This window comes from Halomonas rhizosphaerae, assembly GCF_030010555.1.
In the GTDB taxonomy this organism is placed as follows: domain Bacteria; phylum Pseudomonadota; class Gammaproteobacteria; order Pseudomonadales; family Halomonadaceae; genus Halomonas; species Halomonas rhizosphaerae.
This window is the reverse complement of sequence record NZ_JASCQP010000005.1, coordinates 1-111095: the sequence shown is the minus strand read 5'-3', so window position 1 is coordinate 111095 and position 111095 is coordinate 1. Positions and strand designations below refer to the sequence as shown.

Below are 111095 nucleotides of genomic sequence, written 5' to 3'. Positions count from 1 at the left end.
CCCAGCTTCCAGTAGTCGCTGAAATGGTAGCCACCCGGCCCCATCACCAGGGTGTTGGACTGGTGGCCGATGGGCGTGAGGAAGGCACAGGAGGCGCTGACCGCCACCACCATCAGGAAAGGGTCCGGCGAGACACCGAAGCCACTGGCGAGACTGGCCGCAATGGGCGCCATGAGCAGGGCTGCGGCGGCGTTGTTGATCACGTTGGAGAGCACCATGGAGATCACGAAGAGCGTCACCAGGGTGACCACCACCGGCCAGTCGCTGCCCAGGGCCAGCAGTCCCTCGGCGATCAGTGCCGCGCCGCCGCTGGTCTCCAGCGCCTCGCCCACCGGTATCATGGCGCCGAGCAGGACGAGAACGGGACCATCGAGGGCCTGGTAGCCGTCGCGCAGCGGCAGCACCCCCACCAGCAGCGAGACCAGGGCCGCCGTGGAGAGCGCCACCGCGGCCGGCAGCAGGTCCAGCACCATGGCCAGGATGGCCGCGGCGAAGATGGCAATGGAGACCAGCAGCATCCGAGGCTGGCCGAGGGTGAGGTTGCGGCTGGCCAGCGGCAGGCAGCCCAGGGTCGCCAGGCTCTCGGAGAGCTCACTCTCGCCACCCTGCAGCAGCAGGACATCACCGGCCCGGAAGCGGATGTCACGCAAGCGCTGCTTGAGGCGGCCACCGTCACGGGCCACCGCCACCAGGTGCAGGCCGAACTGGTTGTGCAGGCGCAATTGGGTGACGGTGCGGTTGACCATCATGGAGTCGTTGCGCACGACCACCTCGACCAGCTGCAGGCCCTCGGTATCGACCCCTTTCTTCTCCTTGTCCTGCTTCTCTTCCTCTTCTCCGCTTGCCCCATCGGCCTCCGCCAGGTCCTTCTGCGCCGTGGCCACGTCAGGCTCGCGCGCGCCCTGTGCCGCGTCGTCCTCTTCTTCGCTTTCCTCGGGTTCGGCCCCCAGGGTAAGGCCCGCCTTGTCCTCGAGCAGCTTCATCTCGTCGGGGCCGGCCTCCACCAGAAGGATGTCCCCCTCGCGCAGGCTGCCGTGAAAGGCATGACCGGCACGACGCTTCTCGTCGCGGACCACGGCCAGCACCGGGATGGTCTCTTCCAGGGCCTGCTGCAGTTCCTGGAGGGACCATCCTACTGCCTTGGCTTCCTCCCCCACCCGGACTTCGACCAGGTAGTTGGCGGTGTCGAACATCTCCTCGGTGGTGGCCTTGCCGGCACGCTTGGGGGTCAGGCGCCAGCCCAACAGCACGATGAAGGCCAGTCCCGTCACGGCGACGACGGCGCCTACGGGAAAGAAGGAGAACATGCCGAAGCTCTCCCCCGTCACCGAGCCGCGGTAGCTGGCGATGATGATATTGGGCGGGGTGCCGATCAGGGTGGTCAGCCCGCCCAGCAGTGAGCCGAAGGCCAGCGGCATCAGCAGCAGTGACGGCGAGGCGTCATGTTCGCGAGCCAGACGCATGGCCACCGGTAACAGCAGCGCCAGGGCACCCACGTTGTTCATGATGCCCGAAAGCACCACCACGGTGCCGGTCAGCACCAGCAACTGCAGGAAGAGCCGCTCGCCGGCCTTGAGCACTTGTTCGGCGATCACGTCCACCACCCCGGAGCGCTCGAAACCGCGACTGAGCACCAAGACAGCGGCCACGGTGATCACCGCCGGGTGACCGAATCCCAGAAAGGCCTCCTTACCCGGCACCAGCCCCAGCATGACCGAGCCCAGCAGCGCCGAGAGCGCCACCAGGTCGTAGCGGAAGCGCCCCCAGACGAAGGCGGCGAGGGTCACCCCGAGGACGACGAAGACCAGCGTGCTGTCGGCCATGACACCTCCGTGTGTATTCGTGGAGACTCAAGCACACCAGCCGCAGGAGAGAAAAGCCAGCCCTTTCATCGTTCCCGGAACCGAATACCCCGGCACAGGCCGGGGTATTCGGGGACTGACGGCTGGCGTCGCCTACTTCCTGGCCATCTTCTCCAGCATGGCATTGACGGCCTCGAGGTGCTCGGGCTCGTTATGGCACATGCCCTGGAAGGTCGCACAGAGGTCGAGGAAGTCGGGCAGCTCCATGCGGCTGCCCATCTTCATCAGCCGCTTGGTCAGGCGCGTCGCCTTGGGCGGCTGGGCCGCCATCTGCCCGGCCATCTCCCCGACCCGCTCGAGCAGCGTCTCGGGCTCGGTGACCTCCAGCACGATGCCATACGCCTTCGCTTCCTCGGCATCGATCACCCGGCCGGAGAGTGTCAGCTCGAAGGCACGCTGGTAGCCGATCAGGCGCTGCATGAACCAGGCGCCGCCATCCCCGGGGATGATCCCCAGATTGAGAAAGGTCTCGCCGAACTTCGCCTTGCGGGAGGCGATACGCACGTCGGCCATGTTGGCCAGGTCGAAGCCGGCCCCGATCGCCGGGCCGTTGACCGCGGCGATGATCGGCACCTCCACGCCCTGCAGGGCCAGCGGGATACGCTGGATGCCCCGGCGATAGCGGCTGGCGACCTCGGCCACGTCGCCGGCGAAGTCGCCACCGCGCTCGGCCATGTCCTTGACGTTGCCCCCCGCGGAGAAGGCCGAGCCCTCGCCGGTGATGACCAGCACGGAGACCTCGTCGCAGGCATTGACCCAGTCGGCCACGGCCACGATGTCATCCACCAGGGCGGTGCCGGTCAGGGCATTACGCACGTCATGGCGGTCTAGGGTCAGGGTGGCCACCCGGCCCTCAAGCGTCAGGCGGGCATCGGTCAGTGACGGCAGGGTCGTGCTCATGTGTGGGCTTCCTTGTCGGTTGTATCGCTGTCTCGGTCGACGATAACCCGGGCATCCACCACCGCATAGCCATCGGCGTTGACGATGACCGGGTTGAGGTCGAGTTCCTTGAGGTCCGGGTAGGCGGCGACGATGCTCGACACCTTGAGCAGCAACTCGACCAGCGCCTCCTTGTCCACGGCGGACTCACCGCGCACCCCCTCGAGGATCCGCTTCGCCTTGATCTGCTCGACCATGGAGCGGGCGTCGTGGCGCGACAGCGGGATGGCGCGGAAGGCCACATCCTCGAGGATCTCGACGAAGATGCCGCCGAGGCCGAACATCAGCACCGGACCGAAAATCGGGTCGCGGATCACCCCGACGATCACCTCCACGCCCTTCTTCGCCATGGGCGCCACCAGCACGCCCTCGATCTCGGCCTTGGCGTCGTAGGCCCTGCAGGCGTCGAGGATCGCATTGCGGGCATCATGCATGGCGGCTTCGCCCACCACGTTGAGCCTCACGCCCCCGGCGTCGGACTTGTGCAGGATGTCCTTCGAGACCACCTTCATGGCCAGCGGCGTCTCGCCGAGCGCTGCCGCTGCCGCGGCAAGCTCGGCCTCGTTCCTGACGACCCGCTCCTCCGGGACCTCGACGCCGTGGTCGCGCAGCAGCTGCTTGGCCTCGTACTCGAAGAGGTCACGCCCCTCGGCCCGGGCCTGCCGGAACATGGCGGTGAGCTCGGGACGGGCATCCACCGGCGTCTCGCGGGCGTGGGCATGGATCTGCGCCAGGTACTGGCCGCGCTCGCCCAGCGCCGCGAGCACCCGCACCGACTGCTCGATGGAGGCGTAGACCGGCAGGCCCGCCTCGTGCAGGCGACGCAGCGCCGGCGGCTTGATCGGCGTATAGAGGCTGTAGATGACCAGCGGCTTCTCGGTGGCGTTGGAGAGGTCCACCATCGCCTCGGCGCCGCGCATCTCGTCGCCCAGTAGCGACTCGGCGAAGCGGATGCTGTAGCCCCCGAACATGCCGACCAGGAAGACGCTGTCGACGTTGTCATCGTCGGCGACGATCTCCATGCAGGTGGCGAGCAGCGAGGGGTTGGCATCGGTGGAGCCGGCCACGTCGACCGGGTTCACGGTAGACGCCTGGGGGAAGAGCACCTCGCGCAGCTTCGCCCGGGTGGCCTCGGAGAGCTCGGCGAGCTCCAGGCCCGCCTCGGCCAGGCGGTCGGAGGCGATGGTGGCCTGGCCACCGCCGTCGGAGATCACCGCCACCCGCTTGCCGCGGGACTTCTGCAGCAGCCCCAGCCCCTCGGCCACCGGGAGGATCTCGTCGGAGTACTGCACCACGCTGACCCCGGACTGCCTGAGCAGGTCCACGGTCATGGCGTAGCTGCCGGCCAGGGCCCCGGTGTGGGAGCTGGCGGCCTTCTGGCCCTGCTCGGTGGACCCGGACTTGTAGACCACCACCGGCTTCATGGCGGTGACGTCACGGGCCACCTCGAGGAACTTGCGCCCGTCTCGGAAGCCCTCCACGTAGAGCGTGGCCACCCGGGTGTGCTCGTCCTCGCCCAGATAGCGCAGATAGTCGTTGAAGCCGATGTCGCTCTGGTTACCGGGGCCCACGTAGGTGGAGAAGCCCACCTGGCCGTTGTGCTGGGCCTCCAGGGCCAGCGACAGCAGCATGTTGCCGGACTGAGAGATGATGCCCACGTCGCCCGGCTTGACGTTGTCCAGCGCCAGCAGGTTGATGTGGTGGTGCAGGTTGAACACGCCCGAGGTGTTGGGGCCGATGATGCGCACCCCGTGCGCCTCGGCCTTGGCCATCATCTCGCGCTCGAGCGCAGCCCCCTCACCGCCGATCTCGGCGAAGCCGCTGGCGAGTATCACCGCCCCCTTGATGCCGCGACGGCCACACTCGGCGATCAGCCCCGGCACCGTGGCCGCCGGCGTGCAGATCAGCGCCAGCTGGGGATTGCCGGGGATCGCCGTGACCGAGGGCCAGGCCTTGACCCCGAGGATCATGTCGGCCTTGGGGTTCACGGGATAGATGTCGCCGCGATAGCCGTCCTTGATCAGGCCGACCATCGCCTTGTAGCCCCGCTTGGTGGGATCGGCGGAAGCGCCGATCACCGCGATGCCGGTCGGCGCCAGGATGTCGTGAAGCGGGCTGCGGGTTGGGAGGTGTCCTTCGATGGGATTCATGTGTTGCTGACCTTGACCACGAGGGTCGCTGAACGGTGACGACGAGCCCGGTCACTGGCCGGGCACGGGAGATCGGGATTACCTGCCCTGGAACCGGGGCGTGCGCTTCTCGGCGAAGGCGTCGACGCCCTCCTGCCAGTCCTCGGTGGTGGAGCAGGTGAAGACCGCATCGAGTTCCTGCTGCAGCTGGCTCTCCAGGTTCGTGTCGCTGCCCTGGTTGACCAGGCGCTTGAGCATGGCGATGGAGACCGGGGCCTGCTTCGCCAGCTCGCCCGCCAGGGCCCGGGCCTCGTCGAGCAGGGAATCGGCGGTCCAGCTGGAGGTCGCCAGGCCGATGCGGGCGGCTTCCTCGCCATCGATGCGCCGGCCGGTGAAGAGCAGCCGACGCGCCTGGGCCAGACCCACCAGCTCGGGCAGGAGCTTGGAGACGCCGCCGCCCACGCAGGTGCCGATGCTGGTCTCTGGGAAGCCGATCTGGGCATCCTCGGCCATCAGGATGAAGTCGCAGGAGACCGCCATCTCGGCGCCGGCCCCCAGGGCATAGCCGTTGACGGCGGCGATCACGGGCTTCCTGAGGCGCAGGATCGCCTCGCAGACGTCGTTGCCCAGCTGCAGGTACTGGCGGCGCTGGAACAGGGAACGCTTGGCACTGCCATGCTCCTTCATGTCGGCGCCGACGCAGAAGGCGCGACCCTCACCGGTGAGGATCACGGCACGGATATCGACCTCGGCGGAGGCGACGGCGAGGGCATCGAGCAGCTCGGTATACAGCGTCTCGACCACCGCATTGAGGCGATGGGGCCGGTTGAAGCGGATCTCCATCACCTGGCCGTGGCGCTGGGTGATCAGGGTCTCGTAGGCGGGATGCTTGGCGGAGTGGCTCATGTCGGGTTCGGTCGTTCCTGGTAGAGGCTGACGATGAATGAAACAAACGTATCATTCACTATACCAATGAGGCACGTCTGTTTTGCGGGCATCCTAGACGAGGGTCCCGATGGGCGTCAATACAGCTGTGCCATTATTTTTCCCATGAGATACAGTTGTGTCATTCATGACGACCCGCATGCGTTACAATGCGCTCTGCCACGATGGGCGGATGCCATCAACATGATCAGCTGAGGAGAACCGCGTGCTGGAACCGCAGACCCCGAGCCCGGATGCGCCGCCGGAGGCCCCGGCGGGACTGGATGCCGTCAACCAGCAGCTGGCCGAGGCCTATCCGGAGCTGAGCCCGCAGCTCAAGCTGGCGGCCGGCTACGTGCTGGAACACCCGGTCGAAATCGCCTTCCAGTCGATCCGCAAGTCAGCCGCCGCCGCCGAGGTCACCCCCTCGACGCTGATGCGGCTGGCCAAGCGACTCGAGTTCGAGAGCTATGAGCAGTTCCGCGAGGTGTTCCAGTCGGCGGTACAGGCCGGCCCGGTGGAGCTCTCGGGGCGGGCCAGCCAGCTGCGCAGCCTGGCCAGCCAGACCGATGACCAGGTGTTCCTGGACGTGGGAGACGCGGCCTTCGACAACATCGGTCGGCTGTTCACTGCCGACAACCAGAAGAAGGTCCGCGAGGCGGCGCGGCTGCTGCTGGGCGCCGGCAAGGTGGCGGTGGTGGGCTTTCGCGATACCTTCGCCTGCGCCTACCACTTCGCCTATGTGGGACGCATCGCCATGCCCGACATCCATCTCATCCGCGGGCAGGAGGGCGGCCTGCTCACCGAGCTGGCCCCCTTCGGCGAGGGCGACGTGGTGATCGCCTTCGGCTTCGAGCCCTACTGTGCCGAGACCATGCGAGCCCTGGAGATCACCCGTGCCAACGGCGTGAATGCCATCGTGGTCACCGACACCCTGCGCTCGCCGCTGGTCCCCGGGGCCAGCATCACCTTCCCGGTGGCCAACGCCACGCCGCACTTCTTCCCCTCGATCCTTTCGGCGATCACCCTGATCGAGGTGCTGCTGGCCGAGTGCGTGGCCTTCGGCCCCGACGACCTGGTCGACAACGTGGCACGCTTCGAGTCGCGGATGCGCGAGATGGGAGCCTATGTCGATATCGACTAGGTGCTGAGCGCTTCCCTGCGATGGCGATGGGGGCCGAAGAGACAGGCCAGCAACAGGAACCCCCCGGACAGCGTGGCGATCATGCCGGCCGCGCTCAGCGAGACCCCTAACCCCATCCAGCCCGGGCCATAGCCCGCCAGCACATAGCCCAGCACCGCCGACGCCACGGCGATCAGCTGGCTCAAGGCGACCTGGGAGGCGAGGCGGTCGGTCATCAACCGGGCCGCGGCGGCGGGACAGATGAACATGGCGATGACGATGATCGCCCCGACCGCCTCGAAGGCAGCAATGGCGGCCACGGCCACCATCACGACCAGCAGCAGGCCGACCAGGGTCGGGCGGGCACCGACGCTGGCGGCGAAGTCCGCATCGAAACTGGCCAGCACCAGGCTGCGGCGGAAGGCCACCACGAAGGCAACCACCAGGGCCCCCATCCAGGCCACCCGGGCCAGTTGCGGCGGCAGGTCGGACAGGGCCCGCGGATCCACCAGCGCGGCGAGACTCGTGCCCTCGAACCAGATCAGGCTCTCCAGATTACCGTAGAGGGCGTGCTCCACGTCCAGGTGGACCGTCCCCACCTCGTTCCACTCCAGCATCAGTACGCCGAGGGCGAACAGGCTCGTGAAGACCACGCCCATCGCCGCGCTGTTCTCCACCCGCCCCAGCCGCCGGATCAGCTCGATCATCGCCACGGTGAACAAGGCCGAGACCCCGGCGCCCAGCATCATCGCCGAGGAGGCCAGGGTCCCGGTGAGCAGGAAGCTTGCCACGATTCCCGGCAGGGCGACGTGGCTGATGGCGTCACCGATCAGGCTCTGGCGACGCAGCACCAGGAAGTTGCCCAGCAGGGCGCAGGACATGCAGATGACGATGGCGACCGTCATCGGCACCAGGCTGAACATCAGGAAATCGCTCATGGGTGCGCCCCCCGACCCATCATCAGCCGGTTCTCGAGCACCATGATGGTATCCGGCGAGAGCACCCGCTCGATCGGCAACAGACCGCGGTGATCGAGCTGTGCGGACTCCTCCGGATAGTACTGCCGGTAGAGCGCCCAGAGCCGCTCCTCGTGTTCGGCATCCCGAGCCGCGGCCCAACCGGACGGTGTCGCGACCCCATCGCGGCGAATGAAGCCCTGGCGGCGAAGCACCCTCATGGTCAGGTCGTCAAAGATCGCCTCATCACGGGCCATGGCAAGCAGCCCCTGGCGCAGATGGACCCGCCGCTTGAAGCGCTGGTGGGCCATCAGGGTGGCCAGGATGCCGCGCCGCGGCGAGAGCAGGAAGGACACCAGGAAGAGCACGAAGCAGGCCAGCACTACCAGGGGGCCGGTGGGCAGCCCCTCGCGCACGCTGGACAGGGTAACGCCGAGGTAGCCGGCCAGGGCGCCGAGCAGCGCTGCCAGCGCCACCACGCGAAGCGGCCGATCGGTCCAGAAGCGGCCGGTCACCGGCGGGATGATGGTCAGCGCGACGATCAGGATCAGGCCGGTGATCCGCAGTCCGATCACCACCACCGCGAGCAACAACAGCATCAGCAGCATATCGACTCGCTGGACCCGGACCCCGTTGGTGGAGGCGAAGACGGGATCGAAGCAGACCATCAGGAAGTCCCGTCGCATCACGAAGATGCCGGCCGCCAGCAGCAGGGAACAGAGCGCGATCAGTTGGGCCTCGGCCGCCAGCATCCCGGCGGTGGAGCCGACCAGGTAGCCGGTCAGCCCCGCCTGTCCGGACACCGCCATCGACTGGATGACGGTGAGCAATACGACGCCCAGGCCGAAGAAGGTGGAGAGCACGGCGCCTATGGCGGCATCCTCGCCCAGTCGCGTGCGGTGGCTGATGGCCTGCACCGCCCAGAGCCCGACGGCGGCGCTCAGTCCGGCACCGACCAGCAGCCCCGGCATCCAGCGCCCGTCCCCGAAAACCAGCGCCATCAGGATGAAGGCCAGGGCCAGGCCGGGAAGGGTTGCATGGCTGATCGCATCGCTGACCAGGGAGCGCTTGCGCAGCAACACGAAGCTGCCGATCATGCCGGCCCCTCCCCCGAGTAGCATCGCACCGAGGGTCACCAGGCTGGTGTTGTAGCCGGCATCGAAGATCAGGGCACGCCACCAGGCTTCCATGCTCAGCACTCCCGGGATTCCCGGGGCGCCTCGTCCAGCAGGCGCAACAACTGGACATCGCCGAGCCGTCCACCGTAGGTCTCCTGCAGGTTCTGCGCGGTGAAGGTGGTCGCCACGGGCCCGGCGGCGATGCGGCGGACATTGAGCAGCAACAGGTGATCGAAATAGTCGCGCACCGTGGCGAGATCGTGATGGACACAGAGCAGGGTCCTGCCCTGGCGACGCAGCGTCTTGAGCACCTCCACGATGGCCTTCTCGGTGGCTGCATCGACCCCGGCGAAAGGCTCGTCGAGGATGGTCAGATCCGCCTCCTGGGTCAGGGCGCGGGCCAGGAAGACGCGTTGCTGCTGGCCACCCGAGAGTTCGCCGATCTGGCGCTGGGCGAAGGCCTCCATACCGACACGGCCCAGACTCTCCATGGCCCTGTCGCGATGGTGCCGACGGATAAACTGCCACCAGTGCAGGTCACGGAAGAGCCCCATGGTCACCACGTCGATTACCGTAGCGGGAAAATCCCAGTCGACGCTGCTGCGCTGCGGGACATAGGCCACACGGCGCGAACGGCCGTCATAGGGCTCGCCGAACACCCTGATATCACCGGTCAGGCGCCGGGTGATGCCCAGAGCCGCCTTGAGCAGGGTCGACTTGCCGGCCCCGTTGGGTCCCACGATGGCGGTCATGCAGCCCGGCGGCGTGATGAAGTCCACCGAGTGAACCACCGGCCGATGGTCATAGCTGACGGTCAGGCCATGGATCGCCAGCGGGCTCGCGACCACCTCATCGGAGAGGTGCTGGGCCTCGTTCATTCACTCCCCTCCTGGCTCAGTCGACCCTGTCTGCCCCCGGCGGGGGCCTCGCCCCCCAGCGCACGGGTGATCAGGGTGACGTTGTGATCGAGCATCCCGAGCCAGGTGCCCTCGTAGGTAGCGGCCGGCCCCATGGCATCGGAGAACAGCTCACCGCCGATTTCTACCGTCCAGCCCTCGGCGGCCGCGCCCTCGACCAGTGCCTGGACATTGCGGTCCGACACCGACGATTCGATGAAGATGGCGCCGATGCGGCGGTCCACCAGCACGTCGACCAGCGACTCGATGCGCGCCAGGCCGGCCTCGCTCTCGGTGGAGAAGCCCTGGATCCCCAGGACCTCGTATTCATAGGCGTCACCGAAGTAGCCGAAGGCGTCATGTGCCGTCACCAGGACCCGCGCCGATGCGGGCACGCTGTCGAGCACCCCGTCAGCGTAGCGATCCAGCGCCTCGAGCTCGGCGAGATAGGCATCGGTACGTGCCTCGAACTCCCGAGCATGCTCGGGGGCCAGCTCGACCAGGGCATCACGGATGCCCTCCACCACCCACCGCCAGCGGCCGGGGTCCATCCAGACGTGAGGGTCTGGCTGGTCCGGATACGCCTCATCGGCGAGACGCTGCTCGGCCGGCACCGCCTCGCCCACGGCGAAGACCGGCTTGCGTGCCGCCAGCCGTGACAGGAAGTTGCGCAGCTGGGCCTCCAGGTTGAGACCGTTCCAGAACACCGCATCCGCCCGGGTCATGGCGGTAACGTCGCTGCGGGTCTGGCGATAGAGGTGCGGGTCCACCCCGGGCCCCATCAAGCCCTGCACCTCGACCCGCTCTCCGCCCACCTCTCGCAGGGCATCGGCGACCATCGCGGTCGTGGCCACCAGTTGCAGTGGCGCCTCATCCTCATCGGCCAGCACGGGGCCGGACAACACGCCGAGCAGCGTGAGCAACAAGAGTCTCAGGGGAAGCGCACCTCGGGGGGAAGCTGTCATCGGTGACCCTCGGGGAATGGATGGTGTTGTCGACCAGAATACGTGCTGGCGGTCAGTTCATGAAATGCCATGACGGTAGATGCTGACTCACCGGATGATGGCCGACTCCCCATGCCCCTGCGCGGTTTCCCGGCCGCCAGGCATGGGAGCCGTGTATCCGACTCACGGCAACAGGATGGTGGACCCGGTGGTCTTGCGCCCCTGGAGGGCCTCCTGGGCCTTGCCCGCCTCGGCCAGCGGGTAGCGCTGGGCGATGTCGACCTTCACCTTCCCGCTCTCCAGCATCTCGAAGAGTTCGCCGGCCATCCACTCCAGCCGCGCGCGGGTGTCGGCATAACCGTTGAGGCTCGGACGGGTGACGAACAGCGACCCCTTCTGGTTGAGGATGCCGATGTTGACCCCCTCCACGGCACCGGAGGCGTTGCCGAAGCTGACCATCAGCGAGCGCGGCTTCAGGCAGTCCAGCGAGGTCTCCCAGGTGTCCTTGCCCACAGAGTCGTAGACCACGTCGCACATCGCACCATTGGTCAACTCACGCACCCGCTCGACGACATCCTCCTGCGTGTAGTCGATGGTGGCCCAGGCGCCGTTGCGCTCGGCCAGCGCCGCCTTCTCGGGCGAACTGACGGTACCGATCAGCTTCACGCCCAGCGCCTTCGCCCACTGGCAGGCGATGGAGCCCACGCCGCCGGCAGCAGCGTGCCAGAGGATCGTCTCGCCGCCCTTGAGCTCGCGGGTCTGGCGCAGCAGGTACTGCACGGTCAGGCCCTTGAGCATGCTGGCGGCGGCGGTCTCGACGTCGATGGCGGCGGGCAGCGCCACCACCTTCTCCGCCGGCAGCACATGCTGCTCGGCATAGGCGCCCAGCGGGCCCTGGGCATAGGCGACCCGGTCCCCCGCCTTGAGGTGGGTGACGCCCTCGCCCACCGCATCGACCACGCCGGCCCCCTCGGTGCCCAGGCCGGAGGGCAGCGACGGGGCCGGATAGAGGCCGGTGCGAAAGTAGATGTCGATGAAGTTGAGGCCGACGGCCTGGTTCCTCACGCGGACCTCGCCGGGCGCCGGCTCGGCCGGGGTAACGTCGACGAGTTCGAGGACCTCGGGCCCGCCGGTACGAGCGAACTGGACGCGCTTGGCCATGAGAGTGCTTTCCTTGTGCTGCCTGCGGGATAGGCCCACCAGTCAAGCGCCGTGGCCCCCGCGGGTCAAGTCGGGCCGTTATCAGAGCGTGGCGGGAAAGGTTTCCAGGCCGCGGATGAAGCGCGCCTTGTAGTCATCGAACTGCTGGCGGTCGCGCTTGAAGGACTGGATCACCGCCGCCTCGTCGAAGGTCAGCGCCCTGGGCAGGTCCTCAAGGGAAGTGGCGGGATGCTTGGGGCCCAGCCCGATCCGCACCCCGGCCTTGCCGTCCAGCCAGCGCGTGATCCCTGCCTCGCGAAACCGAGCCTCCTGCTCGGCATCCCGGGCATCGACCCGAAGGGGCGCCTTGAGCGCCAGCTCGGCGACCAGGCGCTCGGCCGGCCGCGCCACGCCCGCCTGTTGCGGGTCCTGGTCAAGCTCGGCCAGCAGCATCACGGTCATGCTGCTGCCGAGTTCGTCGAGCACGAGCAGGGCCAACGCCACCGGGCGTGAATGATCATCCACCAGGGCCAGCACCCTGGCCGCCTCCTGCTTGACCAGCACCCCGAGGGTACCGGCGAAGGTCGCCAGCGGCCTGAGGCCCGCCTCCTGGCCATAGGCCTCGGCGCACAGCCGGGCCAGGCAGGCCTCGCGCTGCTGGGGATTCTTGATATGCACGACTCTCATCTCACTGTCCTCGCATCGTCGGGGTCCGGCACCATCACCAGGGTCGAAATCGCGCAGCCTACCATATCCACGCCATGGCGGATGGCGATACGCTACAGGACGCTTCCACGCCGCCAATGGACGGCGCCTCGCAGACCAGGACGACTGTTCATGCCTCACCCCGATATCCCCCTGCCCCGCCTGATTGCCCACCGCGGTCTTTCCGCCCATGCCCCGGAGAACACCCTCTCCGCCGTGCGCGCCGCCCACGCCGCGGGCTTCACCTGGGTGGAGCTGGACGTGCAGCTGCTCGGCGACGGGACACCGGTGATCTGGCACGACGCCAACATCCGGCGCTGCTCCGATGGGCGCGGCCGACTGTCCGACCTCGACCTGGCCGCGGCCCGTCGGCTCGACGCGGGCAGCTGGTTCGGCGACGCCTTCCTGGGCGAGCGCATGGCCACCCTCGGGGAGATGCTGGCCCTGCTCGACGAGTTGGAGATGGGCGTGAACCTGGAGCTCAAGGTGAATCGCGGCCGGGACCCCCGTGCCCTGGTGGAGGCCGCCCTGCCCCCGGTGAGGGAGGCGCTTCCGCCAGCGCGATGCGTGGTCTCCTCCTTCAACGACACGGCCCTGGCCCGCGCGCGCGCCCTGGCCGGGCCCGAGACGCTGGCACTGGGCGTGCTCTACGAGGCGATCGGCCGGGACTGGCGGCGGCATTGCGAGCCGGTGCAGGCCTTCAGCGTGCATGCCGACTGGAGGCGCCTCAAGCAGTCGCGCGTTCGCGAGGTCGTCGAGGCCGGCTACCGGCTGCTCTGCTACACGGCCAACGACCCCGCCGCCTTCGCCCCGCGCTGGCAATGGGGCGTCGAGGCGGTGATCAGCGACGACCCGGCGCGCTTCGTCGGCCACCTGCCCGACGCCTGACCCCTTCCCCACAACGAGGCGGGCCGCCTCGAAAGGCGGCCCGCAGCGTGGCAAGACTCGTGTGCACGATCAGCGCGTGACGGGCTCCGGCTCGAGGCCATCGTCCGTTTCCACCGCCATGTCGTCCTCCACGGCGATCGGCTCCTCGGGTTCGGCGACGCGCGCCCGGCGCGACCGGTGCTCGACCATGAAATAGAGCACCAGGCCGACACCCAGCCCCCAGGCGGCACCGTGGGTCGCCAGCACCACCCCCATGATGCCGGCCACGCCCATGGCCGTCGCATTGCGGATCTGCTCCACCGCCACGGCGATGCAGAGGTAGCCGGTGATCAGCAGGGTGATCGACAGGGCGATGGGCAGGACCGGCCGGAACAGGGTGATCAGCGGCAGCATGAACAGCGCCAGGAAGCCGACGATCCAGAACACCGAGGCACCGGAGTAGATGGTGTCCATGGCCTTGCGCCCATAGCGGTAGCGCTCGGCGATGGTCGCCATGGCACCGGTGAAGAGCGGACCGGCCAGCCCCGGGTAGGGGGCGAGGAAGGCGTGCATCAGGTTGCGCAGGCCGGTGATCAGGTGCACGCGATCAACGTTGACCTCGATCTTCTCGTCGGGCCGCAGGTGGTCGACCCGCTTGATCAGGCTCTGGCCGACGATGATGTCACCGAAGGCGATGATATAGGCGATGACCGCCGTGGGGATCGCAGCCAGCAGCAGCTCCATGCCCGGCAGCCCGACCGCGAACGGCAGGTAGCCCCAGATACCGGCGAAGTCGGGAAGGGCCATGCCCCACTCGATCTCGGGCAGCGGGTACTCGCCCACGCCCCAGCCGATGGCCATGGTCACCAGCATCCCCGGCACCATGCCGTAGGCGGCGATGTTGCGCGCCCAGCGATGCTTCTCGGCGAGGTCGCGAAACGACAGCGAGAAGAGCACGTAGAGGGTCACCAGGCCACCGATGCCCAGCGAGATCGGCGTGTTGTAGAGGCGTCCACCGGCGCTGATCTCGCCGCTGATCGCGGCGATGCCCGCCCCCAGGAGGATGCCGGCCTTGATCGAGTCGGGAATGTTGTTGACCAGCTTCGAGCCCAGCCGGGTCACCGCCATGAACAGGAAGATGGCCGTCACCATCAGCTGCAGGGCCACCATGGCGCGGATCGCCTCGGGGCCGGGCGTGAAGTCGCTCAGGAACAGCAGTACCACCGGGATCGCGGGGGTGATCCAGCCGGCGATGAAGGGCACGCCGAGCAGCGGTGGCAGGATGAAGCCGATGCCGCAGACCACCACGAAGGCCAGCGCCACCTCGTAGGGCACCCCCAGGTACTGCTCGAGCAGCGGGATCATGCCCATGGCGATGACGAACATCACCAGCGCCTGGACGGTCTCGGGAATCTCCCAGCGGAAATGGATGAACGGCAGTCGCAGCTTGAAGGGGCCGAGGGGCCAGTAGGGATGTTCTTCACCGTATTCGCGTTTGAGCAGCACGTCGGTTCCTCATCGGTTCTGGTTGGGCATGAGCGGTCCTCGTCGAGGGTTGTTGTTGTTGGCCATGGTCGTTTTACGCGGGTGCAGCAAGGGAGGACATTCGACCTTCTATCGAACGGTGGGGCAGCGGTAGCAACACGCGATGTCGACAATCATCACTTAAACCACCGCCCACCAGCCAAGATAGCGGCATGGAGCAGATCGGGTTCTCGAATGTTGTCGACACATTGCCGGGATATTCGGCGACGTTTACGTCAACGTCATCCATGGCGCAGAGCGCAGCATCCCGTGTCTGGGCGCCTGGAGAACGGACGGCCAGGATGCCATCGCGGGCGGGAGGCACGACCAAAGTGCAAGGCTCAGGGAACGGCGACGAACACCCTCGAGCCCTCCACCTCGGCACTGGCCAGGCGCTGGCCATAGAGGCGTTCGAGGGCCTCGGGCACCAGCATGCTCTCGGCCGGGCCCCAGCAGGCCTCACCATCCGGATAGAGCAGCAGCAGGTGATCGCACCAGCGAGCAGCCAGGTTGAGGTCATGCAGACACATCATCACGGCGCGGCCGCTGGCTGCCTGCTCGGCCAGCAGCCGCATCACCGCCACCTGGTGGTGCAGGTCCAGATGATTGGTGGGCTCGTCCGCGAGCCAGACACCCGGAGCCTGGGCCAGCAGGGTGGCAATCGCCAGCCGCTGGCGTTCGCCGCCCGAGAGCGTGGCCACCTGGCGTCCGCCCAGCGCGGCCAGGTCCAGTCGCGCCAGGGCACGCTGGGCCAGCGCCAGGTCCTCGGCGGTTTCCATCTGCCACGGGGAAAGCCAGGGATGGCGGCCGATCAGGGCGGTCTCCTCCACCGTGGCGGGGAAGCCGTCGTGATGCTCCTGGAAGACCAGCCCCAGGCTCTGGGCCAGTCGGCGGCGGCGCAGGCGCGTCAAGGGCACGCCATCCACCTCCACCCGGCCGAGGCGCGGCGAGCGCAGTCCGGCCAGGGTATGCAGCAGGGTGGTCTTGCCCGCGCCGTTGGGTCCCAGCACGCCCCAGACATGGCCCGGCAGCACCGCGAGGTCCAGGGGGTCCCCGCCCTTGCGGCCCGGCACATCGATGACCAGCCCACGGGTCTCCAGGCGACTCATCAGCGGCTCCGATGCAGCAGGTAGAGAAAGGTCGGCACGCCGAGCAGGGCGGTGATCACGCCCACCGGCAGCTGCTCGGGGGCGATCACCGTCCGCGCCAGGGTATCGGCCAGCACCAGCAGGGTACCGCCGGCCAGGGCACAGGCGGGAAGGATCAGCCGCTGGTCGTTGCCCAGCACCAGGCGCAGCATGTGCGGTACCACCAGGCCCACGAAGCCGACGCTCCCCGCCGTCGTCACGGCCACGGCGGTGACCAGGCTCGCCAGCAGGTAGACCAGCCACTCCAGGCGCCGGACCGCCACGCCCAGGGCCGCCGCCTGCAGCCCGCCCCGAGCCAGCACGTTGAGGCTTCGCCCGAGCGGCACCACCAGCAGACAGACCAGGCCCAGCAGGCCCAGCGCGACCCCGGGACCCCGCGCATGGGCCAGGTCGCCCATCAGCCAGTAGAGCATGCCCGGCAGCTGTCGGGACGGGCTCAGCGACAGGATCAGGGTGATCACCGCCCCCCAGCCCGACGCGACGACCACCCCGGTGAGCAGCAGCCGCGAGGGGGTCCAGCTGCCGGTCCCGTGCGCCAGGCCGAACACCAGCAGGGTCGCCGTCAGGGCGCCGGCAAAGGCCGACCCCGAGACCAGGGCGCTGCCCAGCCCCGCCAGCATCGCCAGCAGGGCACCCACCGCCGCGCCGCCGGAAAGCCCCAGCACATAGGGGTCCGCCAGCGGGTTGCGCAGCAGCACCTGCATCAGCGCACCGGCCACCGCCAGCAGGCCGCCGGTGGCGAAGCCGGCCAGGGCACGCGGCAGGCGCAGCTCCAGGATCAGGGTCCGTGACAGGGCGTCGCCACCGCCCACCAGCACGGCAAGGCTGTCCGTCAGGGAGACGTCGGCACTGCCCAGGGCAACGGCGAGCACCAGGGCGGCCAGGGAGACCGCGGCCAGCACGCCCAGGGTCAACGCCAGATGACCCGAGGTCAGGTGCCCGTGGGCCGCGGCGCGTGAGCTAGCGCCGCCCACGGGCCACCTCCAGCCTCTCGCAGAGGAGCCGGCTGCCCTCCAGCAGGCGTAGCGTGGGCCGCTGAAGCAGCGACGGAGGCACGAAGAAGAGGTTGTCGCGGGCCACCGCCGTCAGCTCGGGAAAGCGCTTCCAGGCGTCCAACCAGCTGCGGTTCTCCTCCCCCCGCCCACCGGCCAGTATCACCTCGGGGTCGGCCGCCAGCACGGCCTCCTCGTCGATGCGCGGCACCAGTCGCGACAGGCCGCCAAAGACGTTCACGCCACCGCACAGCGTGACCACCTTGCCGATCAGGTGCTCGTCGTTGACGGTCATCAGCGGCGAGTCCCACACCTGGTAGAGCACCGTCACCGGGGGCGCGTCGGCATGGCGCGCCGCCAGCTCGGCGAGCTCCTGGCGAAAGCGCTCGGCGGCCAGGCGTCCCTGTGGCTCGCTGCCGGCCAGCCGCGACAGTCGTTCGAGGGCCGAGGCGATCCCCTCGAATGTCCGTGGTTCGATCCGGAACACCGGCACCCTCAGCCCCTCGAGGCGCTCCACCTGCTCGGCGGGGTTGCCGGTGACCCAGCCGATCACCAGGTCCGGCTGCAGGGCGACCAGGCGTTCCAGGTCCAGGCGGTCATGATTGCCCACCGAGGGCAGCTTCTTGGCCTCGGGCGGGTAGTCGCTGTGATCCACCACCGCCACCAGCCGCTCCCCTGCCCCGGCCGCGAAGAGCAGCTCCGTGGCCCCGGGGGAGAGCGCGACGATCCGCTCGGCCGAGGCCGCCAGGCAGACCTCGCGGTCGGTATCGTCGATGGCGCAGACCTCATCGGCGGCGGCCGGACCGACAAGGCCGGCCAGCATCACCAGCAGGAGCCCGACGCCGGGCAGACGATGAGCCACTGGCGACTCCCTACGGGCCAAAGTGGACGCTGACAAAGGCCGCCCGGCCGGCGTTGATGTAGTCGAAGGGGATGCTCTCGAAGGTGGAAAGGTCGAGGTCAGCGCCCTGGGCGGTGGCATACTCCTTGTCCGTCAGATTCTCCACGGTGGCGCGCAGCGACCACATCGGCGCAAGTTGCCAGCCGGCCCGCAGGTTGACGATGCCATAGCCCGGCAGTCGCTGCTGGTTGTCGCCGTCGTTGTAGCGATGGTTCTGGGCGATCCAGGACGCGCCCAGCGACCACTCCCCCAGTTCGCGATCGATATCGAGGCGCAGGCTCTGGGTGGCGCGACGCGCCAGCCGGTTCCCGGTTTCGCGGTCCTCGGGGTCGGTATAGGTGAGCGCCGCTCCCAAAGTCCACTCATTCACTTCAGCGCCAGCCGACAGCTCGGCGCCGCGGATTCTGGCACTGCTAACGTTCTTTGCTCGGAAATTGTCATCAGGATCCAGCTGTATCAAGTCATCAACATTGTTCTGATAAACTACTAGGTCCCAGTACAACTCTCCGTGCTTTGCCCGGATGCCCAACTCTAGACTGTCCGATGTTTCGGCTTCTAGATCTGCATTCGGAGAAAAAGGATTATAAAGGTCATTAAAGGTAGGCGCTCTAAAAGCCGTACCGTAAATTGCTCTCAGCGTATGAGAGTCGTCTAAATCATATCCTAGGGCCAGACTGCCGGTAACCTCTTCCCCATATGCCTCATTGTCGTCATAACGCAGACTAGCCTGAACGGATACAGGGGCGAAATCCAGCAGACTCTGAGCAAATACAGCCATATTATCGCGACTACTCTCCTCAAAATCGGTGGAGCCGCTTACACGATCATCGCTGTATTCAGCTCCCGCCACCAATTGATGAGCCCCAACATCCAAGGTATTTTCCCAACGCACACTTTGCGTTTCGGTATTGAACTCATCAGTAGCGGACGTTCTTCGCTCATCCTTGGCCTCACTAAAAGTCAGACGTGAGCGAAGATCCTCGGATATTACAATTTCGCCATATACACCCGCAGCCTGCTGAAGAAAATCAGTATCAGCTGGTAAACCGAAAGAATCGAATTCGGTATTACCACGCGACCTAAGCGCTAGCAAGCCGACCTCCCCTCCACTCTCGAAGGTATGGGAAAGCCGTACCAGTCCACTCGTGTTGTCGTACCCCTTGTCATCGCCGCCACGGCGCACCGGTTGACCATCCGTATCGAAACGGCTGGCGGCGAAATGGTAGCGGGTACCGCCCTGGGCACCGGAGAGGCTGGCGCTATGACGCTGGGACTCGAAGGAGCCACCACCAATGGAGAGGCGCGGCTGGGGATCACCCTCTTCCCCTTCAGGCGTGAACAACTGGACCACGCCGCCCACCGCATCGGCGCCGTAGAGGCTGCCGCGTGGCCCGCGCACGATCTCGGCACGCTCGAACATGCGCGGATCCAGGAACTCCCAGGACGCCGCCCCCGTGGTCGCCGAGCGAAGACGGATGCCGTCGATCAGCAGCACGTTCTGGTTGCTGTTGGTCCCCCGGATGAAGACGCTACTCTGCTTGCCGAAACTACCGCTGGTGCTGACATCTACCCCCGGCTGGCCCCGCAGCACATCGGTGATGCTCTCGGGATCCTGGCGGCGCAGGGCGGCCTCGTCGATCACGGTGACGGAGGAGAGACTCTGGTCGGCGGTACGGGGCGCCAGGGCGGCGGTCACGACCATCGGATTGAGTTCGACGGTGGGGGACGCCTGATCGGCGGTGTTCGACTGTGCGTGGGCGGCCAGCGGAAGCGCGGCGAGGCCAACGGCGGCCAGGCCACGGACGGGGTGATTTATGGTTTTCATGGTGTGTCCCTTGCTCACCGTGCTCACCCGCACGGTGTGATGGCGTGTTGAGTGCCGAGGCGACAAGGGATCGAGGAAGACGGACGAACGGGAAAGCGGCGCCAGCCCTGCCTCGAGCTTGCCCACCGCAACTCGGCATGAACTCTCGGGCCGGTCTCCGGGCTGACGAGTGAGTGCCGGGCATGAAGCAGGCCCGACGTCTCGAACGACCGCCTTCCCGTGCCGCAGCACAGTGGCGTGATGGCCGTTCTTTCCTCGATCACCGTTGCGGGGGCAGCGTCGGAATGGGATCACCGACTTCCCGTTTCACTGGCAGACGCATCCACCAGCACCTAAGAGTGCGCGTAAGCTAGCAACCCCTCGATGAAGCGTCAACGCGCGCCCTGCGCTTGATTGACCTGGCGCAGCCGACCTGCCGATGGGCTGACAGGCCATCGCCGCGCCCCTATACTGTCTATCCATACAGCAACAAGGCATCCCCGATGGTCCATCAGCCGAAACGCGATGGCGTGGCGCGCAAGGGCCGCGGCGCCACCTTTGATCCCCACAACCGCTTCGCCCCGACCACCAGCGAGCCGGTCGACGACGGCTGGTGGCTGGAGGAGGCACCGGAGAGCCTGGCCACCGAGGTGCGCGAGGAACGCACGCACAGTGCGCTCTCCCGGAACAGCTCCCCCGACCTGCCCTTCGACCGCTCGATCAATCCCTATCGTGGCTGCGAGCATGGCTGCATCTACTGCTATGCGCGCCCCAGCCACGCCTACTGGGACCTCTCCCCGGGGCTCGACTTCGAGACGAAGCTGGTCGCCCGGACCGGGCTGGTGGAGCGCCTGCGGGACGAGCTGTGCCGGCCCGGCTACCAGTGCCGGCCCATCAACCTCGCCGGCAATACCGATGCCTACCAGCCCCTGGAGGCCCGTTACGCCACCACTCGCGGCATCCTGGAACTGCTGCTCGAGTGTCGCCATCCGGTGACCCTGGTGACCAAGGGCGGGCTGATCCTGCGCGACCTCGATCTGCTGCGCGCACTGGCCAGACAGCGCCTGGTGCGGGTGATGGTCAGCCTCACCAGCCTCGATGCCGCGCTGAAGCGTAGCCTGGAACCGCGGGCCGCCTCCCCGTCCGCGCGGCTGAGAGTGATCCGCACCCTGGCCGAGGCCGGCATTCCGGTGGGTACCCTGGTGGCCCCGGTGATTCCGGGGCTGACCGACCATGAGTTGGAACGACTGGTCGCGGCCGCCGCGGACGCCGGTGCCACCACCGCTGGCTGGATGCTGCTGCGCCTGCCCCGGGAAGTCGCCCCGCTGTTCGAGGCGTGGCTGGCCACCCACCACCCCGAACGGGCCGGCAAGGTGATGAGCCTCATCCGCCAGTGCCGCGGCGGCGAGGACTACGACCCGCGCTTTGGCAAGCGCATGCGGGGCGAGGGGGTCTTCGCGGAGCTGCTGGAGCAGCGCTTCCACAAGGCTTGCCGCCGCGTCGGCCTCAATGACCCGGCGTCCGTAGCGAGCCAGAGGCTGGATACCTCGGTCTTCCGGCCGCCGCGGGCCCAGAGGGATCTCTTCGAGTAGCGAAGGCGAGCTTGCAACGGGCGATTCGCTGCTATGCTGGAATATCGTAAGACATGGAATGATGGAGCACTCCCACAAGACAATCACAACACCGGCCCGGCGCGCTTGCAGGACGTCTCGCCCCACGCACGCCAGAGCCTATCAGGAGTCCAGTCATGACAAGACTACCCCCCGATGCCAAGACGCGCGGCATCCATGAGCTCTATGCCGAGGATCCCGAGGCCGCGGATCGCAAGCTCTGGGACCGAGAGGTCGACCCCGTCAGCCGCCGCGGCTTCCTGAAACGCTCCAGCCTGCTCGCCATGGCCGCCGCCGTGGGCGGCTCCATTCCCTTCGCCGACCACATGCCGGGTGGGCTCATCCCGGCGGCCCTGGCCCAGAGCGACGAGCCCTTCACTCTCGAGGGCAAGGAGGGCCTGACCGTCCTCAACGACAGGCCCATCAATGCCGAGACCCCGGCCCACCTACTGGATGACGACATCACCCCGGCGAAGCACATGTTCGTGCGCAACAACGGCATTCCCCCCGAGGTGGAGAGCATCGACGCCGATACCTGGGAACTGGAGATCGCCGGCGAATCCTGCGAGAACCCGCAGACCTTCACCATCGCCGACCTCAAGGAGAAGTTCGAGCACCACACCCTGCAGTTGCAGGTGGAATGCGGCGGCAACGGGCGAAGCGAATACGTGCCCTCGGCCAGCGGCAACCAGTGGACCACCGGCGCGGTGGCCTGCCCGACCTTCACCGGGGTACGCCTGCGCGATGTGCTCGAGGCCTGCGGGATCAAGGACGATGCCTTCTACATCGGCTATTACGGCGCCGACCGTCACGCCAGCGGCGACCCGAACAAGGAGGCCATCTCGCGCGGCGTGCCCATGGAGAAGGCGCTGGAGGACGAATCGCTGATCGCCTGGGCCATGAATGACGAGGACATCCCCTACCTCAACGGCTACCCCCTGCGCGTCGTCTGCGGCGGTTGGCCGGGGTCGGTCTCCGGCAAGTGGCTCAAGCGCATCGTCATACGCAACGAGAAGCACGACGGCGCCAAGATGGGCGCCCCCTCCTACAGCGTGCCCAAGCACCCGGTGGCTCCGGGCAGCAACGTGCCCAACGAGGACTTCGAGACCATCGAGTCGATGCCGGTGAAGTCGCTGGTCACCTTCCCGAAGTCCGGCATCGACCATGCCCTCGGTGAGGCCATGGAGGTTCGCGGCCACGCCTGGGCCGGCGACCTGGCCGTGAAGGAGGTGCACGTCTCCATCGACTTCGGCGCCACCTGGCAGAAGGCAGAGCTGAAGGCACCGCCCAACCGTCTGGCCTGGCAACGCTGGACCACCTCCGTGGAGTTCCCCGAGCCCGGCTACTACGAGGTGTGGGCCAAGGCCACCGACGAGGAAGGCCGCGCTCAACCCATGGTCGTCCCGGGCTGGAACCCCAAGGGTTACCTGAATAATGCCTGCCACCGCATTGCGGTCCAGGTGGCCTAGGAGGTAGCCATGACGCCTTTGCACACACTCGCCATGCCGACGCTTGGGGTGGCCCTGCTGTGCCTCCCGCTGGGGGCATGGGCACAGGAAACGGACCCGGACACCGGCCTGGTCCAGGCCGAAGGCTGGGAGACGGTGCGCAACAACTGCACCGCCTGCCATTCGGCCAACCTGGTGACCCAGAACAGCGGCTCCCGCAACCACTGGGAAAACCTCATCCGCTGGATGCAAGATACCCAGGGGCTCTGGGAGTTCCAGGCCGAGACCGAGGAGACCATCCTCGACTATCTCGCCGAGCACTACGGACCCAAGGAGGATACGCGACGCCCGGCGCTGCCGCGCACGCTGATGCCGGACAACCCGTACCCCACGGTTGCCGATCCCGGCTGATCTCCGACGTTGCGACCCACGACAGGCCCCTCGAGAGGGGCCTGTCCTCGTTCGGGTTCAGGGAGCGACCAAGGGCATGACTCAAGGAATCAGCACCGCGGCACCGGAGAGACGCCCCTCGCGCAGGTCGTCCAGCGCCTGGTTGGCCTCCTCCAGCGGATAGGCCCGGGTCTCGGTGCGAATCGGCACCTGGGGAGCGAGCGCCAGGAACTCCTCGCCATCGCGACGGGTGAGGTTGGCCACCGAGCTCAGGCGGCGCTCCTCCCAGAGCAGGCGGTAGGGAAAGGAGGGGATGTCGGACATGTGAATGCCCCCGGAAACCACCGCCCCGCCAGGACGCACCGCGGCCAGTGCCGTGGGGATGAGATCGCCCACCGGGGCGAAGAGCAGAGCGGCGTCCAGGCGCTCGGGCGGGGCCTCGTCGCTGCCACCGGCCCAGACGGCACCCAGGCGACGGGCGAACGCCTGGGCCTGGGTGTCCCCGGGACGGGTGAAGGCATAGACCGCCTGCCCCCGGGCGACGGCGAGCTGGGCCAGGATGTGCGCCGCGGCACCGAAGCCGTAGATGCCGAGCCGCCGGTTCGTCTCGCCACCGGCCAGCCGCCAGGTGCGATAGCCGATCAGGCCGGCACACAGCAGCGGGGCGGCGGCCTGGGCATCCTCGACATCCAGGGGAAAGCAGTAGCGAGCATCGGCCACGCAGTACTCCGCATAGCCGCCGTCGCGGGTGTAGCCGGTGAACTCGGCCCGTTCGCAGAGGTTCTCGCGACCGGCCCGGCAGGGCTCGCACTCGCCGCAGGTCCAGCCCAGCCAAGGCACGCCGACCCGCGTGCCCGGGGCCGGCCCCTGGACGCCCTCCCCCAGCGCCGCCACTTCGCCGACGATCTCGTGGCCTAGGACCAGCGGCAGACTTGGCTCGGTAAGCTCGCCATCGAGGACATGAAGGTCGGTCCGACAGACCCCGCAGGCCAGCACGCGCACCTCGACCTCCCCGGGACCGGGCGCGGGGCGGGCGACCCGCTCCAGCTCGAGTGGCCTGCCCGGGGCATGCAGGCGCATGACACGCATGGACTCGCTCATCGACGCTCCTCCTGCTGCTGTACACTTTCACTGCCCGCAGGATAGCCCAACGATCAGGCAGAGACCTTGACCTCGTACCCGGTGAACTTGCGCAGGTTGATCACGCCGCTGTCGAGGATCAGGTACTGGCCCTTGATGCCCAGCAGGGTGCCGGCCACCACGGGCTGCTTGTCCAGGTTGTGGGAGACCACCTTGGCGGGGAACTCCAGCACCGGATAGTCGAAGCTCAGCGGCGCCTCGTCGAGGAGGCGGATGGCGTCCGCCCCGAAGCGTTCGCGCAGGTTGGCCAGGCCAGCCTCCAGCCGCGCCAGCAGGCGGTCCCGCTCGGCCGCCAGGTCAAGGGCCAGGGTGTCGCCCTTGAGCATGGCGCGCCAGTTGGTGCGATCCGAGACCTCCTCCTTGAACAGCACCTCCACGAACCCCGACTGCTGGCGGGTATCCACCTCCAGGATCGGCAGGGCCTGCACGGCGCCCTGGTCGAGCCAGCGCGTCGGCATCTGGCTGGCGCGAGTGATGCCTACCTTGAGGCCGGAGGCGTTGGCCAGGTAGACCACGTGGGGCTGGAAGCAGTGGCGCTCGGCCCAGTCGGGCTCGCGGCAGGTGCCTTCGAAGAAGTGGCAGAGCTCCGGCTTCATGATGCAGGTGTCGCACTGGGCGAGGCGCTTGAAGCACGGGTAGCAGTAGCCCTGGGCGAAGCTCTTCCTGGTGGCCCTGCCGCAATGGGTGCAGGCGATGGCGCCGGTCCACTCCAGCCGCAGGGGCTTGCCGAGGCAGGCGTTGAGGTCGAGACGGGCCTCGCCGGCCCGCAGCACGTAGTGGGCCGGGGAGCCCGGCTCGACGGCCATCTTGCTCAGGCAGCCCTGCAGCGCCTTGGCGGCCTCGATCGACTCAGTCACGGCTGGCATCCCGGGCCAGGCCGGCCCGTTCGGGGGGCACGTCGGTCCCGCCGCTGGCGCTGCCGCAGGTGCGACGCTGCAGGTAGCCGACCCGCTGCTCATCGGGCACCTGGTTCTCCACCTCATAGCGCATCACCGCCTCGAGGCAGAGCTCGGTCTGCTCGGCCGTCAGCATCCGGCCATCCGGCCACTTGCGCAGTGACACGGCCCGCTTGAGGCTCTCGTAGATGGACGGGGTCATCTGCTGGATCATGCGATCGAAGGACATCTCGCTCATGACGGGTTCTCTCAGGATTGACGGCGGGCACGGCCGGAATGATACCAGCCCAGCGCCAGGCCCACGACCAGCCCGCCCAGGTGCGCCTCGTTGGCCACGTTGCCGAACCCCACCGTGGCCGCCATGTCGGTCATCGCGAAGACCAGCCAGCCGAGCATGAAGACCACCAGCATCTGGGGTACGAAGAAGCCGCTGCGCGGCGCACGCCGCGACATCAGCCAGACATAGGCCAACAGCGCGAAGTCGACGCCGGACATGCCGCCGAACAGCACGGTCCCGGTGGCGTACTGGGCGAGGTTGGCGCCGATGCCGGCAACGAGCAGCAGCGTCAGCATCCGCGTGCTGCCCTGCAGCGCCTCCACCTGGCGACCGAAGTACCAGAGCCACAGCATGTTGAAGATCAGGTGCATCCAGCCGAAGTGCAGGAAGGCCGGTGACAACAGCCGCCATACCTGGCCCGAGGCGAGCGCCTCGCCGAGGTTGCCGAAGGCCAGGCCGCCATTGGTCACGACCACCGGCACGATGGTCAGCGCCGCGACCACGCGGTCGCCGAGCCCCCCCATGGCGGCGAAGACCACCAGGCACAGCGCCAGCGCGAAGGACGTCACCGGCACCTGACGAAAGGGGCCGAGCAGCTCGCCGGGTGAACGCCTTGCGGCCGGCGTTCGCTCGGGCATCAGCGGTTCACCCTGCCGCCAGCGCTCGATCAGTCTGAGCATCGCGTCGTGCTGCTCGGGGTCGACCAGCCAAAGCACCTGCCCCTCGCTCTCCTCGGTAAATCGATGCCCGATGCGATGGGCCCAGAGGGCGCGCCGCAGCTCACGGGTGTCGACATCGTGGGGCAGCAGGATTACCCGATACATGGCCTCTCCAACGGTTGACGAGCCCGGCGTGACGGCGCGTGCAGGCCACGCAAAGAAAAAGTCCGGCGGAGGGGGCCGCCGGACAAGAGCAAGGGATCATTCAAGGGAACACCTATTCTGATGGCGTGGGTGGGCGAGAGTTCAGCCCGATGACACGACTTTCTCGTAACGAATTGTATCAATCGAAATCGATCTCCCAGGGCTGCGGCCGGACCTGCTCCTCACGAGGCACGCGGATCCATACGAAGTGGTTGGCATCGAGCGTCGGCTCACCGCTCCAGCGGTAGGCCACCAGGCGACCGAACTTGACCGCACTGTAGTCCAGGCAGGCAATGTTGGCGGCGGGCAGGGCCGGGATACCCTCGCACCAGTAGTGGCCGATGAACAGCGGTGGCTGCTCGGGCCCATAGTAGCTGAGGCGCGAGCGCTCCTCATCGGTGAGCTCGCGACGCTCCAGATCATCGGGCAGGTTGTCCGGCTGGAAGATGACGTCCCCCCAGGTCTGCGGCTGCCGGGCCCAGAAGTGGGCACGGAAGCTGCGCCGGGTGAAGCCGTCGCCCGACTGGATCTCCACGCCCTCTGGCAGGGGCACATGGATGCCCCGCGTCAGGCGGTCGAGGATACGAAACTCCAGGGTCCCGGGCACCACCGAGGCGGCCAGGAAATCCTCGTCGATGCGTCCGTCGGGATGCTCGCGGCGCAGCGCCTCTACGAGCGGCTGGTCCCAGCAGGCATGCACCACCCGCAGGCCGTCGAGCTCCAGGCACAGCGGGATGTCCAGGAACCAGGCCAGCGCCTCCTCCCACTCCTGGGGATGGTCGCGGTACTGCTGCAGGGTTTCCTGGATGATTCGATTATGGCGCGGCGTATGCTCGCGCAGCCACTCGCGCCCCAGGCTGCCGGGGGCGCGATGGCAGTAGGCCAGGGCATTATACTCGTGGTTGCCCATGACGATGTGGGCCTCGCCCTCCTCCACCATCCGTCGGGCGATGCTGACCGCCAGGCGGATGCGCGGCCCCCGGTCGATCAGATCGCCGAGGAAGATCACCTTGCGGCGCGGATGGCGATAGACGCCGCCACGCTGGTGGTAGCCGAGACGCTCGAGCAGGGAGCCCAGGGTCGCACCGCAGCCGTGGACATCACCGATCAGGTCGTAGCCTTCGAGGCCGCCTTGCATGCTCACGTCGCTCTCCTCACCTCAGTCCCCCAGGCGATTGCTCCAGCCCAGCTTGCTGCGCAGGACATCGTAGAAGTTGTGGCCCAGCGGATGCACCAGCTGCACCCGCCGCGGCTTGCGACGGATCACCAGCACATCGTCGGGCTTGGCCACCGCGCGGGTCTGGCCATCGCAGCTGATATGCGGGTAGGTCTGGTTGGTCTCGCCGATATGGATGCGGATCTCGCTGGCGGCGTCGATGACGATGGGGCGGCTCGAGAGGGTATGCGGGAACATCGGCACCAGGGTGATGACATCGAGCTTGGGGTGCATGATCGGTCCGCCGCCCGAGAGCGCATAGGCCGTGGAGCCGGTGGGCGTGGCGATGATCAGTCCGTCGCTGCGCTGGCTATAGACGAACTGGTCGTCGATGAACAGCTCGAACTCGATCATGCGCACCGCCTTGCCGGGATGCAGCACGACCTCGTTCAGGGCATCGCCGTTGCCGACCTGAATGTCGCCCCGATAGAGCTCGGCATCCAGCAGGAAGCGCTCCTCGAGCTCATAGCGGCCCTCGAGGACTTCGCCGACGCGCGCCTCGATCTCATCGGGCGAGATGTCGGTGAGAAAGCCCAGGCGACCGCGGTTGACCCCCAGCACCAGGGTGCCGCTGTGGCAGAGGGTCCGGGCGGCGCCGAGCAGGCTGCCATCGCCACCGACCACGATCACCAGGTCGCAGAGCTCGCCCAACAGGCGTCGACTGGCCTCGGGATGGCCATGATCAAGCAGGACCGTGGCGGTCCTGTCCTCGATGATGACATGGTAGCTACCGGCGTCGAGGAAGCGCATCAGTCGCTTGAGGGTGTCGACCACCTTGGCACTGCCCAGGCGGCCGATCAGGCCGATGTTCTTGAAGGTTGGCATGCACAGGCCTCTCGCTTCGCGGCCGCTCATTATGGCGACTGGCCACGAGGCGGGCAAACGCGGTCAGGCTGCCTTGAAGCTGCGGCGCCTCAGCCACCACTCGTTGAGCGCCAGCGAGCCGACGATGATGGCACCGCCCAGTCCCAGCCGCACGAGGTCGGCATCGCGGCTCCAGATCACCAGGTTGACCAGGAGGCCCGCGGGAATCAGGGCATTGTTCATGATCGCCAGGGCACCGGCATCGACCCGGGTGGCGCCCAGATTCCACAGGAAGTAGCCGAGGCCCGAGGCCACCAGTCCCAGCCACAGCAGCACGCCCCACTGGACCCCGGTGGTGGGCAGGCCGGCGGCATTGCCCAGCAGCGCGAAGGCGGGCACGGCCACCGCCAGGGCGCCGAGGTAGAACCATCCGAATACGCTGTGCCGGGGCAACGAGGCGGGCAGGCCTGCGGACAGGCGCCGATAGCCTACCTGCCCCAGGGCAAAGCAGAGGTTGGCCCCCTGGACCACCAGGAAGCCCGTCCAGAAGCCGCTGTCGAGTCCCTGGTAGCGGATCACGGCCGCGCCCAGCACGGCCAGCGACGCGGTCACCAGATAGAAGGGCGTGAAGCGCCCGAAGAGGGCATCGTCGAGCAGGGCGATATAGATCGGCGTGAAGATGGTGAACAGCAGCACCTCCGGCACCGAGAGCAGCAGGAAGGACTGGTAGAAGAAGATATACATCACACCCAGCTGCACCGCCCCCAGCCCCATCAGGGCGAACCGCTGGCGGCCGCGCAGCAGCGAGGGGCGCAGGAACGGCAGGAAGACCAGCGCCGCCAGGCCGATCCGCATCAGGACCGCGAAGTAGCTGTCCACCTGGCCGGCCAGGTAGACGCCGATCAGCGAGAACGAGAATGCCCAGAGGACGGTGACACCGACGAGAAGGCCCAAGGTCAACTCCTGCAGGAAAGTGGGTTGACGCGGATTATACCCGTCAGGCGCGCCGAGCAAAGCACAGCAGCGTGATCCGCCCCGTCAGCGCGGAGAGTGGCGCAGCCACCAGAGCGCATGCACGACGCCGGGCAGCCAACCCAGCAGGGTCAGCGCCAGGCTGGCCACGACACGCCCCCCACCCCCCCGCGAGAGACCGACCGCCAGCGGCGGCAGCAGTACCGCCAGAACATGCAGGGCAAGCCGCGGCTCGGCGGCCGGTGCCTGCCCCGCGTCACGGGCGGGCGATTCCGATGTCCGGTCGACCCTGACCCGGTCACCCGCCGCCGGGGTGAAGTGCTGAACGGCCTCGTTGGACTCGTGCTCGAGCGCCCGGCGATGGGCCTCGTGGTCGATCTTCTGGTCGAGAGCGTCGGCCCCTTCGGCCAGCGTCTCGTGGTAGCGCTCCCACTCCTCCCAGTCGAAAGGAGTCCCAGCGCGGGGACGGTGTTCCCCGGCTTCCCGGGCCCGCGACCAGGCCTTCTCTTCCAGGGTGTTGGGCCGCTCCTGGTCTCGCTCACCGTCCAGCCCCTTTCTGGCCATGTACTCCCGAGCATCCATGAGGTAACTCCCTTGATGGTGACACGCCGGCACCGCGGCCGGCCCGTGTTCCAGAGTGTGTCACATTGGAGCCGGGAACCGAGGCCGGGTTCCTGACCGCTGGCCGAAGGCCCCGGCCAGCGTGGAGAAACGTTGGCGGTGCGCGTACCGGAGAGTCCCGCGATTCGGCTATGCTGGAAACGAGACACGGCTGCGGCCCGTGCCTGGCATCGAGAACGCTGGCTGCAGCCCAGGCCATTACTGTCCGGCACAAGGAGACACGCCATGCCCAACAAGGCCCCCACCACCGTGCGCGAGATCATGTCCCGCGACTGCTACCGGGTCACCGGCAAGACCTCGGTCTCCACCCTGGCCGAAGGCCTGGCGCTGCATCGCCTGCCCGGGGTACCCGTGGTCGACGAGCGGGACCACCTGATCGGCTTCATCTCCGAGCAGGATGTGATGGGCAAGGTGCTGGAAAGCTCCTACCTCAACGATGAGCCGCCGCTGGTTCGGGAACTGATGCGCAACGAAGTGCTCTCGGTGCCGCCCAACAAGAGTATCACCGACCTGGCCCAGGAGATGCTCGGCGCCAAGCCCAAGGTCTACCCGGTGGTCGAACAGAACCGACTGGTGGGCATCGTCACCCGCCGCGACGTGCTCAGCGCACTGCTGCGCATGCGCCACGCCTGACCCTTCCTGCCCGCCTCTCGACACCCGGCCTGGCGCCGGGTGTCGTCGTGTACAGTGTCCCGACAAAGAAAAGCCGCCCCATGAGGCATGGGGCGGCAAGATCGAAAGTGCAAGCCGAGGCAACAGTGTTAGCGACTGCTATCGCGTTGCTGCCTACGCCCATTCAGACAGCGTCACGGAGAAAAGTTCGTCAGGCAGAAAAAAAATATCGCTGCCGGGACGCTCTCCGGGCGGGTGAGCGTCTAATACTTGCGGTAAGACAGAGAAAAACAGGGACTTAGCGAGAAGGGAACAAAAAAGTCCGGGGACGGCTTGCAAAGGCTAACCGATTGGTTTTACTATCGAAATCGCCTCGCGGGTGTAGCTCAATGGTAGAGCAGAAGCTTCCCAAGCTTAAGACGAGGGTTCGATTCCCTTCACCCGCTCCAGGCCCTCCCCTTCCCGTACCGACCTTATCCCCTCACCTTCGCGCATGCCTCAAAGGTGGCCATAAGTCATTGGATTTGCTGTCGTCAGCGTCACGGGGCCCCTACCGACCGGACGCCATCACGCAAGGCATGCCTGCCACCCCATCGGACATGGCGCCGAATGCCTCGAACACGAGCGTGGTAGGCTCAAGACCTGCGCCCTGATACTCGCCCGCCCCCCGCGAGCGGCGGGTGACGGTAACGGATAACGAGACCAGGCAGCAGCCTGCCGTCGGGCCATCGAGCGGCCCGCCCTCTGGTCAACGCTATTGAGGACAGATCCCATGAGCAACCCCTGCATCATCTGCGTGGCGATCACCGGCAGCCTGGCGCCTGGCTCCCCGTGGTGCGGTGCCGGCATCGGCGCTTACCAGAAGACCCTCAACGAGTGGTCGATCGCCGCCGGTGGCCATACCCGTACGGGGCTGGAAGACAACGTGCGTCTTGACAAGGACACCCTGGCCCCCTCCAATGCGGCCCTTGTCCAGCGCGTCGCCGAGATGTGCGAGCAGCACGGCCGACCTGTCGCCACCTGGCAGCAGGCCCGCCAGATCCTCGACATTCCGATGTCCTGACATCCCGCGCACCCCCGGGCCCGGCAGCGACCGGGCCCGGCCATCCGGAGTCGCGAATCATGGCCCTGTTCCTGCTGGTCCTCGTCGTCTGCCTGGTCATCTTCGGCGGCATGATTGCCCTGCTGATGCTCTCCGGCACCCCGCGCTACCGCACCGAGCCCGAGCACCTGCTGGAACTGTTCGACAAGGCACTGGAGAGTCGCGTCGGCGAGACCGAATGGAACGCCATCATCGGCTATCCGATCCGCCATGACGACTACCTGGACGGGATCCGACGCCGCGCCCAGCGCTTGATGGACGAGCACGGGCGCCATGGCCGCGTGACGCGCGGGAAGCCGCTGCTCGACGCCACCGGCCAGGAGGAGCTCGCGGCCCTGCGCGACCACCTGGCGGCGCATACCTCGCTGCAGCGCCGCCAGGACTGAGCCCAGCGTTGAAGAACCATCCGGTAGACTGTGGTGTCATGTCCCTGACATGCCCAGCCGGAGGCCGTCCATGACCAGTGCCATCCGCCAGATCCCGCTCGATACCGCGATCCATCACCATGCCCACGATTTCCACCAGATCGTGATCGGCCTGCGCGGCGAGGCGGAATTCGAGATCGAGGGGTTGGGAGGCTCCATCTCGGCCTTCTCGGGATGCATCGTGCCGGCCAACCATATGCATTACTACGCCGGGACCGGTGACAACCGCCAGCTGATCCTCGACCTGCCCAGCGATGCCTTCTCGGTCACCGGACATCACCACGAACTGGTTCGGCTATTCGATGCTCCGCGCTTCTTCGCGCTCGACACCTCGCTGCGCCACTACCTGGACTTCCTGCTCCATGAGCTGAGCCTGCTCTCTCGCCAGGCGACCATCGACCCCACCCACAACGAGCGTCTGGCCGGCACCCTGTTGGGCTCCCTGCATGCCCGCCTTGCCGCCGAGCCGCCGGCACCGGGCCGCGCACTCGACCTGGCCGCCCTCGACCGCTTCATCGACCGCCACCTGAGCAGCCGCCTGCGCGTGGCTGACCTGGCCGCCGAGGCCTGTCTGAGCGAGGCGCACTTCAGCGAACGCTTCCGTCAGCGCACGGGGCTCTCCCCCTGGCAGTACGTGATGCGCCGCCGACTGGACTGCGCCAGGCAGATGCTGCAGCAGAGCCATCTGCCGCTCTCAGAGATCGCCGCCCTGACCGGCTTCACCAGTCAGAGTGCCCTGTCGCGGGCCTGCCGCCAGGCCTTCGGTCATCCCCCCAGCCAGCTGCGCCGCGACGGGGGCCAACGGCTCGCCTCGTCCGCCCCATGCCGTTAGACCAAGGTCGAAAATTCAACCCTTCTGCGGCCAAAAACCGTGGAATCGTAAAATCGGGCCAGGAATTCGACAAGCAAGAGACCGCGTGCCGCCCTACCCTCAACGGATGCCCCGCGCCCGCCTGCGACGCATCGCCGCAGCGGCCGGGTCCTGCCCTCTGACGACGGGTTACAACCGGGGGACCTGAATGCTCAACGCCCACACCATGCTCGACGCCACCACCTGGCGACAGGAACTCGACACCCTCTTCGCGCGCATCAGTGACCACTACGTGGTCGACGAAAATGCCTTCGTCGGCGAACTGGTCAAGGTCCTCGATGCCAACAGCGAGGACTTCCGGCGCATCGCCGGCAAGACCGCCGAACTGGTGCGCGAGGTCCGCGAGATGGACACCGCCGTCGACACCATCGACGAGCTGCTTCAGCAGTACAGCCTGGACACCCACGAGGGGCTGATGCTGATGTGCCTGGCCGAGGCCATGTTGCGCATTCCCGACAAGGCCACCGCCGATGCCCTGATCGAGGACAAGCTCGGCCCGGCCGACTGGAAGGCCCACGTCGGCAAGAGCGAGTCCTGGATGGTCAACGCCTCCACCTGGGGCCTGCTGATGACGGGGCGCGTGGTGACCATGGACAAGCCCCGCGAGGGCAGGCCATCGAACTTCATCAACAAGATGGTCAACCGCATGGGCGAACCGGTGATCCGCCGCGCCATGCTCGAGGCCATGAAGATCATGGGCAAGCAGTTCGTGCTCGGCCGTGACATCGACGAGGCGCTGAAGCGGTCGAAGCCGCTGTTCGACAAGGGTTACACCTACTCCTACGACATGCTCGGCGAGGCCGCCCGCACCCGGGCCGATGCCCGGCGCTATTTCGACGACTATGCCCGCGCCATCGAGCAGGTCGGCAAGACCAGCAAGGGGCTGTCGTCGAAGACCCCTTCGCCCTCGATCTCCATCAAGCTCTCGGCCCTGCACCCGCGCTACGAGTTTGGCCGCCGCGAGCAGGTGCTGCGCGAGCTGGTCAGCAGCGTGCGCGAACTCGCCGCCCTGGCCCGCGAGCGTGACGTCGCGGTGACCATCGATGCCGAGGAGGTCGACCGCCTGGAGATCTCCCTGGAGGTGTTCCGCGCCGTCTACGAGAGCGAGACCTGCAAGGGCTGGGGCCACTTCGGCCTGGTGGTCCAGGCCTACTCCAAGCGCGCCCTGCCGGTGCTGCACTACATCAACCGCCTGGCCGAGTCCCAGGGCGACGAGATCCCGCTGCGCCTGGTCAAGGGCGCCTACTGGGACACCGAGATCAAGGAGTCCCAGCAGCTCGGCGTCGATGGCTACCCGGTCTTCACCCGCAAGGCCTCCACCGACGTCGCCTACCTGGTCTGCGCCCGCTTCCTGCTCTCCGACGCGACCCGCGGGCGCATCTTCCCGCAGTTCGCCACCCACAACGCCCATACCATCAGCACCATCCTCGAGCAGGCCAACGAGGCCACCCGGGCCTTCGAGTTCCAGCGCCTGCATGGCATGGGCGAGGCGCTCTATGATGCCGCCATCAAGCGCGCCCCCCAAGGCACCTACTGCCGCATCTATGCGCCGGTGGGGGCTCACAAGGACCTGTTGCCCTACCTGGTGCGACGCCTGCTGGAGAACGGCGCCAACTCCTCCTTCGTGCACCAGCTGGTGGATCCCAAGGTGCCGGTGGAGTCGCTCTGCGTGCACCCGGTGGACACCCTGCGCCAGTACGGCAGCTTCGCGAACCCGCAGATCCCGCTCCCGGCCGACATCTATGGCCCCGCGCGTCGCAACTCCCGTGGCTTCGACCTCAACATCCGCAGCCAGTACCAGCCGCTGATGGACGCCATGGCGAAGACCATGGACAAGACCTGGCAGGCCGGCCCCCTGCTGGCCTTCGAGGTGAAGGGCGACCCGACCAATACCCATGAGGTCACCTGCCCCTACGACCGCCGCCGCCAGGTCGGAACCGTCCAGTGGACCACCCGGGAGCAGGCCGGCAAGGCCCTCGACGCCGCCTGGTCGGCCTTCCCCCGCTGGGAGGCGACGCCGGTGGCCGAGCGCGCCGCCATCGTCCGCCGCCTCGGCGACCTGATGGAAGCGCACATGGCCGAGCTGATGACGCTCTGCTCCCGGGAGGGCGGCAAGCTGCTCACCGACGGCATCGACGAGGTGCGCGAGGCGGTGGACTTCTGCCGCTACTACGCCATGAAGGCCGAGGAACTCTTCGCCGAGCCGACGCGCCTGCCCGGGCCGACCGGCGAATCCAACGACCTGATGATGGGTGGCAAGGGGGTGTTCGCCGCCATCAGCCCCTGGAACTTCCCGGTGGCGATCTTCTGCGGCCAGCTGGTCGCCGCCGCCGTGGCCGGCAACACCGTGCTCGCCAAGCCCGCCGAGCAGACCTCGCTGATCGCCCATCGGGTGATCGAGCTGCTCTACGAGGCCGGCATGCCCCGCGACGTGGTGCAGCTGCTTCCCGGCGACGGCCCCACCGTGGGCAGCGTGCTGACCAGCGACCCGCGCATCACCGGGGTCGTGTTCACCGGTGGCACCGACACCGCCCAGATCATCAACCGCGCCCTGGCCGCGCGCGACAATGCCCCGCTGCCCACGCTGGTCGCCGAGACCGGTGGCATGAACGCCATGATCGTCGATTCCACCGCCCTGCCCGAGCAGGTGGTGGTGGACGCGGTGCGTTCGGCCTTCCAGAGTGCCGGCCAGCGCTGCTCGGCCTTGCGGGTGCTCTACCTCCAGGAGGACGTGGCCGACCGGGTCATCGAGATCCTCAAGGGCGCCATGGACGAGCTGCAGGTCGGCGATCCCCGCGATCTGGGGACCGACGTGGGCCCGGTGATCGACGAGGACGCCCGCCGGGGACTCACCGCCCATATCGACAGGCTCAAGGGCGAGGGTCGCCTGGTGGCCGAGACACGGCTCGACCCGGCACAGACCGCCGACGGCACCTTCGTCGCGCCGGTGGCCTTCGAGATCGACGGCATCGAGGCGCTGGAGCGCGAGCAGTTCGGCCCTGTACTGCACATCGTGCGCTACAAGGCCAGCGAGATCGACCGGGTGGTCGACGCCATCAACGGGCGAGGCTATGGCCTGACCTTCGGCGTGCACAGCCGCAACGAATCCTTCGCCGAGGAGATCGCCCGGAAGGTGCGTGTTGGCAATGTCTACGTCAACCGCAATATCATCGGTGCCGTGGTCGGCGTTCAGCCATTCGGCGGCCAGGGGCTCTCCGGCACCGGACCCAAGGCCGGCGGGCCGCACTACCTGCTGCGATTCGCCACCGAGAAGACAGTGACCGTGAACACCGCCGCCCTGGGTGGCAATGCGTCACTGCTTGCGCTGGGAGACGAGTGAACCTCACTCATCATCAACAAGAAACTGAAGGAACCCCCTCATGATGGAAAACAATGCCACCAATGGCCTCACGCTAGCGCCGGGCCCGGTCGTGGTGCTCGCCACCAGTGTTCTGGCCGGCATGCCTACCAACAAGATGTCGGAGCTACATCCGGCCCAATAAACGGGAGAAGTCTCTATGGCTACTGGCGTTTGGATCAGTCTCTTCGCTTACTTTGCGCTCATGATCGCCATCGGCTTTTATGCCATGCGCAAGTCCACGTCCACCTCTGAGGATTACATGCTGGGTGGCCGACAGCTCAGTCCACAAGTGGCGGCCCTGTCGGCCGGCGCTTCGGACATGAGCGGTTGGTTGCTGCTGGGCCTCCCCGGGGCGATGTTCGTATCGGGCCTGGGGTCTGCCTGGATCGGTATCGGCCTGCTCGTGGGTGCGTTCTTCAACTGGACGCTGGTCGCACCTCGCCTTCGCGAGCAGACCCTTCACTATAATGATGCGATCACCATTCCGGAATTCCTGGGAAACCGGTTCCCGACTCAGGCCATTCCGCTGAGAACGGTATCCGCTATCGTCATCGTGATCTTCTTCGCGGTCTACACGGCCTCAGGCCTGGTGGCAGGAGGCAAGCTGTTCGAAAGCGCGTTTGCCGGCGTTCTCAACATTGGTGGCATGAGCGACTACGCGTCGGGCGTCGTCATCACCCTGGGCGTGGTGCTTGTGTACACGGTGGTTGGCGGCTTCCTGGCCGTGAGCATGACGGACTTCGTGCAGGGCTGCATCATGATGCTGGCCCTGGTGATCATGCCGGCAGTGGTGCTCTTTGGCGAGGGTGGCGGCGGTTTCTCCCAGGCCTCCCAGACCCTGAATGAGGTCGATCCTACGCTTCTGTCGTGGACGGAGGGACTGACCATTGTCGGCTGGCTGTCTGCCGTGACCTGGGGGCTGGGGTACTTCGGGCAGCCGCACATCATCGTGCGCTTCATGGCCATCCGGTCTCAGAAGGATGTTCCCATTGCCCGTAACATCGGCATGAGCTGGATGTTCATCTCCCTGGTCGGCGCGATCTCTCTGGGTGTGTTCGGCCGGGCCTATGCGGTCCGCAATGGCATGGATGTCCAGGACCCGGAAACGATCTTCATCATCCTGGCGGATCTGCTGTTCCATCCGCTGATCACCGGCTTCCTCTATGCGGCACTGCTTGCTGCGATCATGAGTACCATATCCAGCCAGCTTCTGGTGTCGTCCTCCTCACTGACCGAGGACTTCTACCGCCTGTTCCTGCGCAAGGAGGCGACGGAGAAGGAGGTCGTCGCCGTTGGCCGGACCAGCGTCGTTGTGGTGGGTCTGGTTGCCGCCGTCATTGCGTCCGATCCGACCTCTCAGGTTCTGGGGCTGGTCAGTAACGCCTGGGCCGGCTTCGGTGCGGCGTTCGGCCCGCTGATCATCCTGTCGCTGATGTGGTCGCGCACCAACGGCGCTGGCGCCCTCGCGGGCATGGTGGTGGGTGCCGTCACCGTCATGCTCTGGATCTCGCTGGGCTGGAACGGCTCGTTCATGGGAGGTCCCGGCGTGTACGAGATCATTCCTGGCTTCATCGCTGCCTTCATCGCCATCCTGGTGGTGAGCAGCGTGACTGCCGACGCCGGTGAGTACCAGCAGATCAGTCGCTAACAGAGCGCGAGAACGCGTCTAACGCACTCAAGCTAAAGGGCTCCTCCGGGAGCCCTTGCTGTTATCGGGGGTGTCAGGCATCGCGGTCCGTGACTGGCTGGCGCACACGCAGGAAAGCCGCCCTCGGGCGGCTTTCCTTGTTTCCGGGTGGCACGTCTTCCCAAAAGCGGCGCACTGCCCGCTGCAGCGGATCAGGCCATGACCGCCCGCACCAGCAGCACCAGGGCGAAGGCGCCGAGCGCCACCAGGCTCCAGGGGGGCGTAGTCATCCGCCTCAGCCAGAACTGTTGCACCTCCAGCCCCATCGGTGCCATGAAGGCCGCGCCCAGCGCCCAGACCCCCAGCCCGATCAGTGGCAGGCGCAAGGCCATGGGCAGCGTGCTGATCAGGGCGGGCTGCCACAGCAGCCACAGCGCTAGCGCCGCCGCCAGCAGCATCGCCCCCAGGGTCACGCCGGGCAGGCGTCGACGTGTCTTGGTCTCCATCTCGGCTCTCCTTGTCGCCTGCCCCCAGTCAAGACGATCCACGGCTAGGATGCGAGCTCCGGCGCCAGATGGCGGTATTTTCTTGTACAGACATTACATGACGGAGACGCCCCGTCGCCCAACGGGGACAGGATAATGCCGATGATATCGGGCCTCATAGGCTATCGAGGTCATGACAATTTTTTACAAGACTTGTATAAACACCGTTTTTATAATCGGAACCTAAATAGATCATCCGGCGCTGCGCTCCTTTCGGGGCGTCAGGCACGGGACACCAGGAAAGGGAGGAATCATCCCATGCGCACGACACGACTGATCCCCGCCATCGCCATCGCCGCCGGCTGCACCTTCGCCAGCCAGGCGGCGCTGGCCTATGGCGCCGGCGACATCTTCGTCCGTGGCGGCATCGCCAAGACGGAACCCGAGGGCTCCGACAACGGCAACCTCGGCAGCAGCGAGCTGACCGTCGAGGGCGAGCGCGGCCTCACCTATGGGCTCGGCTACCTGTTCACCGACAGGCTCGGCGTCGAGCTCAACGGCAGCGAGGAGTTCGAGCATGGCCTGACCCTGGACGGCGCATCGGCAGGCAGCGTCGATCGCATGCCCGTCAACCTGATGGCCAACTACTATCCGCTGGGCGGCCTCGACTCCCCCGTCCAGCCCTATGCCGGGGTGGGCGTCAACTACACCCGCTTCTCCGGTGAGCCCGGCGGCGTCGATGTCGAGAGCTCCTATGGCGCCGTCGGCCAGCTCGGCGTCGACCTCGCCGTGACCCGCAACCTGAGGCTCAACGGCTTCGCCAACTATGCCGACGTCAGCGCCGACATCGAGTCGGGGGGCGCACAGATCGGCGAGGCCGAGGTCGACCCGGTGACCGTCGGGGGCGGCGTGACCTACCACTTCTGAGCGAGAAAACCGCCGCCATGTGGGGAGACTCGGGGCCCATGATCCGGCGCCCTGCTGTCAGTCCCTTCATGGCAATGACAACCAACCCTTGCGCTGGATCAATAATGTCCCGGCGCGCTCGCGGTAGACTGCCCGCATGTTCCATTGCGGCAAGAGGCCGCACCCTCGTAACCAGGAGTCGACCCATGCGCAAGACCGCCCTTCCCACCCTGCTCGCCGCCGGCATCGCGTCGGCCGCCTTCATCACCAGCAGCCAGGCCTTCGCCTACGGCGCCGGCGACTTCTTCACCCGCGTGGGCGTGGCCAAGGTCAAGCCCAAGAGTGACAACGGAAGCCTGGATCTTTCCTCTGTCGGTCCTGGCCTCTCTACATACGACGTCAATGTCGAAGACGATAGCGCCTTTGCCTTTACCCTGGGCTATCGCTTTACCGACAAGCTGGGCGTCGAACTGCTGGCCGCCGAGCCCTTCGACCACGGTTTCCAGGTTGAGGGCGTGACCGGTGGGTCCACAGATCATCTGCCGCCGACCCTGACCCTGCAGTACTACCCGCTGGGCGGCACCGACGCCCGTGTTCAGCCCTATGCCGGCGTCGGCGTCAACTACACCCGCTTTTCCAACGAGGAGTTGAATATTGGGCTGCCGGTTGAGTTCGACGACTCCTGGGGCGCGGCCGGCCAGCTGGGCGTCGACCTGCTGATCGACGACAACTGGGCGCTCAACGCCGCCGCTTGGTACTTGGATATCGACACGGATGTGACGGTGGCTGGTCAGGAAGTAGGCAAGGTCGAGATCGATCCGGTGGTGGTGATGGCGGGCCTCAGCTTCCGCTTCTGATCGCCGCCCGACACGACGAGGCCCGCCATTCGGCGGGCCTCGTTGCGTTCGGCGCCGACAATCGGCTAGCGGGACGAGTGGCGCGAGAGCCCCAGCTCCGCCAGGGTCGTTTCGTCGAGCCCGGCGACCGCCTCCACCGCCGAGAGGCGCGCATGGTAGGCGGCACTGAGGAAGGGCTCTCCGGCCAGCAGGTGCTCGAGATACTCCCGCGCCGGGCGCAGCGCCTCGGCGGTGGTGCCCGGCGCGGCGATATAGACCCAGGCGTCGATGGCCCCGTCGCGAGTCACGACCGGCAAGCGGTGACGGTCGTACTCCCGGGGATAGCCCTCGAAGGGGTCCATGCACCGGATCTGCCCGGCGTGTTCGAGCTCGAACAGCGCCCCCTCCACGCGCTCGCCCGGCCGGGGCACCACGTTGGCGTGGGCGATGCCCGCCACCCGGGACGCCTTGTCGAAGCGCAACGCATGGTCCTGCAGCACGCCGGCCAGCACCCGGCGGGTAGGGCCGATGCGGGCCGCGACCCGGGCGGGGTTCATGTTGCTGCCATAGGCAAAGTAGTAGGGCATATCAGGCTTCCGGCGGAATCAGTTCTCGGTGACCAGGCGGTCGATCTCCTCGACCACCTTGCACATCAGCAGCCGGTCGCTGGCCCGCGCGCCCTCCTGCTGCAGCCAGGCGTCCACCGCGGGGGCGACGTCGCAGGTCGCCGGCATCGGCGAGCGCGACTCGACCAGGGCTTCCAGGCGCACGATGAACACGAAGCGCAGCCACTGGGGCAGCGTCATGGTGTCGATACAGAACGGCTGGACGCTGCGGAAGGCGTCCGGCTCGGGTCGCTCCATGCGCCACAGGCTGGCGGCCTTCATGGTGGCCTCGAGCTCGCGCAGGGCGGTGCCGAGTTCGTCGTGAACGGTCATGGGCAGTCTCGTCGGTGCATGTGGGGCCATTATCCCCGTTCGGCCCCGCCGCTGGCCACCCCGCGAGGCCTCCACTGCCCGGCCAGCCATCTTGTGCACAGTGCACAGATATCCTGAACGGGCCTGTGGATAAACACTGGAAAGATCTCGCCTGGCCGCTTCCCATGGGCCATGGCGCAGACTGGTCAACAACTGACCAACGGCGGATCGCGACGAGCCCCCCCACGGGCGGCTGACAGCACCCCGACACCGCGGTAGAGTGCACGGTTCCTGACCCGGAGAGAGCATGCAACCGATCCACAGCCTTCACGACTTCTTCCTGCGCAGCGGTGCCGAGGTGAGGCTCTACCACCTGGGCCGCCGGGTCGAGCCCTGCTCGCTCGACACCCTGGCCGCCTTCGAGGCCGGCGACCTGGCCTGGCCGGCTCCCTGGCAGGGCACGGCACGCCTGGCCATGGTCTTTCGCCTGGGCGACCTGGAGGACCCGCTGATCTGGTTCCTGGCCCTGCCGCTGGACGAGCAGGGCCATCTCGACCCGGCCCCGCGGGATGCCTTCGTGCAGCGCCTGCTGGAGACCCTCGGCCACAGCGTGCAGGGCCTGGGGCGCACGGAGAGTGCCGGGATCGACAACCTGATGAAGGACAACCCCCTGGCTTTCAGCCCCGCGCTGCCCTTCCAGGCCGTGCTGCATGCGCGTGCCAGCCTGGACGCGGGCCTCCCCGCCAGCCAGCACTTCGAGCCGGTCGAGGCCTACCTGACCGGGCAGCAGGCGATCGACTGGCGAGCCCTGGGCCTGCAGGGCCTGGCTGATTTCGCGGTACGCCTGGATGCGGCCTCGAGCCGGACGCTGGCGGCTCGCCTCGACACCCTGCCCGGCGAGGTGCTGACCTCGCTGTGCTACTGTCTGGAGCATGTGGCGATTGCCGACGACCTGGCCCTCGCCCTGCGCCGTCGCGGCGAGGCGGCGGGCCGCGACGGGGACATCGAGGCCTTCTGCGCCTGCGTGCGCGCCATGGGCGGCGCCTCGCGCGAGCTGGCCGGCGCCTGGTTCGACGTGCTGCTTGATGATCCCGACGCCTGCGGCCCCGACCTGCTGGCGGCGATCGCCGGGCGCGGCTGGCACCACCTGGAGGATGCCGAGCGCCTGCCCCGCTTCCTCGCCCGCCTGGCCGAGACCTCCGGGGCCGACTTCATGGCGGTGGCCCGTGACCTGGCGCTGATCCCGCGACTGCGCCTGCCGCTGCTGATGACGCTGCGCGAGGCCGGGCCGGACTCCGCCATCGGCCGCCGCCTGGCCGGCCTGTCACGCTGAGTGCAGAGACCTGGGAGCGAGATGATGAAAGAACTGCCCTACACGCCCAAGGCGGTGATCGGCCGCCGCGAGATGGTCACCCTGCCGGAATTGCACCTGACGCTCTGCGCCAAGGCCGATACCGGCGCCAGGACCTCGGCGCTGCATGCCGAGGACATCGAGTCCTACGAGGAGGACGGCCATCTCTGGGTCGGCTTCACGACCCGCAGCGGCGGCCCCGGCACGCCGGCCCACGTCCACCGCATGCACCTGCATGACCGCCGGCGGGTGACCAGTTCCAACGGCCAGGCCGAATGGCGCTACGTGATCCGCACGACGATGCAACTGGGCAGCCTGGCGTTCCCCGTGGAGCTGAGCCTGACCGACCGCCGCGACATGCGCCACCCCATGCTGCTGGGCCGCCGGGCCCTGCGCCGCCTGCTGGTGGCGCCCGGCGTGGCTTTCCTGCATGGCGAACCCTGACCCTTCCCGGCCATCGACCCTGGAGTCCCGAATGCATATCGCGCTGCTGTCCCGCAATCGCAACCTCTACTCCACGCGGCGCCTGATCGAGGCGGCCGAACTGCGCGGCCACACCGCACGAGTGGTCGATACCCTGCGCTGCTACATGAGCATCGCCTCGCACCACCCCTCGATCCACTACAAGGGCAAGGAGCTCGAGCCCTTCGACGCGGTGATCCCGCGCATCGGCTCCTCGATCACCTTCTACGGCTGTGCGGTACTGCGCCAGTTCGAGATGATGGGCACCTATGTGATCAACGACAACGTCTCGATCACCCGCTCCCGCGACAAGCTGCGCTCGCTGCAGTTGCTGTCGCGCAAGGGGCTCGGGCTGCCGATCACCGGCTTCGCCCACTCCCCGGACGACATTCCCGACCTGATCACCATGGTCAGGGGCGCCCCGCTGGTCATCAAGCTGCTGGAGGGCACCCAGGGCATCGGCGTGGTGCTGGCCGAGACCAACCAGGCCGCCGAGAGCGTGATCCAGGCCTTCATGGGCATGAAGGCCAACATCATGGTGCAGGAGTACATCAAGGAGGCGAAGGGCGCCGATATCCGCTGCCTGGTGATCGGCGACAAGGTCGTGGCCTCGATGAAGCGCCAGGCCGCCGAGGGCGAGTTCCGTTCCAACCTGCATCGCGGCGGCAGCGCCAGCGTGATACGCATCACCCCGGAGGAGCGCTCCACGGCGATCCGTGCCGCCAAGGCCATGGGGCTGCGGGTAGCCGGCGTCGACCTGCTGCGCTCGAACCACGGCCCGGTGATCATGGAGGTCAACTCCTCGCCAGGGTTGCAGGGTATCGAGACGGCCACCGGCAAGGACATTGCCGGGCTGATCATCGAGCACCTGGAGAAGAATGCCGCCCCGCGACACAAGGTCCCACCCCGCCCCAAGGGCTGAATTCTCAGCCCAAAGGCTAACGGGGAAGCGGCAATTTATTGATCCCCGGGGGTGGCAAATGGGAGGCGACAGCCCCACAATCTGCGTCACCGGAGGAGGTGACCGCTCATGTTTCTCGACAATCGCCAGGTGGCGATGGACAGTGCCCTCGAGGCGATGGCCGACAGCATCGACTACTTTCAGGACAATCTGGAGCGCCTGCGTCCCTCGCTGCGCGACAGCCTGAAGCCCCACTACGAGGCGCGGGCGAAGTCGATGCACGAGCTCCAGGAGCTGTCACGCAAGCATCTCAACCTGCTGCCCCGCGATGCCGATGTCGAGCGCGACGACTACATGTGGCTGTGGAGCCGGCTGAAGAGCTTCGTCGGCAATGAGAGCCAGGTGGTGATCGGCGAGTTGCTGGAACAGGAGCGGGTGCTGATGCAGGCGCTCTCGACGCTGTTCACCCACCCCCTGCCCGAGCCGATGGAGCCGGTCATCGAGGAGTGCTGGAAGGGCTGTCGGGCGCTGATCCGCGAGCTGTATCGTCTCCAGAAGCAGCGTCAGAAGCGTTGAGCACCCCCGGCGGGAGCAGCAGACGGTCACGTTCCCGGGGCATGATCTGCAAGGGTTCGAGCGGCCCCAGGAAGTGCGGTTCGCGCTCCCACAAGTAGAGATCCCCCAGGGTGGCCACTCGCGCCACCCATTCGCGAAGCTTGAGCCGCCAGAGCCCGGTCACGGCGCGTTCGGGCGCCGCGCAGCCCCTCACCTCGAGCCCCAGCGCCTCGCCGATGAACAGCGCCCGCGGCAGGTGCCATGCCTGGGTGACCAGCAGCGCCCGCTCCACGCCAAAGACATCACGCGCCCTGGCCAGGGTGTCGAAGGTGCTGAAGCCGGCATAGTCCAGGGTCATGTCCTCGTCGCGCACGTCTCGCCCCCGCAGGTCTCGCCACATGGTCACCGGCTCGTTGTAGTAGCGGGTGCTGTTGTCGCCGGAGATCAGCAGGTGGTCGACCCGCCCGAGATGGATCAGGTGGGCGGCGGCGCCCATGCGCCCCTCGAAGTGCGGATTGCGCGTCCCGCTGCGCGTCCAGTGGGAGGTCCCGAAGACGATGCCCACGGGCTCGCTGCCGCACTGCGACAACTCGTCCTCGATCTTCCCCTGGGTGCGGCCCAGCACATAGAAGTTGGCCAGCGCGAACAGCAATGTCGCCAGGAGCGCAAGCGCTCCCAGCGACATCAATACCGCCTTGAAGACCTTCCAGAATGGCCGGTGCATCGCGCTCCCCGGAGCAGGCGCTAGAACATCCCGAGTTCCAGCTTGGCCTCGTCGCTCATCATCTCACGACTCCAGGGGGGATCGAAGACGATCTCGGTATGGACCTTGCTGATCTGCGGGGCACCGAGGATCTTGTTGCGGGCATCGGCGGCGATCACGTCGCCCATGCCGCAGCCGGGCGCGGTCAGGGTCATGCGGATGGTGACGATGCGCTCGCCGGTGATCAGCCGCTCGATGCGACAGCCATAGACCAGCCCGAGGTCGACGATGTTGACCGGGATCTCGGGGTCGAAGCAGGTGCGCAGCTGGTCCCACACGAACTGCTCGATCTCCTCCTCCGAGGCATCCTCGGGCAGGGTCGGCCGAGGCAGTGCCTCGAGGCCCAGGGCATCCAGGTTGGCCCCCTCGATCAGGTAGAGACGCCCCTCGAAGCCCACGCTGACCGTGCTGCCCTTGGCCTGCATCACGTTCACGACGCTGTCCTCCGGCAGGGTCACGGTCTTGCCGAAGGGAATGGAGATCGCCTCCACGTCACGCTGCAGGGGCAGCTCCTGGCCCTTGTGGAGGGTGGCAATCTGCTCGATATCGCTCATGTCGCTCCTTGATAGGCCTCAGCGCAGCATGCCAACGACGCGCTCGAGCCCCTCGACGAAGACGTCGATCTCCTCGGGCGTGTTGTAGGCGGCGAAGGATGCTCGGCAGGTGGCGTCCAGCCCGAACTGTGCCAGCAGCGGCTGGGCGCAGTGATGGCCGGTCCGGATCGCCACGCCGAGCTGGTCGATCAGCAGCCCGATGTCCTGGGAGTGCGCCCCGTCGACCACGAACGACAATACGCCCGCCTTGTCCGGTGCAGTCCCCAGAACGCGCAGCCCCTCGATGCCCTGCACGCCCTCGGTGGCATGCTCGAGCAGCCTGGCCTCCCAGGCACCGATCAGCTCGAGGCCGATCTCCTGGACCCACTGCAGGGCACGCCCCAGAGCGATCACCTCGGCGATGGCCGGCGTACCGGCCTCGAACTTGTGGGGGATGTCGGCGAAGGTAGTGGGCGTCTCGAAGGAGACCGTGCGGATCATCTCGCCGCCCCCCTGCCAGGGCGGCATCGCCTCGAGCAGCCCGGCCTTGCCGTAGAGCACGCCCACGCCGGTCGGCCCGTAGACCTTGTGGCCGGAGAAGGCATAGAAGTCGGCATCGATGTCACGCACGTCGATGGCCTGGTGGGGGGCGGCCTGGGCGCCGTCGACGAGGATCCGGGCGCCGTGTTCGTGGGCCACCCGCGCCATCTCGCGAACCGGGTTGATGGTGCCGAAGGCATTGGAGATGTGGTTCACCGCCACCAGCCGAGTGCGCTCGGTGAAAAGGTCGCGATACGCCGCCATGTCCAGCACGCCGCGCTCGTCCACCGGGATCACCTTGATGGCGAATCCCAATTCGCCGGCCAGCAGCTGCCAGGGCACGATGTTGGAGTGGTGCTCGAGGCGGGAAATCAGCACTTCGTCACCGGGGCCGAGATTGACGCGCCCCCAGCTGTTGGCCACCAGGTTGATCGCCTCGGTGGTGCCGCGGGTGAAGACGATCTCGCGAGTCTCGCCCGCGTTCAGGAAGGCACGCACCGTCTCCCGGGTCCCCTCGAAGGCCGCCGTGGCCTCGTCGGCCAGAGTATGCAGCCCGCGATGGATATTGGCGTTGTAGCGACCATAGTAGTCGTCGAACATCGCGATCACCTGGCGCGGGGTCTGGCTGGTGGCGGCGTTGTCCAGGTAGACCAGCGGCTTGCCGTGGACTTCCCGGTCGAGGATCGGGAAGTCGCGTCGCACCTTCACCACGTCCAGCGTCAGGTCGCTGAAGTCGGCCATGGCTCACTCCTCGTTCAGGGCGGCGGCGGTTTCCACCAGGCCGGCCAGGTTGAAGCGCTCGGGCAGCTTGCCCGCCACGGCCAGTTCGACCCGCTCGGAGATGGCGTCGAGGTCGACCTGCTCCAGCACCTCGCCGGCGAACGCCAGGGTCAGCAGGCCGCGGGCCGTCTGCTCGTCGATGCCGCGGGTGCGCAGGGCGAACACCGCCTCCTCGTCGAGCTGGCCGGTAGTGGCGCCGTGGGCGCACTTGACGTCATCGGCGTAGATCTCGAGCTCGGGCTTGGTGTCGATCTCGGCGCGGTCGGAGAGCAGCAGGTTGGCATTGCTCTGCTCGGCCTCGATCTTCTGGCTGTCGCGCTTGACGATCACCTTGCCGTTGAACACGCCATGGGCGCGGTCGTCGAGGATGCCCTTGTAGTTCTCGTGGGAGAAGGTGTGGGGCGCGTTGTGGTTGACCAGGGTGTGGTTGTCCACGTGCTGGCGACCCTGGCCGTAGAAGAGGCCGTTGAAGTTGGCCTCGGCCCCCTCGCCGTTGAGCTCGGCCACCAGGTCGTTGCGCACCAGGCCGCCGCCCAGGTTCAGGTTGAACGAGGTGTAGCGGCTGTCGCGGGCTTGCTCGATGTGGATGCTGGCCACGTGCAGGTCGGAAAGCGGCGCCTCCTGCAGCTTGAAGTGGGTGAGGATCGCGCCGCGGTCGAGGATGATCTCCTCCACCAGGTTGGTGAAGTTGGCGGCCTGCTCCTCGCCCACATGGTGCTCGATGACCGTGGCCTGGCTGCGCCCGGCCATCTCGAGCAGGATGCGCGGGTGGCTCATCACCGGCGCCTCGCCCTCACGGGAGAGGAACTGCAGGATGATCGGCTTCTCCACCACGGTGCCCGGCGCCAGGCGAAGCACGGCGCCCTCTTCCATGAAGGCGGTATTGAGCGCCGCGAAAGGCGAGAACTCGACCCCGGTGAGCCGACCCAGCGGGCCGCCCACCGCCTCGTGGTTCTCCTCGAGTGCACGAGAGAGCGGCACCAGCTGCACGCCAGCGGGCAGGTCGTCGAGCCTCGACAGGGCCGGGGCGAAGACGCCATCGACGAAGGTCAGCCGGTGGGCCTCCATGGGCAGGGTCAGTCGCGCCGCCGTGGCCGGGGAGAAGTCGGCATCCGTGGCCAGGTGGAAGTCGCCGCGGGCGATGGCCCGCACGTCGGTGTACTTCCACTCCTCGATGCGCCGATGGGGAAAGCCCAGCGCCTCGAAGCGGGCGGCCCCCGCCTGGCGCCGGGCGGCAATCCAGGTCGGCTCGGCGCCGCGTGCGTTGCTGCGCTCGCTCAGCCGGTCGAGGAAGCGTTGCACATCGCTCTGCACTGCATCACTCATGCGGCGGTCTCCTCCTGCACCCAGTCATAGCCGCGACTCTCGAGCTCGCGGGCCAGGTCGGCATCGCCGCTCTTGACGATGCGGCCATCGACCAGCACGTGCACGCGATCCGGCACGATGTAGTCGAGCAGGCGCTGGTAGTGGGTCACCAGCAGGATGGCCCGGTCCTCGGCGCGCAGGGAGTTGACGCCGTCGGCGACCACCTTCATGGCGTCGATGTCCAGGCCCGAGTCGATCTCGTCGAGCATCGCGAGCCTGGGCTGCAGCACCAGCATCTGCAGGATCTCGTTGCGCTTCTTCTCGCCGCCCGAGAAGCCCTCGTTGACGGCACGCTGCAGGAAGCTGGTGTCCATCTTCATGGAAGCGACCTTCTCCTTGATCAGCTTCATGAACTCCGGTGCCGGGATCTCGCCCAGGCCCTGCGCCTCGCGCTGGGCGTTGAGCGCCGCCTTGAGCAGGTAGATGTTCTTCACCCCCGGGATCTCCACCGGGTACTGGAAGCCCAGCAGCAGGCCGGCGCGGGCCCGCTCCTCGATCTCCATCTCCAGCACGTCCTGGCCCTCGAAGGTGATCGAGCCCTTCGTCACCTCGTAGCCGTCCTTGCCGGCGATCACCGCCGAGAGGGTCGACTTGCCGGCCCCGTTGGGGCCCATGATGGCGTGGACTTCACCGGCGTTGATGGTCAGGGTGAGGCCCTTGAGGATCTCGGAACCCTCGACCGTGACGTGCAGATCCTTGACTTCGAGCATGTTGACTACCTTTTCGATTCTGGCGAGCCGCCACCGCGGCCCGAAAAAATGATGCATTCCACTGCGCCAGAGGCGCGTCATGAGCGACGGTCAATCAAGGCGGAGGCCCGACGAGTGCAGCGGAGTTGACTGTTGCTCAATGAGCATGCCGAGGAGGGCCTCCCACACCGAGTGACCGAGCGCAGTAGCGCCTTAACCCACAGCACCTTCGAGGGTAACGTTCAGCAGCGCCTCGGCCTCCACGGCGAACTCCATGGGCAGTTCCTGGAAGACGTCCTTGCAGAAGCCGTTGACGATCATGCTGACCGCGTCCTCCTCGGAGATGCCGCGGCTCTGGCAGTAGAACAGTTGGTCCTCGCCGATCTTGGAGGTAGTGGCCTCGTGTTCGACGGTGGCCGTGCTGTTGCCGATCTCCTGATAGGGAAAGGTATGGGCGCCGCACTGGTCGCCGATCAGCAGGGAGTCGCACTGGGTGAAGTTGCGCGCACCCCTGGCCCGCGGTCCCACCTTCACCAGGCCGCGATAGGACTGGTTGCTGCGGCCGGCGGAGATGCCCTTGGAGATGATGCTCGAGCGCGTGCCCTCGCCGATATGGATCATCTTGGTGCCGGTATCGGCCTGCTGGCGGCCGTTGGTCACCGCCACGGAGTAGAACTCGCCGATGCTGTCCTTGCCGCGCAGCACGCAGGAGGGGTATTTCCAGGTGATCGCCGAGCCGGTCTCCACCTGGGTCCAGCTGATGCGCGAGCGGTCGCCCCGGCAGTCGCCCCGCTTGGTGACGAAGTTGTAGATGCCGCCCTTGCCGTCCTCGTCGCCGGGGTACCAGTTCTGCACGGTGGAGTACTTGATGTAGGCATCCTCGAGCGCCACCAGCTCCACCACCGCCGCATGCAGCTGGTTCTCGTCACGCTGCGGCGCGGTGCAGCCCTCCAGGTAGGAGACCTGCGCACGGCTCTCGCAGACGATCAGGGTACGCTCGAACTGGCCGGTGTTGGCGGCGTTGATACGGAAGTAGGTGGAGAGCTCCATGGGGCAGGTCACGCCTTCCGGGACGAAGACGAAGGAGCCGTCGGTGAACACCGCCGAGTTCAGCGCCGCGAAGTAATTGTCCCCCTGGGGGACCACGCTGCCCAGGTACTGCTTGACCAGTTCCGGGTAGTCGCGGATCGCCTCGGAGATGGAGCAGAAGATCACGCCCGCCTCGTGAAGCTTCTCCTTGAAGGTGGTGGTCACCGAGACGGAGTCGAAGACGGCATCCACCGCCACGCCGGCCAGGGCCGCCCGCTCGTGCAGGGGAATGCCCAGCTTCTCGTAGGTCTCGAGCAGCTTGGGGTCCACCTCGTCGAGGCTCTGGGGACGGTCCTCGTCACGCTTGGGCGCGCTGTAGTAGGAGATCGCCTGGTAGTCGATGGGCGGATAGTCCAGGTGCGCCCAGGAGGGCGGCGTCATCTTCAGCCATTGGTGGTAGGCCTTGAGGCGCCACTCCAGCATCCACTCCGGCTCGCCCTTCTTGTTCGAGATGAAGGCAATGGTGCTCTCGTCCAGGCCGGGCGGTACCGTGTCGCTCTCGATGTCGGTCACGAAGCCTTCCTTGTACTCGCGACGGACAAGCTGTTCCATTTCCTGAGTTGCCATGATGTGTCCCCCTCCCGGGCGGTTGGGTCGGCGAGCGAGGCTCGCCTCGGGTAGTGAGTGCTCGGGGTGCGTCAGGCCTCGGCGGCCAGACTCACGCTCTGAATGGGCAGCTGCACTGGCAGCTTGATCGGGCTGGTGTCGGCCAGGTGGGCCAGGGTCACGCTGTCGAGCAGCGTACGGATGGCCAGCGAGACCCGCTGCCAGTTGTCCGCGACCCCGCAGGTGGCGGCCAGGTCGCAGTCGCCGCCGGCCTGGCTGCACTCGGTCATCGCCACCGGCCCCTCGATGGCGGAAATGATGTCGCTGGCGGTGATCCGGGACGCGGGGCGCGCCAGGGAGTATCCCCCCTGGGCGCCACGGCGCGACTCCAGCAGGCCGGCGCGCACCAGCATCTTCAGGGTCTTGCTGACCGTGGGATGGGGCAGCTGGACCGCCTCGGCAAGCTCCGCGGCGGCGTGGGGCTGTTCCGGGTGACGGGCAATCTGCGCCATCACCACGGCGGCGTAGTCGGTCAGCCGCGAAAGCTTGAGCAAGGCCTGACTCCCCGGGGATATCTCCCCCTCATGTTCGATTGAGGACCATTTTAGTCCTGTATCATTTTGATGTGAAGCCCCGCCGCCCAATCGAACGGATCGCGGCACGTTCACGGACGTTACCGACAAGAACGATAATCGATATCATTTGAAGAGGCAGGGAGAAGGGCTATCGCATGCGCTCGGCTACCCGGAAGGCATCAACACTGCCAATTCTTCTCATTGCGCATCCTCATTCACGGAAAAACAAATAGATAGGACGCTCTGCTATGCTGTGGAGCCTCGCATGGGGCAATTCGTCGCCCCTCGCCCCTGCCCGCGACATCGTCACACCCCGGCACCGCTGGGCCGTCGTCAGGCGGCTATGCTTGCCAAGGGACAGGGCTCGCAAGGAGAAACGACTTGGAACTGATTCAGTACGCACTGGACAACATCGACCTCTTGGCCACGCGCACCCTGGAGCACATCGCCCTGGTGGGGGTCGCCGTCGGCATCGCCACCCTGACCGGGGTACCGATCGGGATCGCCATCACCAAGAACGAGCGCCTGGCCCAGGCCGTGCTCTACGCCGCCTCGATCATCGTCACCATCCCCTCGATCGCGCTGTTCGGGATCATGATCCCGGTGCTCTCGCTGATCGGCCAGGGCATCGGCTACCTGCCCGCGGTGATCGCGGTGCTGCTCTACTCCCAGTTGCCGATCATCCGCAACACCTATACCGCGATCAACAACGTCGACCCGGCCCTGCGCGAGGCGGCGCGGGGAATCGGCATGAGCCCCAACCAGCGGCTGCGGATGGTGGAGATTCCCCTGGCGGTGCCGGTGATCATGGCCGGCGTGCGCACGGCCGTGGTGCTCAATATCGGCGTGATGGCGATCGCCGCCTACATCGGCGCCGGGGGCCTCGGCACCTTCATCAGCCGCGGCATCTCCCAGTCCGATCCGCGCCAGCTGATCGTCGGCGCCGTGGCGGTGAGCCTTCTGGCCATCATCGTCGACTACACCCTGCTCTACGCTCAGAAGCGCCTGACGCCCCGCGGCATGAAGCTCGACGCCTCCACCGCCTGAGGGCGAGCCCCTGACGACCGAGACGACAAGGACACCCGAATGATCCAACTCGATAACCTGACCAAGGTCTTCGACACGCCCAAGGGCGCCGTGGTCGCCGCCGACCACATCAGCATGACCGTGCCCAGCGGCGAGATCTGCATCCTGCTCGGCCCCTCGGGCTGCGGCAAGACCACCACCCTGAAGATGATCAACCGCATCGTGAAGCCGACCTCCGGCAAGGTGTTCATCAACGGGGAGGACACCACCGCCCTGGATACCCAGGACCTGCGCCGCAACATCGGCTACGTGATCCAGCAGATCGGGCTCTTCCCCAACATGACCATCGAGGAGAACATCACGGTGGTGCCCAAGCTGCTGGGCTGGGACAAGGCCCGCTACCGGGAGCGTGCCCGGGAGCTGATGGCGATGATCTCCATGGAGCCCGACGCCTTCCTCAAGCGCTTTCCCAGCGAGCTCTCCGGTGGCCAGCAGCAGCGCATCGGGGTGGCCCGGGCGCTCGCCGCCGACCCGCCAGTGATGCTGATGGACGAGCCCTTCGGCGCCATCGACCCCATCAACCGGGCGGTGATCCAGGACGAGTTCCTCAAGATGCAGCAGGAACTGAAGAAGACCATCATGTTCGTCAGCCACGACATCGACGAGGCGATCAAGATGGGCGACCGGGTGGCGATATTCCGCGAGGGCAAGCTGGTCCAGCACTCCTCGCCCGACGACCTGCTGGCCGCACCAAAGAACGCCTTCGTCGAGTCCTTCCTCGGCGAGGACCGCGCGCTCAAGCGCCTCAACCTGGTCAAGGTCGAGGAAGTCGTCTCCGACGAGATCGCCACCGTGAGTCCCGGCGACACCCTGGAGACGGCGCTGGCCCGCATCGACGACTACGGCTACCAGAACGCCATCCTGATGGTGAACGACCAGCGCCAGCCGGTGGGCCTGATCACCCGGGCCAAGGCGCGCACCACCAAGGGCTACTGTCGCGACCATTTCGAGAACGTCCCGGCCACGGTGACCCTGGAGGACGACCTGCGCAAGGTCGCCTCGCTGATGTTTTCCCAGGACGCCACCTGGCTGCCCTGCGTGGACGACGAAGGTCGCGTCTGCGGCCAGATCACCCAGCGCGCCATGACGCACCACCTGGGGTCACGCTTCCGCGCCCGCGAGGCCGCCACCCGGAACCCCGACAGCGCCGTCAAGGAGTGAGCCGATGCCGATCCAGAGCCTGAAAGGGGCCCTGCGGGCACTCCTGCTGGTGGCGATCTTCTTCGCCGGGGTATGGAGCCAGTCGAGCGGGGTCATCGACGACTTCCTGTGGTACCTGCCCGACGTGCAGTACCTGGCCATCCAGCACCTGTGGCTGACGGTGATCTCCGGCGGCCTGGCGATCCTGGTGGCCATCCCGCTGGGCATCGTGCTGTCGCGCCCGAGCATGACCCGCTGGGCGGAGTCGCTGATGCAGGTGCTCAACGTCGGCACCACCATCCCGACGCTGGCGGTGCTGGCGCTCTCCATGAGCTTCCTGGGCATCGGCACGGTGCCGGCGGTCTTCGGGCTGTTCGTCGCCACCCTGCTGCCGATCACCCGCAACACCTATGCCGGGCTCAAGGGCGTCGACCCGGCGCTGATGGAGGCCGCCGCCGGCATCGGCATGTCGTCGACCCAGCGGCTGCTGCGGGTGGAGCTGCCCAACGCCCTCTACGTGATCTTCGCGGGCATGCGCACCGCCCTGACCATCAACGTGGGCACCGTGCCGCTGGCCTTCCTGATCGGTGCCGGGGGGCTGGGCGAGCTGATCTTCACCGGCATCGACCTGTACGATCCGGTGATGATGCTGGCCGGTGCCATTCCCACCGCCCTGCTGGCGATCGTCGTCGATGCGCTGGTCGCCACCGTCGCCTTCCTGATGGTGCCGCGAGGCGTCAACCCGTCGCGGGCCTGATCGTGCGCAACGTGCTACACCATTTCAAGTCACACGAGGAGAAGCACCCATGAAACGCCTGATCACCACCCTCTCCGGCCTGGCCCTGGCCAGTGCCATGACCACCGCCGGCGCCGCCGAGATCACCGTCGGGGGGAAGAACTTCACCGAGCAGCAGATCCTCTCCAACATGACCACCCAGTACCTGGAGGGCCTCGGCTACGACGTGGAGAATCGCTCCGGCATGGGCTCCGCCGTGCTGCGCCAGGCCCAGGAGAACGGCCAGATCGACCTCTACTGGGAGTACACCGGCACCTCACTGATCAACTACAACGACGTCACGGAACGCCTCGGGCCCGAAGAGACCTATGAGCGGGTCAAGGAACTCGACGCCGAAAAGGGCCTGGTGTGGCTTGAGCCCTCCGAGGCCAACAACACCTACGCCCTGGCGATGCGCGAGGATGACGCCGAGGAGCGCGGCATCGCCTCGCTCTCCGACCTGGCCCAGGCGGTCAATGACGGCGAGGAGCTGACCTTCGCCTTGAACGCGGAGTTCTATGCCCGCGAGGACGGCTGGCGGCCGCTGCAGCAGGCCTACGACTTCCGCGTCAGCCGTGGCGACGTCAAGCGCATGGATTCCGGCCTGGTCTACCCGGCCCTGCGCGATGGCGACGTCGAGGTGGGCCTGGTCTTCGCGACCGATGGTCGGATCCCGGCCTTCGACTTCCGTGTGCTCGAGGATGACAAGGGCTACTTCCCGGCCTACGCCCTGACCCCGGTGGTACGCCAGGAGACCCTGGAGGCGAATACCGACCTCGCCGAGCAGATGAATGCGCTGTCGGCGCTGCTCGACGACGAGACCATGGCCGAGCTCAACGCCCGGGTCGACGTCGAGCGCGAGAACATCGAGGACGTGGCCCAGTCCTTCCTCGAGGAGAACGAGCTGCTGTGACGCACCCGGAGATGGCTGGCATAATGCCGGCCATTGCCTATGGCAAGGAGGGCCGCCCACGGGCGGCCTTCCCACTTTCAGGGGGATGAGATGCACTATCAGGACGGACTCCGAGTCGGCGCCGCGCAGATCAACGCCACCCTCGGCGAGGTGGATGCCAACCTGGCGCAGCATCTCGACACCATCCAGGACGCCTGCGACCGGGGCGTCGAGCTGCTTGTCTTCCCCGAACTCTCGCTGACCGGCTACGGGCTGGGCAGCCGGGTGATGCAGGTGGCGATGCCGCTCGAGGATCCACGCCTGCGCGAGCTGGCCCTGGCCTGCCGCGAGATGCAGACGGTGGTGGGCTTCGTCGAGGAAGCGAGTCCCGGCGAGTACTACAACGCGCTGGCCATCCTTCAGGATGGCGAGATCGCCGCGGTGCACCGCAAGCTGAACCTGCCCACCTACGGCGGTCTCGAGGAGGGCAAGTGGTTCACCCACGGCAGCGAGCTCACCCATACCCCGGTGCGCCCCGGCTGGTCGACCACCCAACTGATCTGCGCCGACCTGTGGAACCCGGCACTGGTCCATGCCGCGCTGCTACCCCGTCCCACGGTACTCTGCGCACCGATCAACTCGGCCTCGGGCATCGTCAGCGATGACTTCTCCAACGAGCAGAACTGGGCACTGAACGTGCGCTTCTACGCCATGACCTACGGCACGCCGGTGATCATGGCCAACCGCTTCGGTCCCGAGGGCCAGAGCCACTTCTGGGGTGGCTCGCGTATCCTCGGCCCGCGCGGCGAGCTACTCGCCGAGGCCGAGGACCGCGAGATGCTGATCACCGCCGAGCTGTCACGCACCGCCATCGCCCGGGCCCGCTTCGAGCTGCCCACCCACCGCGATGCCGACACGCCGCTGGTGCGCGAGCTGATGGCCGGCTACCGTTGAACGGCCAGGGTGGAGGGGGATGATGCGCGAGGGTCCGGTCACGGTCTTCGGCGGCACCGGCTTTCTCGGTGACGCCATCGTGCGGGAACTGGTCGAGGCCGGCCGCGGGGTGCGTATCGCCGCCCGCCATCCGGCCCTGCCCGCCTGGCTGGAAGACGGGGACCCGGTGGAGCTCGCCACCGCCGACCTGTGCGACGAGGCGAGCATCGAGGCGGCCCTCGCGGGTGCCAGCGCCGTGGTCAATGCCGTCAGCCTCTATGTCGAGACCCGCGATGTCAGCTTCGAGACCATCCATGTGACGGGCGCCGGGCGACTGGCCAGCCGGACCCGGGCGGCCGGTATCGAGCGGCTGGTGCTGGTCTCGGGCATCGGCGCCCGCCACGACTCCGCCTCGGCCTACGTGCGGGCCCGCGCCCGGGGCGAGGACGCGGTGCTGGAGGCCTTGCCCCGGGCGATCATCGTGCGGCCCAGCGTGCTGTTCGGCCCCGGGGATGCCTTTCTCACCGGACTGGAGGGCCTCACCCGACTACCGCTGATCCCGCTGTTCGGTCGCGGCACGACCCGGCTCCAGCCGGTGCATGTGGTGGATGTGGCGCGGGCCATCGCCCGGCTCACCGGCCACCCCGCCTCCGAGCGGCGCCTCTTCGAGCTCGGCGGTCCCGAGGTGTTGAGCTACCGCGAGACCCTCGAGACACTGCTCGCCCACCTGCAGCGCGAGCGGCCGCTGGTGCCACTCCCCTTTCTCGCCTGGCGGCTGATGGCGGCCCTGGCCGCCTGGCTGCCCGGCCCGCCGCTGACGCGCGACCAGGTGATCCTGATGCAGTCGGACAACGTCGCCGACGAGGATCTCGGCGGCTTCCAGGACCTGGGCATCCTGCCCCGTTCGCTGCGCGAGAGCCTGCCGAGCTGCCTGGTGCCTTCCGGCTCTTGATCCCCGATCGCCCTTGGGCTCGTCAGGCGCGGGACCCAGCGTCTATGCTGCAGGGCATGAAACTCTTCTCCCTCAATGCCAGCCGCCCCTTCGGCGAGAAGGTGGCCCAGTCGCTTGGCATCTCGCTTGCCGAACACGAGGAGCGCGACTTCGAGGACGGCGAGCACAAGGCGCGACCGCTGGAGAGCGTGCGTGGCGAGGATGTCTACGTCCTGCAGAGCCTCAATGGCGACCCGGAACAGGGGGTCAACGAACGGCTCTGCCGGCTGCTGTTCTTCCTGGGCACCGTCCGCGACGCGGGAGCCCGGCGGGTGACCGCCGTGATCCCCTACATGGCCTATGCACGCAAGGACCGGCGGACCAAGCCCCGCGACCCGCTCACGTCCCGCTATCTGGCCATGCTGCTGGAGGCCATGGGCATCGACGCCGTCATGGCGCTCGATGTGCATAATCCCGCGGCGTTCCAGAACGCCTTCCGCTGCCCCACCCATACCCTGGATACGCGTCGCCTGTTTGCCGATCACATGCAGGAGCGCTGCGGCGACGGACCGGTAGTGGTGGCCTCTCCGGACCCGGGCGGCGTGAAGCGAGCGCAGGGTTTCAGGGAAATGCTCGAGCCCATGCTGGGTCGCGAGATCGGCTCGGCTTACATGGAGAAGCGTCGCAGCGAGGGCAGGGTCAGCGGCACCCTGCTGACCGGCGAGGTCGACGGCGCCACCGTGCTGGTCGTGGATGACCTGATCAGCACGGGTGGCACCCTGCTGCGCGCCGCCCGAGCCTGCCTGGACCGGGGCGCAAAGGAGGTATATGGCCTGGCGGCACACGGCCTCTTCGTCGGCGATGCCGACCGGGTGGTCCGCGACCCGCAGCTGACGAAGCTTGTCGTTACCGACACCGTCCCGCCGACTCGCCTCGATGCCGAGGTGGCCAGCCAGCACCTGGAGGTGGTCAGCGCCGCCCCGCTCTTTGCCGAGGCGATCCGTCGCGTTCATGAGGATGGCTCGCTCACCGAACTGCTCGAGGGCCCAGCCTAACGGCAGCACGCATCCCCGCCCGAGTGGCCGGGAATCCATGGGCCCCTTGGCTAATCAAGTTCACGACAGGCCCGCTGTCCCAGCGCCAGGTACTCCCTGGCCTGCGGCTCCCACTTCTCCGGGGTGCGCGGGTCCGGCTCGAGCAGGTGGGCGAGCGACAGGCGCGCCCTGAGACAGGCACGATAGGCCGTATAGAAGGCCAGCAGCCGCTTGTCCGGCCGGTCCTGGAGCGTTCGGGCGCACTCGCCGACCAGTCGCTCGAGCATCCAGGCGGCCCCGAGTCGCTCGCACTCGAGGCCGAGGAAACACAGTTCGTCGAAGGGGTCCAACAGCCGCAGGGGACGGCTGAATTCGAGACAATCGATGACAACGGGGGGCTCGGAGAGGCAGACATGCTCGGGGCGCAGGTCACCGTGCCCCTCGATGATCCGTCCCTGGCGCGGGCGATCCCCCAGCAGGTCGGGCTCTTCCGCGAGCAGGCGGTCGAGACGGTCGAGCATGGCCGTCACCCCATCGTTGGCCAGGGAGAATCGCGAATCCGCGATGACCTCGCGGTTGCGGTCGAGTTCGCGCTGGAAGCGGTCCAGGTAGGTATCTACCGGCATCTCGACCGGCGCGAGTCCCCGGTAGAAGGCGGCGAGCCGCCGGGCGACCCGGGTGACCCCGGCTCCGGTGACGTTGCCCCGGGACAGTGCCATGTCCAGCATGAGGTGCTCCGGCAGCCGCTTCATCACGACCAGCCAGTCGACCACCGTTCCCTCACCCTCCAGCGCCAGCCTGCCCGCGGGATCGAACCGCAAGGCTGCCACCCCGAGGTAGACCTCCGGGGCCAGGCGACGGTTGAGCCGGACCTCCTCGTGACAGAGCACCTCGCGGTCGCGCAGGAAGTGACAGTCACGATGCGTGTACTCGACGGGCTTCTTGAGCTTGTAGACGCGAGCCCCCGCCAGGAAGACCCAGGCCATATGGGTCTCCCTGACATCGACCTCACCCTCGAACCCGGGGTAGGACCGGGGACTCGACAGGAACGCGACCTTGTCCCGGAGCGAGACGTCGTTTGCGGCCGCAGCAGCATTGGGGGATGAATCCTCGGCCATGGGGGTGCTCCTCCCGTCGTGGCGAGAGGGTATCACACCTTCTTGACGAACTCGGACTTGAGCTTCATGGCCCCGATGCCATCGATCTTGCAGTCGATGTCGTGGTCGCCGTCGACCAGGCGGATGTTCTTGACCTTGGTCCCGACCTTCACCACCGCCGAGGCGCCCTTGACCTTGAGGTCCTTGATCACCGTGACGGTGTCGCCGTCGGCCAGGGGGTTGCCGTTGGCATCGCGGACCACCGCCTCGTCCCCGGCCGGCTCCGCGCCGGCATCCCTCGACCACTCGTGGCCGCACTCCGGGCAGACAAGCTGGATGCCATCATCGTAGGTGAACGCGGAGCCGCACTCGGGGCAGTTGGGCAGATCGCTCATGATCGGGTCCTGTGCTGAGAACAAGGGCGGCAAGCCTACACCGACCGGCCCCGCCGCTCCAGTTCGCCCATCGCCGGGGCGCGCCCATGGCGGTATGCTCGGGAGAGCCATCACCGACAGCACGGGGAGAGAGGATGAAGGTCGCGATCATGGGCAGTGGCGGCGTGGGGGGCTACTTCGGCGCCCGCCTGGCACAGGGCGGCGAGGAGGTCACCTTCATCGCCAGGGGCGAGCACCTGGCGGCGATCCGCCAGCATGGCCTCGCGGTGTCGAGCATCGAGGGCGACGTGACCGTCGAACCGATCAGGGCCACCGACGACCCGGCTGAGGCGGGGATCGTGGATGCGGTGATCGTGGCAGTGAAGGCCTGGCAGGTCCGCGAGGCCGCCGAGGCGATCAGGCCGATGGTCGGCCCGCGGACCCTGGTGCTGCCGCTGGAGAATGGCGTCGAGGCGGCGGGCGTCCTGGCCGAGGTGCTCGGCGAGGCGCCGGTACTCGACGGCCTGTGCGGCATCCTCGCCTGGCGCGAGGGCCCGGGCCGTATCCGTCATGCGGGCGTATCGCCCTTCGTGCGCCTGGGCACCCGGCATCCCGAACAGGGAGAGTGCGCCCGGCGCCTGCGGGACGCGCTGGACCGCGCCCCGGGCGTCAGCGCCGAGATGCCCGATGACATCCAGGCCGCGGTATGGAGCAAGTTCCTGTTCATCTGCGCGATGAGCGGCATCGGGGCGATCACCCGGGCGCCCATCGGGGTGACCCGCACCCTCCCCGAAACGCGCTCGCTGACCGAGCGCCTGCTCGCCGAGATCGAGGCGGTGGCCCGGGCCCGAGGGGTGGCGCTGCCGGAGGACGCGGTGACGCGGGCCCTGAGGTTCATCGACGCGCTGCCGGCCGAGAGCACCGCCTCCATGCAGCGCGACATCATGGCGGGCCGTCCCTCCGAACTGGACGCCCAGAACGGCGCCGTGGTGCGGCTGGGTCGCGAGGCCGGCGTCCCCACCCCGATCAATGAAATGATCCATGCCGCCCTGCTGCCCCAGGAGCGGGCGGCACGCGGCGACGACGCCCCCGGGTAGGCCGGGCTCAGTCGCCCAGGGCGGAGAGCCGGTCGGCCTGGACGACCTCGATCCAGTAGCCGTCGATATCCTTGACGAAGACCACATCCTTCATCTTGCCCTGGTCCGAGCGCTTGACGAACTCGACCTCGTTGGCGTCGAACCAGGCCTCGGCCGCCTCCAGGTCCGGCACCGAGAAGCAGATGTGGCCGAAGCCCTGAGGCTCGGCATTGCCGTCGTGATAGATCCGCCCCTCCTGGCTCTCGGTCCCCCAGTTGTGAGTCAGTTCCAGCACGCCGCGCTGGCTGAAGGTCCAGACGGTACGCTCGCCGGTCTGCTCGGGAACGCGCTCGCCGGCTTCCGGCCGCGCCAGGAAGTAGAGCGAGAACTGCATCGCCTCGAAGTCGAGTCGTCGCAGCACCCGCATGCCGAACACCCGGGTATAGAAGGCCAGCGATGCCTCGGGGTCCTTGACCCTGATCATGGTGTGGTTGAGACGAAAGCCGTCGGACTCGGGGGTCGGCGCCTGGACGCCGGGATACTGCTCACCTGCGAAGCTCATGTCGCAACTCCTTGATCGATGCCATGAATGAAAGAGAGACGCGCCCGGCGCTGCCAGGCGCGTCATGGACGCGTGTCAGACCTCACCCTGCCGCATCAGCTGCCCGATGTGCTCGGACTGGCGGATGGCCAGCGACACGATGGTCAGGGTGGGATTCTCCGCCGCGGAGGTAGTGAACTGGCTGCCGTCCGAGATGAACAGGTTGGGGATCTCGTGAGCCTGGCCGTAGCCGTTGCAGACGCCGTCCTCGGGGCGCTCGCTCATCCGGCAGGTACCGAGGTTATGGGTCGAGGGGTACGGCGGCACCTCGTAGATGTCCCTGGCCCCCACCGAGCGGTAGAGCTCGGCCCCCTGACGGTAGCCGTGCTCGCGCATGGCGATGTCGTTGGGGTGGTCATCGTAGTGGACGTTGGCCACCGGCAGACCGTAGCGGTCGGTAACGTCGGGATTGAGGGTCACGCGATTGCTCTTCTGGGGCAGGTCCTCGCCCACCAACCACATGCCGGCCATGTTCTCGTACTGGTCGAGCGCGCCGGTGAAGCGCGGTCCCCAGGCACCGGGGTCGAGGAAGGCGGCCATGAAAGGCAGGCCCAGTGCCAGGGTCTCCATCTCGTAGCCGCCGACGAAGCCCCGCGTGGGGTCGTGGCCCGCCTCGTCGGAGACGATGCCGGCCATGGTGGTGCCGCGGTACATGTGCACGGGCTCGTCGAAGGTGGCGTAGACCGAGCCGGTCATGTGACGCATGTAGTTGCGTCCCACCTGGCCAGAGCCGTTGGCGAGCCCCTCCGGGAACATCGTGCTGGCCGAGTTGAGCAGCAGGCGCGGCGTCTCCAGGGAGTTGCCGGCCACCGCCACCAGCCGCGCCTGCTGGCGCTGCTCGTTGCCGTCGGCATCGAAGTAGACCACCGCCGTGACCTTGCCGTTGTCATCATGCTCGATCCGCGCCACGTGGGACTCCGGGCGCAGCTCCAGATGGCCGGTGGCAATGCCCTCGGGCAGCTCGGTGTAGAGGGTCGACCACTTGGCGCCGGTCTTGCAGCCCTGGAAGCAGAAGCCGCGCTGCTGGCAGGCGGCGCGCCCGTCGCGTGGCGCGCTGTTGATGGCCATGTGGCCGGTATTGCACGAATAGCCGAGGTTCTTGGCACCGGCGTACATCACCTTGAAGTTGTTGTTGCCGGGCAGCCCCTTGTTGTCGTTGGTGCGGGTGACACCCATGCGCCGCTCGGCGCGGTCGTAGAAGGGGGCCAGATCGTCGTAGGTGAGCGGCCAGTCGAGCAGGTTGGCACCCTCGATCTCCCCGTAATTCGTCAGCGCTGCGAACTCATGGGGCTGGATGCGCAGGCTGGCCCCCGCCCAGTGCACGGTGGTGCCGCCCACCGACTTGACGATCCAGGCCGGCAGGTTGGGAAAGTCCCTGGCCAGGCGGAAGCTGCCCGAGGTGGTGCGCGTGTCGAGCCAGGCGAGTTGGGCGAAGGAGGCCCACTCGTCGGCCAGGAAGTCGGCGGTGGTATGCAGGGCGCCGGCCTCCAGCACCACCACGTCGATGCCCTGCTGGGCCAGCTCGTTGGCCAGGGTGCCGCCCCCCGCGCCGGACCCGATTACCACGACGACGCTGCCGTCGTCGTGGGCAAAGGTCTTCTGGTTGTCGGTCATTGCCATCTTGGCGTCTCCACATGCGTTGTTGTTCTGGTCGTCGGTCGCTCGGCGGGCCCGTCAGGCCGTGGGCTCCTCGAAGGGCAGGTAGCCACCCTCGGGCTGGGGCGGGTCGGGCAGCCAGGTGAGGTCGTTGAAGCCCTTGGTCAGGTAGCCGCCGTCGCCCTCAGCGCCCTCGTAGCCGAAGTGGGCGAAGGCCAGGGGGTTGTCGTAGAGCGAGACCACGGCATCGCCACGGATGGCCTCGAAGAAGGGAGTGCCGGCCAGGGGAGCGAGGTGATCGAGCCGCGCGGCATCGTCCAGCGCCAGCCAGTCACCGCCTGCGGACTTGTCCAACTCGGCGATGCCGTCGTTGAGTGTCGTGAGGAGCGCCCCCTCGACGGCCTTGCGGTCGAGGCTCTTCACCACGTGGGCGTAGACGGCATCCTCGAGGTCAGGGTGGGGAAAGATCTGCCGGGTGACCGCAAGCAGGACCTCGCCCTGGCGGGAACCCAGGTTGTCGAGCGGCATTGCCCAGCTGCGCGAGGGCGCCAGCAGGGCGATGGGGCCACTGGCGAAGGCCAGGGTGCCGGCCAGAACGCCTCCGCTCGCCTTGAGAAAGACGCGGCGGGAAATCGTGGGTGAACTCATCGCTGACCTCTCCGGGGTGGGGGGCGCAGCACCCGGGGAAGGTGAGCCGCGCCTTGCTTCTTGTTGTCGGGGTGGACCGGCGGACCAGCCACCTCCATGGAGAGTAGGCGCAAGCACGGCTGGACGGGTAACAGCGGGTTACTACATCGACGATGGTCTAATGCTCATGGGCGGCCGCAGAAGGCAAGGTCGAACGAGCCGGGACCGCTCCGGCACCCTGTTCCCTGCGGAGTGAATGTCATGTGCCACGTCTATGCCTCCACCGATCCCCAACGCTACGAATGCACCACCCGCTCGCTTCGACTGCAGGGCAGCGTGACCAGCGTGCGGCTCGAGAACGAGTTCTGGGAGATCCTCGATCACCTGGCCCACGATCAGCAACTCTCTACCGGACAGTTCATCAGCGAACTCTACGGGGAGGTGATGGCCACCAAGGGGGCGGTGCCCAACCTCGCCTCCCTGCTGCGGGTCGCCTGCGCCGTGCATCTGCACATCCGCGCCGAACCGGCTAGCCGCAGCGCCTGACGTCGCACCGACCGCCCTCTTCTCCCGCCATGTCCTGCCGGCCGACGCGCTGTTACCCTCCCCGGGTCTGTCGCATCGCCACAGGAGGCAACCGATGACCCGGCCGCGCATTACCCTCGATGTCTTCAGCGACTACGTCTGTCCCTTCTGCTACCTGGAAGCGCCGGAACTCGACGCCCTGGCCGAGCGCTTCGGCGGGGCCGTGGCGATCCGCTGGCGAGCCTTCGAGCTGCGCCCCGAGCCCGAGCCGACACTCGACCCCGACGGCGACTACCTGCACGACGTCTGGGAACGTGCCGTCTATCCCATGGCCGCGGAGCGCGGCATGACCCTGCGCCTGCCCCGCCTGCAGCCCCGTTCGCGGCTGGCCCACGAGGCCAGTGCCTGGGCCCGGACGCAGGACGCCGTCCGGCCAGGGGCCGACAGCGCCATGCGCACGGCGCTGTTTCGCGGCTTCTTCGAGGAGAGCCTCGACCTGGCCGACCCCGAGGCACTCGTCCACGTGGCGCAGACGCTCGACCTGGACGGCCAGGCCCTGCGCGAGGCCCTGGCGCAGGGCGATTTCCGCCAGCAGGTGCGGGCCGACCAGCAGACCGCCCGGCAACTCGGTATCGGCGGCGTGCCGGGCCTTCGCTTCTCGCTGGACGGCGAGCATGCCGGCGTGCTCGAGGGCGCCCAGCCGCGCCGCCAGCTGTTCCTGGCGGTGGAGCGACTGCTCGACGCCATGCGCTGATGTGACGGGCCGTCCTCCCCCCATGATGCCAGCCCCCTGATATGCTGTAGCCAGAGGCATGATTCGTCTCGCCCATATGTTGCGCACAACATGGAGCCTTTACAGTGGCCGAACAGAATAGCGTGATCGCCTTCTATGACGAGCGGATGCTGGCCCATGAACCGGATATCGAGGTGCCCTTCCTGCCGGGGCGCATGGACAAGCGAGTCCGCTCACTGCTGTCGGGGCTGGGGGTGCCCTGGAAGTATCCCGAACACCCCGCCCGGCTCTCCGCCATCCGGCACCTGCTGGAACTCGAACCGGTCCCCGGGGTGACCTTCGAGGCCGGCAAGCCGGCAACTCGCGAGCAGCTGGGGCACGTCCATACCAACTCCTACCTGGACAGCATCTACCAGCTGCGCGGCAAGAGCGCCTGGCTGGACGTGGATACCACGGCCGTTTCCCCCGGCAGCGTCGATGCCGCCGAGGTGGCCGCCGGCACGGCGATCGCCGCCGTCGAGGCGGTGGTAGAGGGGCGGGCCGAGAGCAGCTTCGCGCTGGTAAGGCCCCCCGGTCATCATGCCGAACCGGTACGCGCCCGCGGCTTCTGCTTGTTCAACAACGTGGCCGTGGCGGCCGCCCATGCCCAGGCGGCGCTGGGCTGTCAGCGGGTGATGATCGTCGATTGGGATGCCCATCACGGCAACGGTACCCAGGACATCTTCTGGGCCGACCCGGATGTGCTGTTCTTCGATATCCACCGTGCCTCTCCCTTCTATCCCGGCACGGGGAGTCTCGAGGAGGTCGGGGTGGGCCTCGGGGAAGGCACCATCGTCAATGTCCCCCTGCCTGCCGATGCCGGCGACGCCGCCTATCTCACGGCCTTCCGCGAGATCCTGATACCGGCGGCCGAGTGGTTCCGCCCCGACCTGATCCTGGTCTCGACAGGATTCGATCCCCACAGCCATGACCTGGCGCTGAATGTCTCCTATGACGGTTTTGCCGCCATGACCGGCATCCTGCAGAACCTGGCCCGCCGGCAGTGCGGGGGAAGGCTGGTCTTCGTGCTGGAAGGCGGCTATAACCTGATATCGCTGGCGCGCGGCGTCAGGTCGGTGCTTCAGGTGCTGGCCGGCGATGAGCCACCGGAACCCGGCCTGCGCGGCCTTGCCGAAGTGGAGGCCGCGGCGGCCTTCCATCGCAGTGCCTTCGTCACCGACCCGGAAGCGTCGGGGGCGCCGCCCGACACCGCTCAGGAAGGGAAAGAGGGCACGACATGAGCTGAACGGCTCATCGCTCGCCTTGCCACTCGAGCACCAGTCGGTCATGGCCATCGTGCCGTACCCGGGTGCCGAGGCCCCGCCTCTCGCGGTTCAGCCTCCGGCACAGCCAGTCGGCCTCATCGCGAGGGGCTCGATCGAGACGGAAATGGCGGCGCCGGAGGGGGACCATGACCAGCCGTTCCAGGCGGCCGTCCGTCGGGCAGAGGGTCGGGAAGTAGAGCAGCGCCAGGTCGTCACGGAACGCCTCATGGCCGGCGATGCCCTCGTAGTCGTTGATCAGGTCGCCGCAGCCATAGAGGATCAGCCTGCCACGATACACCTCGATGCCCAACGGATGGTGAGAGGAGTGGCCCCAGACCAGGTCCACACCGGCCTCGTCGATCAGCCGGTGGGCGAACTCTCGATGCTCAGCGGGGATCGCATAGCCCCAGTTGCCGCCCCAGTGCAGCGAGACCAGGGCCAGTTCCCGGGGTTCGCGTCCCCGGGCGACGTCTGCGGCAATGGTCGACACGGTGGCGGTCGAGAGGTCGGTCAGTACATTGACCCCGGGGCGGGCGTCACCGGCCGCCCAGTCTCGCGGCACGCCGCTGCTGGGCAGCCCGAAGGCCAGCAGCCGCACCCGCCCGCCGGGGACCTCGAAGCGTGCCGGGACCCTCGCCTGATGCCGGTCCAGGCCGGCACCGGCCGTGGCGTAGCCGGCCTCCCCGAGCACCTCCAGGGTCTCGCATAGCCCGCGCCGCCCCCAGTCCAGCACATGGTTGTTGGCCAGCACACAGGCATCCACCCCCGCCGCGGCAAGTACCGGCAGGTTGGCGGGATGCATGCGGTACTGGATCCCCTTGGGCTCGGCATCGTCGCTGGTGGTGACCGACGTCTCGAGGTTGATCAGGCGCAGGTCGGGGGCCTGGCGCTCGAGCCACGCCAGGGCGTCGCCCCAGACGTAGGCGAAGTCGACAGGATGCGGAATCGGGCCGGTCACTCGCTCGGCCAGCCGGACATAGTCGATGGCCGAAGTCATGCAGGATTCGAAGATACGGGGATCACCGGGATGCGGCAGGATCTGGTCGATGCCGCGCCCGGTCATTACGTCCCCGGTCAGCCAGAGGGTCACGCCCGCCATCGCCTTCCTCCGGTCCCGGTCATCGGCTCCTTACCCTACCCCTGCGAGGAGAGGGGCGCCCGGGGCAGCCGCTCCGGCAGGTGTGCTCGGATCTCCTCGGGGCTCAGTGCCGTGAGGTCCTTGTGCAGTTCGAGCACGATGCACTTCGCGACAGCCTCGGGCAGCGTCTCGCGCAGCAGCCCCAGGAAGCGCGGCGTCGCGCTGAGGATCAGGTGCCGGAAGGCGCCGTCGTGCAGGCCGGCGGCCAGGCGCTCCCCCACCTCATGGGCGAAGCGGATCGCCTCCTGTTCCTTGGGCGAATGGTGCTTGCCCATGGCATGGCGTCCCTCGCCCATGGAGTCGAAGGCACGTCCCGGGCTGTCGGCATTCAGGTCGCGGTCATGCAGGCGACCCTCGGGATTGGCCAGGTCTTCCACCTCCTGCAGCGACCCTCTCTGGTCGGATGCCGAGAAGAGCCGTGCCCGTGCCTGGTCGGCGACTACCACCCAGGTGGTGTCCATTTTCGTTCCCTCACGCCAGGGAAGCCGGCACGCCGCGATACCCGGCATGCCGGTCATTCCGGATGGTTACTTGACCTCGACCTTGCGGCGATTGGCCTTCTTGTGCTTGGGCAGCGTCAGTTCGAGGACGCCGTTCTTGAAGCTGGCGGCCGCCTTGTCGGCATCGATCTCGCTGGGCAGGGCCACCGTCCGGGTAAAGGACCCCCGGGAGATCTCGGAGTGGAAGTATTCGCCCTCCTCCTCCTTGCTCTCCTCGCGGTGGTCGCCCTTGATGGTCACCGCGCCGTCGGTCACCGAGACGTCGAGCTCCTCGCGCTCGAAGCCCGGAACCTCGGCACGGACCACCACCTCGGCATCGCGGTCGATGACATCGACCTTCGGCATGCCCTTCTCGAAGGCGGCGAAGCGCTGCCAGAGGGGATGCTCCCAGCGCGACGGCATTCCGCCACGATCGAAGAAGGTATCGAGCAGGCGATCGAACTCCCGGAACGGGCTCATCGCCCGGGACTCTGTCTGAGGTGCAGACTTGCCGCTCGAGACGGGGACGTCCTTGGTGTCCTTGGAAGCTTTCTTGGCCATGACGATAACTCCTCGAATGCAGTTCAGGAATGGCGAGGCCCAGGGGAGCAAGAGTCATCGCGGCCCAGCCCATGCCGGCCGCAGCGACTCGTGAGGCTCGCCTCCTCATCAAGGTAGTCCAGCCCTCGCCGGCCGACTTGACCCAGATCAGCATGGTTCTCGTCATGCCTGACGCAGTGGGCGCTACTCGCCGATGTCCTCGTGCCACAGCTCGGGCGAGGCGGCAATGAAGCCCTCCATCAGCGCAAAGCACTCGGGATCCTGCAGCACCTCCACCTCGACGCCACGCTCCCTCAGCAGGGCCTCCTCGCCGAGGAAGGTACGATTCTCGCCGATCACCACCTTCGGGATGCCATAGAGCAGGATGGCACCGCTGCACATCGGACAGGGCGAGAGGGTGGTGTAGAGGACGCTTTCGCGGTAGGTCTCGGCCGGGTGGCGCCCGGCGTTCTCCAGGGCATCCATCTCGCCGTGCAGCACCGCACTGCCCAGCTGCACGCGACGATTGTGGCCGCGGCCGATGACCACCCCGCGGTGCACCAGCACCGAGCCGATGGGGATGCCGCCCTCCTCGAGACCATGGCGGGCTTCCTCGAGCGCGGCCTGCATGAAGCGGTCCATTCGCTGTCTCCCTGGCATTACGGTGCCACCCAGCCTACGCCGCCCTGGCCCGAGCATGCCAGCCACATCCCGCTTACCCCCGCGCAGCCCCCGTTTGACCCGGATGCTGGATCGTCGCCGACGCGACCCTGTCGTTAAGGCGACCTACAGGCCCACGCCGAACAGCGCCTGCGCCAGGTGACCGGTGAGGAAGGCCAGCCCGGCCGCGACCCCGCCGATCAGCAGGGTCCTCAGCCCCGCCTTCAGTACCGGCTGATGATAGACAAGGCTCTTGCCCATGCCGATCAGGAAGAACATCAATCCGGCCACCGCCAGGCTCGCCAGGAACTGCCGGGTAGTATCCAGCCCCGGTATCGCATAGGGCAGCAGCGGCATGGCGCCCACCACCAGGAAGGCGATGAAGGTGGCCAGCGCCGAGCGCCACGGGCTCAGCCCCACGGTCTGCAGGCCGTGCTCCTCAGAGACCATGGTCTCCACCCACACCTCGTGGTCACTGCAGATGGTCTCGACCACACGCTCCAGTGTCTCGCCCGTGAACCCCTTGCGCTGGAATATCTGGCGAATCTCCTCGCGCTCGCCTTCCGGTACCTCGTCGATATGGTGGTTCTCGGTGCGACGCACCCCCTCGACATGATCGCGCTGGGCCTGGATCGCCTCGTAGTTGCTGACCGCCATGCTGAAGCCGTCGGCGAGCAGGTTGGCGACCCCCAGCACCAGCGCCACCGTGGACGAGAACCCCGCGCCGAAGGCCCCGGAGACCACCGCGAAGGTGGTCACGCAGCCGTCGATGCCGCCGAGGATGGCATCGGGCATGTGCTGGAGCCGGGAGGGGGCACGCAGCCGTCGCTCGATCACCTCCGGGCGATGCTCGTGCTCCAGCGCCTCGCGCCGCCGGTCGTTCATGGGCCACCTCGATGCGTAATTCATGCTGCTTCCAGCTTGGCACAGCCGGCCCCAGAGGGGTAAGACGCGCCAGCGACGCCCCTTCCCGAAGGATGCACCATACTGACAGCGCACCACGGCACGGCGAGGCATCGGCATGACCCACGACACGCTCAACGGCCCCTTCCGCCACCGCTACCTGAGCCACGAGGCACTGACCCGCCAGCTCGAAACCTGGGCCCGGGACCACCCGCAGCTGGCCCGCCTGGAGAGTCTCGGCACCAGCCCTCAGGGACGCGACCTCTGGGTGCTGACCCTCGGCCCCGAGCCGGATCGCCGGCGTCCCGCCGTCTGGGTGGACGGCAACATGCACGGTACCGAGCTGGCCGGCTCCAGCGTCGCCCTGGCCGTGGCGGAAGCGGTCCTGGCGCTGCACCTGGCCCCCGAGCGACTTCCCGGGGAGTGGCCCGAGCACCAGTGCCGACAGCTGCGCGAGGTGCTGTTCTACATCTGCCCACGCCTCTCGCCGGACGGCGCCGAACAGGTGCTGCGCCAGGGCGGTTTCGTGCGCTCCGCCCCACGGCGCACCGCCGGCAGCCCCGAGCGGCCCCGCTGGCGCGCCGAGGACCTGGACGGTGACGGCCGCTGCCGCTTCCTGCGCTGTCTCGACGAGGCGGGCGATTTCGTCGCCTCCCCCGACCATCCGGGGCTGATGCTGCCGCGCCGCGTGGCGGACCCGCCCCCCTACTGGCGGCTCTACCCCGAGGGGATGATCGAGCACTGGGACGGCGAGACGATCCCCGAACCCGACTGGCTGGCCGACACCCCGGACTTCAACCGCAACTTCCCCTGGGGCTGGCGGCCCGAGCCGGAACAGGTCGGCGCCGGCCACTACCCCGGCGACGCCCCCGAGACCCGGGCCGTGATCGACTTCGCCCTCGCCCACCCCAACCTCTACGCCTGGCTCAACCTGCACACCTTCGGCGGCGTCTTCATCCGCCCGCTGGTCGATGCCCCGGACAGCGGCATGGCCCCGCAGGACCTCGCGCTCTATCGCCAGCTTGCCGCCTGGGCCCAGTCGCACACCGGCTACCCCACCGTGAGCAGCTACGAGGAGTTCAGCTACCAGCCCGAGACCCCGCTGCATGGCGACCTCATCGAGTTCGCCTACCACCAGCGCGGCTGCCTGGCCCAGGTCTGCGAGCTCTGGGACCTCTTCCAGCGCCTCGGTCTGCCCCGCCCCGAGCGCTTCATCGACCACTACACCGCCCTGGACCGCGAGCAGATGGAGCGGCTGGCCCAATGGGACCGGGTCAGCAATGGCCAGCGGCTGTTCGGCGACTGGCGACCGCTGACGCACCCCCAGCTGGGCGAGGTGGAGGTCGGCGGCCTGGATGCGTGCCTTGGCATCTGGAACCCGCCGCCGGAGATCCTGCCGGCGATCTGCGACGGCCTGGCGGCCTACTGGCTGCAGGTCGCCTCGATGATGCCGCGGCTGGTGATCGAGGCGGTGCACTGCACGCCGCTGGCCGAGGGCGTCCATGCGCTGGACGTGACGGTGGCCAACCACGGCTACCTGCCGAGCCATGGCGTGGAGGCCGCGCGCCAGCGCCCCTGGAACGGCGGCGTGGAGGCCGAGGCCTCCCCCCGGGGCTGCAAGCTGCTCGAACCCGACCGGGCCCGCCGGGTGCTGGGGCACCTGGACGGCTGGGGCTTCGGCCTCGGCGACGCCGCTCAGATGCCCTGGTTCCAGCGCTCCCGAGGCAACAGCCACCAGGCCCGTGTATGCTGGGTGATCCTGGGCGAAGGCGAGGTGACCGTGCGGGTCGGCAGCCCGCGGCTGGGTGAGGTGCACCGGACGATACCGATCCCCGGGGAGCCCGCTGCACCGGACCCTTGCTGAGCGGCCGCGACGCCTCACCCCATGCGGCGGGGTAATGCCCCCAACGGGAGGAGCATGCGATGGACATAGCACTGAAGGACGTCACCCGCGAGAACTTCGAGGCCGTCATTGCGCTGGAGGTCGCGGCATCACAGCGTGACTATGTCGCTGACAACCTGTACTCCATTGCCGAATCGAGCTTGCATCCGACCTATCGGCCTCGTGCCATCTATTGCGGCGGGGAAGTGGTCGGCTTTCTCATGTACGAATCCTTCGACCAGGACGACCGGTCGCCTGCCTACAACATCTTCCGGCTCATGGTCGACCGACACCATCAGGGCAGAGGCATCGGGTACCGGGCCATGCAGTGCGTGCTGGACGAGATCAGGGCACAGGGCCCCTTCGAGCGCATCGCGATCTGCTATGTATCCACCAATCAGGTCGCCCGGGACTTCTACGCCAGCCTCGGCTTCCAGGAGACGGGACTGAGCGAGGAGACCGGCGAGGTCATTGCCGAGATCCGGGGCTGACGAGGGGCGCATCCTGCTCGCCCGGAGCGGCCATGCTTGACGGACGGGTGACCGCCGGCCCCAGAATAGAACATTGTCTGCGAGGAGTGCTCCATGCCCCTGCTGAACGCCATCCTGGCCGTCGCCCTCTCCGCCGCTCCCTGGCTGCTGCTGGGGCTGGTGATGGCCGGGCTGATCAAGGCCCTGGTCTCCGAGGCCCTGCTCCAGCGCTGGGTCGGCGGCCATGGTCTGGGCAGCATTGCCCGTGCGGCCGTGATCGGTGCTCCCTTGCCGCTCTGTTCGTGCGGGGCGATTCCCACGGCGCTGGCCATGTATCGCGGCGGCGCCTCGCGCGGCCCGGCCACCGCCTTCCTGATCGGCACTCCGGGGATCGGCGTGGATTCCATGGCCATCACCTATGCCCTGCTCGGTCCCTTCATGGCCGCGGCCCGGGCGACCAGCGCCGTGCTCACCGCCATCGTTACCGGGCTGCTGGTGGGCCGTACCGCTACGGCGAGCGAGCCACCCAGCGCCGAGACCCGCACCGCGCAAGGCTGCGGGGGCGGCTGCAGCAGCGGCTGTGACGATACGCGGGAGGCCTCTGCCGAAACCGCCTCGCAGGGGCTTGCCGGTCGGCTGGCCGGCGGACTGCGCTATGCCTTCACCGACATCCTCGACGATATCAGTCTCTGGCTGCTGGTGGGCCTGCTGGTCGCCGGGGGCCTGATCGCCCTGGTACCGCCGCAGCAGCTGGCCGAACTCGGCAGCGGCCCGGGGGCCATGCTGCTCATGGCGGTGATCGGCATTCCGCTCTACATGTGCGCCACCGCCGCCACGCCCATCGCCGCCGGGCTGCTGCTGGCCGGCGTCTCGCCCGGCACCGTGCTGGTCTTCCTGATCGCCGCGCCGGTCACTAGCCTGGCCACCCTCGGGGTCTTCCGCCGCGAGATGGGCAACCGGGCCCTGGTGGCCTACCTCGCCGGCATCCTGGCAAGCGCGGTGCTGCTGGGGCTGGGCGTGGATGCGGTGGCGAGCTGGTGGCAGCTCGACATCACCCGCCAGATCGAGGCGGTGGGCGAGCTGCTGCCGGCCTGGGTCGAGTGGCTGGGACTCGTGGTGCTGACCGGCCTGGCGGTAAAGCCGCTTCGCCGGACGCTCTCCGGCCACCTGCCCCACCACGCCTGACCCAGCGACCCAGCAGGCTGTGCCAGCATCGATAGGTCACTGCCGGGAGAACGATGGACCCCGAAGGAGCCCACATGACAGATCGCCAGCCTCACCCCCGTATTCTGGTCTTTGCCGGCAGCAGCCGCGCCGGCTCGTACAACAAGGCACTGGCGCGCCTGGCCGCCGAGCGCATCGAGCATCTGGGCGGCCGGCCCACCTTCATCGACCTGCGTGACCACCCCATGCCGCTCTATGACGGCGACCTGGAGACCGAGCAGGGCCTGCCCGAGAGCGCCCGCGTGCTGCGTCGCGGCCTGGCCGACCACGAGGGCCTGCTGATCGCCTCGCCGGAGTACAATGGCTTCATCACCCCGCTGCTCAAGAACACCCTGGACTGGCTGACCCGGCCCCACGAGGGCGAGAGCGGCCTGACGCTGTTTCAGGGCAAGCTGGCGGCGGTGGTCTCCGCCTCGCCCGGCGGACTGGGCGGCATCCGCAGCCTGGGGCTGGCCCGTCAGCTGCTGGCCAACATCGGCGTGACGGTGCTGCCGGACCAGCTGGCCGTGGCGCGGGCCGCGGAGGCCTTCGACGAGGCCGGCCGGCTGCGTGACGAGACGCAGGGGGAAAAGCTGGATGCCATCTGCGGGCGACTGGTCGACAGCCTGCACCGGCTGCACGGTTGACCCCCGCCCCTTCACACCTCGGCACGCCTTCGAGGCGTCACGGAAGCCGCCCTCCGTGACGACCATCCTCGCCTGACGACTGCAAAGGGACGCCATGCCGATCGGGAGACAACGACTCTGGCGCAGCCGGGTAAAGAACAGCCTGCAGACCCTGCTGATCATGGGCGGCCTGGCCCTGGTGCTGGCCGTGCCCGGCTACCTGCTGGCCGGCGGTTTCGGGATCGTGGTGAGCCTGGGGATGGTGGTGGCCGGGGCCTTCGCCGGTAGCTGGGTGCCGGCCCGCTACATCCTCGCCGATGCCGGGGCCGGCCTGCTCGATCGCCACCAGGCACCGTCGCTCTACCGACTGCTCGATACGCTCTACAAGCGCGCCGGCCTCACCCGCCCCCCGCAGCTGTTCTACGCGCCCTCGCCCGACCTCAACGCCTTCGCCGTCGGCACCCGGCACGACGGCGGCATCGCCGTCACCGAGGGCCTGCTGCGCACCCTGACGCTGCGCGAACTGGCCGGTGTGCTGGCCCACGAGGTGAGTCACCTGCGCCATGGCGACACACGGGTGATGTCCATGGCCGCGGCCATGACCCGCCTGACCCTCTGGCTGACCACGGTGCTGCAGCTCAGCCTGCTGCTGATGGTGCCCCTGATCCTGGCCGGCGAACTCCGCCTTCCCTGGGGCCTGCTGCTGGTGGTGGCCTTCGCGCCCAGCCTGAGCACCCTGCTCCAGCTGGCCCTCTCCCGCAACCGTGAGTACACCGCCGACCTGGACGCCGTGTCCCTGACAGGCGACCCTGAGGGGCTAGCCTCGGCGCTGGCCGTGCTGGAGCGCCACCATGGTCGCTGGCTGGCCACGCTGTTCGGCCGCCATCCGCCCGCGGGGCTCGACTGGCTGCGCACCCACCCGCCGACGGAGGAGCGCATCCGCCGATTGATGACCGTCGACGAGCCGCCGCAACCGCCCCTGCATGATCACCACGAGGACCACGCCCATGCGCCACCGGTGATCCTTGAGCGCCCGGGTGCCATGGGCCGGCGCTACTGGATGCGTCGCCGACGCTGAGGCGCTCGCCCCATTCCCCACTTCATGAACGAGCGAGAAAGAACGACATGAGCGATACGCGAAAGCCCTGGAACAGCCCCATGCCCGCGCCGCAGTTCGACCTGATGCGGCGCATCCTGTCCGCACCCAGCCCGGTAGGGCTCGAGGCCGCCATGACCTACGGCGTCCTCAAGCCCCACTTCGAGAGCTTCGCTCCCGCAGGCTGGCAGCTGCGGCAGTTCATGGGACACGCGGGCGTAGTGCTGGATACCCACCCGGGCCGCGACGACCTCTTCAAGGTGATGATCATCGGCCATGCCGACAAGATACGCATGCAGGTCCGCTCCATCGGCGAGGACGGCAAGATCTGGATCAATACCGACTCCTTCCTGCCCGGCGTGCTGATCGGCCACGAGGTCACGCTGTTCAGCGAGGACCCCGAGGCGCCCGGAAGCTACCGGCGCATCGAGGGCGGCACCGTGGAGGCCCTGGGAGCCATCCACTTCTCCGACATGGCGCAGCGCTCGGGCGAGAAGGGCATCAAGAAGGAACAGATCTATCTCGACCTGCAGATCCACGGCGAGAACAAGAAGCAGCAGGTGGAAAACCTGGGCGTTCGGCCCGGAGATTCGATCATCCTCGACCGGGCTATCCGCCACGGCTTCAGCCCGGACACCTTCTATGGCGCCTACCTGGACAACGGCCTGGGCTGCTTCGTCACCGCCGAGGTGGCGAGGCTGATCGCCGAGGCAGGCGGCACCGAGCAGGTGCGCGTGCTGTTCGCCATCGCCAGCTACGAGGAGATCGGCCGTCTAGGCAGCCGGGTGCTGGCCGGTGAACTGCGGCCCGACGCCATCATCGCCGTGGATGTGAACCACGACTATACGGCCGCCCCCGGCATCGGCGACCGGCGCATGCAACCGCTGGAGATGGGCAAGGGGTTCACGCTGTCGGTGGGCGCCATCGCCAGCGAGCAGCTCAACCGGATCATCGAGACCACCGCCCGGGAACAGGGCATTCCCGTGCAGCGGGACATCGTGGGACCGGACACCGGCACCGACGGCATGGCCGGGGTGCTCGCCGCCGTGGACTGCGTGGCCACCTCCATCGGCTTCCCGATCCGCAACATGCACACCATCTCCGAGACCGGCTACACCAGGGACGTGCTGGCGGCGATCCATGCCATCACCCATACCGTGCAGGCCCTGGACGCCCTGTCGGACCCGCACCGCGAGTTCCGCGACAACCACCCGCGCCTGGACCAGGCCGGGCCGTTGGTGCACCAGGGCGCCGACAAGCCAGAACCTGCCGACACGTGACCGTACCCAGCGTGTGAGACGCATGCCGCAGGGCGGGCAGGGCCCGCCCTGCGGCTGAGGGGCAACGCTAGCCGAGGGCGGCGAGCGCCTCGGCCAGCACCGGGGCCATGGCGGTGGCATTGCTCTGATGCGCGATGCAGTCGGTACTCCAGACCTCGCCCACGCCGGCGGCCTGGATCACCGCCAGGGCATCGCCGGCGAACAGCGCATGGGTGATCGCCACGTCCACCGAGGCCGCCCCGGCATCGAGCAGCGCCTCGGCGGCACGGGCAAGGGTGTGACCGGAACTCGCCACGTCGTCCATCAGCACCACCTGGCGGCCGGCAACCTCGATGTCCGGCAGCTCGACCCGCACGTTACGGTCGCCGTTGCGGGTCTTGCGACAGGTGCCGACATCGAAGCCGGAGACCTCGGCGGCCTGCCGGACCCACTGCAGGGCCTCCTCGTCCGGGCCCAGCAGCAGGGGGTCGTGGCGCTTCTCGGCGACCAGCTCGGCCAGGCGCGGGGCGCCGGAGAGCGCGACGGCGTGCTCGAGGGGAATCGCCTGGTCGAGTCGCTCGATGCGGTGCAGGTGCGGGTCCACGGTGATCACGGCATCGAACAGCTCGGCAAGGAAGCCGCCGACGATGGTCTGGCTGACGATCTCGCCGGGGTGGAAGGCGATGTCCTGGCGCATGTAGGCGAGATAGGGCGCCACCAGCACCAGGCGGGTCACGCCGTGCTGGCGGGCGTGACGCGCCAGCAGCAGCAGTTCGACGAGCTTGTCGTTGGGCCGGTCGAGGCTGCGATAGAGCACCAGGGTCTCGGGAAAGGCGCCCGCCTCGGCGAAGGGAAGCCGCAGCTTGAGCTCCTCGTCGGGAAAGCGGTGACACTCGACGGCGTGGACGGCTAAGCCCGCCGCCTGGGCGAGCCGCCGCGCGGGGGCCATCTCGTCCTGGAAATGCAACAGTGCGCGAGTCATCGGACCTCCCTGTTCAGAACTCGACGTTGAGCCGGATGATCTCCTCGGCGCGGCCGATGGCGATGCCGGGATCCCGCTCGGTGGACTGGTGGGCGAAGCTCAGCTCGTTGCGATAGGCGGCATGGACACGATAGAGCGGTTGGCCCCGGGTCACCGGGTCGCCGATGTGCATCAGCAGGTCGACCCCGGCACCGGCCGCCTTGGGGGCACCCGCCAGACGAGCGATGCGCGCCAGCTTGAGGTTGTCGATGCCGGTGACCACCCCGTCCGCCGCGGCCAGCACCTCGAAGCTGTGGGGGGCCAGCGGGGGGGCGTCCGGGTCGAAGGGCCTGCCGCCCTGGGCCGCGATGATCGCCTGCATCTTCTCGGCTGCCCGGCCGTCGTCGAGGATGTCCCGGGCGATGCCGAAGCCGGCGCCGCCGCGCACGTCCGGGTCGAACTCCAGCATCCGCCCGGCCAGGCGCAGCGCCTTCTGCCGCAGGTCCATGGGCGCCTCGGGGTGGTTGGTGAGCACGCGCATCACGTCGCGGGCCTCCAGCACCGGACCGATGCCGCGCCCCACCGGCTGGCTGCCGTCGGTGATCACCACGTCCAGGGTCAGGCCCATGCGCCCGGCCACGAACTCGAAGAGCCGGCGCAGTTGCCGCGCTTCCGGCATGGAGCGGACCTTGGCATGGGGGCCCACGGGGATGTCGAGCAGCAGGTGGCTGGAACCGGCGGCCACCTTCTTGGAGAGGATGGAGGCGACCATCTGGCCCGGGGAGTCGATGGAGAGCGGGCGCTCTACCGAGATCAGCACGTCGTCGGCGGGCGAGAGCTCGCTGGTGCCCCCCCAAGCCAGGCAGCCGCGATGGGTGCGCACGATGTCTTCGAGCACGTCGAAGGGCAGGTCGACATTGGCCAGCACCTCCATGGTGTCGGCGGTGCCCGAGGGCGAGGTGATGGCCCGCGAGGAGGTCTTGGGGCAGAGCAGGCCGTGGGCGGCGACGATGGGTACCACCAGCATCGAGGTGCGGTTGCCCGGGATGCCGCCGATGCAGTGCTTGTCGACCACCGGATGCTCGTGCCAGTCGAGGCGGCGCCCCACCCGGCACATGGCATCGCTCAGGTAGAAGACCTCCTCGCGGTCGAGCTCGCCGCGGTCGCAGGCGACCACGAAGGCGGTCAGCTCGATCTTGGAATAGCGCAGCTCGGCGATGTCGCGGATGATGTGCCGGAAGTCGTCCCGGGAGAGCCGCTCGCCGGCGAGCTTGCGGTGCAGGGCGGGAATCGAGGCCGGGGGCTCCGCCTGGGAGACGCTCACCGGATGCCCCTCCTCCACCCCCAGGGCCTCGAAGGCGTCCTCGGAGAGCCCGAGCTGCGGGCAGTCGACGATGGCGGCATCGTCCACCACGTTGAGGCTCGCCAGGATGCGCTGGCCATTGGCGCGGACCTCCACCTTGGAGAGTGCCTGGAAACCCTCGGCGCGGTAGAGATCGCATTCACGATGCAGGTAGGCCACGTTCTCGCGGTAGGTGTCGATGCCGACCCGCTTGAGCGAGAGCGGCGAGAGGGTGTCGTCCAGGGCTTCCGCCCGAGTGGCATGCGTCGTCGTCATGACTGCCTTCCTTGCGGCGGGTGCCGGCCTGCCGGCCACGCATCACGCGAGTGACGGATGGCCCATCCTAGCAGCGCCCCGCCGGGGCGTCATTCGAGAGAGGGCCGGGCCCGTGACGCCGGCCCCGGGATCGCGCTAGGCTGGCGCCATCCCGACAACAGGAAGCCTGCCCGTGCTCGATGCTGCCCTGGATGCCGGCCACCTCTGGGCCGTGGCCATCACCCTGATCGCCGTCGTGGCCTGCATCCTGCTGCACTACGAGGTGTCGCTGAGGCTATGGCGGCGCCTGGAACAGTCACGCAGCACCCTGCGCCGACGTTTCCTCAAGCTGACCTTCGGGCTGTTCGCCGCCCACGTCACCGAGATCTGGATCTTCGCCGTAGCCATGGCCCTGCTCGGTGAGCACCCCCTGGCCGGCGGCCTGTCGGGCATCGGGGCAACGAACTTCCTCGATTACGTCTACTTCTCGGCGATCACCTACACCACCCTGGGCTATGGCGATCTCTTCCCCACCGGCCCGATCCGCTTCATGACGGGCACCGAGGCGCTGATCGGCTTCATGCTGATCACCTGGTCGGCCTCGCTCACCTTCCTCGAGATGCAGCGTCACTGGTCGGCCCGGCAGGAGCGCTGAGCCATCCCCGGCGAGAAAGATGTTACCCCGTGCGGCCAAGCGCCGGCTCAGGGCATGCGCCCCTCCCTCGCCAGGCGCTGCCTCACCCAGCGGTCATAGCACCAGCGCAGCGCCGGCTTGATCCCCGGCAGGCCGACCAGCCAGGCCAGCGGCTTGAGGCGTGGCACCCGGCGCATCAGCAGGATATAGGCGTCGATGCCTTCCTGGATGCGCCCGTCCGACTCTTCCACATGCAGCGAGAGCAGCGCCGCCTGCGGGGCGATGCCCTTCTCGCGCAGCGTCGCCTGGTGCTCGGTCACGTCGCACCACGCCACCTGACGCCCGGCCTCCCCCGCCCAGCGCTCGTACCGGGCACGATCCCGCCGGCAGCCGGGGCAGATGCCGTCGTAGTAGACCTTCAGCGGTGGCAGACTGGACATCGGACAACGCTCCTTCCTTCGTACCCTACCGAGGCAGACTCGGCTGGGCCCCAGGGGTTCACCGAACGACGGCAAGCCTCGGCATGATATGCCTTACCAATAGGCGGGATCGTCGAACGCCGTGACGCAGCCAGGGACACCGGCCAGGGCCGTTATCTCATGCCCATCCAGCGATTGGCCGAGCCAGCCTTCCGGCTGGGACAGCCGGAAGGGCGCCGGCGCCGTCTCCTCGGAGATCGGCCTGAAGCCGACACGCGAATAGAACGCCGGATCTCCGTAGGTGAAGACCCGCATCACGCCCCTCTCCTTCAGCCGGTCGAGGCCGAAGCGTATCAGGCACTGCCCGATGCCCTGGCCCTGATAATCGGGCTGCACCGCCACCGGTGACAGCAGGAAGGCCTCGACCGGGGTATCGAACCTGAGTCTCGAGAAGAAGAGGCTGCCCACGATAAGGCCCTTCTCCATGGCCACGAATCCCAGGAGATCCCGCGGGTCGGTATCGGCCATCAGTTGGCGCACCAGCCCCCCGACCAGTTCGCCTTCTGCTGGCCACTCGGAATCGGAAAAGGTTCTTACAAACAGCGCCTGGACCTCCGCCGACTGGGGCGCTTCATACCGTATCAGCTTCATTGCCCTTGTCCCTCGCCGGGTTCGCCAAGGCGGTCAGCCAAGAGGGAAATGATCGCGCTAGACTCGCGTGCCCCCTGTGCATATCTGCTTTCGCCACTGCGTTCATAGCGCAACCGCAGCACCTTGGACAAGACGGTAGAGGCCGTATGGCCAACGGAGCAGCCGGTCCGAGTCAAGGCTGTTGGCAGGAACATGCTGCTACTAGGTCGCGCCTACACCGCTCAGATGAGGAGGAACCTTTACCTCGTCGGATTCCAAATCCCACGCTTGGCCGGCGATTCTCCATTGGCCAGCATCCTTGACCAATAAGAGCATCTCCACTCCCCGGCTTACCTCAGTCTCATTTTCAACCATTTCGCAGCCAGCTAATGCAACGGCGACATTGCCGAACACGCGAACTTCCGTGCCCAGAACCGTCTCGTGAAATGAGCGAAGTTTGGTTCCTTCAAGCCCGGAAAGCCGTTCCATGAATGCATTGACGGACTGCTGCTTCACAGGTCGTTTCGCTGGATATAACGGCGCGCCAGCAAGAAAGTCAGACATGAACGCATCCCAGTCGGCCGACGCATCCGGCGTCCAGCTTAGGCTGCCAAACTGTCGCTTTATCACTGCTTCTATAGCTTGCTCATCAGGCATTTGTGTCTTTTCTTTCATGATATTGCGCCTCGGTTACGAGTGCCTTGGCGATAAGTGGATTAATGATCATCTACCGAGTTACTAACGGGCATTAGACAGCCAGCACATTGACTTCCTCGAACGCCCGGCACATTCAACCGGGCTATGCCGCGTGCCATTCGCACTTGAACGGATAGTATCCATATACAATAGGTATAAAGATATGGCTCAATCATCGTGCCGGCTAGATAGCACGGATAGACACGCTGGCTGTCTTTGTTGTCATGGGGACTTTGGTCCGTCAGGTGCCGTATAGGACATTCCAGTTTAGCCTCAAACCCGCCTATCGGCCAGAAATGGACTTTGATCACCTTCGTATATACGACAAACCGCGGAACGGGATCTCGGGGCCCGTGCAGTTAACCGCCCAAACCTCGTTACATGAAACGTATGATCTTGAGAGCAAGAATGCTCCTGGCATCGTCAAGCAGAATAGTCCCCGCAACGGCACCTATGATCAGGTCTGGTTAGTTGAAGCCAGTCTAGGCACGGAATGCGCCCGCGAGGATGCCGCCATGATTGATGACCACATCATTGGCCCCGAAAATAGGGCACTTCGTCGTCGGGGGTGGAGTTCGCCCCGGGGCTGGCGTCGCCATCGAATCCGGCAAACCTCTCGGTCGAAGTCGGCTTGAGTACAGAGTGACCCGCTTCTTCCATTTCGCGTGACCACACTCCCCGCCCGATCATCGCGCCGTCGCCAATACAGAACCGCGGCAAGGCAATGGGTCTACCACCATTACCCTACCTCCAGATAGAAAACAGGCCGCCGATCATGGATCGGCGGCCTGTAATATTACGTCATCGCGGCCCGCGCGGCGGGCCAGGAGTTACTTGGCTTTGGGAGCGGTTTCCTTGACGGCCTTGGTGGCGGTCTCGGTGGTCTCCTTGGCACTTTCCTTGGCCTGCTCGACGCTGGTCTCGGTCAGCTTCTGGCTTTCCTGAACGAATTCCTGCTGCAGGGCCATCACCTTCTCGGCATCGCCCTTCAGGCGCTCGGTCAGGTCCTGGACCACCTGCTGCTGGCCTTCCAGGTAGCTTTTCAGGCCTTCGGCGTCCTTGACCTCGGTCAGGCTGCGCAGCTGCGCCAGGTTGATGTCGGTATAGACCTTGGTGGCCTCGAGCTGGGTATTGACCAGCTTCTCGGTGAAATCGACAGAGAGGGCAGCGAAGGCGCGCGCCGGGGCGAAGAAAACGGACTCAAGCTGGGCGGTGTCAAATTGCTTGGCGTCGAATGCGAATGCGTTGGTCATGATGAGAACCTCCGGGGTTCTGAATGCTATGGAACGGGAGTTCCCGTCCTGTAACAATACACACTATAGCAGGGATTTTTGTGCAGTGCAACATTGACCGAGGACAGGACTTCGACCAGGGTCCGCCAGGCTTCCCATGCTTGACCGTCGCCCGAGGATGGCGCCCCACTCACCAGCAGCATCTCTGTCGGCCGATGGGTCTTCAGGCTAGAGGGGGAATAAAGGTTTGATCAGCCATCAACTTAGCTTTCTTGTGACGGTGCAGTGGCACACATCGCCGTCGATACTATCAATACGAACAACAACTGGCCGATCCTCAGCCGGGTCTTCGGTAAACAGGAGCCAGCTATTGGAGTCGAGCCCCCGGACATATTCCCTGCCCACCTCAGGCTCCTTCACCTGATCCGTGCCAATCTTTGTGGTCATGCCAACCTCAAGGCGTCTTATATCTTGCATGGACTTCTCCTTAGTCAGAGTCAATAGAATACCACCTGCCAAGGCTGTCTTGGCGCCTCGTCGTGCTGCTACTCAACCTTGGAACCACCGCATTGAAAGAATCCAGCAGCAAATGCCCTGTACAACACAGTGTATAGTAATCGGCTATACTTGTCCGCGAAGCCGCTTGAATACTCACCTGCTCGCTTCCCTGCAACCGCTCCAGCGGCCAATTTACCTTATTGTTGGATAGTTATTTCCCGCGTTTCATGGAGTTAGGCGTTATAGGCATGGCCGCATCTGCCTCCTGCTCCAGTGCTGCGCTGACTTCTTCATCCAACGGTCGCAGAGGATCACACGTCATGGCCAGACGGATGCCCACCTACACCCGAAGCCTTCGCCAGCTTCGCAACGCCTGGTTCATCCGGACGCCTCAATCGCCAATCCTCGCAATCACCTTGACATGTGGCAAGACCTCCAGACGAGCGACCTCGACGAAGCCTTTTACTCGCTGATCATGGTGACGTTGAATCCGGGTTCTAGGAATGCCTCGGCATCCATGGAAAGGCAGCTCAGTAATTCAATCTAATCGTCAGGTTCAGGTTTTGCCCACTGTACGAAAAGCTAGCGGCCTCGAACGAAGGCGCACTCATCGTGGCTTTTGCGCCGCTTGAAAAGCCATAACCTTCTGTAGGGACCCCTAGAAAGTTAGTGGCAAGCTTGCCGTCCACGTTTTCATCATGAATGACGGCCATCGCATAGGTTCCCGGGGGGATATCTAAAAAGTGGCAACGCGCCTCGGAATCCCGAATTTTTATCATCATTATATTGGTTGCGGAGTGAAGAAATTCCGTAGGGAAACCCGCTGGCGACTCAAAAAGCGCGCAAGCTACACTCCCGGCATTGTTACGAATGTTGGGGATTTTTACGTGAATTCCGGGGCATGATGACTGGGCAAAGACGATAGCGGGAAAATGTGCAAGCATCAGCACTGCCGACAATGCTACACACCGAACAGCCATGGGGAGTCGCGTCACCGGTTGCCGGGCAGGGGAGCCGAGCTCAGACTCCCGATCAGTTGATTCACTCCTGGATTTTTTCATAGCTTCGATCCGACTAGCCTGGTTTAACCAATCATCAGGCACCCAACAGGAGTTACACTTCGTTCTTGTATATAGTGACTTGCAATGCGTACGTACGCGCAGCAATTATAACGCACACCGCCCGTCTTTAATTTATTGAAATACTTGAAAATTAATTAAATATCTACTACCTGAACCGATTCGTGAATGCTGTATAACAGGGACGAACGTACATGTTGCATTTACCCAGGCATTCCCTCTGGGTCATAAGCTGCTTTAACCATACCATGAGGGTAGACTAACGTCCTCCATTCGGCCAAATAGTAAGTTCAGCTATACCTGATATAATGCCAGGATTCAGCGCCCCGCCTGCCCGGGTCCAGGCCATGTTCCCTCGCTTTCTGGCGATCAGTTCTACTTGCACGAGACCAGAAATGTGCCCGCGGCTAGGGGCATGAGCCAGCCTGATAGACGTGAGTGCATTCGAATTTGTGCAGCCTTCCATGGGCTGGCGTCAGGCTCGGGAAAGGCGAAGTACGCTCCCCAGAGCACGGCGGCAACGAACAAGGTAAGCGATGACTTACCCGATGTGCTCCATTTACCACTGCCCTCCGTGATTCTTGACGACAAGGACAGCAGCACATGCCTGAGTCGGGGGAGCCGCCTTGAGCGGACACGGGCATGGATGGCGGGCCACGCGAAAGAGGGCTGTGCCATGGGGTGTTTCGGCTGGCAGAAACACCATCGCCCATCCTCGGGGATGGGCGATGCGCGTGCCGGGGCTGGCGGGTCGACGTCAGCTGGAGGGAAAGTTCAGCTGGGCCTGTTCCCGTAAGTTCTGGGCGGGCCAGCGCTGGGAGACGGCCTTGCGACGGGTGTAGAAGCGCACCGCGTCGGGGCCGTAGGCGTGGAGATCCCCGAACAGCGACTCCTTCCAACCACCGAAGCTGTGGAAGGCCACCGGCACCGGCAGCGGCACGTTGATGCCCACCATGCCCACCTCGATGGCATCGCTGAAGCGCCGGGCGGCCTCGCCGTCGCGGGTGAACACGCAGGTGCCGTTGCCGTACTGGTGGGCATTGATCAGCGCGATGGCCGCCTCGAAGGTCTCGACACGCACCACGCAGAGCACCGGGCCGAAGATCTCGTCACGGTAGATGCCCATCTCCGGGGTCACCCGGTCGAACAGGGTGGCGCCCAGGAAGTAGCCCGGCGATTCCTGCACCAGCGGGTGCTGGCGACCGTCGACCACCAGTTCGGCGCCGGCTGCCTTGCCCTGCTCGATATAGCCCGCCACCTTGTCGCGGTGGGCGGCGTTGATCAGGGCGCCCATGTCGAGGCCGGTCTCGGTGCCAGGGCCGATCTTCAGGGTGCGCGCCTGCTCGCCGACCTTCGCCACCAGGGCATCGGCGGTGGCATCGCCCACGCACACCGCCACCGAGATCGCCATGCAGCGCTCGCCGGCACTGCCGAAGGCGGCGCCGATCAGGGTGCTGGCGGCGTTGTCCAGGTCGGCGTCGGGCAGCACCACGGCGTGGTTCTTGGCCCCGCCCAGCGCCTGCACGCGCTTGCCGTTGTCGGCACCGCGGCGGTAGATAGATTTCGCCACCGGGGTGGAACCGACGAAGGAGAGCGCCTTCACCTCGGGGGCGTCGATCAGCGCTTCCACGGCCTCGCGGTCGCCGTGGACCACCTGGAAGAGCCCGGCGGGTAGGCCCGCCTCCTCCAGCAGCTCGGCCATCTTGAGGGCGGCGGAGGGCACCTGCTCGGAGGGCTTGAGGATGAAGGCATTGCCGCAGGCAATGGCCATGGGATACATCCACAACGGCACCATGGCCGGGAAGTTGAACGGCGTGATGCCGGCGACGATGCCCAGCGGCTGGTGGTTGGACCAGGTGTCGATGCCCGGGCCGGCGTTGTGGGAGTACTCGCCCTTGAGCAGCTCCGGCACGCCGCAGGCGTACTCGACGTTCTCGATGCCGCGCTTGAGCTCGCCCATGGCGTCCTCGAGCACCTTGCCGTGCTCCCTGGCGACCAGGGCGCAGAGCTCGTCGGCATCGCGCTCCAGCAGCATCTTGAAGCGGAACATCACCTGGGCGCGCTTGGCCGGCGGGGTGTCGCGCCAGGCGGGCTGTGCCGCCCGGGCGGCGTCGATGGCGCGCTCCACGGTGGCGGTGTCGGCCAGGGGCACGCGGCCGATCACCTCGGCGCTGGCCGGGTTCGTCACGTCCAGGTGGCGGTCGCCGTCCAGGCGCTCGCCGCCGATCCAGTGGGTCAGGGTCTGCATGTCGCGTCCTTGTGCGTCAGACTTCACGGCCGAGCAGGGCCTCGTTGAAGGGATAGCGAGAGAGCTTCTCGACCCCGGTGTCGGTGATCAGCACCTCCTCCTCGAGCTTGACGCCGTCGGCGGCGCCCACCTCGCCGATGTAGCTCTCCACCGAGACCACCATGCCGGGCTCGAGGACGCCGTCCTTGGAGAAGCGGTCGAAGTCCATGTGGTGCGCCACCAGCGGTGTCTCGCCATGCATGCCCACCCCGTGGATGATCGAGGGGTAGCGGCGATCCAGGAAGCGCTCGGGGATCTTCCAGGCCGTTTCGGCGATCTCGCGGTAGCTCATACCGGGCTTGAGGATGCCCATGTTGTGGTGCACCTGGTCATAGGCCATGCGGTAGAGCTCGCGCTGGTAGGCGCTCGGCTTGCCCGGGCCGACGTGGAAGGTGCGCGAGAAGTCGGAGTAGTAGCCGTGGCAGCCGATGGTGTCGGTGTCCAGCGCCACCAGCTCGCCGGGGCGGATCTTGCGGTCGCTGGCCTCGTGGAACCAGGGGTTGGTGCGCGGCCCGGAGTTGAGCAGGCGGGTCTCGATGAACTCGCCGCCGCCGCGGATCACCTCGCCGTACATGATGGCGAAGAGCTCATTCTCGGTGACGCCGGGCTTGATCGCGGCCTCCACCTCGGCCACCGAGGCCTCGCTTGCCGCCATGGACTGGGCCAGGCAGGCGATCTCCTCGGGGGTCTTGATGCGCCGGCAGTGCAGGGTGTCCTGCATGCAGTCATAGACATCGAGGCCCTGGGCCTCCAGGGAGCGGGCCAGGTTGAGCGCGCAGCGGTCCAGGCCGACCTTCCTGTTGCCGCGGCCGTGTTCCTGGACCAGTTCGGCGATCTCCAGACCGAAGGGGTCCGAGGAGAGGTTGTCGCGCTGGTTCACTGCCGACCACACCACCTTGGAGGTGCGCGACTCGTCGATGGTCTCCAGCCAGGTGGAGATGTGCGCGCTGCCCGGGTACTCGAAGAGGATGATCGGGCCTTCCAGCGGCACGTAGATATAGCGCGTGGAGTTGCGCAGGAAGTAGCCGAACATGTTGCGCGAACCAGTGGCGTAGCGCTGGTTGTTCGGGTCGAACAGCACCAGGGCGGCGTAGCCCTGCTCGGCCATCATGGCGCGCAGGCGCGCCAGGCGCCCGGCGCGCAGCTGCACGGGGTCGAAGGCGGTGGGGATGCTGTCGCCGTTGGCCATCGGCGCAGACGGCACGACCGGAATCCGGTCCGGTTCGCTGTCGGTCAGTTTCTCTGACTCTACGATACTCATGGGGGTCTCTCGCTGTGTCGTCAGGGGATGGCCGCCTGCACGGGCGGCCATCGGCAAGGGAGGTAGGTGGCGTCGGGGCTCAGTCGGCCAGGCTGTCCGAGCGGTTCATGCCCTCCTCAAGGAGCCGTTCGTGGACCGGCGCCATGCGGCCGAAGATGCGCTGGGCTCGCTCGGGGCGGCCGATGAACCCGGGCTCCTTGGCGTAGGCGAAGATCACAGTGTGGCGCTCCTTGTCGCCCTCCACCGGGGTGACCCGGTGCAGCGAGTAGCGACCGAAGAAGACCTGCAGGTCGCCGGGCTGGAGGTCGAGGCTCTTGAGGCGCGTGCGGTCGCCGTCGATCACCTTTTCCACCTCCGCGAAGTTCTCGCCCTCCGGGCTGCGGATGCCCGGGGCGTACTCGAAGCGGCCGCCGCCGTGGGACTGGCGGGTCATCATGGTGACGATGAACTCGTTGGTGTCGTAGTGCCACGGATGCTGGCAGCCCTCGCGCAGCACGTTGACCACCAGGTCGGCGAGCGGGTCGGCGTACTGGTGGATCTCCTCCATGCCCACCACGGCACCGATGAAGCGCTGGAAGTCGGGATGCTCGTAGACCTGGCGGATGATGGTGTCGCCATCGATGCGATCGCCCGCCACGAAGCCGTTGGTGCGGTCGTCGAAGCGATTCACCGGATGGCTGGCCGGTTTCTCGGCATCGCCGGCGCTGTTGTAGGGATTGGTCTCGGTCTGGTTGTAGTGCGCCTCCGGCGAGAGGCGTTCGGTCTCGCGCTCGAGCCGAGCCAGGGCGTCCTCTGGGACGAAGTTCTTGAGCACCACGCAGCCGTCCTCGTCGAGCTGGCGACGGCACTGCTCGATCAGGGCGCGGCCGGCCTCGCCGTCCAGGTCATCGACGGGGTAGCGGGCCAGGTCGATCAGGCCATCGAGGGGGTTGGTCGTCTGGACGTCAGCGGTTGCCTGCATGGCTCTCCTGCTCCTGAGTATTGCGGGATGTCGCTGGACAGCATAGTGACGCCTCATTCATAATGAAAATGAATGATTGAGATACAATCAATTTCAAGAGCTCATTGATCATGGATACCGTGCTGCTTCGCACCTTCGTCACCGTGGCCGAGTGCCAGGGCTTCAGCGCCGCCGGCAAGGTGCTGCATCGCACCCAGTCGGCGGTGAGCCTGCAGATCAAGCGTCTCGAGGACCAGATGGGCCAGTCGCTGCTGGAGCGCACCAGCCGCAGCGTGTTGCTGACCGCCCCGGGGGAGCGTCTGCTGCCCTATGCCCGCCACATGCTCAAGCTCGAGGACGAGGCCCGCGAGGCCCTGGGCGAGACGCGGCGCGGCGAGCTGATCCGCTTCGCCACCTCCGAGGAGCAGGCCGCCGCCTACCTGCCCGCCCTGCTGCCCCGCTACGCCGAGCGCTTCCCCGACACGCGCCTCGAGATCCACTGCGACATGAGCGCCAGCCTGGTGAAGCGCTTCCAGGAGGGGCTGCTGGACGTGGTGCTGTCAATCCGTCATCTGCCGACCCAGTCGGGCCAGCTGCTCGGCTGGGAGCCGATGGTCTGGGTGGTGGCCGAGAGCGTCTCGCCGGCCGACTGGGCGACCCTGCCCCTGGCGCTCAACCCGGAGGGATGCATCTTCCGCGCCCATGCCCTCTCGGCCCTGGGGCGCGAGGAGCGGCGCTGGGAGGTCCACTATTCCAGCCAGTCGCCTACCGGCATCAACCTGCCGGTCCAGGCGGGCCTGGCGATGACGGTGAAGACCCCGCGCAGTGTTCCCGAAGGGTGTCGCATCGTCGGCGAGGCGGAGGGCCTGCCGCCCCTGGGGCAGGTGGAGATCGAGCTGCACCGCCGGCCGGGGCACACCAGCGAGGCCCTGGAAGCCTTCTGCGAGGAACTGGAGCACCTGGTGATCGACCACGACGACGTGGCCGCCCCGGCGCCGAGCGAGGCCGTCACCTGAGCCATGGGCAATAGACGCCGCGGGCCCGCGTCGTCCAGCGACGCGGGCCCGCCTTGCTCAGCCGGGGCGCGATCAGGCGCCGCGTCCATCAGTCGCGCTGGTAGGTACCCACCAGGCGGTTCATGCCGATCAGGTGAGGCTCCGCCTGCTTGAGCAGTTCGGGCAGCGAGAGGCCTTCCGGCAGGTCGGTGGCCTTGTCCAGCGCCAGCACCCAGAAGTAGTAGTGGTGCACCCCGTGGCCCTCCGGCGGCATGGGGCCGCCATAGCCGGTCTTGCCGAAGTCGTTGAGCCCCGGAGTCCCCTCGCCGCTGCCCTCCTTGAGCTCGCTGGTGGCGGCGGGCAGGTTGTAGAGCACCCAGTGCACGAAGCCGTAGCTGCCGTTCTGCACCAGGGGGGCATCCGGGTCATGGCAGATCACCGCGAAGCCCTTGGTGCCCTCCGGGGCGCCCTGCCAGCTGAGGGCCGGCGAGACGTCGTCCCCCTCCCCGGTATGTTTCGTCGGAATGGCACCCCCCGCCGCAAAGGCGGAGCTTTCGAGCTGCATGGTCGAGAGAGCAAAGGCCATGGTGATCAACCTCCCTGGATATCCAAGATGTCTACGTTTCGACGTGACGGTGCGAGAGCGCCGACTCAGCGTCGGAGAAAGCCCGGCGCCTGTCAACGCCACTTCTCCATGGCATGATGGTCGCAAGCCACGAGTTCAACCCGGGAGACCGCCATGCCTCGCCTGCTGATCGTCGCCCATGCCCCTTCGCCCAATACCCTCCGGCTCCGCGAGGCCGCCGAGCGCGGGGGACGTCATCCCGATATCGAGGGCGTCGAGGTCACCGTCAAGCCACCCCTGGAGGCCGGCCCCGAGGATGTGCTGGCCTGCGATGCCATCCTGCTCGGCACCACCGAGAACCTGGGCTACATGAGCGGCGCCCTTAAGGACTTCTTCGACCGCAGCTACTACCCGGTGCTGGAGGAGAAGCAGGGGCTGCCCTGCGCGCTCTATATCCGCGCCGGCCGCGACGGCACCGGCACCCGCCGGGCCGTGGAGGGGATCGTCACCGGCCTGCGCTGGAAGTGGGTGCAGGAACCGCTGACCCTGCGCGGCGAGTGGCAAGAGGACTTCGTCGACCAGGTGGAGGAACTGGGCATGGCAATGGCCGCGGGGCTGGACGCCGGCGTGCTCTAACCATATGCGATTAAATTCCGTCGATAGTCCCTTCCGATCCTTAAGCCCCTGCTATACCTCAAGGAGGCCCGTCTACTCGCAGGGATTCTCGGGCCTTGTCGAACGCCGCATCGGCTGATCGCGCGACAACAAGACAACGACAAGATCAACAGAACAACACGATACGTCGACCAGACGCGATGAGAAGTCCCTCCCTCCGGCTTCCGCCCGGCCCCCCTCTTGGACCGGGAGTGCCTCTGGCCGACTCACTGACGCGAGGTGAGTCATGAAACCAACCGCAAGGCTGCTGGGGATCGGCCTGACCAGCCTGTTCCTCTGGAACCCGCCGTCGGCGCAGGCCGACGATCCCCTGATCATCGCCACCGCCAGCCCTGCCGGGGTCTACCACGTGGTCGGCCGGGCACTGTGCCGAGTCGTCGAGACGCCCTGCCGGGCGCAGCCCGGCGACGGCTCCAGTGCCAACCTGCGCGGGCTGCGACGCGGCGATCTTCAGCTCGCCATGGCCCAGTCGGATCTGCACCAGTATGCCACCCTGGGCACCGAGGGGTTCCGGAACGACGGCCCGGACGAGGCGCTGCGCTCCATCTTCTCGCTGCACAGCGAGCCCTTCACCCTGGTGGTGCGACGCGATGCCGGGATTCGGGACTTCGAGGACCTTCAGCAGCGCTCGGTGAACATCGGCAACCCGGGCTCCGGCCAGCGCGGCACCATGCTCAGGCTGATGGATGCCCGGGGCTGGAGCCGCAGCAACTTTCGCCAGATCCACGACCTGCCGGCCGACCAGCAGTCCATGGAGCTCTGCCACGGCAACATCGATGCCATGGTCTATACCGTGGGCCATCCCAATGCCTCGGTGGCCCAGGCCATCCGGCTGTGCAATGCCGAGATCGTCGACGTGCAGGGCGAGTTCGTCGACCTGCTGGTGGACGCCTACCCCTATTTCACGCGGGCCTCGATCCCCGCCGGCCTCTACGGCCCGGACCAGCAGGCAGTGAGCACCTTCGGGGTCAAGGCCACCCTGGTCACCAAGGCGGACACCGACGCCGACCTGGTCTACCGGCTGGTCTCCAGCGTGTTCGACAACTTCGCACGCTTCAAGGCGGCCCATCCCGCCCTGGGCCAGCTGACGCCCCAGGCGATGATCCGAGAGGGGCTCAGCGCGCCCCTGCACGAAGGGGCGCTGCGCTTCTACCGAGAACAGGGATGGGTCGAGGCCGAGAGCATGATGTCCGAACGCAACGACCAACCCCGCCTGGCCGAGCACGCCGCAGCAAGGCTCGAATGAAACCCGTGCCCGCAACGCAGAACGGCACCCCGAAGGGTGCCGTTCTGCGTATCACCGCGACCGTTTTCAGGCCGGGCGGGTTACCTGAGGCGTTCGAACACCGTGGCCACGCCCTGCCCCATGCCGATGCACATGGTGGCCAGGCCCAGGGTGGTCTCACGCTCCTGCATCACGTTGAGCAGGGTGGTGCTGATGCGCGCCCCGGAGCAACCCAGCGGGTGGCCCAGGGCGATGGCGCCGCCGTGGAGGTTGACCTTGTCGTCCATGGCGTCGCGCAGGCCCAGGTCCTTGAGCACCGGCAGCGCCTGGGCGGCAAAGGCCTCGTTGAGCTCCACGGTCTGGATGTCGTCGATGGTCAGCCCCGCCGCCTTCAGCGCCTTCTTCGAGGCCGGCACCGGGCCATAGCCCATGATGGAGGCATCGCAGGCGGCCACCCCGGTGGAGAGCACCCGGGCGATGGGCTCAAGGCCCAGGGCCTGGGCGCGCTCGTAGCTCATCACCGCCATGCCGGCCGCCCCCACCGAGAGCGCCGAGGAGGTGCCGGCGGTGACGGTGCCGCCGCGGGGGTCGAAGGCCGGCTTCAGCTCGGCCATCCTCTCCAGGCTGGCGTCGCTGCGGATCACCTCGTCGCGGTCGACCCGCACCCGGAAGCCATTGGCGTCATGGCCCTCGATGCCGATGATCTCGCGGTCGAACCCGCCGTTCTCCATCGCCGCCTGGGCCCGCTGGTGCGAGCGCACGCCGAAGGCGTCCTGCTCCTGGCGGGAGATGCCGTGCATCTTGCCCAGCAACTCCGCGGTCAGCCCCATCATCATGGCCGCCTTGGCCACGTGCTTGCTGGCCGCCGGGTTGACGTCGACGCCATGGGTCATGCCCACGTGCTCCATGTGCTCCACGCCGCCGATGATGTAGAACTCGCCCATGCCGGCCCGGATGTTGGCGGCGGCGATGTGCAGCGCGCTCATCGAGGAGCCGCACAGGCGATTGACCGTCTGCGCCGGCACGGTGTGTGGGATGCCGGTGAGGATCGCCGCGTTGCGGGCGATGTTCATGCCCTGCTCCAGGGTCTGGTTGACGCAGCCCCAGATCACGTCGTCGACCTCGGCGGGGTCGAGCCCCGGGTTGCGGTCGAACAGCGCCTGCATCACCGCGGCGGAGAGGTTCTCGGCGCGCACGTGGCGGAAGGCCCCCTGCTTCGCCTTGGCCATGGCGGAACGGGCACAGTCGACCACCACCACGTCTCTCGGATTCAAGCTCATCGATAACTCCTTAAATAATGTCCGGAACGTCCTGACCGTTGCGTGGCATCTCGTGTGGACGCGTCAGCCCTGGGCCTTGCTGGCGTAGAATTTCTCGCCGGAGGCGGCCATCTGGCGCAGCTTCTCGGTGGGCGCATAGAGCGGGCCGAGATGCTCGGCCAGGCGCTCGGCCTGGGCGACGAAGGCGTCGACGCCCATGGCATCGATGTAGCGCAGCGCACCGCCGCGGAACGGCGGGAAACCGATGCCGTAGATCAGCGCCATGTCGGCCTCGGCCGGGCTGCCGACGATGTCGTCCTCCAGGCAGCGCACGGTCTCAAGGCAGAGCGGCACCATCATGCGGGCGATGATCTCCTCGTCGGAGAACTCGCGGCGCTCCCTGGCCACGCCCTTGACCAGCTCGATGGCGGCCTCGTCGGTGACCTTCCGGGGCTTGCCCTTGCGGTCCTCCTCGTAGGCGTAGAAGCCCTTGGCGTTCTTCTGGCCCAGGCGGTCGTTCTCCACCATGACCTGGATGGCGCTCTTGCCCTGGCCGTCTCCCCGCTCACCGGCCATGCCGGCCATCCGCTCCGGGAAGCCCTCGGCCATCACCTCGCCGGCGTGCACCGCGGTGTCCATGCCCACCACGTCGAGCAGGTAGGCGGGTCCCATGGGCCAGCCGAATTTCTCCATCACCTTGTCGATATGCTGGAAGTCGGCGCCCTGCTCCACCAACTGGCTGAAGCCGCCGAAGTAGGGGAAGAGCACCCGGTTGACCAGAAACCCCGGGCAGTCGTTGACCACGATGGGCGTCTTGCCCATGGCCCGGGCATAGGCCACGGTGGCCGCCACCGCGGCGTCGGAGGTCTTCTCGCCGCGGATCACCTCCACCAGCGGCATGCGGTGCACCGGGTTGAAGAAGTGCATGCCGCAGAAGTTCTCAGGCCGCTTGAGGTTCTCGGCCAGGCGGGTGATGGAGATGGTCGAGGTGTTGGAGGCCAGTATCGTCTCCTCCCCCACCTGGCCTTCCACCTCGGTGAGCACCGCGTCCTTGACCTTGGGGTTCTCGACCACCGCCTCGACCACCAGATCGACGTGGCCGAAGTCGCCGTAGGAGAGGGTCGGGCGAATGTTGCTGAGCTTCTCGGCCATCTGCCCGGTGGAGAGCTTGCCCCGCTCCACCTGCTTGGCGAACAGCTTGCGGGCTTCCTTGAGGCCAAGCTCGATGGCCTCCTCCTTGATGTCCTTCATCAGGATGGGCGTGCCCTTGGAGGCGCTCTGGTAGGCGATGCCGCCCCCCATGATGCCGGCGCCGAGCACCGCCGCCTGCTTGACGGGCCGCGCCTGCTTCTCGTACTGGCTGCCTTTCTTCTTGACCACCTGGTCGTTCATGAACAGGCCGACCAGGTTGAAGGCCACCTCGGAGAGCGCCAGCTTGGCGAAGGCCTTGGCCTCGATGGCCTGGGCACGGGCGCGCGACTCGCCGGCGCCCTTCTGGACCACCTTGATGGCCTCCACCGGCGCCGGGTAGTGCGGTCCCGCCTTGCCCTTGACGTAGCCCTTGGCGGTCTCGAAGGCCATCATCTGCTCGAGGGGGCCGAGCGTGAGCGGCGCGCTCTTCTCGGCGCGGCGGGCCTGGTAGTCGAGCTCTCCCCGGTGGGCGCGGGCCAGGATGTCCAGGGCCGCGGCCTGCAGCTGCTCGCCCGGCACCACGGCGTCCACCGCCCCCATCGTCAGGGCGGCCTCGGCGCGGTTCTCGGTGCCGCCGGCGATCCACTCGATGGCGTTGTCGGCGCCGATGAGCCGCGGCAGGCGCACGCAGCCGCCCCAGCCGGGCAGGATGCCGAGCTTGGTCTCGGGCAGGCCGATTTTCGCGGACTCGGCCATGACGCGAAAGTCGGTGGTCAGGGTGATCTCGCAGCCTCCGCCCAGGGCCAGGCCATTGATGGCGGTGACGGTGGGGAACGGCAGGTCCTCGATGGCATTGAAGATGCCGTGCACCCGCTCGAGCATGGCCTCGAGCTGCTCCGGGCCCTGCTCGAACATGCCGTGGAACTCGGTGATGTCGGCGCCGACGATGAACGCCTCCTTGGCGCTGCCGATCACCAGCCCCTCGAGGCCCTTCTCGGCACGGATGGCCGCAACGGCCTCGCCCAGTTCCGCGACCACGGCGCTGGAGAGCTTGTTGACGGACTCGCCCTTCAGGTCGAAGGTCAGGGTGGCGATGGCATCGCCTGCTTCCTCGAGACCACGCGCCACCGTGATGGCATTGCCTTGATAGATCATCCACGAACCTCCATGCAGGAATTCATACGGCCGTTTGATTTTCGACAGCTTGGTGCAGCCGAGCCCTAACGTCAAGCCCCTGCCGACAGCATGGCAGGTCCCGACGACTCACCCCAGCGGGGCGGGCGCTGTTAGACTCGACGGATGAACCGAGAACCGCCGATGGGCGCGCCCCACTCCCCTGCATCCCCTGCCGCCGGCGAACCGTCACCGCGCCTCGGCGCCTGGCAGTCCCGCCTCGAACGCCTGGTGGAGCGCGCCCGGCCCTGGAGCTGGCTGTGGCCCCCGATGGCCCTGGCCGCCGGGCTGGGGAGCTTCTTCCTGGTCGAGCGCCAGCAGTGGCTGGGCGGCATGCTGGCCCTGGGCATGCTGCTGGCCTGGGTACTGCTGCTCTCCGAGAGCCTGATCGGCCGACTGCTGGTCCGGCGTGGCTACCCGCCCCTGCCCCGGGGTGTGACCACCTTCATCGCCCAGTTGATCCACCAGGAGACCCTGTTCTTCACCCTGCCCTTCCTGCTCGCCACCACGGTATGGCACAGCGGCCAGGCGCTTTTCACCCTGCTGGTCCTGGCCATGGCGCTGCTGTCGATCCTCGACCCGCTCTACTATCGGCTGGCCGGTCGGCTGCGCTGGGTCTACTTCGCCTTCCATGCGCAGTGCGTGTTCCTGGTGGTCCTGGTCACCCTGCCCACCCTGCTCCACCTGACCACCGGCCAGAGCCTGCTGCTGGCCATCGGCGCCATGGTGCTGTTCAGCCTGCCGAGCCTGATGCACCTGCTGCGGCCCATGAGTCCCTCGCGCTGGCTGGCGATGCTGGCCCTGCTGCCGTTGCTGGCCGGCGTGGCCTGGGCGGGACGCGCCTGGGTGCCGCCGGCCAGCCTGTGGATCTCGGGCAGTGCCCTCTCGCCCGAGTTCGATACCGAGGCCAGGAGACCGGTCGGCAGCACGTCCCTGACCCCGGCGGCACTGACCAGCGAGGGGCTCTATGCCTTCACGGCGATCCATGCCCCTCGCGGCCTGCGCGAGGAGGTGGTGCATGTATGGCGACAGGACGGCGAGGAGGTCGACCGCATCCCGCTGGAGATCCAGGGGGGACGCGCGGCCGGCTACCGGGCCTGGAGCCACAAGCAGAACTTCCCCGAGGAGGCGGGCGGCAGATGGCGCATCGACGTGATGACCGACAGCGGCCAGCGGATCGGGATGCTGCGCTTCACGGTGAGTGACGACGCCGGGGCGGCGACCCTGGCCGACGGCACGATACAGCGGCCCTCGGGCATTCCCGGCCTGGATGTCCGGCGGCTCCTGCCCCGGCCCGAGTCCGTTACAGAGGCGGGACCCGAGGAGGCACCCGAGGAGGAGGTCCAGCAGGCGGCGGCGAAGGCGCCCGGCTCCCCGGGTCCCGAGGAGGCCCCGGAGGACGAGACCCGGGCGGACGAGGAAGGCGAGGAAGGCGAGGAAGGCGAGGAAGGCGAGGAAGGCGAGGAAGGCGAGGAAGGCGAGGAAGGCGAGGCAGAGGATGACGCCGGATCGGCCAAGGGTGTGCAATGATAAGCCTGCTTGCATTACACGGCGGCGGTTCGGACAATCCGCTCAGGCTCATCCCGGATGCACAGACCCATGCACCAGAACATCGGCTTCCAGCTGTCCCGCGTGCCGCGCCTGTGGCGCGCCGTCATCGACCGGCGACTGGCGCCGCTGGGCCTGACCCAGACCCGCTGGATCACCCTCTACCACCTCTGGCGGCTCGGTGACGGCCAGCCGCAGTGCGACCTGGCCCGCGCCATCGGCGTCGAGGCGCCCTCACTGGTCCGTACCCTGGACCAGCTCTCCGAGCAGGGACTGATCGAGCGGCGCGGCTGCGACCAGGACCGCCGCACCAAGCGCATCTACCTGACGCCCGAGGCCACGCCGCTGCTGGAGCAGATCGATGCGGTGGTCAGCCAGGCGCGCAGCGAGATGCTGGCCGGCCTCGACGACGCGGAGGTCGACCAGCTGGCGAGCCTGCTGTCGCGCATCGAGGAGAACGGCCTGGCGATCCAGGCCCGCGAGGATGCACAGTGACCGCGCTCAGGCGCGCGGGCCCTCCAGGGGCACCTCCTTCTCGGGATGGTCGGGACGCCCGGCCAGGGCGTCGCGCAGGGCCGTGAAGTCCTCCAGATAGCTGGAGAAGCGCTCGGTATCCTGCGACTCCCACCACCAGAGCCCGAGGGCGGCCCGGTTCGACTCCAGCACACTGGCATCCAGCGGCAGGCGCGTCAGCAGCGCCTCGAGGGGCGCCTCGGCCGCCGCCGGCAGGGGCCGCAGCGGCTCGAAGCGCCAGTACCAGCCATGCCGGAACGGCTTGAGCGCCGGCCCGGCCTTCGAATCTCGCACCAGCGTGAAGTCGGGCCCCGGCTGTTGCGGCGGATAGGGCCAGCGGTAGTGGGGCATGACGCCCCTGGCTTCATGAAAGGGTGGCTTGTCCAGCTTGACGGTGACGCCCGCCCGGCTCATGGCCGTTCGCATCCGCGCCACCCGCTTCTGGCGCGGGTTCGGCTTGAGCCAGAGTAGCGGCGAGATCACCAGCATCACCGCGACGAGAATGATCAACCATGCCATGCCGTTCTCCCTGTGAATCTTGATGCAAGTCGTTGTCTTGTCACGCGAGCCGTCCTAGAGTGGAAGCATCCCCAAACACGCTGGATGCTGTACGGAGAGTCACACCATGAGCAACGAATATCGTCATGTCCTGGTCGCCGTCGACCTGACAAAGGACTCCCACAAGGTCCTGGAGCGGGCGATGCAGATCGCCGACCGCAACCAGGCCAAGCTGTCCATCATGCATACCCTGGAGCCGCTGGGCTTCGCCTATGGCGGCGACATCCCCATGGACCTCACCAGCATCCAGGACCAGCTCGACGAGCACGCCAAGCAGCGCCTGGCCGAGATCGCCGACACCCATGTGCCCAAGGAGAACCAGCACGTGGTGGTGGGCATGCCCGATACCGAGATCCACCGCTTCGCCGAGGAGCATGACGTCGACCTGATCGTGGTCGGCTCCCACGGCCGCCATGGCTTCGCCCTGCTGCTCGGCTCCACCTCCACCGGTGTGCTGCACGGCGCCCAGTGCGACGTACTGGCCGTGCGGGTGGGGGCCAAGGGCGAGAAGAGCGAGGAGTAACCGCCCGCTTCGACCCGATAGACCGCAAGGGCGCCCCTTGGGCGCCCTTGCTGTTTCGGGCCCTACGCCGGCGACGCCTCGCCCTGTCACTCTCCTGCCGCCATCGCCTCCAGTTCCATCCAGCGCTCCATGGCCGCTTCCAGCTCGGCCTGGGTATCGTTCAGCGACTGCAGGGTCGCGGTCACGGTCTCGGCATCCTGCTGGTAGAAGGCCGGGTCGCCGACCCGTGCCTCGAAGGCGGCCACCTCGCCCTCGAGGCGCTCGATCTCGGCCGGCAGGCCGTCGAGCTCGCGCTGCAGCTTGTAGGAGAGCTTGGCCGGCCGGTTCGCCGTGGCGGACTCGGAGGCCGACCTGGCCTCTGCCGCGTTATTGCTCGCCGCCGGGGCCGCGGGTTCGGCCTGCTGGCGCGCCGCCCCCTCCCAGGGGGCCGGGGGCAGCCTGCCCCCCTGGCGTACCCAGTCGCTGTAGCCGCCCACGTACTCGCGCACCCGGCCCTGGCCCTCGAAGGCCAGCACGCTGGTCACCACGTTGTCCATGAAGGCGCGGTCGTGGGAAACCAGCAACAGGGTGCCGTCGAAGTCGAGCAGCAGTTCCTCGAGCAGCTCCAGGGTCTCGACGTCGAGGTCGTTGGTGGGCTCGTCGAGCACCAGGACATTGGCCGGCTGGGTGAACAGCTTGGCCAGCAGCAGGCGGTTGGACTCGCCGCCGGAGAGCGCCTTGACCGGTTGGCGCACCCGGTCCGGGGTGAACAGGAAGTCCTGCAGGTAGCTCATCACGTGGCGGTCGCGGCCGCCCACGGCGATGCGATCGCTGCCCTGGGCCACGTTGTCGTAGACGCTCTTCTCCGGCTCCAGCCCGGCGCGCAGCTGGTCGAAATAGGCGACCTGCAGCTTGGTCCCGAACTGCACCTTGCCCTCGGTCGGCTCGAGCTCGCCGAGCAGGATCTTGAGCAGGGTCGTCTTGCCGGCACCGTTGCGGCCGATGAAGCCGATGCGGTCGCCGCGCTGGATCTCGAGGCTGAGGTCGTCGATCACCACCTCGTCGCCGAAGCGCTGGGTGACGTGCTCGAGGCTCACTACCCGCTTGCCGCTGCGGGCGCCGCTGTCGACGGAGAGCGAGGCCTTGCCCTGGCGTTCGCGGCGTTCGCTGCGCTCCCGGCGCAGCTGCTCCAGCGCCCTCACCCGTCCCTCGTTGCGGGTGCGCCGTGCCTTGATGCCCTGGCGGATCCAGGCCTCCTCCTGGGCGAGCTTCTTGTCGAACTCGGCATGCTCCCGGGCCTCGACCTCCAGTTCGTGGGTCTTCTGCTCCTGGTAGGCGGCGTAATCCCCGGGATAGCGGCCCAGGCGCCCGCGGTCGAGCTCGAGGATCGCCGTGGCAAGCTTCGAGAGGAAGGCACGGTCGTGGGTGATGAAGAGCACGGCGCCATTGAAGTCCAGCAGCTGCTCCTCGAGCCAGGCGATGGTGTCGAGGTCGAGGTGGTTGGTGGGCTCGTCTAACATTAGCAGGTCGGGCTCGGCGACCAGCGCCCGGGCCAGCGCCACGCGGCGCCGCCAGCCACCGGAGAGCGCGGCCATCTCGGCGTCGGCAGGCAGCCCCAGTCGGGTCAGCACCACGTCGATGCGCTGGTGGAAGGACCAGCCGTCGATCGCCTCGATCCGCGTCTGCAGCTCGGCCATGCGTCGCATGTCCGGCGTCTCGTCGTGGATCAGGTGGTGATACTCGGAGAGCAGTTCACCGGCCTCGGGAAGGCCCTGGGCCACCACGTCGAAGATGGTCTGGCCGGTGGCATCCGGCAGCTCCTGGGCGAGCACCCCGATCTTCAACCCCGGCGCCCGCCAGATGTGGCCACCATCGGCCTGGATCTCGCCGGCCACCAGCTTGAGCAGGGTCGACTTGCCGGTCCCGTTGCGCCCCACCAGGGCGAGGCGCTCGCCCTTCTCCAGCACCAGGTCGGCGCCGTCGAGCAGCACTTGGGTGCCGTAGGCCAGTTGCAGCTGTTCCAGACGTAGCAGGGTCACGCGCTCACCTCTTCATTCATCGAGGGCGCTAGTGTAACGCATGGCCGGCCCGCCGTGGCGACGGGTACAATGCGCGCCTGATCCCAGAAGGAGTTCCGCCTTGGTTGCCCCGACCGCCCCCTGCGACGACGTCCTGCCCCAGGCCCTGCGCTTCACCTCGCCCGGGCCGCTGGTGGACATCGGCGCCAACCTGACCCACGCGAGTTTCGCCCGGGACCTGGCGGCGGTGCTGGCCCGCGCCCGGGCGGCGAACGTCACCACCCTGATTCTCACCGGCACCGACCGCGAGCATGCCGAACAGGCCGTGGCGCTGGCCCGTCGCCACCCGGGGCTCTTCGCCACCGCCGGGGTGCACCCCCACGATGCCAGCCACTGGGACCCGGCGCTGGAGCGGTCGATGCGCGACCTGCACCGCCAGCCCGAGGTGGTGGCGGTGGGCGAGTGCGGCCTCGACTTCAACCGCAACTTCTCTACCCCCGCCGAGCAGGAGCGCGCCTTCGAGGCCCAGCTCGGCCTGGCGGCGGAGAGCGGCAAGCCGCTGTTCCTCCATGAGCGGGACGCCGGGCGCCGCATGCGCGAGATGCTGCATGCCTGGCGAGACGATATCCCCGACGCGGTAGTGCACTGCTTCACCGCCGATCGCGAGACCCTCTACGGTTACCGGGACCTGGACCTGCACATCGGCCTGACCGGCTGGCTGTGCGACGAGCGTCGCGGCCACCACCTGCGCGAGCTGGTCGGCGAGATTCCCCTGGACCGGCTGATGGTGGAAACCGACTGCCCGTACCTGCTGCCGCGCAATTTACCTGCCAAACTCAAGGGCAGACGCCACGAACCGGCCCTGCTGCCCTGGATCGTGCGGGAAATCGCCCACTGGCGCGGCATGGACGAGGTCGCGCTGGCCCACGCCACCACCGCGACCGCGCTCGCCTTCTTCCGCCTGCCGGCAGGCGAGACGCGCCACGCCATCGAACATGAGGAGTCCTGACATGGCCGGCCCCGAGAGCAAGGAGATTCCCGGCTTCATCGCCGTCGAGACCGGCGAGGACGGCGGATTGCCGCTGGCCATCGCCTGGACACTGCCCGACGGGCGGGTCAAACACACCCTGATCCAGCCGGACGACGACTGGCTGGACAGCGAGATGGTCTCGCTGGGCGAGTACAGCCTGGAGGAGCTCAACAGCATGGGCGTGAGCCCGCTGGACGTGATCCGCGAGCTCGAGAATGACCACTTCAGCAAAACCCTCTTCACGGCAGGCGTGAGTGATGACGAGGCGGCGATCTCGCGACTCTTCGACACCTACGGCCTCGACCCCTTCGTCGAACTGGCCCCGGCAGAGAGCCTCTATGCTGAGATCGAACCCGGCGACTGGGCCCGGGCCCGGGGCGAGCTGTTCGGCGAGCTAGGCCTCGAGCCGCTGCGCCCCGAGCACGAGGTGGCGGTGATGCTCAACCTGCACCAACGCCTCGCCCCGGGCATCGCCTCTCCCGAAGTCCTGCCCTTCGATGGCCGTCTGCTGGACGGCGATGACGTTGACGACTGAGCGCGACCCTGCCACTACGCCCCCGGCCGCCCCAGCAGCTCCCTGGCCCGTTCGACGATGCCCACCACCGAGGGCAGCGTGACCGTGGCGGCCGGCCCCAGGGGGATGAAGCTGTCCTCGGCGGTCAGCCGCGCCAGGCGCTCGCCCGCCACGCCGCGCTCGACCAGGCCGGTGATCAGCTCCTCGCTCGGCGAGCCCGACCGCCGGCACTCGTCCACCACCAGGATGCCCGCACAGTCAGCCACCCGGCGATGCAGGGCATCGTGGTCGATGGCGGTCAGCCAGCGCAGGTCGATGAGGCGCAGCGCGATGCCCTCGTCCTCGAGGCGGACGGCCGCCTGCCGTGACAGGTGGATCCCGTTGCCGTAGCTGACGATGGCCAGGTCGCGCCCCTCTCCCCATTGGCCGAGCTCACCCACCGCCAGGCGGTAATCCGGCCCCGGATCGGCGCAGCAGCCGCGATCGTCCCCCTCCTCCAGCAGGTCCCGGGCGTGGTAGCGGGCGATGGGCTCGAGCACCACCACCACCCGCTGCTCCTCGTCGGCCAGGCGCACCGCCTCCTGCAGCAGCCCCACCGCCTCGGCCCCGCTGGATGGGCAGGCCACCAGCAGCCCGGGGATGTCGCGCAGCACGGCAATCGCATTGTCGTTATGGAAGTGACCGCCGAAGCCCTTCTGGTAGCCGAGCCCGGCAATACGCACCACCATCGGGTTGGTGTACTGGCCAGCGGAGAAGAAGCTCAGCGTGGCCGCCTCACCGCGCAGCTGGTCCTCGGCGTTGTGCAGGTAGGCGAGGAACTGGATCTCCAGGATCGGCACCAGGCCGCTCTGGGCCAGGCCAATCCCCAGTCCCAGGATGCTCTGCTCGTCGAGCAGCGTATCGATCACCCGGTGCGGGCCGAACTGCGCCTGCAGCCGCTGGGTGACCCCGTAGACACCGCCCTTGCGGCCGATGTCCTCGCCGGCCATCACCAGGTGCGGATAGCGGATCATCAGCCGCGCCAGCGCCTGGTTGATCAGCCTGGCCATGGGGGCCGGGGTGGGATCGACCTCCCCCTGCCAGGGTTGCTGCCGGCCGGGACGCGACGGCGGCACGATGCTCGCCATGACCTCTGCGGCGCTCTCGAGCTGCGGTCGCCGGATCACCGCCTCGGCCTCCCGGGCAACCCGCTCGCCGATCGCCCGGTAGCGCTCGGCGATCGCCTCCACGGAGAGCACGCCGTGGCGACGCAGCAGGCCGGCGCTGACCAGCAGCGGGTCGCGGGCCTCGTCGGCCTCGATGCGTGCGGCCGACAGGTAGGCCTGCTGGGCATCGGAACCGGCATGCCCGAACAGGCGCACACAGTGCATGTGGAGGAACACCGGCTGACGACGGGTGCGGGCGATGTGCGCGGCCTCACGGGCGACCCGCCAGGTGTCCAGCAGGTCGAGACCGTCGCAGGCGAGATAGTGAAAGCCGGGACGGGCGCGCATGCTGGCGGCGATCCAGCCAGGCGGCGTGGGCATGGAGATGCCGATGCCGTTGTCCTCGCAGACCATCACCAGCGGCATGGGCGCGCCCTGCCAGGCGGCCCAGCCCGCGGCATTGAGGGCGCCCTGGGCGGTGGAGTGGTTGAAGGAGGCATCGCCGAAGCTGCAGATCACCACGCTGTCCGGCGCCCACTCGCCGCCGCCACCCAGGCGCCGCCACAGGCCGAGGCTGTGGGCCGCCCCCACCGCCTTGGGCAGGTGGGAGGCGATGGTGCTGGTCTGCGGCGGGATGCTGAGCCGTCTCGAGCCCAGCACCTTGTGGCGACCACCGGAGATCGGGTCCTCCGACGAGGCCGTGACGCTCAGCAGCAGGTCGCGGATCGGCGTCTGGCCCGGCACGGCTCGGCTGCGCTGGATCAGGAAGGCGGCGTCACGGTAGTGCAGGAAGGCCGGATCGCCGGGGCGGAACGCCAGGGCGATGGCGGCGTTGCCCTCGTGGCCGGCACTGCCGATGGTGTAGAAGCCCTCGCCCCGTGCCTGGAGCCGCCGGGCCTGGAGGTCGAGGTGGCGGCTGGTCAGCTGTGAATCGAAGAGCTCGACCAGCGCCTCGGGGGACAACCCCACTTCGTCGAGCCGCCCGGCCTTCGCGGGGTCGGGCCACTCATCATCGCGCAGGGCGGCGAGGAAGCGGTGCTCCTGGGGCAGGGAGTCGGCCACGGGCGGCCTCCGATCGGCTGGACACTGACCTCAAGCCTAGTCGATCGCCGGGACGGGCTGCGACCCTGCCGACGCGAGCCGACGGCGCCCGGCCGCCACGGCCTGCTCGAGGCTGGCCCCTTCACGATAGTAGGCCGCCAGCGCCCGCCGGAAGGCCGCCGCACGGGCCGGCAGCCCTTCGCGCAGGTAGCGCTCGGCGCGCGCCTCGACCCGTGCCTGGAAGCCCTCGCGGTCGACCTCCACCTCGCCCAGGTTGTCGACGCTGACGTTGAAGGGCCGGCCGCAGGCTCGCGAGAAGAGCAGTTCCAGCGCCTGGGGCGCCACCTCCACCGCCTCGAAGTCGCGCTGCTCGCTGGCGTCCCGGCCGTCGGGCAGGTACCAGTAGCCGTAGTCCTCGAGCCGTCGCCGCCGGGCCCCGGCGATGCACCAATGGCTGACCTCGTGCAGGGCGCTGGCGTAGAAACCCCGGGCGAAGATCACCCGGTGCCAGGGAGAGGCATCGTCGGCCGGCAGGTAGAGGGGCTCGCCGCCGCCGCGCACCAGGCGGGTTTGATAACGGGGCAGGAAGAGGCCGTCGAACAGCGCAATGACATCCTCGAGTCGGTGGCTCACGCAGGCTCCTGAAAGGCGTAAAGGGCGCCATTATAGGGGCAAGGAGGCGCGGCGCGAAAATCGATGCCTCCTGATAGACTGAGCGGCCTGCCGGCGCTCGTCCCGGGCCGGACGCTGCCGACTCACTCTCGACGCATGGAGCTGCTGCCTTGGCCTCGTTCGCCTCACGCCTGCTGGCCACCAGCCGCAAGGAAACGCGCCCCCTGATGCGCCTGGCCCTGCCCATCTGCGGGGCACAGCTGGCCCAGGCCGGCATGAGCGTCGCCGACGTGATGATGACCGGGCGACTCAGCGCCACCGACCTCGCGGCCGTCTCGGTGGGCTCCAGTCTGTGGATGCCGCTGATGCTGTTCATGACCGGCACGCTCATGGGGCTGACGCCGATCGTCGCCCAGCTGCTGGGGGGCGGCCGCACGGCAGGGATCCGCCCCTGCGTCCACCAGGCACTGTGGATCGCCCTCGTCCTGGGCATGGTCGCCGCGGCGCTGCTGTGGTTCACGGTAATGCCGATCTTCCGCCTGATGGCGGTGCCCGAGGAGGTCGCCGGGCGCGCCGCCGCCTACCTGGCCGCCGTGGCCTTCGGCATGCCCGGGGTGGCCCTCTTCCAGGCGCTGCGCGCCTTCTCGGACGGCATGAACCATACCCGACCGTCGCTGTGGATCAGCCTGGTCGGCCTCGGGGTGAACATCCCCTGCAACTTCGTACTGATCTACGGCGGCGAGGGGCTGACGGGGCTGTTCGGCGACTGGCTGCCTGGCAGCGTGCAGGACTTGCCGGCCCTCGGCGCCCTGGGCTGCGGCATTGCCACGGCGCTCTCCATGTGGGTGATGGGCCTGGCGATGATCGCCTACACCCGGCGCTCTCGGGCCTATGGTGACGTCGCGCTCTGGCATTCGCCGACGTCCCCACGTTGGGCGCTGATCGGCGAGCTGCTCCACGTGGGCGTGCCCATCGGCGTAGCGATCTTCGTGGAGGTGACACTGTTCACCCTGATCGCCCTGTTCATCGCCAGTCTCGGCGAGATCACCGTGGCGGCCCACCAGGTAGCGCTCAACTACACCTCGATCCTGTTCATGCTGCCGCTCTCCCTGGGCATGGCCCTGACCGTGCGGGTCGGCAACACCCTGGGCCAGGGCCGCCCCGATGCCGCCCGACTGGTGGCCTGGCACGGCATCCTGGTGGCGCTGGCCGTGGCGGGGCTCAACAGCCTGTTGCTGTGGCTCACCGCCGAGCCGGTGATCAGGCTTTATACTCACGACAGCGAGGTGCAGCGCCTGACCCTGACGCTGGTCGGCCTGGCGATTCTTTACCAGGTATCGGACGCCCTGCAGGTCAACCTGGCCGGGGCCTTGCGGGGCTACAAGGACACCCGCATCATCATGCTGATCACCCTGCTGGCCTACTGGCTGGTGGGGCTGGGGGGAGGTCACTGGCTGGGAGAGCATGGCCTGCTCGGGTGGATCGACCCGCTGGGTGTCCACGGCTACTGGATCGGCCTGATTGGCGGCTTGACCACCGCCGCCGTGCTGCTGGGCGAGCGGCTCAGGCGCATCAGCAAGGCGAAGGCCCATGGAGAGATCGAGATTCCTGCGGAGTGACGCCGACCGTGCATCCCGCCATCGCGGGATCCAGGGGCTAGTGGCGATGCTGTTACTGCTGCTGGCCGGCTGCGGCGAGGGCGACAGCGAGGTCCTGCTCCGCGACTACCAGCAGCGCCTCGCCGAGGCCCTCTCGCTCGAGGCGCCGCCACGCTCGGTCCCGGACAATATCGCGGCCTTCCCCGCACAGGACCAGCGGCTGTTCGAGATTGTCGAGACCCGCGAGGGCATGCTCGACATCTATGCACTGCGCGAGTGTCATATCGCCAACCTCGTGGCGGGACGCAACAACCAGCTCGGCAAGGTGGCGCCCCCCAGCCAGCGCTGGCTCTACGAGCTCGAACTTTGGCGCCGGCTGAGCGGCTGCTGGAACAGCGACGCACCGGACGCCCTCTCCGATGACAGCCGTGAACGCCTGGCCCGGCTCACCGCCACCAAGACCGACCAGCTGCCACAGGTCAGCTGGAACGCCCTGTTCGCCTCCGAAGAGTGGGTAAAGAACTTCTCCCGGGCGAGCTCTCCCCTCTCCCCGGAGGCCCTCGACGAGGTCGAGCCACGCAGCGCCGCCCTGAGCTATCTGCGCGAGGCGACCCTGCACCAGTTCGACCGGACCTGGGTTCCCGAGTCGGCCACCCTTGAGGGTCACCTCAAGACCCTGCAGGAGCGCCCGCTCTCGGCCGAGCTGCTGCGCACCCTGCTGCTCGCCGAACAGCGCCTGAACGAAGCCTCGACGCTGATCGAGGACGCCCTGGAAGGCGATGGCGGGGCAGCCTGTGGCGAAGCGCCCGACCGCCTGGCCGGCTCGCCCGAGGCGACCCGACTGGCGACCTGGCTGGATGAGCTAGACCGCGCCGCCCGGCACTGGCTCGGGGCCATCGACGCCCTCCTCGAGGTACATGTGGCGCCCCCGCCGGCGGTGGCCGACTATCGGCGACGCTGGCTGTCGCTGATCGACCCCGAGGCCCCCCTGCCGGCCTTCACGGCGGCCCGCGAGCGCCACGCTGCACTGCGCAATCGGCTCGCCCATCACTGCCGATGAACCGCCGGGACTTAACCTCGGCAATCACTCTGTGCTATTGATGAGACTACAGTGACGCAGTGCGCTGCTTACCAGGCCGATGCCGTGACCACGCAGCACTTGGAGGGACATCATGGGAATCCCGCAGTCACCACGCCCCGCCCAGGTCATCGACCTCGAGGCCATGCGCCAACGTCAACTGGCCCGGCGCCGGTTGGTTCGCCTTTCCCCCGAACTGGACAATCTGGAGATGGTCTATCGGCTCGCCTCGGATGCCGACACCCTGTATGGCATGCCCTTGCTGGCCTGGGGGCTGCAGGAAGATGGTGAGGTGGTCGGCCTGGTGCCGTGGATGGAAGCCCTCACGCCCTGCCATCGCCTGGATGACGCCGAACACGGCCATTTCATCGGCTATCGCGACCCGGAGACCGAGGAGCTCTTCGAGGAGGCCCCCGAACACAAGGTGCTGGAGCTCGAGCACGCCGCCGCCTACTTCGATTACGAGGAGACCGACGAGACCACGCTGATCCAGCAGCTTCCCGAGACCCAGGGGACCCATGCCCTGTGCATGGACGAGAGCGATGCGCCCTGGCAGCTGAAGCAGGTCTTCGGCTGGCGCCTGTACAGCGACGGTACCGTGGAGGCCCTGCTCGCCGACGAGCGGCTCATCGAGACCACCCCGATCCTGCCGGGCGACCCCTGCCTCTATCCCGGCCACAGCCGCCACCGCGTGGTCTACTTCTTCCAGCGGCAGATCGCCAACCGCATCCGCCACGAGGACCCCAACACCCTCGAGGCCCTGGCGCTGATGGTCATGCCCGGCAACGACGTTGACCCCCCGACCGACTGACGGACTGGTCGCGACTCAGCCGAGACGGATAAAGTAGAGGTAGCTGCCGTCGTCTTCCTGCTGGTACAGGAGCTCATGCCCGAGGAAACTGCAGAACTTGGGGATGTCACGGGTCGTGGCCGGGTCGCTGGCGACCACCTTGAGCACCTCCCCCGCGTGCATGTCGCGCACCTTGTTGTGCATCAGCATGATCGGCTCGGGGCAGTAGAGCCCCGTGGTATCGAGTTGTGCATCACAGGCCGGCAGGGAATCCGCGGAATCAACCATCGATGACCTCGTTTCAGGACAGTTAAGTAAGGGAGTAACGGATGATCAAGATCATTATCGAACGTCGTATCATGCCCGGCCTGGAGGAGGAATACGAGGCGGCCGCCCGGGAGGCCATGCGCCATTCCCTCGGTGCGCGCGGCTTCGTCGGCGGCGAGAGCCTCGTCGAACTAGGCCACAGCGATCGACGTCTGATGATCACCAAGTGGCGCGACATGCGCGCCTGGAAGGAGTGGTACCAGAGCGAGACACGCGCCCGGGTCATGCAGAGCCTGCTGCCGCTGCTGACCGAGGAGGAACGTATCCGCATCTACGAGCCCACGACCCACTGACGGCTCGCGGATCAGGCCACGCCCAGGATCCGCACGTGCACCGTCACCTCCTCGCGATCATGGTAGAGGTGGCGACACGCCACCTCGGCCCGGACGCCGGCCTCTGCGAGCGCAGACTCAAGGCCCGAGAGGCAGCGGGAGACCTCCTCCCAGCGTCGCTTCATGGGCAACTTCAGGTTGAAGACCGCCTCCCGGCACCAGCGCCTCACCAGCCAGCGCTGGACCATCGCCATCACGCGCGACGGCTTGTCGACGATATCGCACACCAGCCAGTCGAGCCGGCCGGGCGGTTCCCAGACGAAGCCGTCCTCGCGCAGGTGTTCCACCAGCCCCGTTGCCATCAATCCCTTGTCCATGGGGCCATTGTCGATGGCATAGACATGCATGCCGCGCTGCACCAGCTGCCAGGTCCAGCCGCCGGGGGCGGCGCCCAGGTCGGCCGCCTGCATGCCCTCCTCCAGGCGCTCGCCCCATTCGTCTCGCGGAATGAACTCGTGCCAGGCTTCCTCCAGCTTGAGGGTGGAGCGGCTCGGCGCACGATGGGGAAAACGCAACCGCCGAATTCCCCCCGGGAGTTCGCTGCGATTGCCGGGAAAGCTCATACCCAGTTGCACCCGGTCTCCGTCACTCCACAGCAGGTGAAGTCGGCGCCCGCCGGCCTTGCGCCGCAGGGCGCCCCGCTTCTTGAGCAGCGACTCCAGCGGTCGTTTGAGCGCCTTGATCAAGCCGGCGAGGGCCTTGGCCTCGTTGGTGTCCGGCGTCTCCTGCCAGACCGAATCGAAGCTCCAGCCACTCGCCACGACCTGGTCGAGTATCGGGGTGAGGCGATCCTCGCGCGGAAGCAATAGCGGCGGCAGCGCGAGCAGGCTCTGGCGGGCAAACACCAGACTCGCCAGCGGCAGTGCCCGATGCAGCGCGTTGGCTGGCGCATCCCCGGCAGCAATGAAGCGGACGAAACCGGCGTCTGGCTTGATATCGGCCTCTCCCTGCCAGCCCAGCGCCATGGCCTTTTCCGTGAGCTCTGCCGCCAGGTCCGGCTCGAACCCCGGACGACAATAGAGCAGCAGCTCACCGGCCACTGTCATGGGCCGGCCTCCTCGGACACCACGGAGGAAGTGCCCTTCCTCAGGTCCTCGATATCCTTCAACTGGACATTGAGTGCATTGGTGGAAATGGTCACCTCCCAGAGCGAGTAGATCAGCGATATGGACAGGGTCACCAGGCTCACGCCGAAGAGCAGCATGCCCAGCAGTTCGAGCGACAGGAAGAGTGCGAACATCGACAGCGTACAGAGCAGGAAGCTCAGCACACCCGCCACCTGCATGCGCTTGGTCAGGGAGATGCGCCGACGCAGCAGCACGATCTGTCGGGCGGTGCCGGACTGATGATGATCGCGCTCCTCGTCTGCCAGCTTGCGGATCAGCTGGGCGAGCACCAGGAAGCGGTTGGTATAGGCCAGCAGCAGCAACGAGATGGCGGGAAAGAGCAGGGCCGGGGTGGTCAGCGTCAAAGAAGGATCTCCGGTTGTCATTCGCAACGCCATGATAACAGCTGACACTTTCACGGGCCGCACATGAAAGAACCCCGTGCTCTTTCGAACACGGGGTCTTCTCGGGATAGGTGCCTGAGGATGATTGCGCCGGGCTCCGGCGGGCGGCGCTCCGCTACGCTTCATGGGGAGGCCCCCGAAACGACGAAACCCCGACCAATGGCCGGGGTTTCTGAATAAGTGCCTGACGATGACCTACTCTCGCATGGGGAGGCCCCACACTACCATCGGCGCTGAGCGGT

At 67.4% G+C, this 111095-nt stretch carries 112 protein-coding genes, 1 tRNA gene and 1 riboswitch (1 of these 114 running past the window's edge); of the genes, 49 read left to right on the top strand and 64 right to left on the bottom strand.

The annotated features are described in order from the left end of the window. From QLQ83_RS01070 to QLQ83_RS01055, 4 genes are all read right to left on the bottom strand, one after another. Positions 1-1823: the 5' portion of an SLC13 family permease gene (locus tag QLQ83_RS01070; RefSeq protein WP_282733730.1), read on the bottom strand. It extends 67 nt beyond the left edge of the window; the window shows 1823 of its 1890 coding nt (coding positions 1-1823); the start codon lies at positions 1821-1823; the stop codon falls past the left edge of the window. 132 nt (positions 1824-1955) lie between these two features. Then, entirely contained in the window at positions 1956-2762 is an 807-nt protein-coding gene (locus QLQ83_RS01065; RefSeq protein ID WP_282733729.1) for an enoyl-CoA hydratase-related protein, read from the bottom strand. Then, positions 2759-4951: an acetate--CoA ligase family protein gene (locus tag QLQ83_RS01060; RefSeq protein ID WP_282733728.1), complete on the bottom strand. Its 2193-nt coding sequence runs from the start codon at positions 4949-4951 to the stop codon at positions 2759-2761. The genes QLQ83_RS01065 and QLQ83_RS01060 overlap by 4 nt, the downstream gene beginning before the upstream one ends. A 78-nt stretch (positions 4952-5029) precedes the next feature. After that, on the bottom strand, positions 5030-5836 hold the full coding sequence (locus tag QLQ83_RS01055) for an enoyl-CoA hydratase/isomerase family protein (protein WP_282733727.1): 807 nt from the start codon (positions 5834-5836) through the stop codon (positions 5030-5032). 244 nt (positions 5837-6080) lie between these two features. Here QLQ83_RS01055 and QLQ83_RS01050 point away from each other — a divergent pair, with 244 nt between their 5' ends. Further along, on the top strand, positions 6081-6998 hold the full coding sequence (locus tag QLQ83_RS01050) for a MurR/RpiR family transcriptional regulator (RefSeq protein WP_282733726.1): 918 nt from the start codon (positions 6081-6083) through the stop codon (positions 6996-6998). Here QLQ83_RS01050 and QLQ83_RS01045 read toward each other — a convergent pair. The 6 genes from QLQ83_RS01045 to QLQ83_RS01020 form a co-directional block, all read right to left on the bottom strand. Next, positions 6995-7915 (bottom strand): metal ABC transporter permease, encoded by a 921-nt coding sequence (locus tag QLQ83_RS01045; RefSeq protein ID WP_282733725.1) that lies wholly within the window; start codon positions 7913-7915, stop codon positions 6995-6997. The genes QLQ83_RS01050 and QLQ83_RS01045 overlap by 4 nt on opposite strands. Beyond that, the gene (locus tag QLQ83_RS01040; protein WP_282733724.1) at positions 7912-9123 is read right to left on the bottom strand and encodes a metal ABC transporter permease; all 1212 of its coding nucleotides are present in this window, start codon (positions 9121-9123) and stop codon (positions 7912-7914) included. Before QLQ83_RS01040 ends, QLQ83_RS01045 begins: the two co-directional genes overlap by 4 nt. Positions 9124-9125: 2 nt before the next feature. Continuing rightward, entirely contained in the window at positions 9126-9929 is an 804-nt protein-coding gene (locus tag QLQ83_RS01035; RefSeq protein ID WP_282733723.1) for a metal ABC transporter ATP-binding protein, read from the bottom strand. Next, positions 9926-10870 carry a metal ABC transporter solute-binding protein, Zn/Mn family gene (locus QLQ83_RS01030; RefSeq protein WP_282733722.1) on the bottom strand — a complete coding sequence of 315 codons (945 nt, stop codon included), beginning with the start codon at positions 10868-10870 and terminating at the stop codon, positions 9926-9928. Before QLQ83_RS01030 ends, QLQ83_RS01035 begins: the two co-directional genes overlap by 4 nt. 204 nt (positions 10871-11074) lie before the next feature. Next, positions 11075-12052: an NADPH:quinone reductase gene (locus QLQ83_RS01025; protein ID WP_282733721.1), complete on the bottom strand. Its 978-nt coding sequence runs from the start codon at positions 12050-12052 to the stop codon at positions 11075-11077. 81 nt (positions 12053-12133) lie between these two features. After that, positions 12134-12718: a hypothetical protein gene (locus QLQ83_RS01020; RefSeq protein ID WP_282733720.1), complete on the bottom strand. Its 585-nt coding sequence runs from the start codon at positions 12716-12718 to the stop codon at positions 12134-12136. A 150-nt stretch (positions 12719-12868) separates the two neighbouring features. Here QLQ83_RS01020 and QLQ83_RS01015 point away from each other — a divergent pair, with 150 nt between their 5' ends. Continuing rightward, on the top strand, positions 12869-13624 hold the full coding sequence (locus QLQ83_RS01015) for a glycerophosphodiester phosphodiesterase family protein (RefSeq protein WP_282733719.1): 756 nt from the start codon (positions 12869-12871) through the stop codon (positions 13622-13624). Positions 13625-13693: 69 nt separating this feature from the next. On the opposite strand, the gene QLQ83_RS01010 is transcribed toward QLQ83_RS01015, so the two are convergent. The 5 genes from QLQ83_RS01010 to QLQ83_RS00990 form a co-directional block, all read right to left on the bottom strand. Beyond that, positions 13694-15109, bottom strand: coding sequence for a xanthine/uracil/vitamin C permease (locus QLQ83_RS01010; RefSeq protein ID WP_282733718.1), 1416 nt, complete (start codon positions 15107-15109; stop codon positions 13694-13696). Between the two features lie 359 nt (positions 15110-15468). After that, positions 15469-16236, bottom strand: a complete 768-nt coding sequence (locus QLQ83_RS01005; RefSeq protein WP_282733717.1) for an ABC transporter ATP-binding protein — start codon at positions 16234-16236, stop codon at positions 15469-15471. Beyond that, a complete protein-coding gene (locus QLQ83_RS01000) occupies positions 16236-17189 on the bottom strand; it encodes a FecCD family ABC transporter permease (RefSeq protein ID WP_411971107.1) in 954 nt (317 codons plus the stop codon). The genes QLQ83_RS01005 and QLQ83_RS01000 overlap by 1 nt, the downstream gene beginning before the upstream one ends. Before the next feature lie 46 nt (positions 17190-17235). Beyond that, complete coding sequence (locus tag QLQ83_RS00995) at positions 17236-18090, bottom strand: cobalamin-binding protein (RefSeq protein WP_282733814.1); 855 nt, start codon at positions 18088-18090, stop codon at positions 17236-17238. A 49-nt stretch (positions 18091-18139) separates the two neighbouring features. Further along, positions 18140-19993: a TonB-dependent receptor domain-containing protein gene (locus QLQ83_RS00990; protein WP_282733813.1), complete on the bottom strand. Its 1854-nt coding sequence runs from the start codon at positions 19991-19993 to the stop codon at positions 18140-18142. A gap of 131 nt (positions 19994-20124) precedes the next feature. After that, positions 20125-20344: riboswitch (cobalamin riboswitch) on the bottom strand. Positions 20345-20475: 131 nt separating this feature from the next. Between QLQ83_RS00990 and QLQ83_RS00985 the strand changes: the two genes are divergently transcribed. The 3 genes from QLQ83_RS00985 to QLQ83_RS00975 all read left to right on the top strand — a co-directional run bounded on the left by QLQ83_RS00985 (position 20476) and on the right by QLQ83_RS00975 (position 23441). Further along, positions 20476-21564 (top strand): PA0069 family radical SAM protein, encoded by a 1089-nt coding sequence (locus QLQ83_RS00985; protein ID WP_282733716.1) that lies wholly within the window; start codon positions 20476-20478, stop codon positions 21562-21564. A 155-nt stretch (positions 21565-21719) separates the two neighbouring features. After that, positions 21720-23051, top strand: coding sequence for a sulfite oxidase (locus tag QLQ83_RS00980; protein ID WP_282733715.1), 1332 nt, complete (start codon positions 21720-21722; stop codon positions 23049-23051). A 9-nt stretch (positions 23052-23060) separates the two neighbouring features. After that, entirely contained in the window at positions 23061-23441 is a 381-nt protein-coding gene (locus QLQ83_RS00975) for a hypothetical protein (RefSeq protein ID WP_282733714.1), read from the top strand. Positions 23442-23522: 81 nt separating this feature from the next. Here QLQ83_RS00975 and QLQ83_RS00970 read toward each other — a convergent pair whose 3' ends face one another. The 8 genes from QLQ83_RS00970 to QLQ83_RS00935 form a co-directional block, all read right to left on the bottom strand. Further along, entirely contained in the window at positions 23523-24521 is a 999-nt protein-coding gene (locus tag QLQ83_RS00970; protein WP_282733713.1) for a zinc-dependent alcohol dehydrogenase family protein, read from the bottom strand. Between the two features lie 53 nt (positions 24522-24574). After that, a complete protein-coding gene (locus QLQ83_RS00965; protein WP_282733712.1) occupies positions 24575-25426 on the bottom strand; it encodes a DUF2797 domain-containing protein in 852 nt (283 codons plus the stop codon). After that, positions 25410-25694 (bottom strand): YeaC family protein, encoded by a 285-nt coding sequence (locus QLQ83_RS00960; protein WP_282733711.1) that lies wholly within the window; start codon positions 25692-25694, stop codon positions 25410-25412. The genes QLQ83_RS00965 and QLQ83_RS00960 overlap by 17 nt, the downstream gene beginning before the upstream one ends. A gap of 11 nt (positions 25695-25705) precedes the next feature. Then, on the bottom strand, positions 25706-26557 hold the full coding sequence (locus tag QLQ83_RS00955) for a rhomboid family intramembrane serine protease (protein WP_282733710.1): 852 nt from the start codon (positions 26555-26557) through the stop codon (positions 25706-25708). Positions 26558-26735: 178 nt separating this feature from the next. Continuing rightward, positions 26736-27734 (bottom strand): metallophosphoesterase, encoded by a 999-nt coding sequence (locus QLQ83_RS00950; protein WP_282733812.1) that lies wholly within the window; start codon positions 27732-27734, stop codon positions 26736-26738. Between the two features lie 21 nt (positions 27735-27755). Then, on the bottom strand, positions 27756-28637 hold the full coding sequence (locus QLQ83_RS00945; RefSeq protein WP_282733709.1) for an NAD(+) kinase: 882 nt from the start codon (positions 28635-28637) through the stop codon (positions 27756-27758). A gap of 63 nt (positions 28638-28700) precedes the next feature. After that, a complete protein-coding gene (locus tag QLQ83_RS00940) occupies positions 28701-29570 on the bottom strand; it encodes a DMT family transporter (protein ID WP_282733708.1) in 870 nt (289 codons plus the stop codon). An 84-nt stretch (positions 29571-29654) separates the two neighbouring features. Next, on the bottom strand, positions 29655-30170 hold the full coding sequence (locus QLQ83_RS00935; protein ID WP_282733707.1) for a YqaE/Pmp3 family membrane protein: 516 nt from the start codon (positions 30168-30170) through the stop codon (positions 29655-29657). A 264-nt stretch (positions 30171-30434) separates the two neighbouring features. Here QLQ83_RS00935 and QLQ83_RS00930 point away from each other — a divergent pair, with 264 nt between their 5' ends. The 8 genes from QLQ83_RS00930 to putP all read left to right on the top strand — a co-directional run bounded on the left by QLQ83_RS00930 (position 30435) and on the right by putP (position 38228). After that, positions 30435-30842 (top strand): CBS domain-containing protein, encoded by a 408-nt coding sequence (locus tag QLQ83_RS00930; protein ID WP_282733706.1) that lies wholly within the window; start codon positions 30435-30437, stop codon positions 30840-30842. 354 nt (positions 30843-31196) lie between these two features. Then, a tRNA-Gly gene (locus QLQ83_RS00925) sits at positions 31197-31270 on the top strand. A gap of 323 nt (positions 31271-31593) precedes the next feature. Then, complete coding sequence (locus QLQ83_RS00920) at positions 31594-31884, top strand: 3-keto-5-aminohexanoate cleavage protein (protein ID WP_282733705.1); 291 nt, start codon at positions 31594-31596, stop codon at positions 31882-31884. Between the two features lie 59 nt (positions 31885-31943). Continuing rightward, positions 31944-32309 carry a hypothetical protein gene (locus QLQ83_RS00915; RefSeq protein WP_282733704.1) on the top strand — a complete coding sequence of 122 codons (366 nt, stop codon included), beginning with the start codon at positions 31944-31946 and terminating at the stop codon, positions 32307-32309. A 70-nt stretch (positions 32310-32379) separates the two neighbouring features. Further along, entirely contained in the window at positions 32380-33180 is an 801-nt protein-coding gene (locus QLQ83_RS00910; protein ID WP_282733703.1) for an AraC family transcriptional regulator, read from the top strand. 187 nt (positions 33181-33367) lie between these two features. Then, positions 33368-36559 (top strand): bifunctional proline dehydrogenase/L-glutamate gamma-semialdehyde dehydrogenase PutA, encoded by a 3192-nt coding sequence (gene putA / locus QLQ83_RS00905; RefSeq protein WP_282733702.1) that lies wholly within the window; start codon positions 33368-33370, stop codon positions 36557-36559. 40 nt (positions 36560-36599) lie between these two features. After that, entirely contained in the window at positions 36600-36722 is a 123-nt protein-coding gene (locus QLQ83_RS00900; protein WP_282733701.1) for a hypothetical protein, read from the top strand. Positions 36723-36737: 15 nt separating this feature from the next. Further along, positions 36738-38228 (top strand): sodium/proline symporter PutP, encoded by a 1491-nt coding sequence (putP, locus tag QLQ83_RS00895; RefSeq protein WP_282733700.1) that lies wholly within the window; start codon positions 36738-36740, stop codon positions 38226-38228. A 191-nt stretch (positions 38229-38419) separates the two neighbouring features. Here putP and QLQ83_RS00890 read toward each other — a convergent pair whose 3' ends face one another. Next, entirely contained in the window at positions 38420-38713 is a 294-nt protein-coding gene (locus tag QLQ83_RS00890) for a hypothetical protein (RefSeq protein WP_282733699.1), read from the bottom strand. Positions 38714-39010: 297 nt separating this feature from the next. Here QLQ83_RS00890 and QLQ83_RS00885 point away from each other — a divergent pair, with 297 nt between their 5' ends. Continuing rightward, a complete protein-coding gene (locus tag QLQ83_RS00885; RefSeq protein WP_282733698.1) occupies positions 39011-39619 on the top strand; it encodes an OmpW/AlkL family protein in 609 nt (202 codons plus the stop codon). A 185-nt stretch (positions 39620-39804) separates the two neighbouring features. Next, the gene (locus tag QLQ83_RS00880) at positions 39805-40455 is read left to right on the top strand and encodes an OmpW/AlkL family protein (protein WP_282733697.1); all 651 of its coding nucleotides are present in this window, start codon (positions 39805-39807) and stop codon (positions 40453-40455) included. Positions 40456-40520: 65 nt separating this feature from the next. On the opposite strand, the gene QLQ83_RS00875 is transcribed toward QLQ83_RS00880, so the two are convergent. Then, on the bottom strand, positions 40521-41021 hold the full coding sequence (locus QLQ83_RS00875) for a gamma-glutamylcyclotransferase family protein (protein WP_282733696.1): 501 nt from the start codon (positions 41019-41021) through the stop codon (positions 40521-40523). Positions 41022-41039: 18 nt separating this feature from the next. After that, the gene (locus tag QLQ83_RS00870) at positions 41040-41372 is read right to left on the bottom strand and encodes a YqcC family protein (protein WP_282733695.1); all 333 of its coding nucleotides are present in this window, start codon (positions 41370-41372) and stop codon (positions 41040-41042) included. 286 nt (positions 41373-41658) lie between these two features. On the opposite strand from QLQ83_RS00870, the gene QLQ83_RS00865 reads away from it, so the two are divergent. From QLQ83_RS00865 to QLQ83_RS00850, 4 genes are all read left to right on the top strand, one after another. Beyond that, positions 41659-42684, top strand: a complete 1026-nt coding sequence (locus QLQ83_RS00865; RefSeq protein WP_282733694.1) for a DUF3549 family protein — start codon at positions 41659-41661, stop codon at positions 42682-42684. 24 nt (positions 42685-42708) lie between these two features. Further along, positions 42709-43146 carry an ATP-dependent zinc protease family protein gene (locus QLQ83_RS00860; RefSeq protein WP_282733693.1) on the top strand — a complete coding sequence of 146 codons (438 nt, stop codon included), beginning with the start codon at positions 42709-42711 and terminating at the stop codon, positions 43144-43146. A gap of 31 nt (positions 43147-43177) precedes the next feature. Further along, positions 43178-44086: a 30S ribosomal protein S6--L-glutamate ligase gene (gene rimK / locus QLQ83_RS00855; protein WP_282733692.1), complete on the top strand. Its 909-nt coding sequence runs from the start codon at positions 43178-43180 to the stop codon at positions 44084-44086. 108 nt (positions 44087-44194) lie between these two features. Then, positions 44195-44641 carry a hypothetical protein gene (locus QLQ83_RS00850; protein WP_282733691.1) on the top strand — a complete coding sequence of 149 codons (447 nt, stop codon included), beginning with the start codon at positions 44195-44197 and terminating at the stop codon, positions 44639-44641. Here QLQ83_RS00850 and QLQ83_RS00845 read toward each other — a convergent pair. From QLQ83_RS00845 to QLQ83_RS00815, 7 genes are all read right to left on the bottom strand, one after another. After that, on the bottom strand, positions 44562-45344 hold the full coding sequence (locus QLQ83_RS00845) for a SanA/YdcF family protein (RefSeq protein ID WP_282733690.1): 783 nt from the start codon (positions 45342-45344) through the stop codon (positions 44562-44564). The two genes, QLQ83_RS00850 and QLQ83_RS00845, sit on opposite strands and share 80 nt — an antisense overlap. A gap of 20 nt (positions 45345-45364) precedes the next feature. Next, positions 45365-45937, bottom strand: a complete 573-nt coding sequence (sufT, locus tag QLQ83_RS00840) for a putative Fe-S cluster assembly protein SufT (RefSeq protein WP_282733689.1) — start codon at positions 45935-45937, stop codon at positions 45365-45367. A gap of 18 nt (positions 45938-45955) precedes the next feature. Next, on the bottom strand, positions 45956-47197 hold the full coding sequence (locus QLQ83_RS00835; RefSeq protein ID WP_282733688.1) for an aminotransferase class V-fold PLP-dependent enzyme: 1242 nt from the start codon (positions 47195-47197) through the stop codon (positions 45956-45958). Positions 47198-47200: 3 nt separating this feature from the next. After that, complete coding sequence (gene sufD / locus QLQ83_RS00830; RefSeq protein ID WP_282733687.1) at positions 47201-48562, bottom strand: Fe-S cluster assembly protein SufD; 1362 nt, start codon at positions 48560-48562, stop codon at positions 47201-47203. Then, the gene (gene sufC / locus QLQ83_RS00825) at positions 48559-49311 is read right to left on the bottom strand and encodes a Fe-S cluster assembly ATPase SufC (protein ID WP_282733686.1); all 753 of its coding nucleotides are present in this window, start codon (positions 49309-49311) and stop codon (positions 48559-48561) included. The genes sufD and sufC overlap by 4 nt, the downstream gene beginning before the upstream one ends. Positions 49312-49503: 192 nt before the next feature. After that, complete coding sequence (sufB, locus tag QLQ83_RS00820; RefSeq protein ID WP_282733685.1) at positions 49504-50946, bottom strand: Fe-S cluster assembly protein SufB; 1443 nt, start codon at positions 50944-50946, stop codon at positions 49504-49506. Between the two features lie 71 nt (positions 50947-51017). Further along, complete coding sequence (locus QLQ83_RS00815) at positions 51018-51479, bottom strand: SUF system Fe-S cluster assembly regulator (RefSeq protein ID WP_152484299.1); 462 nt, start codon at positions 51477-51479, stop codon at positions 51018-51020. A 402-nt stretch (positions 51480-51881) separates the two neighbouring features. Between QLQ83_RS00815 and QLQ83_RS00810 the strand changes: the two genes are divergently transcribed. The 7 genes from QLQ83_RS00810 to QLQ83_RS00780 all read left to right on the top strand — a co-directional run bounded on the left by QLQ83_RS00810 (position 51882) and on the right by QLQ83_RS00780 (position 58312). Next, on the top strand, positions 51882-52547 hold the full coding sequence (locus QLQ83_RS00810) for an ABC transporter permease (protein ID WP_282733684.1): 666 nt from the start codon (positions 51882-51884) through the stop codon (positions 52545-52547). A 39-nt stretch (positions 52548-52586) separates the two neighbouring features. Further along, positions 52587-53747, top strand: a complete 1161-nt coding sequence (locus QLQ83_RS00805; RefSeq protein ID WP_282733683.1) for an ABC transporter ATP-binding protein — start codon at positions 52587-52589, stop codon at positions 53745-53747. Between the two features lie 4 nt (positions 53748-53751). Then, positions 53752-54483, top strand: a complete 732-nt coding sequence (locus QLQ83_RS00800) for an ABC transporter permease (RefSeq protein WP_282733682.1) — start codon at positions 53752-53754, stop codon at positions 54481-54483. A gap of 49 nt (positions 54484-54532) precedes the next feature. Further along, positions 54533-55414, top strand: coding sequence for a glycine betaine ABC transporter substrate-binding protein (locus QLQ83_RS00795; protein ID WP_282733681.1), 882 nt, complete (start codon positions 54533-54535; stop codon positions 55412-55414). Positions 55415-55504: 90 nt separating this feature from the next. Beyond that, positions 55505-56347 (top strand): nitrilase-related carbon-nitrogen hydrolase, encoded by an 843-nt coding sequence (locus QLQ83_RS00790; RefSeq protein WP_282733680.1) that lies wholly within the window; start codon positions 55505-55507, stop codon positions 56345-56347. A gap of 22 nt (positions 56348-56369) precedes the next feature. Continuing rightward, complete coding sequence (locus tag QLQ83_RS00785) at positions 56370-57278, top strand: complex I NDUFA9 subunit family protein (RefSeq protein WP_282733679.1); 909 nt, start codon at positions 56370-56372, stop codon at positions 57276-57278. A gap of 56 nt (positions 57279-57334) precedes the next feature. Next, the gene (locus QLQ83_RS00780; RefSeq protein ID WP_282733678.1) at positions 57335-58312 is read left to right on the top strand and encodes a ribose-phosphate diphosphokinase; all 978 of its coding nucleotides are present in this window, start codon (positions 57335-57337) and stop codon (positions 58310-58312) included. Positions 58313-58362: 50 nt separating this feature from the next. On the opposite strand, the gene QLQ83_RS00775 is transcribed toward QLQ83_RS00780, so the two are convergent. Continuing rightward, positions 58363-59409, bottom strand: coding sequence for a hypothetical protein (locus tag QLQ83_RS00775; protein WP_282733677.1), 1047 nt, complete (start codon positions 59407-59409; stop codon positions 58363-58365). A gap of 32 nt (positions 59410-59441) precedes the next feature. Then, the gene (locus tag QLQ83_RS00770) at positions 59442-59783 is read right to left on the bottom strand and encodes a zinc ribbon domain-containing protein YjdM (RefSeq protein ID WP_282733676.1); all 342 of its coding nucleotides are present in this window, start codon (positions 59781-59783) and stop codon (positions 59442-59444) included. Positions 59784-59917: 134 nt separating this feature from the next. Here QLQ83_RS00770 and QLQ83_RS00765 point away from each other — a divergent pair, with 134 nt between their 5' ends. Then, entirely contained in the window at positions 59918-60859 is a 942-nt protein-coding gene (locus QLQ83_RS00765; RefSeq protein ID WP_282733675.1) for a 2-dehydropantoate 2-reductase, read from the top strand. Between the two features lie 7 nt (positions 60860-60866). On the opposite strand, the gene gloA is transcribed toward QLQ83_RS00765, so the two are convergent. The 3 genes from gloA to QLQ83_RS00750 all read right to left on the bottom strand — a co-directional run bounded on the left by gloA (position 60867) and on the right by QLQ83_RS00750 (position 63683). Further along, positions 60867-61400, bottom strand: a complete 534-nt coding sequence (gene gloA / locus QLQ83_RS00760; RefSeq protein ID WP_282733674.1) for a lactoylglutathione lyase — start codon at positions 61398-61400, stop codon at positions 60867-60869. A gap of 75 nt (positions 61401-61475) precedes the next feature. Further along, a complete protein-coding gene (locus QLQ83_RS00755) occupies positions 61476-63059 on the bottom strand; it encodes a GMC family oxidoreductase (RefSeq protein WP_282733673.1) in 1584 nt (527 codons plus the stop codon). Positions 63060-63113: 54 nt separating this feature from the next. After that, positions 63114-63683, bottom strand: coding sequence for a twin-arginine translocation signal domain-containing protein (locus QLQ83_RS00750; RefSeq protein ID WP_282733672.1), 570 nt, complete (start codon positions 63681-63683; stop codon positions 63114-63116). Between the two features lie 240 nt (positions 63684-63923). Between QLQ83_RS00750 and QLQ83_RS00745 the strand changes: the two genes are divergently transcribed. The 3 genes from QLQ83_RS00745 (at position 63924) to QLQ83_RS00735 (ending at position 66200) form a co-directional block, all read left to right on the top strand. Beyond that, entirely contained in the window at positions 63924-64208 is a 285-nt protein-coding gene (locus tag QLQ83_RS00745; RefSeq protein WP_282733671.1) for a ribbon-helix-helix domain-containing protein, read from the top strand. 94 nt (positions 64209-64302) lie between these two features. Then, positions 64303-64941, top strand: coding sequence for a DsbA family oxidoreductase (locus QLQ83_RS00740; RefSeq protein WP_282733670.1), 639 nt, complete (start codon positions 64303-64305; stop codon positions 64939-64941). A gap of 104 nt (positions 64942-65045) precedes the next feature. Further along, complete coding sequence (locus QLQ83_RS00735; RefSeq protein WP_282733669.1) at positions 65046-66200, top strand: histone deacetylase family protein; 1155 nt, start codon at positions 65046-65048, stop codon at positions 66198-66200. 10 nt (positions 66201-66210) lie between these two features. Here the strand turns inward: QLQ83_RS00735 and QLQ83_RS00730 are convergent, their stop codons facing one another. The 5 genes from QLQ83_RS00730 to QLQ83_RS00710 form a co-directional block, all read right to left on the bottom strand. Beyond that, a complete protein-coding gene (locus QLQ83_RS00730) occupies positions 66211-67323 on the bottom strand; it encodes a CapA family protein (RefSeq protein ID WP_282733668.1) in 1113 nt (370 codons plus the stop codon). 35 nt (positions 67324-67358) lie between these two features. Then, on the bottom strand, positions 67359-67823 hold the full coding sequence (locus QLQ83_RS00725) for a host attachment protein (RefSeq protein WP_282733667.1): 465 nt from the start codon (positions 67821-67823) through the stop codon (positions 67359-67361). Positions 67824-67889: 66 nt separating this feature from the next. Further along, positions 67890-68402 (bottom strand): Hsp20/alpha crystallin family protein, encoded by a 513-nt coding sequence (locus tag QLQ83_RS00720; protein WP_282733666.1) that lies wholly within the window; start codon positions 68400-68402, stop codon positions 67890-67892. Positions 68403-68585: 183 nt separating this feature from the next. Then, positions 68586-69023 (bottom strand): nucleoside deaminase, encoded by a 438-nt coding sequence (locus QLQ83_RS00715; protein WP_282733665.1) that lies wholly within the window; start codon positions 69021-69023, stop codon positions 68586-68588. Between the two features lie 144 nt (positions 69024-69167). Continuing rightward, complete coding sequence (locus tag QLQ83_RS00710; protein WP_282733664.1) at positions 69168-69926, bottom strand: VIT1/CCC1 transporter family protein; 759 nt, start codon at positions 69924-69926, stop codon at positions 69168-69170. Positions 69927-70062: 136 nt separating this feature from the next. On the opposite strand from QLQ83_RS00710, the gene QLQ83_RS00705 reads away from it, so the two are divergent. The 6 genes from QLQ83_RS00705 (at position 70063) to QLQ83_RS00680 (ending at position 76501) form a co-directional block, all read left to right on the top strand. Beyond that, entirely contained in the window at positions 70063-71808 is a 1746-nt protein-coding gene (locus QLQ83_RS00705) for a M14 family metallopeptidase (protein ID WP_282733663.1), read from the top strand. Positions 71809-71867: 59 nt separating this feature from the next. Further along, positions 71868-72317, top strand: a complete 450-nt coding sequence (locus QLQ83_RS00700) for a GNAT family N-acetyltransferase (RefSeq protein ID WP_282733662.1) — start codon at positions 71868-71870, stop codon at positions 72315-72317. A 93-nt stretch (positions 72318-72410) separates the two neighbouring features. Then, entirely contained in the window at positions 72411-73481 is a 1071-nt protein-coding gene (locus QLQ83_RS00695) for an SO_0444 family Cu/Zn efflux transporter (protein ID WP_282733661.1), read from the top strand. A 74-nt stretch (positions 73482-73555) separates the two neighbouring features. Next, a complete protein-coding gene (locus tag QLQ83_RS00690; protein WP_282733660.1) occupies positions 73556-74146 on the top strand; it encodes an NADPH-dependent FMN reductase in 591 nt (196 codons plus the stop codon). 94 nt (positions 74147-74240) lie between these two features. Beyond that, positions 74241-75203 (top strand): zinc metalloprotease HtpX, encoded by a 963-nt coding sequence (locus tag QLQ83_RS00685; RefSeq protein ID WP_282733659.1) that lies wholly within the window; start codon positions 74241-74243, stop codon positions 75201-75203. Positions 75204-75250: 47 nt separating this feature from the next. Next, positions 75251-76501: a M20/M25/M40 family metallo-hydrolase gene (locus QLQ83_RS00680; protein WP_282733658.1), complete on the top strand. Its 1251-nt coding sequence runs from the start codon at positions 75251-75253 to the stop codon at positions 76499-76501. Between the two features lie 67 nt (positions 76502-76568). On the opposite strand, the gene QLQ83_RS00675 is transcribed toward QLQ83_RS00680, so the two are convergent. Together QLQ83_RS00675 and QLQ83_RS00670 are read right to left on the bottom strand one after the other, a co-directional pair. Next, positions 76569-77462 (bottom strand): ribose-phosphate diphosphokinase, encoded by an 894-nt coding sequence (locus tag QLQ83_RS00675; protein WP_282733657.1) that lies wholly within the window; start codon positions 77460-77462, stop codon positions 76569-76571. 13 nt (positions 77463-77475) lie between these two features. Then, positions 77476-79059 (bottom strand): thymidine phosphorylase family protein, encoded by a 1584-nt coding sequence (locus QLQ83_RS00670; protein WP_282733656.1) that lies wholly within the window; start codon positions 79057-79059, stop codon positions 77476-77478. Between the two features lie 172 nt (positions 79060-79231). On the opposite strand from QLQ83_RS00670, the gene QLQ83_RS00665 reads away from it, so the two are divergent. Next, entirely contained in the window at positions 79232-79693 is a 462-nt protein-coding gene (locus QLQ83_RS00665; RefSeq protein ID WP_282733655.1) for a potassium channel family protein, read from the top strand. 47 nt (positions 79694-79740) lie between these two features. On the opposite strand, the gene QLQ83_RS00660 is transcribed toward QLQ83_RS00665, so the two are convergent. The 9 genes from QLQ83_RS00660 to QLQ83_RS00620 all read right to left on the bottom strand — a co-directional run bounded on the left by QLQ83_RS00660 (position 79741) and on the right by QLQ83_RS00620 (position 88735). Continuing rightward, positions 79741-80112, bottom strand: coding sequence for a thiol-disulfide oxidoreductase DCC family protein (locus tag QLQ83_RS00660; RefSeq protein ID WP_282733654.1), 372 nt, complete (start codon positions 80110-80112; stop codon positions 79741-79743). A 93-nt stretch (positions 80113-80205) separates the two neighbouring features. Continuing rightward, positions 80206-80742, bottom strand: coding sequence for a GNAT family N-acetyltransferase (locus QLQ83_RS00655; RefSeq protein WP_282733653.1), 537 nt, complete (start codon positions 80740-80742; stop codon positions 80206-80208). A gap of 201 nt (positions 80743-80943) precedes the next feature. After that, positions 80944-81396, bottom strand: coding sequence for a hypothetical protein (locus tag QLQ83_RS00650; protein WP_282733652.1), 453 nt, complete (start codon positions 81394-81396; stop codon positions 80944-80946). Positions 81397-82247: 851 nt separating this feature from the next. Next, positions 82248-82670: a phasin family protein gene (locus tag QLQ83_RS00645; RefSeq protein WP_282733651.1), complete on the bottom strand. Its 423-nt coding sequence runs from the start codon at positions 82668-82670 to the stop codon at positions 82248-82250. 237 nt (positions 82671-82907) lie between these two features. Next, positions 82908-83126 (bottom strand): hypothetical protein, encoded by a 219-nt coding sequence (locus QLQ83_RS00640; protein ID WP_027962492.1) that lies wholly within the window; start codon positions 83124-83126, stop codon positions 82908-82910. A gap of 551 nt (positions 83127-83677) precedes the next feature. Further along, complete coding sequence (locus QLQ83_RS00635; RefSeq protein ID WP_282733650.1) at positions 83678-84208, bottom strand: DUF2141 domain-containing protein; 531 nt, start codon at positions 84206-84208, stop codon at positions 83678-83680. A 775-nt stretch (positions 84209-84983) separates the two neighbouring features. Next, a complete protein-coding gene (locus QLQ83_RS00630) occupies positions 84984-86474 on the bottom strand; it encodes a CoA-acylating methylmalonate-semialdehyde dehydrogenase (RefSeq protein WP_282733649.1) in 1491 nt (496 codons plus the stop codon). 16 nt (positions 86475-86490) lie between these two features. Then, positions 86491-87774 (bottom strand): M24 family metallopeptidase, encoded by a 1284-nt coding sequence (locus QLQ83_RS00625; protein ID WP_282733648.1) that lies wholly within the window; start codon positions 87772-87774, stop codon positions 86491-86493. Positions 87775-87853: 79 nt separating this feature from the next. Next, positions 87854-88735: a HalD/BesD family halogenase gene (locus QLQ83_RS00620; RefSeq protein ID WP_282733647.1), complete on the bottom strand. Its 882-nt coding sequence runs from the start codon at positions 88733-88735 to the stop codon at positions 87854-87856. Positions 88736-88845: 110 nt separating this feature from the next. On the opposite strand from QLQ83_RS00620, the gene QLQ83_RS00615 reads away from it, so the two are divergent. Continuing rightward, positions 88846-89730, top strand: coding sequence for a LysR family transcriptional regulator (locus QLQ83_RS00615; protein ID WP_282733646.1), 885 nt, complete (start codon positions 88846-88848; stop codon positions 89728-89730). Positions 89731-89818: 88 nt separating this feature from the next. On the opposite strand, the gene QLQ83_RS00610 is transcribed toward QLQ83_RS00615, so the two are convergent. Beyond that, complete coding sequence (locus QLQ83_RS00610; RefSeq protein ID WP_282733645.1) at positions 89819-90295, bottom strand: YbhB/YbcL family Raf kinase inhibitor-like protein; 477 nt, start codon at positions 90293-90295, stop codon at positions 89819-89821. A gap of 153 nt (positions 90296-90448) precedes the next feature. Between QLQ83_RS00610 and QLQ83_RS00605 the strand changes: the two genes are divergently transcribed. Together QLQ83_RS00605 and QLQ83_RS00600 are read left to right on the top strand one after the other, a co-directional pair. Next, a complete protein-coding gene (locus QLQ83_RS00605) occupies positions 90449-90910 on the top strand; it encodes a flavodoxin family protein (protein ID WP_282733644.1) in 462 nt (153 codons plus the stop codon). Between the two features lie 265 nt (positions 90911-91175). Then, positions 91176-92195 (top strand): TAXI family TRAP transporter solute-binding subunit, encoded by a 1020-nt coding sequence (locus QLQ83_RS00600; RefSeq protein WP_282733643.1) that lies wholly within the window; start codon positions 91176-91178, stop codon positions 92193-92195. A gap of 80 nt (positions 92196-92275) precedes the next feature. Here QLQ83_RS00600 and fadA read toward each other — a convergent pair whose 3' ends face one another. After that, entirely contained in the window at positions 92276-93454 is a 1179-nt protein-coding gene (gene fadA, locus QLQ83_RS00595; RefSeq protein ID WP_282733642.1) for an acetyl-CoA C-acyltransferase FadA, read from the bottom strand. Between the two features lie 63 nt (positions 93455-93517). Next, positions 93518-95719, bottom strand: a complete 2202-nt coding sequence (gene fadB, locus QLQ83_RS00590; RefSeq protein WP_282733641.1) for a fatty acid oxidation complex subunit alpha FadB — start codon at positions 95717-95719, stop codon at positions 93518-93520. 144 nt (positions 95720-95863) lie between these two features. Between fadB and QLQ83_RS00585 the strand changes: the two genes are divergently transcribed. Both QLQ83_RS00585 and slyA read left to right on the top strand, forming a co-directional pair. Then, positions 95864-97267, top strand: a complete 1404-nt coding sequence (locus QLQ83_RS00585) for a DUF5924 family protein (RefSeq protein WP_326521395.1) — start codon at positions 95864-95866, stop codon at positions 97265-97267. Positions 97268-97336: 69 nt separating this feature from the next. Next, the gene (gene slyA / locus QLQ83_RS00580) at positions 97337-97780 is read left to right on the top strand and encodes a transcriptional regulator SlyA (protein WP_282733640.1); all 444 of its coding nucleotides are present in this window, start codon (positions 97337-97339) and stop codon (positions 97778-97780) included. Between the two features lie 6 nt (positions 97781-97786). Here the strand turns inward: slyA and QLQ83_RS00575 are convergent, their stop codons facing one another. Next, a complete protein-coding gene (locus tag QLQ83_RS00575) occupies positions 97787-98317 on the bottom strand; it encodes a preprotein translocase subunit YajC (protein ID WP_282733639.1) in 531 nt (176 codons plus the stop codon). A gap of 106 nt (positions 98318-98423) precedes the next feature. Here QLQ83_RS00575 and QLQ83_RS00570 point away from each other — a divergent pair, with 106 nt between their 5' ends. After that, positions 98424-98879: a universal stress protein gene (locus tag QLQ83_RS00570; RefSeq protein ID WP_282733638.1), complete on the top strand. Its 456-nt coding sequence runs from the start codon at positions 98424-98426 to the stop codon at positions 98877-98879. Positions 98880-98965: 86 nt separating this feature from the next. On the opposite strand, the gene QLQ83_RS00565 is transcribed toward QLQ83_RS00570, so the two are convergent. Further along, positions 98966-100897 (bottom strand): ATP-binding cassette domain-containing protein, encoded by a 1932-nt coding sequence (locus QLQ83_RS00565; RefSeq protein ID WP_282733637.1) that lies wholly within the window; start codon positions 100895-100897, stop codon positions 98966-98968. 100 nt (positions 100898-100997) lie between these two features. On the opposite strand from QLQ83_RS00565, the gene QLQ83_RS00560 reads away from it, so the two are divergent. After that, entirely contained in the window at positions 100998-101885 is an 888-nt protein-coding gene (locus QLQ83_RS00560) for a TatD family hydrolase (RefSeq protein WP_282733636.1), read from the top strand. Between the two features lies 1 nt (position 101886). Next, a complete protein-coding gene (locus QLQ83_RS00555; RefSeq protein ID WP_282733635.1) occupies positions 101887-102441 on the top strand; it encodes a hypothetical protein in 555 nt (184 codons plus the stop codon). A gap of 14 nt (positions 102442-102455) precedes the next feature. Here the strand turns inward: QLQ83_RS00555 and QLQ83_RS00550 are convergent, their stop codons facing one another. Together QLQ83_RS00550 and QLQ83_RS00545 are read right to left on the bottom strand one after the other, a co-directional pair. Continuing rightward, positions 102456-104627 carry a thiamine pyrophosphate-dependent enzyme gene (locus QLQ83_RS00550; RefSeq protein WP_282733634.1) on the bottom strand — a complete coding sequence of 724 codons (2172 nt, stop codon included), beginning with the start codon at positions 104625-104627 and terminating at the stop codon, positions 102456-102458. Positions 104628-104663: 36 nt separating this feature from the next. Next, positions 104664-105239 (bottom strand): elongation factor P hydroxylase, encoded by a 576-nt coding sequence (locus QLQ83_RS00545; RefSeq protein ID WP_282733633.1) that lies wholly within the window; start codon positions 105237-105239, stop codon positions 104664-104666. A gap of 206 nt (positions 105240-105445) precedes the next feature. Here QLQ83_RS00545 and QLQ83_RS00540 point away from each other — a divergent pair, with 206 nt between their 5' ends. The 3 genes from QLQ83_RS00540 to QLQ83_RS00530 all read left to right on the top strand — a co-directional run bounded on the left by QLQ83_RS00540 (position 105446) and on the right by QLQ83_RS00530 (position 108705). Then, positions 105446-106837: an MATE family efflux transporter gene (locus QLQ83_RS00540; protein WP_407650072.1), complete on the top strand. Its 1392-nt coding sequence runs from the start codon at positions 105446-105448 to the stop codon at positions 106835-106837. Beyond that, positions 106809-107876 carry a DUF3080 family protein gene (locus QLQ83_RS00535; protein WP_282733631.1) on the top strand — a complete coding sequence of 356 codons (1068 nt, stop codon included), beginning with the start codon at positions 106809-106811 and terminating at the stop codon, positions 107874-107876. The genes QLQ83_RS00540 and QLQ83_RS00535 overlap by 29 nt, the downstream gene beginning before the upstream one ends. A gap of 112 nt (positions 107877-107988) precedes the next feature. Then, positions 107989-108705, top strand: a complete 717-nt coding sequence (locus QLQ83_RS00530; RefSeq protein ID WP_282733630.1) for a hypothetical protein — start codon at positions 107989-107991, stop codon at positions 108703-108705. A gap of 15 nt (positions 108706-108720) precedes the next feature. On the opposite strand, the gene tusA is transcribed toward QLQ83_RS00530, so the two are convergent. Then, the gene (tusA, locus tag QLQ83_RS00525; protein WP_282733629.1) at positions 108721-108972 is read right to left on the bottom strand and encodes a sulfurtransferase TusA; all 252 of its coding nucleotides are present in this window, start codon (positions 108970-108972) and stop codon (positions 108721-108723) included. Positions 108973-109013: 41 nt separating this feature from the next. On the opposite strand from tusA, the gene QLQ83_RS00520 reads away from it, so the two are divergent. Further along, positions 109014-109304, top strand: a complete 291-nt coding sequence (locus QLQ83_RS00520; protein WP_106228982.1) for an antibiotic biosynthesis monooxygenase family protein — start codon at positions 109014-109016, stop codon at positions 109302-109304. 11 nt (positions 109305-109315) lie between these two features. On the opposite strand, the gene rlmM is transcribed toward QLQ83_RS00520, so the two are convergent. Both rlmM and QLQ83_RS00510 read right to left on the bottom strand, forming a co-directional pair. Beyond that, complete coding sequence (gene rlmM / locus QLQ83_RS00515) at positions 109316-110389, bottom strand: 23S rRNA (cytidine(2498)-2'-O)-methyltransferase RlmM (RefSeq protein ID WP_282733628.1); 1074 nt, start codon at positions 110387-110389, stop codon at positions 109316-109318. Continuing rightward, positions 110386-110814 (bottom strand): DUF2721 domain-containing protein, encoded by a 429-nt coding sequence (locus QLQ83_RS00510; protein ID WP_282733627.1) that lies wholly within the window; start codon positions 110812-110814, stop codon positions 110386-110388. The genes rlmM and QLQ83_RS00510 overlap by 4 nt, the downstream gene beginning before the upstream one ends. Positions 110815-111095 lie beyond the last annotated feature (281 nt).

Excerpts from the sequence above, each read along its gene's own strand:
- QLQ83_RS01065 (WP_282733729.1), bottom strand. The coding sequence starts at position 2,762 with ATGAGCACGACCCTGCCGTCACTGACCGATGCCCGCCTGACGCTTGAG.
- QLQ83_RS01060 (WP_282733728.1), bottom strand. The coding sequence starts at position 4,951 with ATGAATCCCATCGAAGGACACCTCCCAACCCGCAGCCCGCTTCACGAC.
- QLQ83_RS01055 (WP_282733727.1), bottom strand. The coding sequence starts at position 5,836 with ATGAGCCACTCCGCCAAGCATCCCGCCTACGAGACCCTGATCACCCAG.
- QLQ83_RS01045 (WP_282733725.1), bottom strand. The coding sequence starts at position 7,915 with ATGAGCGATTTCCTGATGTTCAGCCTGGTGCCGATGACGGTCGCCATC.
- QLQ83_RS01040 (WP_282733724.1), bottom strand. The coding sequence starts at position 9,123 with ATGGAAGCCTGGTGGCGTGCCCTGATCTTCGATGCCGGCTACAACACC.
- QLQ83_RS01035 (WP_282733723.1), bottom strand. The coding sequence starts at position 9,929 with ATGAACGAGGCCCAGCACCTCTCCGATGAGGTGGTCGCGAGCCCGCTG.
- QLQ83_RS01025 (WP_282733721.1), bottom strand. The coding sequence starts at position 12,052 with ATGGCCAAGCGCGTCCAGTTCGCTCGTACCGGCGGGCCCGAGGTCCTC.
- QLQ83_RS01020 (WP_282733720.1), bottom strand. The coding sequence starts at position 12,718 with ATGAGAGTCGTGCATATCAAGAATCCCCAGCAGCGCGAGGCCTGCCTG.
- QLQ83_RS01015 (WP_282733719.1), top strand. The coding sequence starts at position 12,869 with ATGCCTCACCCCGATATCCCCCTGCCCCGCCTGATTGCCCACCGCGGT.
- QLQ83_RS01005 (WP_282733717.1), bottom strand. The coding sequence starts at position 16,236 with ATGAGTCGCCTGGAGACCCGTGGGCTGGTCATCGATGTGCCGGGCCGC.
- QLQ83_RS00995 (WP_282733814.1), bottom strand. The coding sequence starts at position 18,090 with ATGCTGGCCGGCCTTGTCGGTCCGGCCGCCGCCGATGAGGTCTGCGCC.
- QLQ83_RS00990 (WP_282733813.1), bottom strand. The coding sequence starts at position 19,993 with ATGAAAACCATAAATCACCCCGTCCGTGGCCTGGCCGCCGTTGGCCTC.
- QLQ83_RS00985 (WP_282733716.1), top strand. The coding sequence starts at position 20,476 with ATGGTCCATCAGCCGAAACGCGATGGCGTGGCGCGCAAGGGCCGCGGC.
- QLQ83_RS00980 (WP_282733715.1), top strand. The coding sequence starts at position 21,720 with ATGACAAGACTACCCCCCGATGCCAAGACGCGCGGCATCCATGAGCTC.
- QLQ83_RS00975 (WP_282733714.1), top strand. The coding sequence starts at position 23,061 with ATGACGCCTTTGCACACACTCGCCATGCCGACGCTTGGGGTGGCCCTG.
- QLQ83_RS00970 (WP_282733713.1), bottom strand. The coding sequence starts at position 24,521 with ATGAGCGAGTCCATGCGTGTCATGCGCCTGCATGCCCCGGGCAGGCCA.
- QLQ83_RS00965 (WP_282733712.1), bottom strand. The coding sequence starts at position 25,426 with ATGCCAGCCGTGACTGAGTCGATCGAGGCCGCCAAGGCGCTGCAGGGC.
- QLQ83_RS00960 (WP_282733711.1), bottom strand. The coding sequence starts at position 25,694 with ATGAGCGAGATGTCCTTCGATCGCATGATCCAGCAGATGACCCCGTCC.
- QLQ83_RS00955 (WP_282733710.1), bottom strand. The coding sequence starts at position 26,557 with ATGTATCGGGTAATCCTGCTGCCCCACGATGTCGACACCCGTGAGCTG.
- QLQ83_RS00950 (WP_282733812.1), bottom strand. The coding sequence starts at position 27,734 with ATGCAAGGCGGCCTCGAAGGCTACGACCTGATCGGTGATGTCCACGGC.
- QLQ83_RS00945 (WP_282733709.1), bottom strand. The coding sequence starts at position 28,637 with ATGCCAACCTTCAAGAACATCGGCCTGATCGGCCGCCTGGGCAGTGCC.
- QLQ83_RS00935 (WP_282733707.1), bottom strand. The coding sequence starts at position 30,170 with ATGGATGCTCGGGAGTACATGGCCAGAAAGGGGCTGGACGGTGAGCGA.
- QLQ83_RS00930 (WP_282733706.1), top strand. The coding sequence starts at position 30,435 with ATGCCCAACAAGGCCCCCACCACCGTGCGCGAGATCATGTCCCGCGAC.
- QLQ83_RS00920 (WP_282733705.1), top strand. The coding sequence starts at position 31,594 with ATGAGCAACCCCTGCATCATCTGCGTGGCGATCACCGGCAGCCTGGCG.
- QLQ83_RS00915 (WP_282733704.1), top strand. The coding sequence starts at position 31,944 with ATGGCCCTGTTCCTGCTGGTCCTCGTCGTCTGCCTGGTCATCTTCGGC.
- QLQ83_RS00910 (WP_282733703.1), top strand. The coding sequence starts at position 32,380 with ATGACCAGTGCCATCCGCCAGATCCCGCTCGATACCGCGATCCATCAC.
- putA (WP_282733702.1), top strand. The coding sequence starts at position 33,368 with ATGCTCAACGCCCACACCATGCTCGACGCCACCACCTGGCGACAGGAA.
- QLQ83_RS00900 (WP_282733701.1), top strand. The coding sequence starts at position 36,600 with ATGATGGAAAACAATGCCACCAATGGCCTCACGCTAGCGCCGGGCCCG.
- putP (WP_282733700.1), top strand. The coding sequence starts at position 36,738 with ATGGCTACTGGCGTTTGGATCAGTCTCTTCGCTTACTTTGCGCTCATG.
- QLQ83_RS00890 (WP_282733699.1), bottom strand. The coding sequence starts at position 38,713 with ATGGAGACCAAGACACGTCGACGCCTGCCCGGCGTGACCCTGGGGGCG.
- QLQ83_RS00885 (WP_282733698.1), top strand. The coding sequence starts at position 39,011 with ATGCGCACGACACGACTGATCCCCGCCATCGCCATCGCCGCCGGCTGC.
- QLQ83_RS00880 (WP_282733697.1), top strand. The coding sequence starts at position 39,805 with ATGCGCAAGACCGCCCTTCCCACCCTGCTCGCCGCCGGCATCGCGTCG.
- QLQ83_RS00875 (WP_282733696.1), bottom strand. The coding sequence starts at position 41,021 with ATGCCCTACTACTTTGCCTATGGCAGCAACATGAACCCCGCCCGGGTC.
- QLQ83_RS00870 (WP_282733695.1), bottom strand. The coding sequence starts at position 41,372 with ATGACCGTTCACGACGAACTCGGCACCGCCCTGCGCGAGCTCGAGGCC.
- QLQ83_RS00865 (WP_282733694.1), top strand. The coding sequence starts at position 41,659 with ATGCAACCGATCCACAGCCTTCACGACTTCTTCCTGCGCAGCGGTGCC.
- QLQ83_RS00860 (WP_282733693.1), top strand. The coding sequence starts at position 42,709 with ATGAAAGAACTGCCCTACACGCCCAAGGCGGTGATCGGCCGCCGCGAG.
- rimK (WP_282733692.1), top strand. The coding sequence starts at position 43,178 with ATGCATATCGCGCTGCTGTCCCGCAATCGCAACCTCTACTCCACGCGG.
- QLQ83_RS00850 (WP_282733691.1), top strand. The coding sequence starts at position 44,195 with ATGTTTCTCGACAATCGCCAGGTGGCGATGGACAGTGCCCTCGAGGCG.
- QLQ83_RS00845 (WP_282733690.1), bottom strand. The coding sequence starts at position 45,344 with ATGCACCGGCCATTCTGGAAGGTCTTCAAGGCGGTATTGATGTCGCTG.
- sufT (WP_282733689.1), bottom strand. The coding sequence starts at position 45,937 with ATGAGCGATATCGAGCAGATTGCCACCCTCCACAAGGGCCAGGAGCTG.
- QLQ83_RS00835 (WP_282733688.1), bottom strand. The coding sequence starts at position 47,197 with ATGGCCGACTTCAGCGACCTGACGCTGGACGTGGTGAAGGTGCGACGC.
- sufD (WP_282733687.1), bottom strand. The coding sequence starts at position 48,562 with ATGAGTGATGCAGTGCAGAGCGATGTGCAACGCTTCCTCGACCGGCTG.
- sufC (WP_282733686.1), bottom strand. The coding sequence starts at position 49,311 with ATGCTCGAAGTCAAGGATCTGCACGTCACGGTCGAGGGTTCCGAGATC.
- sufB (WP_282733685.1), bottom strand. The coding sequence starts at position 50,946 with ATGGCAACTCAGGAAATGGAACAGCTTGTCCGTCGCGAGTACAAGGAA.
- QLQ83_RS00805 (WP_282733683.1), top strand. The coding sequence starts at position 52,587 with ATGATCCAACTCGATAACCTGACCAAGGTCTTCGACACGCCCAAGGGC.
- QLQ83_RS00800 (WP_282733682.1), top strand. The coding sequence starts at position 53,752 with ATGCCGATCCAGAGCCTGAAAGGGGCCCTGCGGGCACTCCTGCTGGTG.
- QLQ83_RS00795 (WP_282733681.1), top strand. The coding sequence starts at position 54,533 with ATGAAACGCCTGATCACCACCCTCTCCGGCCTGGCCCTGGCCAGTGCC.
- QLQ83_RS00790 (WP_282733680.1), top strand. The coding sequence starts at position 55,505 with ATGCACTATCAGGACGGACTCCGAGTCGGCGCCGCGCAGATCAACGCC.
- QLQ83_RS00785 (WP_282733679.1), top strand. The coding sequence starts at position 56,370 with ATGCGCGAGGGTCCGGTCACGGTCTTCGGCGGCACCGGCTTTCTCGGT.
- QLQ83_RS00780 (WP_282733678.1), top strand. The coding sequence starts at position 57,335 with ATGAAACTCTTCTCCCTCAATGCCAGCCGCCCCTTCGGCGAGAAGGTG.
- QLQ83_RS00775 (WP_282733677.1), bottom strand. The coding sequence starts at position 59,409 with ATGGCCGAGGATTCATCCCCCAATGCTGCTGCGGCCGCAAACGACGTC.
- QLQ83_RS00770 (WP_282733676.1), bottom strand. The coding sequence starts at position 59,783 with ATGAGCGATCTGCCCAACTGCCCCGAGTGCGGCTCCGCGTTCACCTAC.
- QLQ83_RS00765 (WP_282733675.1), top strand. The coding sequence starts at position 59,918 with ATGAAGGTCGCGATCATGGGCAGTGGCGGCGTGGGGGGCTACTTCGGC.
- gloA (WP_282733674.1), bottom strand. The coding sequence starts at position 61,400 with ATGAGCTTCGCAGGTGAGCAGTATCCCGGCGTCCAGGCGCCGACCCCC.
- QLQ83_RS00755 (WP_282733673.1), bottom strand. The coding sequence starts at position 63,059 with ATGGCAATGACCGACAACCAGAAGACCTTTGCCCACGACGACGGCAGC.
- QLQ83_RS00750 (WP_282733672.1), bottom strand. The coding sequence starts at position 63,683 with ATGAGTTCACCCACGATTTCCCGCCGCGTCTTTCTCAAGGCGAGCGGA.
- QLQ83_RS00745 (WP_282733671.1), top strand. The coding sequence starts at position 63,924 with ATGTGCCACGTCTATGCCTCCACCGATCCCCAACGCTACGAATGCACC.
- QLQ83_RS00740 (WP_282733670.1), top strand. The coding sequence starts at position 64,303 with ATGACCCGGCCGCGCATTACCCTCGATGTCTTCAGCGACTACGTCTGT.
- QLQ83_RS00730 (WP_282733668.1), bottom strand. The coding sequence starts at position 67,323 with ATGGCGGGCGTGACCCTCTGGCTGACCGGGGACGTAATGACCGGGCGC.
- QLQ83_RS00725 (WP_282733667.1), bottom strand. The coding sequence starts at position 67,823 with ATGGACACCACCTGGGTGGTAGTCGCCGACCAGGCACGGGCACGGCTC.
- QLQ83_RS00720 (WP_282733666.1), bottom strand. The coding sequence starts at position 68,402 with ATGGCCAAGAAAGCTTCCAAGGACACCAAGGACGTCCCCGTCTCGAGC.
- QLQ83_RS00715 (WP_282733665.1), bottom strand. The coding sequence starts at position 69,023 with ATGGACCGCTTCATGCAGGCCGCGCTCGAGGAAGCCCGCCATGGTCTC.
- QLQ83_RS00710 (WP_282733664.1), bottom strand. The coding sequence starts at position 69,926 with ATGAACGACCGGCGGCGCGAGGCGCTGGAGCACGAGCATCGCCCGGAG.
- QLQ83_RS00705 (WP_282733663.1), top strand. The coding sequence starts at position 70,063 with ATGACCCACGACACGCTCAACGGCCCCTTCCGCCACCGCTACCTGAGC.
- QLQ83_RS00700 (WP_282733662.1), top strand. The coding sequence starts at position 71,868 with ATGGACATAGCACTGAAGGACGTCACCCGCGAGAACTTCGAGGCCGTC.
- QLQ83_RS00695 (WP_282733661.1), top strand. The coding sequence starts at position 72,411 with ATGCCCCTGCTGAACGCCATCCTGGCCGTCGCCCTCTCCGCCGCTCCC.
- QLQ83_RS00690 (WP_282733660.1), top strand. The coding sequence starts at position 73,556 with ATGACAGATCGCCAGCCTCACCCCCGTATTCTGGTCTTTGCCGGCAGC.
- QLQ83_RS00685 (WP_282733659.1), top strand. The coding sequence starts at position 74,241 with ATGCCGATCGGGAGACAACGACTCTGGCGCAGCCGGGTAAAGAACAGC.
- QLQ83_RS00680 (WP_282733658.1), top strand. The coding sequence starts at position 75,251 with ATGAGCGATACGCGAAAGCCCTGGAACAGCCCCATGCCCGCGCCGCAG.
- QLQ83_RS00675 (WP_282733657.1), bottom strand. The coding sequence starts at position 77,462 with ATGACTCGCGCACTGTTGCATTTCCAGGACGAGATGGCCCCCGCGCGG.
- QLQ83_RS00670 (WP_282733656.1), bottom strand. The coding sequence starts at position 79,059 with ATGACGACGACGCATGCCACTCGGGCGGAAGCCCTGGACGACACCCTC.
- QLQ83_RS00660 (WP_282733654.1), bottom strand. The coding sequence starts at position 80,112 with ATGTCCAGTCTGCCACCGCTGAAGGTCTACTACGACGGCATCTGCCCC.
- QLQ83_RS00655 (WP_282733653.1), bottom strand. The coding sequence starts at position 80,742 with ATGAAGCTGATACGGTATGAAGCGCCCCAGTCGGCGGAGGTCCAGGCG.
- QLQ83_RS00650 (WP_282733652.1), bottom strand. The coding sequence starts at position 81,396 with ATGAAAGAAAAGACACAAATGCCTGATGAGCAAGCTATAGAAGCAGTG.
- QLQ83_RS00645 (WP_282733651.1), bottom strand. The coding sequence starts at position 82,670 with ATGACCAACGCATTCGCATTCGACGCCAAGCAATTTGACACCGCCCAG.
- QLQ83_RS00640 (WP_027962492.1), bottom strand. The coding sequence starts at position 83,126 with ATGCAAGATATAAGACGCCTTGAGGTTGGCATGACCACAAAGATTGGC.
- QLQ83_RS00635 (WP_282733650.1), bottom strand. The coding sequence starts at position 84,208 with ATGAAAAAATCCAGGAGTGAATCAACTGATCGGGAGTCTGAGCTCGGC.
- QLQ83_RS00630 (WP_282733649.1), bottom strand. The coding sequence starts at position 86,474 with ATGCAGACCCTGACCCACTGGATCGGCGGCGAGCGCCTGGACGGCGAC.
- QLQ83_RS00625 (WP_282733648.1), bottom strand. The coding sequence starts at position 87,774 with ATGAGTATCGTAGAGTCAGAGAAACTGACCGACAGCGAACCGGACCGG.
- QLQ83_RS00620 (WP_282733647.1), bottom strand. The coding sequence starts at position 88,735 with ATGCAGGCAACCGCTGACGTCCAGACGACCAACCCCCTCGATGGCCTG.
- QLQ83_RS00615 (WP_282733646.1), top strand. The coding sequence starts at position 88,846 with ATGGATACCGTGCTGCTTCGCACCTTCGTCACCGTGGCCGAGTGCCAG.
- QLQ83_RS00610 (WP_282733645.1), bottom strand. The coding sequence starts at position 90,295 with ATGGCCTTTGCTCTCTCGACCATGCAGCTCGAAAGCTCCGCCTTTGCG.
- QLQ83_RS00605 (WP_282733644.1), top strand. The coding sequence starts at position 90,449 with ATGCCTCGCCTGCTGATCGTCGCCCATGCCCCTTCGCCCAATACCCTC.
- QLQ83_RS00600 (WP_282733643.1), top strand. The coding sequence starts at position 91,176 with ATGAAACCAACCGCAAGGCTGCTGGGGATCGGCCTGACCAGCCTGTTC.
- fadA (WP_282733642.1), bottom strand. The coding sequence starts at position 93,454 with ATGAGCTTGAATCCGAGAGACGTGGTGGTGGTCGACTGTGCCCGTTCC.
- fadB (WP_282733641.1), bottom strand. The coding sequence starts at position 95,719 with ATGATCTATCAAGGCAATGCCATCACGGTGGCGCGTGGTCTCGAGGAA.
- QLQ83_RS00585 (WP_326521395.1), top strand. The coding sequence starts at position 95,864 with ATGAACCGAGAACCGCCGATGGGCGCGCCCCACTCCCCTGCATCCCCT.
- slyA (WP_282733640.1), top strand. The coding sequence starts at position 97,337 with ATGCACCAGAACATCGGCTTCCAGCTGTCCCGCGTGCCGCGCCTGTGG.
- QLQ83_RS00575 (WP_282733639.1), bottom strand. The coding sequence starts at position 98,317 with ATGGCATGGTTGATCATTCTCGTCGCGGTGATGCTGGTGATCTCGCCG.
- QLQ83_RS00570 (WP_282733638.1), top strand. The coding sequence starts at position 98,424 with ATGAGCAACGAATATCGTCATGTCCTGGTCGCCGTCGACCTGACAAAG.
- QLQ83_RS00555 (WP_282733635.1), top strand. The coding sequence starts at position 101,887 with ATGGCCGGCCCCGAGAGCAAGGAGATTCCCGGCTTCATCGCCGTCGAG.
- QLQ83_RS00540 (WP_407650072.1), top strand. The coding sequence starts at position 105,446 with ATGCGCCTGGCCCTGCCCATCTGCGGGGCACAGCTGGCCCAGGCCGGC.
- QLQ83_RS00535 (WP_282733631.1), top strand. The coding sequence starts at position 106,809 with ATGGAGAGATCGAGATTCCTGCGGAGTGACGCCGACCGTGCATCCCGC.
- QLQ83_RS00530 (WP_282733630.1), top strand. The coding sequence starts at position 107,989 with ATGGGAATCCCGCAGTCACCACGCCCCGCCCAGGTCATCGACCTCGAG.
- tusA (WP_282733629.1), bottom strand. The coding sequence starts at position 108,972 with ATGGTTGATTCCGCGGATTCCCTGCCGGCCTGTGATGCACAACTCGAT.
- QLQ83_RS00520 (WP_106228982.1), top strand. The coding sequence starts at position 109,014 with ATGATCAAGATCATTATCGAACGTCGTATCATGCCCGGCCTGGAGGAG.
- rlmM (WP_282733628.1), bottom strand. The coding sequence starts at position 110,389 with ATGACAGTGGCCGGTGAGCTGCTGCTCTATTGTCGTCCGGGGTTCGAG.